The 115,343-nt window shown below is 65.4% G+C and carries 81 protein-coding genes, 4 tRNA genes and 1 riboswitch (1 of these 86 running past the window's edge); of the genes, 28 read left to right on the top strand and 57 right to left on the bottom strand.

What is annotated here, in order from left to right:
* The 6 genes in view from AC56K1_RS14360 to AC56K1_RS14335 are tightly spaced (at most 52 nt apart) and all read left to right on the top strand, a layout consistent with a single transcriptional unit that may run on beyond the window.
* Positions 1-104, top strand: the 3' portion of a protein-coding gene (locus AC56K1_RS14360; protein ID WP_497158506.1) for an ABC transporter permease. Its footprint begins 1,207 nt before the window's first position; the window shows 104 of its 1,311 coding nt (coding positions 1,208-1,311); the start codon falls outside the window, past its left edge; it ends in the stop codon at positions 102-104.
* Positions 105-122: 18 nt separating this feature from the next.
* Positions 123-1,355, top strand: coding sequence for an ABC transporter permease (locus tag AC56K1_RS14355; RefSeq protein ID WP_497158505.1), 1,233 nt, complete (start codon positions 123-125; stop codon positions 1,353-1,355).
* A gap of 30 nt (positions 1,356-1,385) precedes the next feature.
* Entirely contained in the window at positions 1,386-2,717 is a 1,332-nt protein-coding gene (locus AC56K1_RS14350; RefSeq protein WP_497158504.1) for a sigma-54-dependent transcriptional regulator, read from the top strand.
* Entirely contained in the window at positions 2,714-4,063 is a 1,350-nt protein-coding gene (locus AC56K1_RS14345) for a sensor histidine kinase (protein WP_497158503.1), read from the top strand. Before AC56K1_RS14350 ends, AC56K1_RS14345 begins: the two co-directional genes overlap by 4 nt.
* A 13-nt stretch (positions 4,064-4,076) precedes the next feature.
* The gene (locus AC56K1_RS14340; protein ID WP_497158502.1) at positions 4,077-4,676 is read left to right on the top strand and encodes a glutathione S-transferase family protein; all 600 of its coding nucleotides are present in this window, start codon (positions 4,077-4,079) and stop codon (positions 4,674-4,676) included.
* Between the two features lie 52 nt (positions 4,677-4,728).
* Positions 4,729-5,505, top strand: coding sequence for a spermine/spermidine synthase domain-containing protein (locus AC56K1_RS14335; protein ID WP_497158501.1), 777 nt, complete (start codon positions 4,729-4,731; stop codon positions 5,503-5,505).
* Positions 5,506-5,523: 18 nt separating this feature from the next.
* Here the strand turns inward: AC56K1_RS14335 and AC56K1_RS14330 are convergent, their stop codons facing one another.
* Positions 5,524-6,759 carry an alpha/beta fold hydrolase gene (locus AC56K1_RS14330; protein ID WP_497158500.1) on the bottom strand — a complete coding sequence of 412 codons (1,236 nt, stop codon included), beginning with the start codon at positions 6,757-6,759 and terminating at the stop codon, positions 5,524-5,526.
* Between the two features lie 176 nt (positions 6,760-6,935).
* Here AC56K1_RS14330 and AC56K1_RS14325 point away from each other — a divergent pair, with 176 nt between their 5' ends.
* Together AC56K1_RS14325 and AC56K1_RS14320 are read left to right on the top strand one after the other, a co-directional pair.
* Positions 6,936-7,613: an autoinducer binding domain-containing protein gene (locus AC56K1_RS14325; RefSeq protein WP_497158499.1), complete on the top strand. Its 678-nt coding sequence runs from the start codon at positions 6,936-6,938 to the stop codon at positions 7,611-7,613.
* 278 nt (positions 7,614-7,891) lie between these two features.
* Positions 7,892-10,324: a TonB-dependent receptor plug domain-containing protein gene (locus AC56K1_RS14320; protein ID WP_497158498.1), complete on the top strand. Its 2,433-nt coding sequence runs from the start codon at positions 7,892-7,894 to the stop codon at positions 10,322-10,324.
* A 71-nt stretch (positions 10,325-10,395) separates the two neighbouring features.
* Here the strand turns inward: AC56K1_RS14320 and AC56K1_RS14315 are convergent, their stop codons facing one another.
* The 10 genes from AC56K1_RS14315 to AC56K1_RS14270 form a co-directional block, all read right to left on the bottom strand.
* Positions 10,396-11,934 carry a hypothetical protein gene (locus AC56K1_RS14315; RefSeq protein ID WP_497158497.1) on the bottom strand — a complete coding sequence of 513 codons (1,539 nt, stop codon included), beginning with the start codon at positions 11,932-11,934 and terminating at the stop codon, positions 10,396-10,398.
* Entirely contained in the window at positions 11,931-13,904 is a 1,974-nt protein-coding gene (locus AC56K1_RS14310; RefSeq protein WP_497158496.1) for a hypothetical protein, read from the bottom strand. Before AC56K1_RS14310 ends, AC56K1_RS14315 begins: the two co-directional genes overlap by 4 nt.
* A complete protein-coding gene (locus tag AC56K1_RS14305; RefSeq protein ID WP_497158495.1) occupies positions 13,888-14,859 on the bottom strand; it encodes a BatA domain-containing protein in 972 nt (323 codons plus the stop codon). Before AC56K1_RS14305 ends, AC56K1_RS14310 begins: the two co-directional genes overlap by 17 nt.
* A complete protein-coding gene (locus tag AC56K1_RS14300) occupies positions 14,856-15,746 on the bottom strand; it encodes a DUF58 domain-containing protein (RefSeq protein WP_497158494.1) in 891 nt (296 codons plus the stop codon). The genes AC56K1_RS14305 and AC56K1_RS14300 overlap by 4 nt, the downstream gene beginning before the upstream one ends.
* A 2-nt stretch (positions 15,747-15,748) precedes the next feature.
* Positions 15,749-16,753 carry an AAA family ATPase gene (locus AC56K1_RS14295; protein WP_497158493.1) on the bottom strand — a complete coding sequence of 335 codons (1,005 nt, stop codon included), beginning with the start codon at positions 16,751-16,753 and terminating at the stop codon, positions 15,749-15,751.
* A 3-nt stretch (positions 16,754-16,756) separates the two neighbouring features.
* Positions 16,757-17,377: a DUF4159 domain-containing protein gene (locus AC56K1_RS14290; protein ID WP_497158492.1), complete on the bottom strand. Its 621-nt coding sequence runs from the start codon at positions 17,375-17,377 to the stop codon at positions 16,757-16,759.
* Positions 17,378-17,382: 5 nt separating this feature from the next.
* Entirely contained in the window at positions 17,383-18,720 is a 1,338-nt protein-coding gene (locus AC56K1_RS14285; RefSeq protein WP_497158491.1) for a TldD/PmbA family protein, read from the bottom strand.
* Between the two features lie 11 nt (positions 18,721-18,731).
* The gene (locus AC56K1_RS14280; protein ID WP_497158490.1) at positions 18,732-20,369 is read right to left on the bottom strand and encodes a TldD/PmbA family protein; all 1,638 of its coding nucleotides are present in this window, start codon (positions 20,367-20,369) and stop codon (positions 18,732-18,734) included.
* 160 nt (positions 20,370-20,529) lie between these two features.
* Positions 20,530-21,864: a TldD/PmbA family protein gene (locus AC56K1_RS14275; protein WP_497158489.1), complete on the bottom strand. Its 1,335-nt coding sequence runs from the start codon at positions 21,862-21,864 to the stop codon at positions 20,530-20,532.
* Positions 21,865-21,878: 14 nt separating this feature from the next.
* Positions 21,879-23,513 (bottom strand): TldD/PmbA family protein, encoded by a 1,635-nt coding sequence (locus tag AC56K1_RS14270; protein ID WP_497158488.1) that lies wholly within the window; start codon positions 23,511-23,513, stop codon positions 21,879-21,881.
* 402 nt (positions 23,514-23,915) lie between these two features.
* Here AC56K1_RS14270 and AC56K1_RS14265 point away from each other — a divergent pair, with 402 nt between their 5' ends.
* Together AC56K1_RS14265 and AC56K1_RS14260 are read left to right on the top strand one after the other, a co-directional pair.
* Complete coding sequence (locus AC56K1_RS14265; RefSeq protein ID WP_497158487.1) at positions 23,916-24,707, top strand: class I SAM-dependent methyltransferase; 792 nt, start codon at positions 23,916-23,918, stop codon at positions 24,705-24,707.
* 135 nt (positions 24,708-24,842) lie between these two features.
* Positions 24,843-26,414, top strand: a complete 1,572-nt coding sequence (locus AC56K1_RS14260; RefSeq protein ID WP_497158486.1) for a S1C family serine protease — start codon at positions 24,843-24,845, stop codon at positions 26,412-26,414.
* A gap of 117 nt (positions 26,415-26,531) precedes the next feature.
* Here AC56K1_RS14260 and AC56K1_RS14255 read toward each other — a convergent pair whose 3' ends face one another.
* From AC56K1_RS14255 to AC56K1_RS14230, 6 genes are all read right to left on the bottom strand, one after another.
* A complete protein-coding gene (locus AC56K1_RS14255) occupies positions 26,532-28,136 on the bottom strand; it encodes a serine hydrolase (RefSeq protein WP_497158485.1) in 1,605 nt (534 codons plus the stop codon).
* A 22-nt stretch (positions 28,137-28,158) separates the two neighbouring features.
* On the bottom strand, positions 28,159-30,015 hold the full coding sequence (locus tag AC56K1_RS14250) for a M1 family metallopeptidase (RefSeq protein WP_497158484.1): 1,857 nt from the start codon (positions 30,013-30,015) through the stop codon (positions 28,159-28,161).
* 222 nt (positions 30,016-30,237) lie between these two features.
* Positions 30,238-31,866, bottom strand: coding sequence for a CehA/McbA family metallohydrolase (locus tag AC56K1_RS14245; protein WP_497158483.1), 1,629 nt, complete (start codon positions 31,864-31,866; stop codon positions 30,238-30,240).
* Positions 31,867-31,971: 105 nt separating this feature from the next.
* Complete coding sequence (locus AC56K1_RS14240; protein WP_497158482.1) at positions 31,972-32,829, bottom strand: outer envelope protein; 858 nt, start codon at positions 32,827-32,829, stop codon at positions 31,972-31,974.
* Complete coding sequence (locus AC56K1_RS14235; RefSeq protein ID WP_497158481.1) at positions 32,826-41,024, bottom strand: GH36-type glycosyl hydrolase domain-containing protein; 8,199 nt, start codon at positions 41,022-41,024, stop codon at positions 32,826-32,828. Before AC56K1_RS14235 ends, AC56K1_RS14240 begins: the two co-directional genes overlap by 4 nt.
* Before the next feature lie 197 nt (positions 41,025-41,221).
* A complete protein-coding gene (locus AC56K1_RS14230; protein WP_497158480.1) occupies positions 41,222-43,156 on the bottom strand; it encodes an aminotransferase class V-fold PLP-dependent enzyme in 1,935 nt (644 codons plus the stop codon).
* A gap of 149 nt (positions 43,157-43,305) precedes the next feature.
* On the opposite strand from AC56K1_RS14230, the gene AC56K1_RS14225 reads away from it, so the two are divergent.
* The 3 genes from AC56K1_RS14225 (at position 43,306) to AC56K1_RS14215 (ending at position 46,818) form a co-directional block, all read left to right on the top strand.
* Positions 43,306-43,791 (top strand): Lrp/AsnC family transcriptional regulator, encoded by a 486-nt coding sequence (locus AC56K1_RS14225; protein ID WP_497132119.1) that lies wholly within the window; start codon positions 43,306-43,308, stop codon positions 43,789-43,791.
* Between the two features lie 68 nt (positions 43,792-43,859).
* Positions 43,860-44,996, top strand: a complete 1,137-nt coding sequence (locus tag AC56K1_RS14220; RefSeq protein WP_497158479.1) for a branched-chain amino acid ABC transporter substrate-binding protein — start codon at positions 43,860-43,862, stop codon at positions 44,994-44,996.
* 16 nt (positions 44,997-45,012) lie between these two features.
* Entirely contained in the window at positions 45,013-46,818 is a 1,806-nt protein-coding gene (locus AC56K1_RS14215) for a DUF885 domain-containing protein (protein WP_497158478.1), read from the top strand.
* Positions 46,819-46,912: 94 nt separating this feature from the next.
* On the opposite strand, the gene AC56K1_RS14210 is transcribed toward AC56K1_RS14215, so the two are convergent.
* Genes AC56K1_RS14210 through AC56K1_RS14195 form a run of 4 tightly spaced genes read right to left on the bottom strand, consistent with a single transcriptional unit; the run spans position 46,913 to position 51,802 of the window.
* Positions 46,913-48,601 carry a M14 family zinc carboxypeptidase gene (locus AC56K1_RS14210; protein ID WP_497158477.1) on the bottom strand — a complete coding sequence of 563 codons (1,689 nt, stop codon included), beginning with the start codon at positions 48,599-48,601 and terminating at the stop codon, positions 46,913-46,915.
* Between the two features lie 23 nt (positions 48,602-48,624).
* Positions 48,625-50,136 carry a sensor histidine kinase gene (locus AC56K1_RS14205; protein ID WP_497158476.1) on the bottom strand — a complete coding sequence of 504 codons (1,512 nt, stop codon included), beginning with the start codon at positions 50,134-50,136 and terminating at the stop codon, positions 48,625-48,627.
* Positions 50,133-51,146, bottom strand: a complete 1,014-nt coding sequence (locus AC56K1_RS14200) for a hypothetical protein (RefSeq protein WP_497158475.1) — start codon at positions 51,144-51,146, stop codon at positions 50,133-50,135. Before AC56K1_RS14200 ends, AC56K1_RS14205 begins: the two co-directional genes overlap by 4 nt.
* A 5-nt stretch (positions 51,147-51,151) precedes the next feature.
* Positions 51,152-51,802: a response regulator gene (locus AC56K1_RS14195; protein ID WP_489876084.1), complete on the bottom strand. Its 651-nt coding sequence runs from the start codon at positions 51,800-51,802 to the stop codon at positions 51,152-51,154.
* A 311-nt stretch (positions 51,803-52,113) separates the two neighbouring features.
* On the opposite strand from AC56K1_RS14195, the gene AC56K1_RS14190 reads away from it, so the two are divergent.
* The 3 genes from AC56K1_RS14190 (at position 52,114) to AC56K1_RS14180 (ending at position 56,950) form a co-directional block, all read left to right on the top strand.
* Positions 52,114-52,776 carry an energy transducer TonB gene (locus AC56K1_RS14190; protein WP_497158474.1) on the top strand — a complete coding sequence of 221 codons (663 nt, stop codon included), beginning with the start codon at positions 52,114-52,116 and terminating at the stop codon, positions 52,774-52,776.
* Positions 52,777-52,920: 144 nt separating this feature from the next.
* The gene (locus tag AC56K1_RS14185; protein WP_497158473.1) at positions 52,921-55,224 is read left to right on the top strand and encodes a M28 family peptidase; all 2,304 of its coding nucleotides are present in this window, start codon (positions 52,921-52,923) and stop codon (positions 55,222-55,224) included.
* A gap of 85 nt (positions 55,225-55,309) precedes the next feature.
* Entirely contained in the window at positions 55,310-56,950 is a 1,641-nt protein-coding gene (locus tag AC56K1_RS14180; protein ID WP_497158472.1) for a M28 family peptidase, read from the top strand.
* 162 nt (positions 56,951-57,112) lie between these two features.
* Here AC56K1_RS14180 and sodC read toward each other — a convergent pair whose 3' ends face one another.
* Both sodC and AC56K1_RS14170 read right to left on the bottom strand, forming a co-directional pair.
* Entirely contained in the window at positions 57,113-57,634 is a 522-nt protein-coding gene (gene sodC, locus AC56K1_RS14175) for a superoxide dismutase [Cu-Zn] SodC (RefSeq protein ID WP_497158471.1), read from the bottom strand.
* Between the two features lie 182 nt (positions 57,635-57,816).
* A complete protein-coding gene (locus tag AC56K1_RS14170; protein WP_497158470.1) occupies positions 57,817-60,588 on the bottom strand; it encodes a GAF domain-containing protein in 2,772 nt (923 codons plus the stop codon).
* Between the two features lie 556 nt (positions 60,589-61,144).
* Between AC56K1_RS14170 and AC56K1_RS14165 the strand changes: the two genes are divergently transcribed.
* Positions 61,145-61,471 carry a hypothetical protein gene (locus AC56K1_RS14165; protein WP_497158469.1) on the top strand — a complete coding sequence of 109 codons (327 nt, stop codon included), beginning with the start codon at positions 61,145-61,147 and terminating at the stop codon, positions 61,469-61,471.
* A 41-nt stretch (positions 61,472-61,512) separates the two neighbouring features.
* On the opposite strand, the gene AC56K1_RS14160 is transcribed toward AC56K1_RS14165, so the two are convergent.
* The 18 genes from AC56K1_RS14160 to AC56K1_RS14075 all read right to left on the bottom strand — a co-directional run bounded on the left by AC56K1_RS14160 (position 61,513) and on the right by AC56K1_RS14075 (position 82,650).
* Entirely contained in the window at positions 61,513-62,157 is a 645-nt protein-coding gene (locus AC56K1_RS14160) for a PEP-CTERM sorting domain-containing protein (protein ID WP_497158468.1), read from the bottom strand.
* Positions 62,158-62,401: 244 nt separating this feature from the next.
* Positions 62,402-66,655, bottom strand: a complete 4,254-nt coding sequence (gene rpoC / locus AC56K1_RS14155) for a DNA-directed RNA polymerase subunit beta' (RefSeq protein WP_497158467.1) — start codon at positions 66,653-66,655, stop codon at positions 62,402-62,404.
* Positions 66,656-66,898: 243 nt separating this feature from the next.
* Positions 66,899-71,008, bottom strand: a complete 4,110-nt coding sequence (rpoB, locus tag AC56K1_RS14150; protein ID WP_497158466.1) for a DNA-directed RNA polymerase subunit beta — start codon at positions 71,006-71,008, stop codon at positions 66,899-66,901.
* Between the two features lie 285 nt (positions 71,009-71,293).
* Positions 71,294-71,668 carry a 50S ribosomal protein L7/L12 gene (gene rplL / locus AC56K1_RS14145; protein ID WP_497158465.1) on the bottom strand — a complete coding sequence of 125 codons (375 nt, stop codon included), beginning with the start codon at positions 71,666-71,668 and terminating at the stop codon, positions 71,294-71,296.
* Between the two features lie 66 nt (positions 71,669-71,734).
* Positions 71,735-72,265 carry a 50S ribosomal protein L10 gene (gene rplJ / locus AC56K1_RS14140; RefSeq protein ID WP_489876071.1) on the bottom strand — a complete coding sequence of 177 codons (531 nt, stop codon included), beginning with the start codon at positions 72,263-72,265 and terminating at the stop codon, positions 71,735-71,737.
* Positions 72,266-72,531: 266 nt separating this feature from the next.
* Positions 72,532-73,227: a 50S ribosomal protein L1 gene (gene rplA / locus AC56K1_RS14135; protein WP_497158464.1), complete on the bottom strand. Its 696-nt coding sequence runs from the start codon at positions 73,225-73,227 to the stop codon at positions 72,532-72,534.
* Positions 73,227-73,658, bottom strand: coding sequence for a 50S ribosomal protein L11 (gene rplK, locus AC56K1_RS14130; protein WP_020653552.1), 432 nt, complete (start codon positions 73,656-73,658; stop codon positions 73,227-73,229). Before rplK ends, rplA begins: the two co-directional genes overlap by 1 nt.
* Positions 73,659-73,766: 108 nt before the next feature.
* Positions 73,767-74,387 carry a transcription termination/antitermination protein NusG gene (nusG, locus tag AC56K1_RS14125; protein WP_171085302.1) on the bottom strand — a complete coding sequence of 207 codons (621 nt, stop codon included), beginning with the start codon at positions 74,385-74,387 and terminating at the stop codon, positions 73,767-73,769.
* Positions 74,387-74,776: a preprotein translocase subunit SecE gene (gene secE / locus AC56K1_RS14120; protein ID WP_171085303.1), complete on the bottom strand. Its 390-nt coding sequence runs from the start codon at positions 74,774-74,776 to the stop codon at positions 74,387-74,389. Before secE ends, nusG begins: the two co-directional genes overlap by 1 nt.
* 36 nt (positions 74,777-74,812) lie before the next feature.
* Positions 74,813-74,888: transfer RNA gene (locus AC56K1_RS14115), tRNA-Trp, on the bottom strand.
* Positions 74,889-74,990: 102 nt separating this feature from the next.
* Positions 74,991-76,181, bottom strand: coding sequence for an elongation factor Tu (gene tuf / locus AC56K1_RS14110; RefSeq protein ID WP_497158463.1), 1,191 nt, complete (start codon positions 76,179-76,181; stop codon positions 74,991-74,993).
* 78 nt (positions 76,182-76,259) lie between these two features.
* Positions 76,260-76,334: transfer RNA gene (locus tag AC56K1_RS14105), tRNA-Thr, on the bottom strand.
* Between the two features lie 36 nt (positions 76,335-76,370).
* Positions 76,371-76,444: transfer RNA gene (locus tag AC56K1_RS14100), tRNA-Gly, on the bottom strand.
* 39 nt (positions 76,445-76,483) lie between these two features.
* Positions 76,484-76,568 (bottom strand) — tRNA-Tyr (locus AC56K1_RS14095).
* Between the two features lie 445 nt (positions 76,569-77,013).
* A complete protein-coding gene (locus AC56K1_RS14090) occupies positions 77,014-78,555 on the bottom strand; it encodes an HDOD domain-containing protein (RefSeq protein WP_497158462.1) in 1,542 nt (513 codons plus the stop codon).
* 3 nt (positions 78,556-78,558) lie between these two features.
* The gene (locus AC56K1_RS14085) at positions 78,559-80,214 is read right to left on the bottom strand and encodes a response regulator (RefSeq protein ID WP_497158461.1); all 1,656 of its coding nucleotides are present in this window, start codon (positions 80,212-80,214) and stop codon (positions 78,559-78,561) included.
* 163 nt (positions 80,215-80,377) lie between these two features.
* Positions 80,378-81,367 (bottom strand): J domain-containing protein, encoded by a 990-nt coding sequence (locus AC56K1_RS14080; RefSeq protein ID WP_497158460.1) that lies wholly within the window; start codon positions 81,365-81,367, stop codon positions 80,378-80,380.
* Between the two features lie 134 nt (positions 81,368-81,501).
* Positions 81,502-82,650: a class I SAM-dependent methyltransferase gene (locus tag AC56K1_RS14075; protein WP_497158459.1), complete on the bottom strand. Its 1,149-nt coding sequence runs from the start codon at positions 82,648-82,650 to the stop codon at positions 81,502-81,504.
* 59 nt (positions 82,651-82,709) lie between these two features.
* Here AC56K1_RS14075 and AC56K1_RS14070 point away from each other — a divergent pair, with 59 nt between their 5' ends.
* The 4 genes from AC56K1_RS14070 (at position 82,710) to AC56K1_RS14055 (ending at position 85,416) form a co-directional block, all read left to right on the top strand.
* On the top strand, positions 82,710-83,507 hold the full coding sequence (locus tag AC56K1_RS14070; RefSeq protein ID WP_497158458.1) for an SDR family oxidoreductase: 798 nt from the start codon (positions 82,710-82,712) through the stop codon (positions 83,505-83,507).
* A 13-nt stretch (positions 83,508-83,520) separates the two neighbouring features.
* Positions 83,521-83,919: a dihydroneopterin aldolase gene (locus AC56K1_RS14065; RefSeq protein ID WP_497158457.1), complete on the top strand. Its 399-nt coding sequence runs from the start codon at positions 83,521-83,523 to the stop codon at positions 83,917-83,919.
* The gene (gene ttcA, locus AC56K1_RS14060) at positions 83,916-84,833 is read left to right on the top strand and encodes a tRNA 2-thiocytidine(32) synthetase TtcA (protein WP_497158456.1); all 918 of its coding nucleotides are present in this window, start codon (positions 83,916-83,918) and stop codon (positions 84,831-84,833) included. Before AC56K1_RS14065 ends, ttcA begins: the two co-directional genes overlap by 4 nt.
* A gap of 82 nt (positions 84,834-84,915) precedes the next feature.
* The gene (locus tag AC56K1_RS14055; RefSeq protein ID WP_497158455.1) at positions 84,916-85,416 is read left to right on the top strand and encodes a SixA phosphatase family protein; all 501 of its coding nucleotides are present in this window, start codon (positions 84,916-84,918) and stop codon (positions 85,414-85,416) included.
* Positions 85,417-85,556: 140 nt separating this feature from the next.
* On the opposite strand, the gene AC56K1_RS14050 is transcribed toward AC56K1_RS14055, so the two are convergent.
* The 3 genes from AC56K1_RS14050 to AC56K1_RS14040 all read right to left on the bottom strand — a co-directional run bounded on the left by AC56K1_RS14050 (position 85,557) and on the right by AC56K1_RS14040 (position 92,740).
* Positions 85,557-87,317, bottom strand: a complete 1,761-nt coding sequence (locus AC56K1_RS14050) for a M14 family metallopeptidase (protein WP_497158454.1) — start codon at positions 87,315-87,317, stop codon at positions 85,557-85,559.
* Between the two features lie 116 nt (positions 87,318-87,433).
* On the bottom strand, positions 87,434-89,014 hold the full coding sequence (locus AC56K1_RS14045) for a S41 family peptidase (protein WP_497158453.1): 1,581 nt from the start codon (positions 89,012-89,014) through the stop codon (positions 87,434-87,436).
* A gap of 171 nt (positions 89,015-89,185) precedes the next feature.
* Positions 89,186-92,740, bottom strand: coding sequence for an indolepyruvate ferredoxin oxidoreductase family protein (locus tag AC56K1_RS14040; RefSeq protein ID WP_497158452.1), 3,555 nt, complete (start codon positions 92,738-92,740; stop codon positions 89,186-89,188).
* A 212-nt stretch (positions 92,741-92,952) separates the two neighbouring features.
* Here AC56K1_RS14040 and AC56K1_RS14035 point away from each other — a divergent pair, with 212 nt between their 5' ends.
* Positions 92,953-93,468, top strand: a complete 516-nt coding sequence (locus tag AC56K1_RS14035; RefSeq protein ID WP_489875153.1) for an Lrp/AsnC family transcriptional regulator — start codon at positions 92,953-92,955, stop codon at positions 93,466-93,468.
* A 209-nt stretch (positions 93,469-93,677) separates the two neighbouring features.
* Here AC56K1_RS14035 and AC56K1_RS14030 read toward each other — a convergent pair whose 3' ends face one another.
* The 6 genes from AC56K1_RS14030 to AC56K1_RS14005 form a co-directional block, all read right to left on the bottom strand.
* Entirely contained in the window at positions 93,678-94,328 is a 651-nt protein-coding gene (locus AC56K1_RS14030; protein WP_497158451.1) for a GNAT family N-acetyltransferase, read from the bottom strand.
* Between the two features lie 73 nt (positions 94,329-94,401).
* Positions 94,402-95,934, bottom strand: coding sequence for a diguanylate cyclase (locus tag AC56K1_RS14025; protein ID WP_497158450.1), 1,533 nt, complete (start codon positions 95,932-95,934; stop codon positions 94,402-94,404).
* A 76-nt stretch (positions 95,935-96,010) separates the two neighbouring features.
* Positions 96,011-97,249 carry a multifunctional CCA addition/repair protein gene (locus tag AC56K1_RS14020; protein ID WP_497158449.1) on the bottom strand — a complete coding sequence of 413 codons (1,239 nt, stop codon included), beginning with the start codon at positions 97,247-97,249 and terminating at the stop codon, positions 96,011-96,013.
* Between the two features lie 2 nt (positions 97,250-97,251).
* Entirely contained in the window at positions 97,252-97,971 is a 720-nt protein-coding gene (locus AC56K1_RS14015; RefSeq protein ID WP_497158448.1) for a glutathione S-transferase family protein, read from the bottom strand.
* A gap of 43 nt (positions 97,972-98,014) precedes the next feature.
* Positions 98,015-98,977, bottom strand: a complete 963-nt coding sequence (locus AC56K1_RS14010; RefSeq protein ID WP_497158447.1) for a complex I NDUFA9 subunit family protein — start codon at positions 98,975-98,977, stop codon at positions 98,015-98,017.
* A 10-nt stretch (positions 98,978-98,987) separates the two neighbouring features.
* Entirely contained in the window at positions 98,988-101,021 is a 2,034-nt protein-coding gene (locus AC56K1_RS14005) for a lytic transglycosylase domain-containing protein (RefSeq protein ID WP_497158446.1), read from the bottom strand.
* 32 nt (positions 101,022-101,053) lie between these two features.
* Here AC56K1_RS14005 and AC56K1_RS14000 point away from each other — a divergent pair, with 32 nt between their 5' ends.
* A complete protein-coding gene (locus AC56K1_RS14000) occupies positions 101,054-101,653 on the top strand; it encodes a 5-formyltetrahydrofolate cyclo-ligase (protein WP_497158445.1) in 600 nt (199 codons plus the stop codon).
* 129 nt (positions 101,654-101,782) lie between these two features.
* Here the strand turns inward: AC56K1_RS14000 and metF are convergent, their stop codons facing one another.
* From metF to metK, 5 genes are all read right to left on the bottom strand, one after another.
* Positions 101,783-102,613, bottom strand: coding sequence for a methylenetetrahydrofolate reductase [NAD(P)H] (gene metF, locus AC56K1_RS13995; RefSeq protein WP_497158444.1), 831 nt, complete (start codon positions 102,611-102,613; stop codon positions 101,783-101,785).
* Positions 102,600-102,956 carry a phage holin family protein gene (locus AC56K1_RS13990; RefSeq protein WP_497158443.1) on the bottom strand — a complete coding sequence of 119 codons (357 nt, stop codon included), beginning with the start codon at positions 102,954-102,956 and terminating at the stop codon, positions 102,600-102,602. Before AC56K1_RS13990 ends, metF begins: the two co-directional genes overlap by 14 nt.
* Positions 102,957-103,064: 108 nt before the next feature.
* Complete coding sequence (ahcY, locus tag AC56K1_RS13985; RefSeq protein WP_497158442.1) at positions 103,065-104,477, bottom strand: adenosylhomocysteinase; 1,413 nt, start codon at positions 104,475-104,477, stop codon at positions 103,065-103,067.
* A gap of 29 nt (positions 104,478-104,506) precedes the next feature.
* A riboswitch (S-adenosyl-L-homocysteine riboswitch) is annotated at positions 104,507-104,578 on the bottom strand.
* Positions 104,579-104,595: 17 nt separating this feature from the next.
* Entirely contained in the window at positions 104,596-105,966 is a 1,371-nt protein-coding gene (locus AC56K1_RS13980) for an ATP-binding protein (RefSeq protein ID WP_497158441.1), read from the bottom strand.
* 240 nt (positions 105,967-106,206) lie between these two features.
* A complete protein-coding gene (gene metK, locus AC56K1_RS13975) occupies positions 106,207-107,373 on the bottom strand; it encodes a methionine adenosyltransferase (RefSeq protein ID WP_497158440.1) in 1,167 nt (388 codons plus the stop codon).
* A gap of 191 nt (positions 107,374-107,564) precedes the next feature.
* Here metK and AC56K1_RS13970 point away from each other — a divergent pair, with 191 nt between their 5' ends.
* The 3 genes from AC56K1_RS13970 to dapF are packed head-to-tail and all read left to right on the top strand — an operon-like array spanning position 107,565 to position 110,197.
* Positions 107,565-108,416: a lysophospholipid acyltransferase family protein gene (locus AC56K1_RS13970; protein WP_497158439.1), complete on the top strand. Its 852-nt coding sequence runs from the start codon at positions 107,565-107,567 to the stop codon at positions 108,414-108,416.
* Positions 108,413-109,276 carry an LpxL/LpxP family acyltransferase gene (locus tag AC56K1_RS13965; RefSeq protein ID WP_497158438.1) on the top strand — a complete coding sequence of 288 codons (864 nt, stop codon included), beginning with the start codon at positions 108,413-108,415 and terminating at the stop codon, positions 109,274-109,276. Before AC56K1_RS13970 ends, AC56K1_RS13965 begins: the two co-directional genes overlap by 4 nt.
* A gap of 60 nt (positions 109,277-109,336) precedes the next feature.
* Entirely contained in the window at positions 109,337-110,197 is an 861-nt protein-coding gene (dapF, locus tag AC56K1_RS13960) for a diaminopimelate epimerase (protein ID WP_497158437.1), read from the top strand.
* A gap of 232 nt (positions 110,198-110,429) precedes the next feature.
* On the opposite strand, the gene AC56K1_RS13955 is transcribed toward dapF, so the two are convergent.
* Entirely contained in the window at positions 110,430-112,082 is a 1,653-nt protein-coding gene (locus AC56K1_RS13955; protein WP_497158436.1) for a tetratricopeptide repeat protein, read from the bottom strand.
* Positions 112,083-112,528: 446 nt separating this feature from the next.
* Here AC56K1_RS13955 and AC56K1_RS13950 point away from each other — a divergent pair, with 446 nt between their 5' ends.
* Together AC56K1_RS13950 and AC56K1_RS13945 are read left to right on the top strand one after the other, a co-directional pair.
* A complete protein-coding gene (locus tag AC56K1_RS13950) occupies positions 112,529-113,578 on the top strand; it encodes a porin (RefSeq protein WP_497158435.1) in 1,050 nt (349 codons plus the stop codon).
* Positions 113,579-113,798: 220 nt separating this feature from the next.
* Entirely contained in the window at positions 113,799-115,076 is a 1,278-nt protein-coding gene (locus AC56K1_RS13945; RefSeq protein ID WP_497158434.1) for a porin, read from the top strand.
* A gap of 64 nt (positions 115,077-115,140) precedes the next feature.
* On the opposite strand, the gene AC56K1_RS13940 is transcribed toward AC56K1_RS13945, so the two are convergent.
* Positions 115,141-115,343, bottom strand: a 203-nt coding sequence (locus tag AC56K1_RS13940) for an IS3 family transposase (protein ID WP_497158433.1), incomplete at its 5' end; no start/stop codon positions are given.

The following is a 115,343-nucleotide window of genomic DNA, read 5'->3' as shown; positions in this document are numbered from 1 at the left end:
TCCTGACCTTCATCATGTCCGTGGCCGCCGCGCTCGTTGCAGGCCTGCTGCCGACCTGGCGCGCCTGCCAGGTGACACCGGCGATCCAGCTGAAATCCCAATAAGAGCGAGAGAGAACCATCATGGAAATCCGTCCCATCCTGTCTGCGCTGATGCGCAACAAAACCGGCCCGATCCTGGTCGCCCTGCAGGTCGCGCTCAGCCTGGCGATCCTGGCCAATGCCCTGCACATCGTCAACGAGCGGCGCGAGATGGCCGCCCGTCCGTCGGGCCTCTCAGACGAAGCCGCGACCTTCTACTTCACGGTGCGTAACCTGAACAAGGACGGCCCCGAGCAGCAGCTCGCCACCATGAAGCGCGAAGCCGAGGTGTTGCGCGCGGTGCCGGGCGTGGTCTCGGTGGCCAACGTGACGCAGATGCCGATGTCGCGCGACGGCAGCACCAGCAGCGTCGCCATCGACAAGCGCCAGGACCGCGAGAGCGCCCTGGCCGGCATGTACATCTCGGGCGACTCGCTGGTCAAGACCTTCGGCCTGAAGCTGGTCGAAGGCCGCGACTTCCTGCCGGAAGACTACAAGGAAATCAACGAGAACGAGAACCGCGAACTGCCCACCACGCTGATCATCACCAAGCCGCTGGCCGACAAGCTGTGGCCGGGCCAGTCGGCAGTCGGCAAGACGCTGTACTTCGGCACCGGCGAAGACGCGCAAGGCACCCAGGTCGTCGGCGTGGTCGAGCGCCTGCAGACGGCGCATACCGAAGTGGGCGAACGCGGCGACTTCTCGGTGCAGGTTCCGGCCCGCCTGTACGGCAACCCCGGCGCGCTGTACGCGGTTCGCACCGAACCGGGCCAGCGCGACCGCGTCATCAAGGAAGCCGAAGAGGCGCTGCGCAAGTCGTCGGCCACGCCGATGATCCTGCAAACGAAAACCACCGAAGAAGACCGCAAGGACCGCTACCGCGCCGACGTGGCGTTGTCGTGGATGCTGATCACGGTGAGCGTGCTGCTCCTCCTGATTACCTGCTCGGGCATCGTCGGCATGGCCAGCCTGTGGGTCACCCAGCGGAAAAAGCAGATCGGGGTGCGCCGCGCACTGGGCGCGCGCAAGATCGACATCCTGCGCTATTTCATCACCGAGAATGTCATGATCACCAGCGCCGGCGTGTTTGGCGGCGTGCTGCTGGGCCTGAGCCTGAACCACCTGCTGGTGACGCGGCTCGAGATGGCGCGCCTGCCGGTGCACTACCTGATCGGCGGCGCGGTGGTGTTCTGGGCGCTGGGCATCCTGGCGGCCTACGGTCCGGCATGGCGGGCGGCGAGCATTTCGCCGGCCACGGCCACCCGCAGTGCCTGAGCACCTTCCGCCAATGGTATCCTTGCGCCCATGCCCACTGTACTGATCATTGACGACAACGCCGCGGTCGCGATCGCGCTCGACGTCCTGTTCTCGCTCCACGACATCGCCGCCCTGCGCGCCGGTTCGCCGGAGGAAGGACTGGACATCCTCGGGCGCGAGGCCGTGGACCTGGTGATCCAGGACATGAACTTCAGCGCCGACACCACCTCGGGCGAGGAAGGCGTGGCGCTGTTCCGCGAGATCCGCAAGCGCCACCCGGACCTGCCGGTGATCCTGCTCACCGCCTGGACCCACCTTGACGCGGCGGTGGAGCTGATCAAGGCCGGCGCGGCCGACTACCTGTCCAAGCCCTGGAACGACGAGCGCCTGATCACCACGGTGACCAACCTGATCGAACTGGGCCAGGCCAACCGCGCCTTGGGCCAGCGCCTGCAGCGCGAACGCCGCGCCAAGCGCGAACTCGAACAAGGCTTCGACCTGCGCGGGCTCATCTGGCAAGACCCGGCCACCGAACGCGTGCTGCACCTGGCCTGCCAGGTGGCGCGCTCCGACATCCCGGTCCTGATCACCGGCCCGAACGGCACCGGCAAGGAACGCATCGCCGAGATCATCCAGGCCAATTCGCAAGTGGCCGACGGCCCCTTCGTGGTGCTCAACTGCGGCGCCCTGCCCTCGGAACTGATCGAGGCCGAATTGTTCGGGGCCGACGCCGGGGCCTATACCGGCGCGTCGAAAGCGCGCGAAGGCAAGTTCGAGGCGGCCGACGGCGGCACCCTGTTCCTGGACGAGATCGGCAACCTGCCGCTGGCCGGGCAGATGAAACTGCTGCGCGTGCTGGAAACCGGGCGCTTCGAGCGCCTCGGCTCGAACCGCGAGCGCCAGGTGAAGGTGCGCGTGATCAGCGCCACCAACGCCGACCTGGGCGCGATGATCCGTGCCGGGACCTTCCGTGAAGACCTGTTCTACCGCCTGAACGTCATCGAGCTGCGCCTGCCGCCACTCGCCGCGCGCCCGGGCGACATCCTGCCGCTGGCCCTGTCCTTCTTGCGCGGGAAGACCTTGCACCCGCTGGCCGAATCCGCGCTGCTGGCCCACGCATGGCCGGGCAACGTGCGTGAACTGAAAAACGTGATGGCGCGCGCCAGCCTGCTGGCCCAGGGCGATGTCATCAAGGTGCTTGACCTGGGCCTGCCGGTGTCGGCGATGCCTGGGCTGGACGCGGAACCCGACCGCGAGGCCATCGTCCAGGCGTTGGCGCGCGCCGGCGGCGTGGTGGCGCAGGCGTCCAGCGAACTGGGGCTGTCGCGCCAGGCCCTGTACCGGCGCATGGAGCGGCTCGGCATCGCCAGGCCGGCATGAGCAAGGGGGAGCGGCTTTCGCTGGTCACACGCTGGTCGGCGCTGGTTGGCACCCTGCTGGCGCTCGGCATCCTGGTCGCGCTCGGGCTCGAGCATTTCTTCCCCGGCCACCCGGTGATGGTCTTCTTTGCCTGCCTGCTGGCGATCGTCCCGATTGCCATCATCACCATCCGCTCCCAGATCCAGCCGATCCTGTCGCTGTTCCGCGCGCTCGAGGGCACGGTGGCCAGCTACCGCGACGGCGACTTTTCGTTCAGCCTGCACTGGCCGCAGAACGACGAGCTGGCCGACCTGATTGCCGCCCACAATGATCTCGGCCATGTCCTGCGCGAGCAGCGCCTCGGGCTGGTGCAGCGCGAGCTGCTGCTCGACACCATGGTTCAGAACACGCCGGTGGCCATGCTGCTGGTGACCGACTTCGCCGCCAACGCCGGCACCATCGTCTACGCCAACCTGGCCGCGCGCAAGCTCCTGTCCGAGGGGCGCAAGCTCGAAGGCCACGGGTTGGGCAGCGTGTTAGATACCGCCGCCCCGGCCCTGAAGGAAGCGCTGGCACGCGGCGGCGACGGTTTGTTCACCGCCGGCGAGGGCGAGGACGAAGAGGTCTACCACCTGGCGCGCAGCAGCTTCACCCTCAATGGCCGGCGCCACGAACTGCTGCTGCTGCGCCACCTGACGACCGAGTTGCGGCGCCAGGAAGTGCAGACCTGGAAAAAAGTCATCCGCGTGATCAGCCATGAACTGAACAATTCGCTGGCGCCGCTGGCCTCGCTCGCGCACTCCGGCGCGGAACTGGTGCGGCGCGGCCAGACCGAGCGGCTGCCGCAGATCCTGCAGACCATCGGCGAGCGCACCCGCCACCTCGAGACCTTTATCCTGGGATATGCGCGCTTCGCCAAGCTGCCCACGCCGCGCCTGGAAGCGAGAAGCTGGGACGTCTTCGTCGACCGGCTGGCCGACCAGGTGCAGTTCCGCGTGGTGGGCGAGCTGCCGCAGGAGCCGGCCTGGATCGACGCCGCCCAGATGGAGCAGGCCCTGCTCAACCTGCTCAAGAACGCGCACGAATCGGGCTCCAGGCCGGAGGACGTCGAGCTGCAGGTGCGCCGGGTGCAGGATGCCCTGCGCATCGACGTCCTGGACCGCGGCACCGGGATGAGCGAGGCCGTGCTCACCAATGCGCTGGTGCCCTTCTACTCGACCAAGCGCAGCGGCACCGGCCTCGGGCTGGCGCTGGCGCGCGAGATCGCCGAGGCGCACGGCGGGCGCATCACGCTGGCCAACCGCGACGGCGGCGGCCTGGCCGTGACCCTGATCCTGCCGGCGCTGCCGGGAACCCAATCGTCATGAAAGGTTTATCACTATGCTGAAAATCATCGGCAAGGACAGCTCGATCAACGTGCGCAAGGTGTTGTGGACCTGCGCAGAACTCGGCTTGCCCTTCGCGCGCGAAGACTGGCACCCCGGCCATGCCGCGCTCAATCCAAATGCGCTGGTGCCGGTGCTGGTCGATGCGGACCTCGTGCTGTGGGAATCGAACACGATCTGCCGCTACCTCTGCACCCACTATGGCGACGGCGCCCTGTTGCCTGGCGACGCACGGGGCCGCGCCCGCGTCGAGCAGTGGATGGACTGGCAGGCGACCGACCTGAATACCGCCTGGCGCTATGCCTTCATGGCGCTGGTGCGCAACAGCCCTGCTTGCCAGGACCCGGCGCAGATCGCGGCCAGCATCGCGGATTGGCACCGCCACCTCGCCATCCTCGACGCGCAGCTGGGCGCGACCGGCGTCTATGCGGCGGGTAGCAGCTTCACGCTGGCCGACGTGGTGCTCGGGCTGTCGGTGAACCGCTGGATGATGACGCCGATGGACAAGCCGGACCTGCCCAATGTGGCGGCCTACTACGACCGGCTCACCGAGCGGCCGGGATTCCGTACCTACGGACGCAACGGCGTGGCCTGAGGTGTGATCCAAGCGCTCTGGTAAGATCGGCTTTCACTGCACTGCCACCGCCATGCCTCCTTCGTACGCCCGCATCGATCCCCGCTTCGCCCAGCCCGGCCACCCGCCCGCCACGATCGACGAGTTCGACGGCGTGCGCTTCCTGCATCTGGGTACCTCCTGGGTGCAGGGCGCCATGCGGCTGGCCAAGCCCGATGCGATCGAGCTGGAATACGTGCAGCTGATGATGATGTGGACGCTGTTCAAGCACGTGCCCCGCCATGTCGTGCAACTGGGCCTGGGCAGCGCGGCGCTGACCAAGTTCTGCTACACGCGTTTTCCCGATGCGCGCGTGACAGCCGCCGAGCTCAATCCCAACGTGATCGCGATCTGCCGCGCGCTGTTCGGGCTGCCGGAGAACGACGCCCGCCTGGACGTGCGCGAAACGAATGCCCTCGACTTCGTGCTCGACCCGGCCAACCATGGCCGCGCCGACGTGCTGCAGGTGGATTTATACGACCAGGAAGCGCGCGGTCCGGTGCTCGACTCGCTCGCGTTCTACCAGGGCTGCCACGACTGCCTGGCCGCCGACGGCATCATGACCGCCAATGTCTTCGGCGACGTCAACCGCTACGACACGAACCTGGCCACCATGCAGCAGGTATTCGACGCCGTGGTCTGGCTGCCCGAAGTGCACGACGCGAACATCGTCGTCCTCGCCTTCAAGGATGCGCCCCAGCTCGACTTCTCGCTGCTGTACGAGCGCGCCGCCGAACTCAAACGGCGCCTCAACCTGCCTGCCAGGCGCTGGGTCGACGGCCTGAAGGAATGGATGCACGACCACGCCTGAGGCGTGAACGGCTCAGGTTTATTGCGCGCCCAGCGCCTGCTCGGCCTTGGCCAGGTTGGCGCGGTAGCCCGCCAGGGCGTTGGCGCTCCTGCCCTGCGCTTCTGCCAATGCAATCGCCTTCATGAACTGCGCCTTGGCTTTCGCCGGGCGTCCCGTCGCCAACAGCACTTCGCCATAGCTGTCCTGCACGTTGTCGGACAGGCTGTACTTGCCGGCGTTCGCCTTCATCAGCCGCTCGGCGAGCAGGGGCTGCTTGCGTGGCCCGAGCAGTTCGTAGCCAAGGCGGTTGACGTCAGCCTCGCCGAAGCCGCTGGCCTCCAGCGCTTTTGCCACCTCGGCATCGGAACCGCCCTGCTCGAGGCGGCGCAGCAGTTCGGCCCTGGCTGCCTCGCGCATGCGCTTGAGGCGCGCACCTTCGGCTGCCGCGATCACGCCTTCAACGGCACTGACAACGAGCTGCGGCTGCTCCTGGTGGATGTTATGCCCGCTCTCGGCCGTCACGATATGGCTGCCGTTGCTGAAGCTCCTGAAGAAGCGCTCGTGCAGGCCGCGCCACACCTGCACCGCGGCCGGGGTCTCGAGGAAGAGCTGCGGCTGCTGGCGCTTCTGCACGGACGTGAGCACTGCCACCGGCACATCCGGCAGCGCACCGGCGAAAGGCAGTTTTCCGCTATCGAGCACCGCCTGCACGCTGCGCAGCTCGGCGTGAAATTTGGGCGGCATGAACTGCTCGGTCAGTTTCGTATCCTTGTCGACGCCGGCCGCATCTAGCTTGCGCAGTTCGACATTGAAAGCTTCGTCGCTCGGGTCGACGAAGACCATGCCGGCCACCCGCTCCGGGTGGCGCGTGGCGTAGCTGCGGACCAGGAAGCCTCCGTAGGAATGCCCGACCAGCACGAAGGGTGGGGTCAGCCCGGCCGCGGTGATCAGCTGTTCGAGTTCGTTGGTGCGCGCGGCGATGGTCGGTACTTCAGGGCGCGGGTCGGACTTGCCATGGCCGGCGCGCGAATAGGCCATCACCCTGGCCGAATTGGCCAGGGCTGGGGCGACGTTGCGCCACACGCCAAGATCGCGCCCGAAACCTGCTTCCAGGATGACGGTGTAGCTGCCGGTGCCCATGGTCGCTACCTGCACCTGGTAGTCGCCGACCTTGAGCGTATCCGGTGCGGGCGACGCCGCGTGGATCGTGCCGGAGAGCGCCAGCGCCAGCATGGCCGCTGCGATGCGGCCCCGGTAGGGTAATGGGTGGTGCAAGGGAATCTCCTGAAGTGGTTGTTATTCCAGCTTCATAAAGCGACAATGGCTGGTGGCCTTCATTCTACGCAGGCCCACTCGGGATCGGAACTGTAAGAACTGACAGTAGACAGGTTGGGGGGCCAGTGAGGGACGGGAAGGCGAGTGGAGAAGCGCGCACCTGGCGCGAGGACTGCATGGACAGCATGGCCCAGGCGCCGGATGCGGCCAGCCTGCACGCCATCGTTGCCGGCGCCGCGCGCGATCTCGGCTTCGATTACTGCGCCTACGGACTGCGCATGCCGCTGCCGCTGTCGACGCCGCGCACCGTCATGCTCAACAACTATCCGGGCGCCTGGCAGGCGCGCTATGCGGCCGAAGCCTACCTGGCGGTCGATCCCACCGTGGCCCACGGCGCGGTATCCCTGCTGCCCTTGCGCTGGAGCGAAAAAGTATTTGCGCCGGCGCGGCCGCTGTGGGAAGACGCGCGTGGCCACCACCTGCGGGTGGGCTGGGCCCAGGCCTCGCGTACCGCCGACGGCGCGGCCGGCATGCTGACCCTGGCCCGCTCGCACGACGAGCTCTCGGACGCCGAGCTGCACACGCGCGAAGGCAGCATGTCGTGGCTGGCCCATGCCACGCACGAGGCGATGGTGCGGCTGCACCGGCCCGTGGCTGCTCCGGTAGCTTTGAGCGCACGCGAAGCCGAAGTGCTGCGCTGGATGGCCGACGGGAAGACCTCGAACGAGGCGGCGCAGATCCTCCGCCTGTCCGAGCGGACCGTCAACTTCCACGTCAGTAATGCGATGGACAAGCTGGGCGCGGCCAACAAGACCGCCGCCGTCGTCAAGGCGGCGCTGCTCGGATTGCTCTAGGCGTTTCGTCCACTCCCCTCTTGCCGGCGTCGGCGTCGGGGTCGGCGCGTGCGCGTGCACGTGCACGTGCACCGTCATTGTGCACGGTCGCAAATCGTTCTAGCACATGCGCCCGTCCTGTTCATTTACCCCCATAAATCACGCAAATCGTTAAAAGTGTTGCGTATTGCACAGCTCACGCTTGTACTTACGGAAATATTTGTACAGAATCAAGAAGCTGTAGTTATAGGAGACACGGTTTTCGTGATGGCGTGATTTAACTCTACAAAGGGAACAAGATGGTGAATCAACCGAAGAAACGGGTATTGCTGGCAACCGCGCTGGTGTCGGCGATGGCAACGGCGTTCGCACAGGAAGCGGCGACCACGCCGGAAAAGGACATATCCACGGTCGTCGTGCTGGGTTCGCGCACGCAGGCCAAGACGGCGCTGGACACAGCGGTGCCGGTAGGCCTGATCAGCGCAAAAGACCTGCAGTCGGCCGGTTCGCTCGAACTCGGCAAGGTGCTGCAGGACTTGGACCCCTCGTTCAACTTCACGACCACGTTCATCAGCGACGGCACCGACATCATCCGCCCGGCGACCCTGCGCGGCCTCGGCCCTGACCAGCTGCTGGTGCTCGTGAACGGCAAGCGCCGCCACCAGCAGGCCCTGGTCAACGTGCAGCAGACTATCGGCCGCGGCTCGGCGGGTACCGACATCAACGCCATTCCCCTGTCCGCCATCCAGTCGATCGAGGTGCTGCGCGACGGCGCCGCCGCACAATACGGCTCGGACGCGATCGCCGGCGTGATCAACATCGTTCTCAAGAAGGGCGCCACCGATACCCTGTTCTCCGCCAGCGCCGGCACCACCAGCGAAGGCGACGGCGATACCTATACCGCCAGCGCGCACAAGGGCATCGCCCTCGGTACCGACGGCGGCTACCTGAACCTGTCGGTCGAAGGCCGCCGCCGCAACGAAACCAACCGCGCCGGCGTCGACAGCCTGCGCGTGAATCCGCCGCGCGTCACCCAGCGCATCGGCGACTCGCTGGCCAAGGACGGCTACCTGTGGCTGAACGCCGGGCTGCCGGTCGGCGGCGGCGAGCTGTATGTCTTTGGCGGCGCATCCAAGCGCACCGGCGACTCGTCGGGCTTCTTCCGCTCGGCGGGCGACGCGCGCAACGTGCCGTCGATCTACCCGAACGGCTTCCTGCCGAACATCATCACCACCGTCAAGGATGCCTCGCTCGGCGTCGGCTTCAAGCATGACCTGTCGAACGACTGGAGCGTGGACCTGAGCGTGAACCACGGCCGCAGCGAGCTCGGTTTCCACGAGCGGAACTCGATCAACGTCAGCTATTTCTACGAGAACGGCAGCTCGCCCTTGGAGGCCGACACCGGCAAGCTGAAATTCGACCAGACCACCCTGAACCTCGACTTCAAGGGTTCGGTCGATTTCGCCGGCGGCCCGCTCTACATCGGCACCGGCTTCGAATGGCGCCAGGATAACTACCAGATCGTCGCAGGCGACCCGGTGTCCTACCAGTACGGCCGCACCAACAACCCGGCTATCGTCATCCGCAACCAGTCCGGCGGCATCGCGGCCGCGGGCATCCAGGGCTTCCCGGGCTACACGCCGGGCACCGAAGTGGACGACGGCCGCCACAACACCGCCTATTACCTCGACCTGGAACGCAAGTTCGGCGACACGCTCTCGGCCGGTGCGGCGATCCGCCACGAGCGCTATTCGGACTTCGGCAACACCACCATCGGCAAGCTGAGCCTGCGCTACGACCCATCGCGCACCATTGGCCTGCGCGCCAGCGGCTCGACCGGTTTCCGCGCACCTGGCGTGCAGCAGAAGTTCTACAGCTCGGTGTCGACCAACCTGAACTCGGCCGGCGTGCTGACCGAAACCCTGACCGCGCGCGAGAACAGCGCCGTGACCCGCGCCTTCGGCATCGCACCGCTGCAGGAAGAAACGTCAAAAAGCGCCAGCGTCGGCATGATCCTGCGCCCGACCCCGAGCTTCTCGGTGACGGCCGACCTGTACCGCACCAACATCGACGACCGCATTGTCTTCTCGAGCAATATCGCACCAGAGTCGGGCGCCTGCCTGACTGCCGCGGCATGCCCGATCAAGGCGATCCTGGATCCCCTGCGCGTGGGCCAGGCCCAGTTCTTCACCAATGCGATCGACACCTCGACCACGGGCTTCGACCTGGTGGCCCAGCACACCACACGCGCCACCGATTCGACCCTGGTGCTGTCCGGCCAGCTCGGCTTCAACCGCACGAAAGTGAAGGACCGCCATTCGCAGTCGGCGGTGCTGAGCGGCACCCAGCTGTTCGACGACACGCAAGTGACGCTGATCGAGAAAGGCCAGCCGCGCCAGCACCACGTGGTGGCAGCCGACTACACGACCGGCCCATGGAACGCGACCGTGCGCGCCAACTATTTCGGCGAAGTCGAAGGCCAGGGCTTCACCCCGGGCTTCATCCAGACCTGGGAGGCGAAGTGGATCGTCGACCTGACCGCCCGCTACAACTTCAGCAAGAAGTTCAGCCTGTCGGCCGGCGTCAACAACCTGTTCGACACCTACCCGACCAAGTGGGATCCGGTCAAGGCGTCGCCTTTCCCGCAGCTGGGCTTCACCTACTGCTGGGAGACCTGCCCGTTCGGGATCAATGGCCGGTCGATGTACGCGAAAGTCGACTACGCCTTCTGATCGGCTTTTCGTAGGGTGGGCGGCTATGCCGCCACCCTACAAATTCAAGATCGTTCGCACTACCGTCGAGATCAACGGCGCTCGCGCCACCACAGCAGCAGCATCGCCAGGGAAAACACGAGCGCAAACGGCCAGGCCGGCAAGGCGCGCGCAACACCTTCCAAGGCCTTACCGGGCGTACGGGCAGCATAGCGCGCAGTAGCATCACGCCGCTGCGCCGCCTGCCACTTCGGCCAGTCACCCGGCGCGTACACGTAGACCGCGTGCGCGCCTGCCTTCGCATCCTTCACCTCCAGCCAGCCCGACTTCTCCGGCCAGACCGCCACGCAGGCCGCGTCAAGGCGCGGCGACCAGGTCCGCATCAGCTTCAAGTCCGGGAACGCTATCTCGCCCTTGACGCCGCGCGCACACAGTTCCATGCGCTGTCCCGGCAGCGGCAGCTCTTCCGGCTCCAGCCATTCGACGTTCCGAGGTTCTTCCACGCCCACGCGGTCGAGCACACCCTGCCACCACAGCGCCAGCGCCTGCGGCTCTGCGATCGCGTGGCGATGCCAGTCGCTGGCACCCAGCCAGGCGATGCGGCCCTTTTGCCAGTTGCGGGTCCAGACCAGGTTGTCCGAACCGGTCCATTCACCCGCTTCGCGCGCCGCAGGATTGAGCGGCGCCACCGGCAGCTCGAGCGGCGCGTCGATCTTCTTGCCCGCTGCCTGTGCCTGCAGCGGCAAGCCCACCGTGCGCGACCAGATCCCGGGATCGTTGGCGTTCGCGCCCAGTACCAGCAGCGGCAGGCCACCGGCGACGCGCCCCAGCAGTGCAGAACGTTCGCCGGCGCCCAGACGCTCGAACCATGCCGCATCGATCACCAGCAGGTTCGGCTCCTTCATCTCCTCCAGGGGCAGCTCGGTGCGGGTAATCGCGCGTCCCAGCACCACCTGCCAGTCGAGCAGCGCGCCGCTGCCGGCCAGCAGTTCGTTGAGCGTGCGCAGGTCGAAGGACGGCGCGCCGAAACGGCCCTGCACCTGAAGAATCGCCGGCTCCCTGATAGTCAGCGGCACCGGGCCTTCGGCGATGGTTTTCCCGGCGGCGTCGAGTAGGCGTGCCTTGAGCACCACGCGTTCGGCCAGCGGCGGCAGCCAGTTGACGGCCAGCTCGCCGGTGCCGCGTGCTTCTGCCATCACCTGGCCGTTTTCGGCGAGCAGCTGCAGGCGCGCCTCCAGCTTGTCTTCGCGCTGTACGCGCAGCGTAAAGCTGCGGCCGAGCGCCAGCTGGCGCGGATAATTCAAGCGCAGCGTGCCGCCTTCCGGGCGCTGCCATTCCAGTGGCAGCGCCGGCAAATCGTTCCACTGCGCTGCGCGCAAGCCATCGCCCTTGACAGCAAGCGCACGCACGCCATCGAGCATCGGCGCCGGGGCGGCCGGGTCGAGCGTGAACGTCCTGCCGGCATCGCCGGGCAGCCGGATGCCGGCCGCGAACAGGCCGAGGCTCGCTGCCGCAACCAGCACCAGCAGCGCATCAAGCCATTGGCGGCGCCACAGGTATAGCCCCGCGCTGGCAAGGCCTGCGACGCCAATAAGCGCCAGCATCATATTCGTGCTCATCATGAAATTCATGGCTTCGCTCCTTCACGCCAGGCGCGCACGAACGGGGTGTCGACCGTCGGACGGGCCTGCAGCAGCACCTGCCCCTGGCCCGCCGCAGTGCGCAGCCAGGCGCGCAGCACCGGGCGGCAGGCGGCGCAACCGTCGGCCACGTCCTGGATCGCGCTCTGGGCCGACAGGCGCTGGTCGTCCTCCAGGATGCGGGTACGCACCCAGTCATGCGCGGCGCGGGTCCACAGCGCCGGCAGCGGGCCATTGCCGGACAGCGCGCCTACCAGCAACTGCACGTCTTCCGGCACGCGCTTTTCCGCCGCGCCTTGCTCCCGGCGGTAGCTCGCGGTGCCATCCATGTCGCCCGACATGCGCTTTTCTTCCTTGATCGGCGGTGGCACGAAGGCGGTCTTGTGCAGGTAGATGCGCTCGGCCTGCTGCAATTCCTTGATCGCCTCCAGCGCCTTGTGCTCGGGTGCCAAGGCCACCTTCGGCGTGATCGCACGCAGCGCCTTTTCGGCATCCCACATCGCCATCAAGGCGCGGCGCAGCACCTTCTTGGTGTCTTCGTCGTACAGGGTCGCGTTCTCGGCTTCGTCGTGGGCATGGCCGTACTGGTGCAGGATGTCCTGCTTGCCTTCTTCCGCGCCGTGGTCGTCGTCGCCATCGCCATCGGCAAACAGCGAGGATTCCTCGCCCAGGAACTGGCCGTAGCGGCGGCGCAGCGCGCCCTGGTCGGCGGCGATCTTCTGGCTGCGCTCGAGCACCGCATCCTTGCTCATCTTGGTGCTGCGCATGTCGGCCACCAGCTGCTCGGTATCGATGATGATCTGGCGCTGGCTGCGCAGGCTCTGCGGCTTGACCAGCATCGGCATGGCGGCGCTCTCCTCTTCCGCTGTTTCGGGCGGCGCCGGCAGGCGCAGCGTATAGGTCGGCGATTGCACGGTATGCGGGCGTCCGGCGTTATCGAGCGCGCGCACGAAGAAATACAGCTCGTCGCCCGGCTCCATGCCCAGCTCGGCCAGCGACCAGGCCTTTGACCAGTTGCGCCGCTTCGGATCGGGCGAGGCGGGGATGGGCATCTCGCGGTCGGTGAAGCGGATATTCTCGCCGCTGCCGCGCGCCAGCGTCATGTGCAAGGTGGCGCCCCGGACCTGGTAGTCGTCGCTCACTTTCACGCCCATCGCGGCGCTGGTGGCCGTCTCCGATAATTCCTGCACCATCTGCATTGGCGCGGTGATCGTGATCTCCGGCGGAGCATCCGGCGTGACCTTGACCGTGTAGCGCTTGCCGCGCCAGCGCCAGAACACCGATTCGGTCGCGGTCCAGCGCGCGCACTCTCTACCTGGCTTGAGCACCTGGCCGTTACTCACCTCGATCGTCTCTTGCGGCGTCGTATCGTCCTTCAGGCACCAGGTGATGACGGTCTGCTCGGGCACCAGCAGGTCGCGCGGAGCGGATTCGATGGCTTTCACGCCGGTGTACGACGGCGGTGCGGTGCGCACCACCAGCTGGCCGGTGCTTGCGGCGGCGATCGCTGCCGGCGCCTTGCCTGGCGTAGCGATGGGGGCTTGCGGTGCCGCGCCTGAAAACCAGACGGCGGCGGCGAGCGCCAGGCTGGCCAGCAGCCAGGGCACGCCCGCCTTCACGCGGCTGCGCGCGATACGGCGCAGTTGCTGGCCGCTGACGCTGGCGTCCAGCCGGTCCAACAGGCGGCGGCGCTGGAGCTGGGCGACTGGCGTGGCCGCATGCTCGAGCAGCGCGCTGCTGTCTTCCATTTCCGGCACGGCGCCATCGAGCCAGCCCGTCCACGCATAGCCGACCTGGCGACGCAGGATGGCCCAGTCCCAGGAACACCACGCGATCCAGGCGATCAGGCCCGGCGCCGAGCGGATGAACAGCCATGGCAGGGCCCCGGCGATCCAGAGCGGCAGCCGGCGCAGCTGGGCGGCGCGCCAGATGCGCCGGACAATCTCAGCGCCTTCTTGCATGCGTCACGATCCTTTCGAGTACGAACAAGGCCACCAGCGTGGCCATCAGGATGTCGCGCAGCGCGCCGCTCGCCTCCACTACCCGCGCTGCCGGCGAAGGGGCGAACACGCGCGAGGGCATGGTGTAGGCAGGCGGCCCGGCATGCAGGCGCTGCCAGTCTTCCAGCAGCGTGCGTGCGGCATCAAGCGTCTTCGGCGGCCAGGCCGCGGAATGCCAGAGGCGTCCGCGCGGACTGTCCGTGTAATGCAGGCCGTCCAGCTGCGGCGCAGTGCGCAATGCGGGGAAGGTAGCGGTATTGGCAACGAGCCAGAGCGGCGCGCGTAGCGATGGTGGCGGTGCGTCAACACGGTCCCAGACGATCAAGCCGGTCCTGGCGCCCGGCGCCGCGTCGACGATCACGCCGCCGGCGGCGAACACCCGGCGCCACTGCTCCGGGCGCTCGCTGGCGATGAACACGTGGCGCGCGGCCTGTTCCGCCGGCCGCACCAATGAGCGCACTTCGATCCTGCGCCTGAATTCCGGGCTCAAGGCCGGCATTGGAATATCGCCCAGCACCAGCAGGCGCGCCTCGGGACGCCACTCGCGCTCGTGCGTGCGCAGCCAGCCAATGACGTGCGCCGCAGGCAGGGAGACGCGGTCAGCCTCAAGCAGCCCGGCCTGCCCCACCTGGCGCGCGGCCCAAGCCGCGTCGGTGCCTGTTGCAACGATGACCGTATCGCCGCGCCAGGGCATGACCGGATCGGCCAGCCAGGCAATCGCGCAGGCCAGCAGCAGGCAGCGCACCAGCAGGAGGAACAAATCGTTCCAGCGCCATGCGCGCGTCTGGCGCGGCTCGGCGCGCGGCAGGAAGCGCGCGGTGGCGAGCAGCTCGGCCTTGTGCTGCTCGCGCTTGCGCCGGTGCCACCAGACCGGCAGCAGCAGGATGGGCAGCGCCAGCCACCAGAGCGCGTTCATGGGCGGCTTCCTGGCCTGCGCAGCCACAGGCGCAGCACCTCGCCCGGCGGCTGCTCGATGCGCGCCGCCACCAGCGGAATGTCGCTCTTGCGGCACTGCGCCGTCACCTGGGCAAAGTGCTGTTCGCGGTTGCGTCGATAGCCTTCCTTCAGGTCGGCGCCGAAGCGGAACACGCCGCTACCCTGTTCCGGGTCGCGGTAGGCGGGCGTGGACGAAAAACTGGCATCGACTTCGGCCTGGGTCTGCAGGCAAAGTACGCGCACGTCGTGGCGCATGCCGCGCAGGCGCAGCAAGGCCTGGGACAGCGGCGACGGCCAGTCTAGCAGGTCGCTGGCCGCGAAGATCACGCTGGGAGATAGTGCAAAATGCAGGCTGGCGCGCAGGGTGTCGGCATCGGGCAAGTCGCCCGCGCCTTGCACGCGGCTGAGCTGCAGCAGGATGCGCTGCAGGTGGCGCGGGCCGCGCAGGGCAGGCGTGAACTGCACTTTTTCTTCGTTCAGGATGACCAGGCCGAAGGCATCGCCCTGGCGCTGCGCGATGGCCGCCACGCAGCCGAGCAAGGTGCGCGCATAGGCCAGCTTGTCGACGCCTTCCACATCGCGGCTGGGCTCGAGCATCGAGGCGCTGGCGTCCAGCACCAGCCAGACCGCCACGTGGCTGTCGCGCTCCGCCTCGCGTACGAAATAACGGTCGGCGCGCGCCAGCAGCTTCCAGTCGACCCGGCGCCACTCGTCCCCGGGCGCATAGGCCCGGTATTCAGAGAATTCGACGCCCGCCCCGCGTTCGCGCCCGGCATGGATGCCGTGCCCCAAGCCCGCCAGCACATGGCGGATCACAAGGTCGAGGTTCTGCGTGTGCGCGATCAGCGCGGTCTTCGCCAGCGACAAGATTAATCGATCCGGATCTCGTTGCGCAGCGCGTGCAGGATGTCGGCAACGGCAACGCCGTCGGCTTCCGCCTCGAAGTTGCGCAGCACGCGGTGGGCCAGCACCGGCAGAAGCATGGCCTGGATATCATCGCGCGTGACGGCGAGGCGGCCCTGCATCAGGGCGCGCGCTTTCGAGGCCAGCACCAGCGCCTGTCCGGCGCGCGGGCCGGCGCCCCAGCCGACGTGCTGCTTGACTGCGGCCACCGTTGTCTCCGACGGACGGGTTGCGCGGACCAGGCGCGTTGCATAGCGCAGCAGGTGCTCGCCGATCTCGATGTCGCGCACCAACTGCTGCAGGCGCAGCAGGGTTTCCACCGTCATGGCCGGCTCGGCATCCATCAGGCCAGCATGGGTGGTGCGCGAGACCATCATGACTTCTTCATCTTCGGTCGGGTAGACCACGTCGATGCGCAGCAGGAAGCGGTCGAGCTGCGCTTCCGGCAGCGGATAGGTGCCGGCCTGCTCGATCGGGTTTTGCGTGGCCAGCACGAAGAAGGGACGCGGCAGCTTGTGCGTGGTGCCCGCAAAAGTAACGGCGCGCTCCTGCATCGCTTCCAGCAGCGCCGACTGGGTCTTGGGCGGCGCGCGGTTGATCTCGTCCGCCAGCAGCACCTGGGTGAACACGGGGCCCTGCTGGAAGCGGAACACGCGCCGGCGCGTCGTGGTGTCTTCTTCCAGGATCTCGGTGCCGACGATATCGGACGGCATCAGGTCCGGCGTGAACTGCACGCGGCGGAACTGCATGTCGGTGGCCTGGGCCAGCGACTTGACCAGCAGGGTCTTGCCCAGCCCCGGCACACCTTCGACCAGGGCGTGCCCGCCCGCCAGCAGGCAGGTCACCAGCAAGTCGACCACATTCTCCTGGCCGATGATCACACGCGCCATGCTCTCTTTCAGCGCGCCCACTGCCGCCGTCAGGCTGGCGATTTCCGCCTCGTTCCACTCCACTGCATTACGTTCCGACACGCTTCAAGCCCCCAACGCATATTGAATGATATTGACCGCGAAACGGGTGTTGTCGACCGCGAGGAACCGCTTGTTGCGGAAATCGTAGTCCCACTCGCATCCGTAGTCCTTGTTCGAGTACAGCAAGCGCACGCGCCCGCCGAATTCGATCGCCTTCAGGTATTCATGCACCAGGTCGTCGCCCCAGCCATTGAGTTCGCCCCCGGTGGTCGGCGGCCCGTCGAACTTGAAGAAGCACGAATACAGCGGATGCGTATTCGGGATCTTCTTCAACGCCGAGGCACCGAAGATCTTCACCATCTCGGCCTCGAACGACTTGGCGAACAGGCCGTCGATGTCGTGGTTGCAGTCGTCCACGAACACGAAACCGCCGCCGCGCACGTAACGTTCCAGGTTGCGCCGCTCCGCCGGGGTGAACTGCACCAGCTTGTGCCCCGCGAAATAGCAGAACGGCGCCTGCAGCATCTTCGGATCCGACAGCGCGACCATGCGCTCTGCCGGATCCACCCGCAAGGTGGTGTACTCGACCAGCGAGTTCAGCACGTTGCTGGGCGTACGGATGTCCACATCCCAGTCGCCCGACTCATACATCAGGCGCGTGAAGTAGAAGTCGTACGTTGCCATCGACCTTAGACCGCGTCGGACAGCGAAGTGAAGTTGAAGTCGCGGACCTTCATCGGCGGCAGCACCATCTGGAACGGCGCCTCGTCGCCACCGATGACTTCCGGCTTGCCCAGTTCATCGATGTTATTGAGGATGGTGACCGGGCTCTCGTTGAAGCGGAAATTCTTCACCGGGTGCTTGATCTTGCCGTTCTCGACGTAGAAGGTGCCGTCGCGGGTCAGGCCCGTGATGAGCAGCGATTGCGGATCGACCATGCGGATATACCAGGTGCGGGTGACGACAATGCCCTTCTTGGTACCGGCGACCAGCTCTTCCAGCGACTTGGTGCCGCCGGCCATGATCATGTTGCCGTGGCTGGCCGTGGCCTGGTTGCCGGTCTTCTGCGCCCAGTACGGCGAATAGCCGAGCGAAGCGATGCGGCCGTTCTTGACGATGTCGGTGCGCTTGCGGGCGATCATGGTGTTGTTGTCCCATGGCGCGACCGGCACGTCCGGGTTCCATGGGTCGGCCCAGATGTTCACCTGTTCGTCGAACAGCTTCTCGCCCAGGCGGTTGCCGCCGCCCTTCTTGGCCAGGAAGCTGCGGCCTTCGTCGGCGGCGCGTGCGCCGAGAGAGCTGAACATGTTACCCAGGATTTCCGAGGTCGCCGCCGGTTCCAGGATGACGGTGTAGCGGCCCGGCTCCAGTGCCTTGGCGTCGATCGAGCGCAGCGCCTTGTCGATCGCGATGTCGGCCGCTTCGCGCGCGTTGAAGCGGCGCGCGTCGACAGCCGAGCGGGTCACCCAGCCCGAACCGCGGCCGTCTTCGGTGCGCGCGGTGCAGGTGAAGGAGAGGTCGGTGAATTCCTGGAAGCCGAACACGCCCTTCGAGTTGGCGATACAGGCGAAGCTGCTGTTATCGGTGAAGAAGCCGGCGGTCACCAGCTTCTTGGCGCGCGCAGCGCCGATGGCGGCCGCGGCCACTTCGGCGCGGTAGTCCGGGTCGATGCCGGCGGTCGACGACATGAAGGTCTTGGTGGTGAGGTAGTCCTGCTTGCTCACGGCCGGGACGAACTCCGGGTTTTCCGGCGCCAGGCGCGCCAGCTCTTCGGCGCGGCGCACGGCCTTTTCCAGCGACTTGTCGTCGAATTCGTTGATCACGGCGGTACCCACGCGCTTGCCGAAAGCGACGCGCACGGCCAGCTGCATGTCTTCGGTCAGGCCCGCGGTCGACACGCTGTTGCGCGCGAAGCGGATGTTGCCGGTGCGGTTGCCCTCGATCGACACGTTGCACTCGTCGGCCTTCGAGAAAGCGATCACGCGGTCGGTAATGCGTTTGGCTTGTTCCTGGTTCAGCTGTTTCATAGTGTCTCCTCTTAACCGATCTTGCGTGCGGTGTTGATGACGTTGATGCCGTTGAAGCGGGAGGTAGCAGAGCCGTGCGACACCGCGCTGACCTGGCTCGGCTGGCCTTTGCCGTCGAAGAACGAGCCGCCCATGCGCCAGTCGCGCTCGTCGCAGATGGCCGAGCAGGCGTTCCAGAACTCCTGGGTGTTGGTCTGGTAAGCCACGTCTTCCAGCGGGCCGGCGATCTTGCCGTTCTTGATCTCGTAGAACAGCGTGCCGCCGAACTGGGAGTTGTAGCGCTGTTGGTCGATCGAGTAGGAGCCGCGGCCCAGGATGTAGATGCCCTTCTTGACGTCCTTGACCATCTCGTCCGGCGTCAAGCGCGCCTTGCCCGGTTCGAGCGACACGTTCGGCATGCGCTGGAACTGGATGGTGCTCCAGCTGTCGGCGTAGGAACAGCCGTGCGATTCCTTCTCGCCGATGATGTGGGCCTGGTCGCGCGTGGCCTGGTAGTTCACCAGGATGCCGTTGCGGATGATGTCCCACTTCTTGGCGCGCACGCCTTCGTCGTCGTAGCCGATCAGGCCCAGCGAACCCGGGGTGGTGCGGTCCGCCACAAAATTCACGCGCTCGGAGCCGTACTTGAACTTCTTCGATTCCCACTTGTCCAGGCCGACGAAGCTGGTGCCGGCGTAGTTGGCTTCGTAGCCGAGCACGCGGTCCAGTTCCGTCGGGTGGCCGACGTTCTCGTGGATGGTCAGGAACAGGTGTTCAGGGCTCAGCACCAGGTCGTACTTGCCCGGCTCGACCGACTTGGCCGACAGCTTCTCGCGCGCCTGCTTGCCGGCCAGGCGCGCATCTTCGACGATGTCGTAGGAGTTGGTGTACAGCGTGGTCACGCCGCCGGCAGCCCGCACCTTGTCGCTGGCTTTCGCGTCGAAGTACTCGTAGCCCATCGACACCGGCGAGCTCAGTCCCGCGCGCGAGCGGAACTTACCGCTGGCTTTGTCGACGGCGGTCGCATTGATCGGGGCCCACAGGCGGTGGATGTCCTGGTCGATGTAGGAGCCGTCGGTCGAAGCGAAGTATTTCTGCTGGTTGATCTGGAAGAGCGAGGCGGTCATGAAGCTCGCGCCCGCATCCATGCCGGCCTTGTTGGCGGCGATCAGCATGTCGGCCTTTTCCTTGACCGGAATGCCGCGCCAGTCTTTCTTGAGCGGCGTGGCCCAGGCCACTTCGCCCACGCCCTTGACAGGCGCCAGGCGTACCGGCTCGGTTTGCAGCTTGGCGTTGGCCCTGGCAATCGCCACGGCCTGGCGCGCTGCGTTGGCAATGCCGTCCGGGCTCATGTCATTGGTCGAGGCGAAACCGTAGGCGCCATTGGCGATCACGCGCACGCCGACGCCGCTCGATTCGGTATTGCTGATGTTCTCGACGTTCAGGTCGCGCGTGATGATGAACTGGTTCAGGTAGCGCCCGATGCGCACGTCGCAGTAGGACGCGCCGGCCTTGGTGGCGGCGTTCAATGCGGTGTCGGCCAGGACTTTCTTGACGCTGGCCGCCATCGGGTTCATGAGCTCATCGGCGGCGATGGCATTGCCAAAGACCGGGATGAGCATGGCCCCGGCAGTGCCGGCGCCGATGTGGAGGAATTTGCGGCGTTCCATGATGTCTTTCAGTTAGCGTTTAACCCGTGTGCAAGCCGCCGCTCCGTCATCCCCGCGCAGGCGGGGATCCAATTTTGCGTGCGCGACCACCGCACTGCGAAATTGGGTTCCCGCCTTCGCGGGAACGACGGTTTTAAGGCAGCGGGCCAGGGTTGACTTATTAAACAGCGTCCGACAGCGACGTAAAGTTAAAGTCGCGGATCTTCATCGACGGGATCAGCATCGAGTAATTCGCCTCGTCGCCACCGATCACGACCGGCTTGCCGATCTCCTCGATATTGTTCAGCATCGTCACCGGGCTCTCGTTGAAGCGGAAGTTCTTGATCGGATGCTTGATCTTGCCGTTCTCGATGTAGAAGGTGCCGTCGCGGGTCAAGCCGGTCAGCAGCACCGACTGCGGGTCCACCATGCGGATGTACCAGGTACGGGTGACCAGCACGCCCTTCTTGGTGCTGGCGATCAGGTCGGCGGTGGTCTTGTCGGTGCCGGCCATGATGATGTTGCCGGCGCTGCCGATCGCGCGCTGGTTCTTCTTCTGGCCCCAGAACCGCGAATAGTTGAGCGCATTGATGCGGCCATCCTTCACCAGCTGCATGCGCTCACGCGGCAGCATGCCGTTGTCCCACGGGAGCACCGGCACGTCCTTGTCCCATGGGTCGGTCCAGATGTTGACCTGCTGGTCGAACAGCTTGTCGCCCAGGCGGTTGGCGCCGCCCTGCTTCGACAGGAAGCTGCGGCCCTCGTCGGCCAGGCGCGCATTGAAGCCGCCCAGCATGGCGCTGATCAGGTCACTCGTGGCGGCCGGCTCCATCACGACGGTGTAGCGGCCCGGCTCGAGCGCCCTGGCGTCCACCGAACGCAGCGCCTTTTCGATGGCGACGTCGGCCGCTTCGCGCGGGTCAAATTTCGCGACATCGCGCGCCGAGCGCTTGACCCAGCCCGAGCCGCGGCCGTCTTCGGTGCGCACGGTGCAGGTGAAGTCGAGCGAGGTCGCGGCCTGGTGGCCGAACACGCCGTTCGAGTTGGCCACGCTCTCAAAACTGGCGCGGTCGGTGAAGAAGCCGGCGGCGACCAGGCCCTTCTTGCGGCAGGCTTCCATTGCATAGGCGGCGGCCTGGGCGCGGTATTCCGGGTCGATGTCGGCGGTACGCTGGACAAACGTGTCGGAGGTTTTGTAGCCGGTCTTGGCAAGCGCCGGCATGAATTCCGGGTTCTCCGGCGCCAGGCGCGCCAGGTCTTCGGCACGCCGTACGGCGCGCTCCAGCGACTTGTCGTCGAACTCGTTGATGGTGGCGGTGCCCTGGCGCTTGCCGAAGGCGACCTGCACCTGCAGCTGCGTGTCGTCGGCCTGGCCGGCGGTGGAGACGGCATTGCGTGCGAAGCGGATGTTGCCGATGCGGCTGCCCTCGATGCTGACGATGCACTCGTCCGCCTTCGAGAGCGACATCACGCGATCCGAAATGCGCTTGGTTTGTTCCTGGGTCAGGATGCTCATGAATGGTCCTCGCCTCAGCCGATCTTGCGTGCGGTGTTGATCACGTTGATCCCATTGAAACGGGTCGTGCTCGAACCGTGGGAAACGATGCTGATCTGCGGCGGTTGTCCTTTGCCGTCGAAGAAGGAGCCGCCCATGCGCCAGTCACGCTCGTCGCAGATCGCGCTGCAGGCATTCCAGAATTCCTGGGTGTTGGCCTGGTAGGCGACGTCCTCGAGCATCGGGCCGATCTTGCCGTCCTTGATTTCGTAGAACAGCTGGCCGCCGAACTGGAAGTTGTAGCGCTGCTGGTCGATCGAGAACGAGCCGTCGCCGACGATGTAGATGCCCTTCTTGATGTCCTTGACCATCTCGTCCGGGGTCAGCTTCTTCTTGCCGGCCGCCAGCGAGACGTTCGGCATACGCTGGAACTGCACCGAGTTCCAGCTGTCGGCGTACGAGCAGCCGTGCGATTCCTTTTCGCCGATGATGTGGGCCTGGTCGCGGGTGGCCTGGTAGTTGACCAGGATGCCGTCCTTGATGATGTCCCACTTCCTGGTCTTGACGCCTTCGTCGTCATAGCCGACGGCGCCGAGCGAGCCCGGGGTGACCTTGTCTGCATACAGATTGACCATCGGGTTGCCGTACTTGAATTTCTTGGTTTCCCATTTGTCGAGCGTGGCGAAGCTGGTGCCGGCGTAGTTGGCTTCGTAGCCGAGCACGCGGTCCAGTTCCGTCGGGTGGCCGACGTTTTCGTGGATGGTCAGCCACAGGTGTTCAGGCGAGAGCATCAGGTCGTACTTGCCCGGCGTGACCGACTTGGCGGTCAGCTTCATCTTGGCGTCGCGGCCGGCCGCCTTCGCGTCTTCGATCAGGTCATACGACCCGGTGTACAGGGTGGCGACGCCGCCGGCAGCCTTGATCTTGTGTTCGGGACGCGCATCCAGGTACTCGTAGCCCATGCCGACCGGCGCGCCGAGACCCGAGCGCGAACGGAATTTGCCGGTGGTTTTATCCACGGCAGTGGCCTGGAACGGCGCCCACAGGCGGTGGACGTCCTGCTCGATGTAAGAGCCGTCGGTGGAAGCGAAATACTTCTGCTGGTTCACTTGGAACAGCATCGAATTCATGAAGGTCGCGCCGCCGTCCATGCCGGCCTTGTTGGCGGCGATCAGCAGGTCGGCCTTTTCCTTGATCGGCACCGTGCGCCAGTCCTTCTTGATCGGCGTGGCCCACGACACCTCGCCGACGCCCTTGACTGGTGCAAGACGCACCGGTTCGGACTGCAGCTTGGCATTGGCCTTGGCGATCGCCACTGCCTGGCGCGCCGCGTTGGCGATGCCGTCGCTGCTCATGTCGGAGGTGGCGGCGAAGCCGTAGGCGCCGCCCGCGATCACGCGCACGCCGATGCCGGCCGACTCGGTGTTGGCCACGTTCTCGACGTTCAGGTCGCGGGTGGTGATGAACTGGTTCAGGTAGCGGCCGATGCGCACGTCTGCGTAGCTGGCGCCGGCTTTGGTGGCGGCGTTCAGCGCGACGTTGGCGAGCGCCTTCCTGGCGGCGGTCGGCATGCTGCTCAATAGCTCTTCAGCAGCGATCGCGCGGCTGAACGGAACCATGGTCGTGGCGAGTGCCAGGCTGCTGAAGTTTAGAAAAGTACGGCGTTCCATCGTGTCTCCTGAAATCTACCTGTTTCTGGACAGCGGTCCCGCCGGCTTCACGGTCCGCTCTTGTATGTACGGCGCTGGCAATTTTCTTTACCAGGCAATGATTGCGACGAAAAACTTGGCAACATTAGCAGTAACATGAGGATTTGAATAGGCAATTGTTGTGCCATATCAAAGCCTTCGCTAAATGCATGATTTTCGATGCCGCGCACTGTCCAGCGAGGTGTCCGCGCGGCTGTCCGCCGTGTCCGCTGCGGACAATTTCCGGACAACAACGGGACAAGCGCAGGAGTTGGATATGCATATACAGGGAACGCTTGACTGCCGGTGCGGGCTGCCGGATCATCAGCGCGGCGGCGGCGTTCCGCCCGGCCGCGCACAACAACTTCTGGAGACCCCGAACCGATGAAACGACTGATCCTGGCAGCGATGCTGGCCACCGGCCTGGCCGGCGCGGCCCACGCGGACGACGCACTGAAAGCGGCCATCGCGGGCGAACACCGCAGCGCGGCCAACAAGGCGCGCGACAGCGCCCGTCATCCCTACGAGACCCTCACCTTCTTCGGCATCAAGCCGACCATGACGGTGGTCGAGCTGACGCCTTCGGGCGGCTGGTACACCGAGATCCTCGCGCCCTACCTGCGTGACAAGGGCAAGCTGATCGGCGCGGGCGAAGAGATCGCACCGGAGAAGCGCTACGGCATGGCCTTCAAGAAGAAGCTCGACTCGAACCCGGCGCTCTACGGCAAGGTCGCGCCATCGATCTTCGAGCCGCCGACCCGCTACCAGATCGCAGCGCCGAACAGCGTCGACATGGTGCTCACCTTCCGCAACCTGCACAACTGGGTCGGCAATGGTGAAGACGCCCTGAAGACCACCTTCAAGGAAATCCACAAGGTCCTGAAACCGGGCGGCGTGCTGGGCATCGTCGACCACCGCCTGCCGGCCAAGATGACGCAGGACGCCAAGGCGTCGAGCGGCTATGTGCACGAAGCCTGGGTGATCAAGACGGTGGAGAGCGCCGGCTTCAAGCTGGCCGGCAAATCGGAAGTCAATGCCAATCCGAAGGACACCGCCGACCACGAAAAAGGCGTCTGGACCCTGCCGCCGGTGCTGGCCAACAAGGACAAGGACCGCGAGAAGTACATGGCGATCGGCGAGAGCGACCGCATGACGCTCAAGTTCGTCAAGCAGTAATCAGCCGGCAGTCCGGTTGGGGGGCCCTGGGCTCCCCAACTGTGTAAATTCGTGTGTTTCCTTCCGCGGCGAGCGTGTATATTCTGGCGGCTTGTACCCATCCAGATCGACCCGATTGAGCCACTGAAGGAATTTATGAAGATCGTCCGCCTCGCCGCCGCCGTGGCATTCGCCATGGCAGGCTTCGTCCACGCACAGGACACCACCCCGCCTCCTGCCCCGACGCCTGCGACCCCGCCCTCGCCGGCCACCGCGACCCCGTCCGCCACGACCGCACCTGCCCTGCCGTCCGTCGAGAACTCGGTCGTCAAGATCTTCGCCACCGTGCGCCGCCCGGACCCATACAAGCCGTGGGCCAAGCAGTCCCCGGTCGACGTGACCGGCTCCGGCGTCATCATCGAAGGCAGGCGCATCCTGACCAATGCCCACGTGGTCGGCTACGCCAGCCAGGTCGAGGTGCAGGCCAGCCAGTCGGGCGACAAGGTATCGGCCAGGGTCATCGCCCTGGCGCGCGGCCTGGACCTGGCGGTGCTGGAACTCGACGACGCCTCCTTCTTCGACAAGCGCCCGGCGGTGCCGCGCGCGGCGGTGCTGCCGGACGTGCGCGAAGCGGTGTTCGCTTATGGCTATCCGGTGGGCGGCAATTCGCTCTCGACCACCCGCGGCATCGTCTCGCGCGTGGAATTCGTCGGCTACGGTTCGTTCAGCTCGGGGCTGCGCATCCAGATCGACGCACCGATCAACCCGGGCAACAGCGGCGGCCCGGTGATCGCCGGCGACAAGATGATCGGCCTGGCCTTCTCGATGGCGGCCGGTGCGCAGAACATCGGCTACGTGATTCCCAACGAAGAGATCGAGCTGTTCCTGAAGGACGTGGCGGACGGCCGCTACGACGGCAAGCCGCTGCTGCACGACAGCATCCAGACGCTCGAGAACCCGGCGCTGCGCCAGTACCTCAAGCTCGACAAGTCGGTGGAAGGCGCGGTGGTGCACCGTCCGTATAAAACCGATGCGAGCTGGCCGCTGAAGGAATGGGACATCGTCACCCACATCGGCGAGCACCCGATCGACAACCAGGGCATGGTGAAACTGGGTTCGAACCTGCGCGTGCGCTTCCAGTACCGCATCCAGCAGGTGGCGAAAAACGGCAAGGTGCCGATGACCATCATTCGGGGCGGTAAAACCATGCGGGTGGACGTACCAAGCAGCGGCCCGCGCCCGCTCCTGATCCCGGACCTGAACGGTGGCTATCCGTCGTACTTCGTGTATGGCCCGGCGGTCTTCACGCGCGCGACCAACGAGTTCCTGTCCTTCCTGGTGTCGAGTGCGCCGGCGATGAATGCCTACAGCTTCAACGACAGCCCGCTGGTGACCCAGCGCGGCGATTCGCCGGACGCGGTGCGCGAAGAGCTGGTGGTGATCAGCAGCCCCTTCTTCCCGCACAAGCTGGTGAGCGGCTACAGCAACCGTTTCGGTTCGGTGGTCGATACGGTCAACGGCGTCAAGATCCGCAGCCTGGCGCACCTGGTGTCGGTGTTACGCGACCTGAAGGACGAGCATGTGGTGTTCAAGTTCGACCAGCGCTATGGCGAAACCATGATCTTGCCGCGCAAGGCGACGCTGGAGGCGACCGATGCGATCCTGTCGGATAACGGGGTGCGCACGCAGGGGTCGGAGGATATGATGAAGGTGTGGGCTGGGAAGTGAGCTAACGCTGCTCAACGAAATTGGATCCCCGCCTGCGCGGGGATGACGTGCTTAGTATGTTGGCCTTAAGACCGTCGTTCCCGCGCAGGCGGGAACCCAATCTCTTGAAACAGTCGATTACTTCGACTTTTTCACCGGCGTAAACAACAAATCCTGGAAGTCATAACTGAAGTCCGTCTCCGTCGAGACCGGCTTCATCCGCATCCGTTCGATGCTGCCGTCATGGTCCAGCGAGAAGGTCACGTAGGCGTCCGCATTGAAGTTCCGCTCCTTCCAGCGCACGATGAAGGTGTCGTGCTGGAAGTGCTCCAGTTCCCCGGTCAGGTCAGGCGTCTTCGCAAACGACAGCACCTGCTTGTTTCCCACCCGCTTGATGGTCGCCAGGCCGTACCACTGGTCCTGATAGTCGCCCTCGTAGCTGGCCAGCGTCAGCGACGGCTTCGAGCTAGCTGCGCGGGTGGCGGTTTCCTTCTTCAGGCGCGCTGCTTCCTTTTCAGTCATCTCGCGCTCGACATCAGCCACGCGGCCGATCCAGTCGGTCGGCGCCACGTTCAGGTACTGGTCCAGCAGGCGGTACTGCAGGGCCGACAGCGCGGAACCGCTTTCGGCGTTGGTGAAGATCGCGATGCCCAGCTTCGATTCCGGCACCAGCAGCACGCGCGAATAGAAGCCCTGCAGCGCGCCGCCGTGCATCGCCACCATCTTGCCCTGGTAGTCGCGCAGCTGGAAGCCCAGGCCGTAGGCATAGAAATTCGGTCTGGTGGCGGCCAGCGGAGGACGCGGCTGGCTGATCTTCATCGGCGTCTGCGGCGTCCACAGCTCGCGCGCCTGCTTCTCGGAGAACAGTCGCACGTCCTTGCCGTCCGCACCCTTGCCCACACGGCCGTTATCGAGCAGCACGTTCATCCAGCGCGCGATGTCCTCGGCGCTGGTGTTGATGCCCACCGCGCCGACCGCATTAGCGACCGGCATCGGCTTGACCGCGGCGATCTTGCCGTTGATCTTGCTGTGCGGGGACGAGACGTTGGCGAACTTCGTGCTCTCCGCCAGGCTGGTGGTGGTGGTCGCCATGCCGGCAGGCTTGAGGATCCACTCGTGCATGGTCTGGCCCCAGGTCTTGCCCGATTTGGCGGCGATGATCTTGCCGGCGACGATATAGAGCAGGTTGTCGTAGGCGTAGCTGTTACGGAAGCTCGTGGCCGGCTTGATGTAGCGGAGGTTGTGGATGATCTCGTCGGTGGTGAAGGTGGTGGTCGGCCACCACATCAGGTCACCCGCGCCCAGGCCAAGTCCGCTGCGGTGGGTCAGCAGGTCGCGCACGGTCATCTCGGCGGTGACGTAGGCGTCGTACATGCGGAAGTCCGGCAGGTGCTTGATGACCGGGTCGTCCCAATCGAGCTTGCCCTGGTCGACCAGCATGCCCAGTGCGGCGGCGGTAAAGGCCTTGGAGTTCGAAGCGATCTCGAAGATGGTCTTGCCATCTACTTTCGCCGGCTCGCCGAGCTGGCGCACGCCGAAGCCCTGGGCCACGACGACCTTGCCGTCCTTGACCACAGCAATCGCAATGCCCGGCACCTGGAAGGCTTTCATGACGCGGGTGACGTCGGCTTCGAGGTTGTAGGCGGCGGCTTGGTCAGCGACCGCTGGTGCGGCGGCGGTCTGCGCGGCGGCAGCGGCGCAGGTGGAGAAAGCGATCAGGATCGCTGCTGCAATGCGGTTCATGGAAATCACGCTGTTCAGTCCCTTATTGTTTATTCATCTGCTTGTCGACGCTGCCCTGCGTCTCCGGGTGGTAGCGCTCGCGCGCGGCCTTGTAGACGCGCTCAGCCCAGGCGCGGTCGTCGGGCTTGGCGCGCAGCGCGCCGTACAGCGGCACCACGAACTTCTGGCGGCCCACGCTCATCAGGAAGGCTTCCAGGTTCGGGCGGATGCCGCGGTAGCCGGCGTGCACCGAGGCGCGGTAGAAGCGGAAGGCCACTTCGTTGTTACCCGTTTTCGCCAGGCCGAAGGCCTTGTCCAGCGCCGCCAGTTGCGCGGCGGTGGCCTTGTTGTCGATATCGTTCAGGAACTTCATCCACTCGGCGGCGGTCCAGTTCTTGGTATCGAGCTGCGCGGTCTTGAGCTCGCCCTTGAGCCAGCGCGCGGTGGTGTCGTTCAGCCTGGCCAGGCGCGCCGAGACGGCGTGTTTGGCGCTGGCCGGAATGCCCGGACCGTACAGCCACTCGTCCAGCTCCGCATCCGTCATGATGGACGGGTTCTTGGCCAGCAGGTTCGCGCGCAGGAACTGCACGAACTGCCCGGTGGTCACGCTCTGGAAGGCGTGCTGGTCGAACCAGCTGCGGAGAAAAGGATCGAACGCGGCGCGGCCGGCACGCTGCTCCAGGGTGCGCAGGAACCAGGCGCCCTTCGGATAGGCCAGGCCTTCGTCGGTGTAATGCTCGTTCGAGGTATCCGGATCGCGCGTGAGCAGCGCCTGCTTCGCGGCCGGAATCGTCTTGAGCGACTCGATCGCTTCTTCCTGCTCGAGCTGCAGGTTCATGGTCGCCACTTCGGCGCCATACATCTTCTCGAGGATGCGGGTAGTCACGTAGGTTGTGAAACCTTCGTTAAGCCACCAGTGCTTCCACGAGGCGTTGGTCACCAGGTTGCCCGACCAGCTGTGCGCCAGCTCGTGCGCGATCAGGTCGACCAGGCTGCGGTCGCCGGCGATCATGGTCGGGGTCAGGAAGGTCAGGCGCGGGTTTTCCATGCCGCCGATCGGGAACGAAGGCGGCAGCACCAGCATGTCGTAACGCCCCCAGCGATAGGGGCCGTACAGGGATTCGGCCGCTTCCACCATCTTCTCGGTATCGGCCAATTCGTACTTGGCGGCCTTGATGCGCTGCGGCTCGGCATAGACGCCGGTGCGTCCGCCCAAGGTGCGCGCTTCGAGCTCACCGATGCCGATCGCCAGCAGGTAGGAAGGAATGGGCTGCGGCATCGTGAACTTCCATCCGCCCTTGCCCGTCGCCTTCGGGTCGTTATTCGCGCTCATCACCACGCGCATGCCTTGCGGGGCCTGGATGCGGGCAGTGTAGGTGAAGCGCACGGCCGGCGTGTCCTGGATCGGCACGAAGGAGCGCGCATTGATCGGCTGCGACTGGCTGAACATGAAGGGGTACTTGCCCGACATGGTCTGCTTCGGCGTCAGCCACTGCAGCGCGGTGGCGGTGGGCGCGGTCTTGTAGTGGATGCGGATTGTCGACGGCTGGCCTGGCAGGGCCACGTGCAGGGCCTGGCCCTTTTCGGCGTCGAGCTTGTCGAGCGTGTATTTCACCGGCTTCCATGCGCCCTTCGCATCCTGCGCCTCGATCTTCGAGATCGCCAGCTCGCGGGTGTCGAGGTCGAGCATGGTGGCGGACTTGTCGAGCCAGTCCAGGGTCAGGTCGGCATGGCCGCTGAGGGTCTTGCGCGTGAAGTCGGCCTTCAGGTCCAGGTGCAGGGCTTTAGTGCGGACCTGGTCGTATTTGGCGTAGCTGAGCGGATCGAGTGCGAACGCGTAGGCGCTCCACTGGCTGATCAGGGCGCAGGCCGCAGCGCGCAGCAGGGTGCTTGTCTTCATGGTCTCTCGCAGAGGTAGGTCAGGCAGCCCAGGCAGGGCTGAGGGGCGCGAGCAGGATAGCATTTTCGCCAAGGGGGCGAAAGCGCGGGGAGAGCTGTATTGACGGGGTTGCAGGGTGGGCGTTGGGCGTTGAATAGCCGCACGGGCCGCATTAACGTGGTTTGAACGCGTGGGCGGAAAATAGTCCAGTGGACTATTTTCCGCCCACCCTACGGTTCTCGACTATTCTTGCGTCACCCACACTGGCGCGGACCAGAGCACGTTGCCATCGTCCTGCGTCACCTTCGCATAATAGAAATGCTGGCCGGGCGTCGGGGTGAAGGTCGTGGTGGCCGTGGACGACAGCTGCGTCACCGTCCCGCCGCGCATCGGCACGCCCTCCATGAACGCCACCGCCGCGACCTTCTTGCCCGAGCTGGAGGCGAAGTTCACTTTCAGCGTGAGGGGGCCGCAGTTGGTGAAGCGTTCTCCCATCAGCTTGCCGTTCGCGGTGAAGACCAGCTGCGAGGTCTTGTCCATGGTCGCGAACACGCGCCGGGCCTTGAGGGCCGCCATGAAGCTCTCGCGGCTCAATGCGGTCCCGGTGGGCAGCAGCACGCCGGTGCGGTTGGTGTAGGACGCGCCCCAGTTGGCGCAGTGGTTATCCTGGTTGGTGCTGAAGGCGACGTGGTAGCCGGCTTCCAGCAGGCGGTTGCAGGACTGCTCGAAGTTGCTGCGCCGCGTCTCGGTCTCGGACTCGTTGGTCGAGAAGGCGGTGCTGTTCATCACCTCGCACAAGGCCATCGCCTCGTCGCCGTCCGGCGTGTACGCCAGCGGCACGCCGTTCACTACGAACTGGCCCTGCTGCGCGGGATGGTTGAACTGCCCGATCCAGCCGCGCTGGCGCATCAGCGCGTACAGCGCCGCGTAGTCGTTACGCGGACTCAAGGTGTCGGCCATCAGCTCGCCCTTGGCGTTCTTTTCCCAGCCCAGCAGCTCGTCGCTGTTGAAGATATTGATGTGGCCGCCGTGGTTGATGACGCCCCATTCCATGCCATAGAGCGCGAGGAAACCCGGCTTGGTGGCGGTGAACGCGGCGGCGCTGGCCAGGCCGGCCTGGTAGAGGGCCCTGGCGGCGGCGGGATCGGCGTCGGGCGCGGTGCCGTCCGAGCCGTCGTACATGTGGTTGTGCTCCGATACCGCCAGCACGTCCAGCCCGCGCCCGCGGGCATAGGCGAAGGCCGCTTCCGGCCCGTACTTCCCGGTGAGCGGATCCTGCGCGCCCTTGCACTCGGTAAGCGCGGCGCCGCCGTCGCTGTGGTTGCTCTGGCTGTGCAGGTTGGCCAGGTAGACGGTATAGGGCAAGGCGCCAGGTGCCGGCGCCATCGCGGCCGGATTGTCCAGGTGACGGGCACCGGACAAGGGGACGAAGCCCGGCATGCGTGGCGCGGGCGCGCTGCCGACAGCGATCTGCCATTCCTGTTCCACCAGCGCCTCATGGTCGCCGCGCAGGCCGGCGCGCAGGCGCACGCGGTACAGGCCGGCCGGTGCAGGGGCGGTGCCGATGCGGCCGTTCCAGGTGACCGATGCCGGGACGGCGGCGCTAGAGAGGCTGCGGCTGCCGCGCCAGCGCTGGGCGATGCGGCCCTGGGGATTGACCAGCTCCAGGAACCAGTCCACCGTCCGGGAGCGTTCCAGGCCGGGATGATGGAAGGACAGGCTGAAGGTCCGGCGCGCACCCGCGTCGGCCTGGAAGGGCGCGTGCAGGGTGGCTTCGAATTCCTTGTGCTCGGCAGGCGCCGCGACAGCGCTGCTGCAGCACAGGGCCAGCAGCAGCGCACGGAGGGTGGGGGTCAGGATTGTGGTTTTCATAATGCAATTTTTACAATTGCACCGAACTCCACCTTGCGCCGATCCGTCTCCTTCATTGCAAATTTATCTACACCTGTTGAGCAGTTTCAACAGGCTTGAGGACTTTCAAAAATGGACGTCGGCCCGCAGCATCGGGGTGCTCGCGCGCTGCCCCGCCCCGCCCGTGGTCGCGCGTGAATTGCCGAACTTGTTGTTCCAGAACTGGTAGCCGACACCGACCCGGATGCGCTTTTTCGGGTAGCCGAGGCGCGGCCCGATGTCATGCATCAGCGCCAGGTCAAGATTGGTCTCGGCGCTGGTGGCGCGCCCCGCCTCGTCCAGGCCCTTGGCGGCGATCCAGTTGACGAAGCCCTCGAAGGACCAGCCATCACGCACCGGGATGCCCCAGCTGGCGCCGAACATCGGGTGGGTGTCGTAGGTGTAGCGGCCACGCACGTTGGCGATCGGCGGGAAAGGGCCGCTCGGCGAATTGCTCTCGCGCAGCCACAGAATGCTGGTGTTCAGGAAGCCCGGCACGTCCCACATCAGGGTCGGGCCGGCGACCAGCATCCGCTTGCGCGAGTTGTAGCCGACATCGTCCTTGTGGTTGAGATCGAAGCCGAAGGTCAGGCCCACGCCCTTGACCTTGCCGAAGCGGATCTCGGAGCCGCGCAGCGCGCCGAAGTCGAACGTGTGGCGGTACAGCAGGTAGGCCTCGCGCGCGCCGCTGCTGCTGCCCAGCGAACGCGGGTCGGTGCTGTCGGACTTCAGCAGGTCGAGGTTGAAGTAATTGCTGCCATATTTATAGCCGCTGGCGTGGGTGAAGGCCACCACGTGCTTCTTGATGTGCCCCGGATTGAAGGGCTCGGCGAAGCGGGTGCCGTAGCGGTAGCCGATCGCATTGTCGCTCCAGTCCTGCGCACGGGCCGGCGCGCTCGAGCACAGCAGGGCGGCGCAGGCCGCGGTGGCTAGTCTCTTGCTCATGTTCTCGATCCTGGCTGGTTGTCGTGATGGCCGCCCATGGCATCGGCCGGCTTGCGTTCCACATACAGCTCGACCTGGTGCTCGCGACCGTCGTCGACGAGCTCCAGGGTGTTCCCCTCCTGCGGCTGGCCGTCGAGCACCAGCTGCTCGCCGGCGCTCGCGCGCCGCACCGTCACGAGGTAATCGGTCCTGCCGGTGCGGTAGCGCAAGCGCAAGCTGTCCCAGCCCGACGGCAGCAGCGGCGCCAGCTTGATGCGGTCGACCGCGCGGCCAAGCCCGAGCAGCGCGTCGGTCAGCAGCACCTGCGTCCAGCCGGCGCCCACGGCATCCATCATGAAGTAAGGCGTGCCGGGGTAGCGCACGGATGCATCGGCGGCCGGCCCGACCGGATTCGACGCGCGTGCCAGTTCCCAGGCGCGCGTCGCCGCGCCTTCTCCGGCCAGCGCCAGTGCCAGCCATGCCGCCGTGCGCCCATCCTGCGGCGTGGCCCCGGAGAGGGCGGCCAGTGCGGGTTTGACGCGGGCGGGGTCGGCCCCGGCGATGGCGGCCCAGGCCTGGGTGGCAGCCTCGCTCCCGCCTGCCTCGTCTGCATACGCGGCGCCATCCCAGCCATGTTCTTCGGCCTGCGCCTTCAAGGCCAGCGCGGCGCCGCGGCAGGTGGTGGCGAAGCCGAAATCGGCGCGGCGGTCGGCCACCTCGGCGAAACGCTGCAGCACGGTGGCAAGCAGGAAGGCCAGCCGCGAGCTCTCTCGCCGCTCGGCGTGGTCGGGGTCGTCCTCGTGCATGCGGGCGTCTTGCAGCGGCAAGCCGCGGGCGCCGAAGCGCAGGCAGCCGCGCAGGCCATGCACGCAATACTGGTACAGATCGTCGCGCGCCAGCCGCGTGCCGCTCGAGGGGTCGCCCCCGGCCGGCTCGCGCAGCACGCCATAGTCGCCGGTCATGCCGACATAACGGTGCAGCGCAAGGGGCAGCCACAGGAAGTCCTCAACCATTGCAAGGGCAGCGCCGATGTCCTCGCGCGCCGCTCGCAGCAGCGCCTCGCGCAGCGTCGCCGGACTGCCGTGCACCGCTGCCATGGCGCCCTGCAGCTGCTGGGCAGGCGTGCCGCCCATGGCGCGGGCCAGCGCCCCATACGTCAGCCAGCCGTTGGCGAACAGGTCGAAGGCGGGGTCGGGCGTCTCGACGCGCACGCTGCCGAGCAGCTCGTCCCAGAACCCGTTCAGCTGGCGCAGCGCCAGCGCCGCCCCCTTGGCACCGCCATGCTGCTGCACGACCCGGCTGGCCGCCAGGCTGTCGGGACTTGCCACCCCAAGCAGGAAGACCAGTTCGGTTTCCGCCCCGGGCTGCAGCTCGACCATCACTTGCAATGCGGCGCAGGGATCGAGCGCGGCGCCGAGCGTACCGGCCAGCCCGCTGCGTTCAAGCGCCGCCGGGTGTGCCAGGCTGCGGTGGCGCCCGACGAATTCGCGCCGGTCGGCGGTATAGGCCACCTGCCCTGCCTCGACATGGAAAAAGCCGACCCGGTCGCCAAAGCCCTCACCGAAAGCGTTGCGGGCGAACAGGGCGCCGCTGGCGACGTCGATCCCGGTTACGACCTGCAGGCCGGGCGCAAGCGCGGCATCGTCCATCTGCCATTGCACGTAGCCGGTCACCGACAGGCGGCGCGGCGCGCTGGAGAGGTTGCGCAGCGTGAGCACTGAATACTTGAGCGCTTCCCCGGCCGCCACGAAACAGCGCAGCCTGGACTCGATGCCGCGGGACTGGTGTTCGAACAGCGTGTAGCCGAAGCCGTGGCGCGTGAGATAAGGCTCGCTGGAGGGCATCGGCCACGGCGCCGGCGACCATGCCGCGCCGCTGTCCTCGTCGCGCAGGTAGAAGGCTTCGCCGCCAATCGCCGTCAGGCGCAAGCTGCGGCGGCCGCACCAGGTGCTGGCCATGCCGTCGGCTGCGATCTCCGAGCCGAAACCGGCATTGGACAGCGGGTTGTCCCATGGCGCCGGCAAGGCTTGGTTGCCGCGGATGAGGTATTCGCGACCGTCCTGTGAAAAGCCACCGACGCCATTGTCGTATTGGAGCGGATCGTCGAAGGCAGGCGCAGTCTCCGCCGTCCACTGCGTGGCTGGCTCGCGCGCCGCGAACGGCGCCGGCAGGGCCGGCATCGCAGGCGCCGCGTGGCGCAGCTGGTCGGCCAGCGTACCGCGCTCGCCCAGCAGCAGCACCTGCGCGGCCGAGCGCAGGAGAATGCGGTCTTCCTGCGGCACGTCCTCGAGCAGGTGGACATGGATGCCCTCCTGCCCGCCGGGCGCCAGGCCGGCCACCTCGTCGCGCATGGCGCGGCTGTCACACAAGACCAGCACGTCGGCAGCCAGGCCGCGCGCGTCCCAGTAGGCATGCGCCAGCAGGGTCTCGCGCACCAGGCTGCTCTCCTGGCCGGGCTGCAGCACCAGCAGCGGACGGCCGGCGCCGACGCCGTAGGGCAGCAAGGCGGCGCGGCTGCGCACGTTGCGTTCGATGACGCCGGCATCGGCGCGCAGGCCGGACACCGGATCGAGCAGGCAGCCGGCCAAGCGGTTGTAGAGCTGGGACTGGGTTTCACCCAAGCCAGCGCGGCGCAGGAAGGCCTGGCCGTGGGTCCACGCCGCATCGACCGCCCCCGCCACTATCTGCGTGTCAAGGTGGCGCAGCGCCAACTCGCGCGCGGCGGCCGGCGTGGCGGCCGCACCCAGCACCAGGTCGACGGTCACCTCTTGTCCGGGCGCCAGCGTGAGCGTGCGGCGGATGGCCAGGGCCGGCCCAGGGGGCGCTGCATCCAGCGGCGGCAGCTCTGCGAGCGGGTCGAGGCAGCTGCTGCTGTAGGCCGGCGCGCTGGCCGGTCCGCGTACCGCCATCATGTGCAGCACGGCGGGCGCGCCCAGGCCGAAGGAGCACAGCAGCGCCTGCGACGCCTCGTCGATCCGCACCGGCTGGGCCGGATGATCCTGCGCCGCACCCGGAGATACTCCCGGGAGCGCCAGCTCGACATGGCTAGTCACTTCGAGCGTGCGCGGCGCGGAGAGCGTATTGCGGATGCGGATGCGGCGCAGTTCGACGTTGTCGCTCGGGGCCACCACCACGTCGCTCAGGATGGCCAGCCCGCGTTCTTCGCGGCGGAAGGCTGCGCGCCCCTCGGCAAAGACGGCTTCATAGCGTTCCGGCGCGCCGGCCACCGGCGCCAGCGTGGCCGACCAGGTGTCGCCCGAGGCGGTATCGCGCAGCACGCAGGCCAGGCCGCCGCGGCCGCCCAGCGGGTCGGGCTGCCAGCGAGTGAGGGGCACGCCGCCCCAGGTGCTGTAGCCGGCCCCGTCGCCCGTTATCATCACGTGGTAACGGCCATTGGACAGCAATTGCAGCTCCGGCATGGCGCTGCTGTCGATGACGCGGCCGCTGGATGGAAGGGCCTGGCGCGCCACGCCGTCGCAGGGTGCGGCACGCGATGCGCCGCAAGCCGGCACCGGCTCCTGCAGCAGCGGCAGGGCCGCGCGCAGTTCGGGATCGGCCGCGAAGCGGCGCTGCATCGGCGCGTCCTGCAGCAATTGCAGCAGCGCGAGCAGGCCCATGCCCTGGTGGCGCGCGGACACCGTGCGCACGACATGGCGCTGTTCGCCGTGCGGCAGGCGGCCCGGCGTGTGGTCGACCGCATCGACGAAGCCGTAGTCGCCCGTCATCCCCTCTTGCGCCATGCGTTCGAGGTTGGCCAGTGCCACGCCATGCGCCACCGGCAGCGCCAGCATGGCCGCATACGGCGCGGCGACGGGTTCGGCCCCGGCGCCGCGCTGCAAGGCCGCCGCCGGCACGCCGAAGCGGCGAAACTGGAAGCGCAATCCAGCATCGACCGCGTTGCAGGCCGATTCCGAAAATCCCCAGACCATGCCGAGATCGCGGCCGTGCGCCACCTGTGCGCGGACGGCGGCGCGGCCGGCGTGGTCGAGCAGCGACTCGCGCCAGGACGGCATCAAGAGGGACGGCGCGAGGGTGTCCGACAAGCTTCCCGAGCGCGACAGCAGCAACTGCTCGGCGCCGCTCACTTGCATCGGCCGCCCCAGGCTCCACCAGTGCTGCTGCGGCAGCTGGCCCTGGGCCACCGCAACGAAACTGGCCATGCAGGCTTCGGAGGCCAGCAGGTCGCAGCTGTCGGCGTCCAGCCTGTTTTCGCGGATGTGGCAACCCGCCGACAGCAAACCCGTGTCATGGTCGAGCAGCGCCGCGAAATCCATCGCGCCGAGCGTACGCGCCTGCGCGGTCAGGCGCGCGGCCTGCGCCAGCAGCGCCGCTGCCCGGTCGCGGCCTTCGCGCACCAGGCGCGAAAGGCCCGCCTGGGAGGCCGCCGCCGGATCGATGGCGGCCAGTTCGCGCAGGGTCGGGATGCGCGTCAGGCTGGCATCGAACACGTATTCCTGCGCCGCCCGCATCCATGGCGCCAGCGTGAGCAGGTCGTCCTGCACCGCGTGGCATTGGGCCGCCAGGCGCGCAGACCAGCCGCGCAGGCTTTCGTTGTCGGACTGGTGCAGCGCGGCATCGAGCGCATCGGCCGCGTCGACGGTGTGGCGCAGGCATTCGCACAGGCCGGGCAAGGTGTCGGCTGCGCGGCAGCGTTTCGGGTCGAGCGCGGCCCAGACGGCGGCCAGCTTCTGGCTTACGTTGGGGGCCTGCCCCACCGCCAGCTCGTCCACCACGTGCAGCGCGGCGCGGATCCCGTCCAGCGCCTGCGGCCCGCACACCGGTGCATCGGGCAATTCATCCAGTCCCACGGCCAGCGTGCGTAAGGCCAGCGCCAGCCAGCCACTGTTCGCCGTCGACACGAAGGCCGGCTCGCAGGGCGCGAGGGTGGCGTTGTCGTAAGCAGCCAGGTAGTGGCCCTTCCAGCGTTCCAGCAAGGCCATCGACGCCAGCGAGCCGTCAAGCCGTTCGAGCAGCGCGCCCAGCGGCAGGTAACCGAAATCGCGCGCCGCCAGCGTGGACAAGAGACCGAAAGCGATGCCGTCCGGGCTGCTGCGTCCGTCCGCCAGCGGATGTGGGTGCTCCTGCACGCTTTCCGGCGGCAGCCAGTTGTTGGCGGGGCCGGCGTGGTCTTCGAAGAAGCTCCAGCTGCGGCGCGCCAGCCGCTGAACGAAGGTGTACCGTGCGGCCGGCAGGCGCGGCGGGCGCTGGCGCGCCAAGAGGCTGGTCCACCAGGCCAGTGCGGGCGCCAGGAACCACACCAGCAGCACCGGGGCGGCGGTGAACAGCGAATACGGATTGGCAAAGGTCAGCAGCAGCGCAACGGCCACCGCCAGCACCGGGGAAATCCACATTGTGATCCAGTTGTTGGCGATGTCGCGGGCGGGCCGCGACATCGCCGGCAGGCGCCACTCGAGCTGGTGCCGGCGCGAGACGTGGCGGCGCCAGACCGCGCGCGCAATGGCATCGAGCTGGCACCACGCCGCATGCGGCAGGAAGCTGGCCGCCAGCGCCCCGCGCACCAGCGCCACGCGGGCGCCGCGCGCCCAGGCGTCGAGGTGCTGGCGCCAGGGCGCGTCGTGTGGCCGGTCGGCCAGCGCCACCAGGCTGCCGGCCAGCGCGGGCAGGAAGAACACCGACAGCACGGCGCCGATCCAGAACGCGGGTGCGGCCAGCGTAGTCCAGCACAGCAGCAGCAACAACACCATCGCCGGGGCCACCAGGCTGTCGCGCAGCGTATCGAACAGCTGCCAGCGGTAGGCAGCGGTCATCGGATTGGCTTCGCGCTGCCCGTCCGCCTTGGGAACGATGCGGCGCACCCAGCCCGCCGACTGCCAGGCCGCGCGCACCGTGCGGTGGCGGCGCACCGCGTGCTCGCCGTAGTTGTCGGGGAAGGCTTCTTCCAGCCGCACGTCGCAGTCGAGGGCCGCATGCAGGCAGCCTTCGTCGACCGCTCCCGGCTTGAGCAGGGCATCGTCGGGCAGGCGCCCGCGCAGCACGCGCTCGTAGGTGTCGACGTCATAGATGGCAGCCCAGCCGAACATGCCCTGGGTGTCGCATTCGTGCCCGCCCAGCGCCGCGGCCCAGGTACCGCGCCCGCCGGTCCACAGGCGCTGGTAGCGGCAGGCCTGCCTGCCCGGCAGGGCGCCGCCAATGGCCGGGCGCAGCATCCCGTGGCCCTTGAGGATGCGGCTGCCCTCAAGCGCCAACGCCGGCTGGTTGAGCGGGTGGGCCATGGCGCCGACCAGCGCCCTGCCCGCATCGCGCGGCAGGTCGATGGCAGCATCGAGGGTGATCACATAGCGCACTTCGGCCAGCCCCGCGGTGTTGCCGGCGCTGCAGGCAAAGCGCTCGCGTCCCGTGCCCGCCAGATAGGCATTCAGGTCGGCCAGCTGGCCGCGGCGGCGCGCCCGGCCGATCCAGGCCTGCTCGCCGCTGTTCCACGTGCGCGGACGCTGCAGCAGCAGGAAAGGTTCGATTCGCTGCGTGCGCGTGGCGGGCTGGCCGTCTTCGTCCTGCGTGGTAAAGGTGTGGCGCTGCGCATGCTTGCGGTTGAGGGCCTCGATCGCTTCGCTGGCGCGCGCCACCAGCCCCGCATCGCCGGGCATCTTTTCGGCGTCGGCGTCGTGCAGGTCGGCCAGCAGGCAGAAACGCAGGCGCGGGTCGCGGTTCGCGAGATAGCGCACTTCGAGGTCGCGGCACAACGCGTCGACCTGCGTGCTGGTTCTCAGGCGCGCGGAGACCGCGACCAGCGCCTGGGCATCGAGCGGAATGCCGGTGCTGAAATCCATGCGCGGCGTGGCGGGAGGCCGCGCCAGCCAGAGGGCCATCATGTCGACCAGCGCATCGGCCAGCTGGCTGGCTCCCACCAGGGCGAGCAGCCCAACGGCGGCCTGCAGCACCATTCCTGCGCCGCCCTGGCGCGCGCATACCGCGGCAGCTACCGCAAACAGCAGCGTCAGCACGCAGGTGGCGCCGGTGCGCAGCGACAGCGGCAGATGCCGCGCGCGCCGGCGCAAGCCAGCGGCCAGGCCGGGACGCGGTTGAAGGCGGGCCTCCAGTGCAGCCGCGCCCGGGCCGCACAGGTAGTAACCGATGTGGCGGTGGCGCGCATCCAGGCCGCCCTCCGCCGGCGCACGGTGCACGCCGGCCAGCGCCAGCGCTTCGGATGCGACGTCGGATTCCAGCCGCCCGGTGGAGCGCGCCAGGTCTTCGATGCTGCGCCGGTACAGGTCGCGCGTCGGGCCATCCATGCGCGGGTAGCTGCCATCCGGGTCTGCACGCAGCGTGCTTTCCACGGCGCCGAGGTTTTCCTGCAGCGCGCGCCAGTCGATCCCGCCGAGCAGGCGCAGGCTGGCCAGGCAGTGGGCGGCCTGGATGCCATCGGCGGCCATCGCGCTACGTTCGTCCTGTACCTGTTGCGCGATGCTGGAACCGTCGTCCGCCAGGCGGGCATCGATCCAGGCCAGCGCCTGCGCCAGCACCCCGCCTTGCCCCTGCAGCCGGCGTGCGAGTTCCGCCACAAAACTGCTGCCCATCGGCTGCACGGCGCGCGCCATGTCAGCCACCAGCAGGATCAGGTCACCCGAGCGCTGTGCGGCGGTGTCAACCATGCGCGTGGCCCAGCCCTCGGCCAGAACGCGCTCGCGGCAGGCTAGATCGCTGCGCACGGCGATGTCGCGCAGGCTGCCCAGCAGCGCCAGGCGCAAGGCGGCAGGCAGCAGGCGCAGCTCGGCCAGCAGCAGGGGGGCTTGTTCCTGGTAGGCGGCGAGAAAGCGCATCAGGGCCTCACGCTCGATGCGACCGGCGCCCCGCGCCACGGCTTCCTGCGCCAGGACCTGCAGGCGGGCACCGGCAGGCTGCTCCAGGCAAGGCAGCACGCCATCGTCGTGCAATAGCTGGCCGCGCGCCTGCCGCAGCTGGGCGTCGATCAGGGGAGTATGGTCGAGGATGGCATTGGCGGCGGCAGGCAGTTCGCTGCCGGCCTGGCGCGCACGGTCGAGCGCCTCGCAGGCGGCGTCCAAGGCCTCGCTTTGCCCGGCCAGCAGGGCGCGCAGGCCGGGCGCGCCATCGCCGCCGGCCAGCCGGTGGCGGGACGCGAGCGCGCGCCCATGCACAGCCAGCTGCGCGGCAGGCATCGGCACATCGTCGTCGGCGCGCACGGAACCAGCTTGCTGCGCGGACGCGAATTCGGCCATCGGGTTCTTCTCCAGGTTCAACAGGGTCCTCGGCAATGAGGCGTGCGCTGTCGACTGCTGGCGCGCCGGGCGCCCGGGGCGGTTCAGTGGAGCGATACAGCAGACCAACATGGCGGGGCGCGCACGGCCTCCGTCATGCTAGAAGAAGCCCGGGATAGGCACTGTGCGGTGACGTACACTGGGGACAGATGCGCCGCCCTGTTGCGGCTTGCCTCGACTCAGCCGGCCAGCGCCAGGCCGCCGGCCACGTGCCAGGCCTCGGCATGGCCGAGCTGGCGCAACAGGCGCGCCGCCCGTGCGCTGCGGTTGCCGCTGCGGCACATGAAGACCAGCGGACACGGTTCGCCTTGCAACCATGCCGCAGCCTGTCCGGCCAGCTGCGACAGCGGGACGTGGTGTGCAGCGCGACCGCCCAGGTGCGCGGCGCCGGCGGCGTGCTCGGGCAGCTCACGTACGTCGACCAGCAGTGCCTCCGGATGGGCGTCCAGGTAAGCGTGTGCGGCAGCCGCATCAAGGTGCATGCCGTCGTCTGGCAGCGGCTGGGCGCCGGGACGCGAAACCGCAGGCTCGCCAATGCGGTGGCAGCACAGGGCCAGGTCGGCGACCGTGGCATCGTGCGGCAGGGTGCCGAAGACAAAGCGCACGGCATGGGCCGGCAGCGTATCGCCCTCCGGCCTTCCCAGCAGGAAGGCGTCGCCGACCTTGAGCAGCAGGTCGCGGCCGAGCGTGATGGATTCGGGTGCCGATTCTGCGGCCAGGTCCATCAATGCGCACAGCGCATCGGCGCCGCCGGCCCCATGGCTGGTGTCGAAACAGGCGCTCAAGCGGCAGCCGCGGGCGCGCAGGTCGGCGGCGATGCGCGGCGCCAGTGCGGCCGGCGGATCGATGGCGATGCACTCGCGCCCTTCCTCGTCGAACAGCAGCCAGCCGCTTGCGCCACCCGACTCGAGTTGCTCCAGCCCCGACGGCGCCTTTGGGGCCGCCAGCGCCTGGCCGCAGCGCAGGATCCGGGTAAAGGCTTCGTTGACGAAGGCATCGTCCACCAGCGGACCGAAGGACATGCGCACCGCCGACGCGCTGCGCTCGGCCGGCACGCCCATCGCGTCGAGCACATAGCTTGGCGCGGCCTTGGCCGCCGAGCAGGCCGAGCCCGCGCTGACGCGCACGCCGGCGGCATCGAACAGGTCGAGCAGCTCCTTGCTGCTGCATCCCGGCACCGAGAAATTCAGGGTGGTCGGCAGTGCGTGCGCGAGCGGGGCGTTGAAGACGACGCCCGGAAAGGCATCGCGCAGTGCGCCGGCCAGCCGGTCGCGGCATGCCAGCAGCTCGGCGTGAGTGCGGAAGGTGCCGCCCTCTTCCAGCGCGGCGAGCACCGCTCCCAGGGCGGCGATGCCGCTCATGTTCTCGGTACCCGAGCGCTGCCCGGCTTCCTGGCCGCCGCCGCACATCAAGGGAGTATAGGGCGCGCCTTCGCGCACGTACAGCAGGCCGATGCCTTTCGGTGCATACAGCTTGTGACCCGAGAACGGCGCATAGTCGATGCGCGTGGCGTCCAGCGCCAGCGGCAGCTTGCCGAGCGCCTGCACGCAGTCGACCATCCACAGCGCAGGACTGGCAGTGTCACGCAGGACAGCGGCGATGCCGTCGAGATCGGACACGATCCCGGTCTCGTTGTTGGCCGCCATGGTGCACACGAATGCCGCGCGCGGCCCCAGTTCGCGCAGCAGCTCCAGGCGGTGGCGTCCGTCGGCATCGACCGGCAGCGCGCGCAGCACCAAGCCGGTGCCGAGCAAGCGGTTCCAGTGCGCCAGGGATTCCGGCACCGCCTTGTGCTCGGTAGCGCCGTACAGCAGCAGGTCGCCACAGGGCTCCCCGCGCAGGCGGCGCTCGCGCACCGCGCACAGGGCCGACAGCACGGCGGTCTGGATGCCTTCGGTGGCGCCGCTGGTGAACAGCACCCTGCCCCTGGGCGCGCCCAACACGCGACGCGCCGACGCGCGGGTCGCATCGAGCAAGGCCTTGGCGCGCAGGCCGGCCGCATGGCTACTGCTCGGGTTCCCGAAACAGGCCCCCATCGCAGCATTGGCGGCCGCCGCAGCGGCCGGCAGTACCGGCGAAGTGGCGTTGGCGTCGAGGTAGAGTTCGCTGTTCATAAAGATATTACAAAAAGGTAATTAATTGCTATGGATCGTGTTATTGTTAGTGAATATGTTACGGAACTGAACCGATAAAGGTATACCAATTTTCCTGACATATCCCGTACGTTTGGCATATATATTCTCCATATACCGTTATTTGGAAAATGAATTCACTCGACAAGTTTGATTGCGCCATTCTTGCCGCATTGCAGGCAGACGCTACCCTCTCGATTTCCGGCCTCAGCGAAAAGGTCGGGCTGTCCAGCACCCCATGCTGGAAGCGCGTCAAGCGCCTCGAGGAAGACGGGTATATCGAAAGCCGTGTCAGCATCGTCAACCGCAACAAGGTCGGCCTCCCTGTGACGGTCTTCGTCAGCGTGCGCACGAGCGAACACGATGAAAAATGGCTGGCGCGTTTCGCTGCATCTGTCGTCGCGCTGCCGGAAGTGCTGGAATTCCACCGCATGAGCGGCGATGTCGACTACCTGCTCAAGGTCGTCACCACCGATATCGCCGGCTACGACCGCTTCTACAAGAAGCTGATCAAGGCTGCGCGCCTGAGCGGGGTATCGTCCGCGTTCTCGATGGAGCAGATCAAGTACACCACCGCGCTGCCGCTGGAACTGATCTCGCACGGGCTGCCTGCCTGACTTCAAAAAGAGCGCCGAATCATGCGATGATGGCGACCGTTTGAAGTCAATCCAACGGAGACCAAGGAATGCCAATCAAGATGAACATGGCGCCGCTGGCGCTTGCCGCGCTGCTTGCCGCGCATGCCGGTTCGGCCACTGCCGCAGAACAGCTCGTGAAAATCGGTGTCAGCGGTCCGCTCTCGGGCGCGAATGCCTTCGCCGGCAAGGACAACGAGAACGGCGTGCGCCTCGCCGTCGAAGAACTTAACGCACAAAAACTCCAGGTCGGCGGCAAGCTGCTCCGCTTCGAGCTGCAGTCCGAAGATGACGGCGGCGACCCGAAACAGGGCGTGACCGTGGCGCAGAAATTCGCCGACGCCGGCGTCAAATTCGTGCTCGGGCCCTACAACTCGGGCGTGGCGATTCCCGCTTCGCGCGTCTACAACGACAGCGGCATCCTGATGTCGACCGTCGGCACCAATCCCAAGATCACCGCGTCGGGCTACCCGACCGTGTTTCGCATCGTGGCCAGCGACACCCAGGTCGGCGGCTCGGTCGCGGCCTATGCGGCCAAGGAGCTGAAGGTCAAGAACGTGGGGGTCATCGACGACCGCACCGCCTTCGGCCAGGGCATCGCGATGGAATTCAAGCGCCAGGCGCAAGCCAACGGCATGAAGGTCGCGGGCCACGAATACACCACCGACAAGGCCAGCGACTTCGCCGCCATCCTCACCGCCCTCAAGGCCAAACGCGTGGATGCGGTGTTCTTTGGCGGCTATGCGCCGCAGGCCGCCCCGATGGTGCGCCAGATGAAGCAGCTCGGCCTGAACGTGCCGCTGCTGGGCGGCGACACCCTGTGCAGCCCCGAGATGGCCAAGCTCGGCGGCCCTGCCGTCGGCGAGAACGTGCGCTGCGCCCAGGCCGGCGCCATCGTCGCCAAGCAGCCGGGCGGCCCGGCCTTCATCAGCAGCTACAAGGCGCGCTTCAAGCGCGAGCCGGACGTGTATGCGCCCTCGTTCTACGACCAGACCAAATTCATCGCGCAGGCGATGAAGACCGCGAACTCGACGGACGCAGCCAAGGTCGGCGCGGCGATGCACACGATCAGCTATCAGGGCGTGGTCGGCACCTATGGGTACGACCCGAAGGGCAACCTGAAGAAGACCGCCGTCACCGTCTATACCTTCAAGAACGGCGCATTGACGCCGCTGGCCAGCTACTGATTCAGGAAGAACCACGATGAAAGCATTGTTCAAACTCGGCGCCGTGGCTGCGGCCGCGCTGCTCGCCTGCTCGTCGGTGTTGGCGGCGCCCACGACGCCGCCGAAGCCTGCCTCCGCTGCGGCCAGCTTCGAAAGCCGCCAGATCAACGCCCTGGCCGACGAGTATTACGAGTCGCTGGCGCGCTTCGAGCCGGTATGGGCCACCGAAAACGGCGACAGCCGCTTCAACGACAAGCTGGGCCTGTCGATCTCGCCGACACTGCGCCAGCAGCAGTTCGCCCTATACCGCGGCTACCTCAAGCGCCTGGGCGCGATCCCGCGCGAGCGCCTCGGCAGCCGTGACCAGACCAGCCACGACATCCTGAAGTTCGAACTGGGCACCGCGCTGCGCCTGGCCGCCTTCCCCGAGCACCTGATCCCGATCGACCAGATGGTCAGCATGCCGGTGATCCTGGCGAACTACGCCAGCGGCCAGGGCGCCCAGCCGCTCACCACGGCGCGCGAGTACCGTGCCTACCTGAGCCGCCTGAACCAGCTGGTGCCGCACATCGACCAGTCGATCGTCAACATGCGCGAAGGGATCAAGCGCGGCGTCGTGCAGCCGCGCGAGCCGATGCTCTCAAGCCTGCCGCAGTTCAAGCAGCTGGTAGCCGCCAAGCCGGAAGAGAGCATCTTCTACACGCCGATCAAGAACATGCCGGCCAAGTTTTCCAGCGCCGACAAGCGCAGCTTGACGACCGCCTACCGCAAGGCGATCGCCAACAAGCTCAATCCGGCCCTGAAGCGCCTGGCCACCTTCATCGAGAAGGACTATCTGCCGAAGACCCGCCTAAGTGCCGGCTGGAACGCGCTGCCGCAAGGCGCCGCCTGGTACGCGGCGCGCGCCGCGGCGATGACCACGACCAGCCTCACGCCCGACCAGATCCACGAGATCGGCCTGAAAGAAGTGGCGCGCATCCAGGGCGAGTATGGCGTGACCGGACCGAAGATGGGCTATACCGGCCCCGCCGCCGGCCTGCCGCGCTGGGTGTCGGAGCAGCCGAAGTTCAAGCCCTTCACCTCCGACCAGCAGGTGATCGACGTATTCCGCGAGCTCGATGCGAAAGTGCGCACCAAGCTGCCGGCCCTGTTCACCTTGATGCCGAAGTCGCCGCTCGACCTGCGCCTGGAGCCGGAACTGTCGCGTGCGACCGCCTCGGACCACTACACGCCGCCGGCGGTGGACGGTTCGCGTCCGGGCGTGTTCTGGTCGGTGGTGAATGACCCTAAGCAGTACGGCAGTACCGGCATGGTCACGCTCTACCTGCATGAAGGCCAGCCGGGCCATCACTTCCACATCGCGCTGGTGCAGGAACTGGGCTTGCCGAATTTCCGCAAGTTTGGCGGCAACAACGCCTTTACCGAAGGCTGGGCGCTGTATGCCGAAACCCTGGGCAAGGAGATGGGGCTGTTCGAGAAGCCGGAAGACTATTTCGGCCACCTGAACGACGAGATGCTGCGCGCCGCGCGCCTGGTGGTGGACACCGGCCTGCACGCCAAGGGCTGGAGCCGCGAGCGGGCGATCAAATACTTCCAGGAGACGCTGGGCTATTCGGAGCACGAGGCGCGCGCGCAGATCGAGCGCTACATGGTGTGGCCGGGCCAGGCGCTGGGCTACAAGATCGGCTCGCTGAAGATCATGGAACTGCGCAAGCGCGCGCAGGATGCGCTGGGCAGCAAGTTCAGCCTGCCGGAATTCCACAAGGTCGTGCTGGAGGAAGGCACGCTGCCGCTGGCGGTGCTGGAGGCGAAGGTGGATCGGTGGATTGCGGAGACGAAATAAGGTAAAAGCCTTCCTTCGTTAGCTTAAAAACCGTCGTACCGGCGAAGGCCGGTACGACGGTCTTCAGGCTGGAGGTGCAAAAAAATCCCGCCGATCAGCCGATCATGAACACCGGATACCGCCTCCACTCCGGCTCCCGATAGCGCTCGCAGTTCGCAAAGATAAAGTCCAGCACCGCCTCCTGGTTCCCCAGCAGCGCCGCATTCTCCCTCTTCCACGCTTCAAACTTCGTCGCCAGCGCCGGCTCGTCGCTCAGCAGCTCCGCCGCGTGGTCCTCGAACACGTAATCCGAATACGCTTCTTTTTTCTCGAGCACGCTGTTGAAGAAGCCCCAGCGGAAGAAGCTGTCGTGGCCCTGCGGCTCGAGCGTCTCGACGGCATAGCGCGCATTGTCCTGGTCGAGCGGCACGATGACATCCCCCGCGCGCAGCTGTACCGAAGCGCGGCGCTTTTCCAGCACCACGTCGTCGTGGAACATATGGCCCTCGTAGGCGTTCGGGCGCGAAGTGACGGAGACGATGTGGTAATAGTCGACTTCTTCCACGCGGTCGGCGTCTATCCGCTCCAGGCGCACGCCGTTCCACTGCAGGCGCTCGATCGCCTCGACCCACTGTTGCGGCACGATGTAGGCGCGCGGCGCGGGGACGGTGATATCGGCCGGGAAGCTGTTGTAGTAGGCGATGTCGCGCTCCCACGGCTTCGTCCGGTCGTACGACAGGCGCGTGTAGGTGCCCAGCACGCTCGGCGTGTACTTCGCCTCATAGCCCTTGAAGCGGAACGAGGAGGGATTGGCCTCGTCCATCGCCCAGTGGATTGGCCACTCGGCACGGGTGCGTCCCTGCTCCCTGGCGGCGCGGCGCAGGGCCTGGATCTGGCCGCCGTGCTTCACCGTGAACTCGAGCGCGGTCTCTACCAGCGCACGCATCGACTCGTAGCGGTCCTTGAACGGCTTGAGCATGTGCGTCTCGGGCATGAAGCCGATCGTGTGGTGCAGGGCTGCGTAGCCGGTCGAGAAGCGCGCGGTCTCGAGGAATTCGGCGATGCCGTGGTCCGGGCAGTCCTTGACCGGGTTCACGTAGGGGCAGGTCGGCCAGCCGCGCGCTTCCATGCCGGCGTACATGGCCGGCAGCATGGTCGAGCGCAGGAAGCCGCCCAGCTCCTCGCCCAGCTTGTCGGCCTGGGTGTGGATCAGGGTCATCGTGTAGCTGTAATCGGCGCCGTTCGAGGTGTGGGTGTCGACCATCACGTCCGGGTCCCAGGCGGTGAACAGCTGGTTGAACACACGGGCGGTCAGGGTGTCGCACTTGACGAAGTCGCGGTTCAGGTCGAGGTGGCGGCTGTTGCCGCGGAAGCCGAACTGCTCGGGGCCGTCCTGGTTCACGCGCGAGGTGTCGGCGCGATTCAGGCTGCCGTCCACGTTGTACAGCGGGACGAACAGGAACACCGTGTCGCCTAACGCGGCCAGGCGCTCGTGCTGGGTGCAGAAGTCGCGCACCAGCGCCATGCAGCTGTCGACGCCTTCCGGCTCGCCCGGATGGATGCCGTTATTGTTGAAGAAGACCGGACGGCCGGCGCGCTTGATTTCCTCGCGGTCGAACACGCCGTCGCCGCTTACCACGCCCGCGTGGATCGGCACGCCGGCATCGGACACGCCCACCTGGGCAAAGTGCAGCACACCGGGATAGCGGCGCGCCAGGTCTTCGTACCATGCGATGCAGTCGCGCAGCGTGGTCGTCTGGTTCAGGTTGCCCTGTTCGTAGGGGGTCAGCAGTTGGTTGGACATGGTGTGCTTATCTGTTTGGTTAATTACTGAATCGTCGTCGGCACGGCAACCGGCGCGGTGAGCGGCAGCGTGATCGCCAGCACGGTCCCGCCGCCGGGGCTGGAACGCACGTCCATCACGCCGTGCACCGCGTACACGCGCTCGCGCATGCCGATGATGCCGATGCCTTCCGAGGCGCTGGCCGGATCGAAGCCGTTGCCGTCGTCGGCCACGACGATGCGCAGGGTCTGCGCGCCTTCGTCGAGCACCAGGCGCACCTGGGCCGAGGTGGCCTGCGCGTGCTTCATGATGTTCGACAGGGCTTCCTGCACGATGCGGTAGGCTGAGATGGCCAGTTCGTTGGGCAGGCGCGAGAAATCGCCCTCGCCGTGGAATTCGAAACCGCAGCCGGAGCCGCTGTCGTAGTGGCGCACCATCTCTTCCACCGCCCCGTGCAGGCCCAGCATGTCGAGCACTTCGGGACGCAGGCGCCGCACCAGGCGGCGGCCGTTGGCGTACAGGTCGAGCGCCAGCTTGGTGATGGCCTGCGACTTGCGCCCGATCTCGTCGATCTCCGGACAAGGCACCGCCTTGGCCGCCAGGGCGCCAATGGCCTGCGCCTCCAGGCGCGCGGCGATCAGGGAGGCATTGAGTTCGTCATGGATCTCGACCGCGATGCTCTTGCGCTCGTCCTCGATGATCGAGTTCACTTTCTGGATCAACTTGCGCTTGTCGGCGTCGGCGCGCAGTGCCTCGTTGCGCGAGGCGAGCAGGTCGCGGGTGCGCTCGGCCACCTTGTTCTCGAGGTCGCGCTTGGATTCGTCCAGCGCCAGCGCCATCTCGCCGATCGAGGCCTGCAATTCGCCGACCTCGCCGCCGGTGGTGACCGGCAGGTGCACGCGGAAATCGCCGTTGCGGATGCGGCTTAGGGCCCCGATGGCTTCGCGCAGCGGCACCGTGAGCGAGCGCGCCAGCACCCATGCCAGGATGCCGCTGACGGCCAGCGCCAGCGCGGCGATGCCGAGCTCGAACTGGAAGCGGCGGGTCTGCTTGGCCATCATGTTCGAGGGCGACATCGTCACCCGCACCCAGCCGACCACCTCGGTGGTGAGGGTCGGGGGACGCAGCAGGCTCGAGGCGGAGACGTGGGGCGTGCCGTTGTCGGTGAACAGGTTGATCCACACCACCTGCTTCTTGATCGGCGCCTCGTAGTAGTGCGGCTGGGCGTCGATCGCCGATTCGGAATCGACGCGCACCGCCTGGGTGCCGTCCACGCCCACCACCTCGATGCGATACAGGCTGCTGTCGGACTGCACCAGGCCATTGATGGTCAGGCGCAGGTCGGACAGGTTGCCCGAGATGACGTTGTATTCGCTGGTTTCGGCCAGCGCGCGCGCCAGGATGCGCCCGCGCTCGGACAGCTCCTCGGCCACCTGCGAGCGGTGCGAATACCACGAGTACCAGACAAAAGAGGTGAACAGGCAGGCCACCGGCAGCATGGTGATGAAGGTCATGCGCCGGCCGATGCTCCAGCCGCGCCAGAAGCGCATCGTCATGGCTTGGGCGCCGCGGGGGCCAACGGGACGGCAACCGGGGGAATCACCGGCGGCGCAAGCGGCGGGGCAAGCACGGGGGCCACCGCCGGCGGGCGCAAGGGCGCACCGGAACGCGCCGGCGCGCGCGCGAACTTGCGCGCGCTGTCGGTCACGCGCACGTCGAGCGAGCGCGCCACGCCTTCGTTGACCAGGGTGCGGAAGTAGCGCGGGAACTGCGGCGGGGCCAATTCGCCCGTGGCCACGAAGCTGGCCGCGATTTCGGCCACCTGGGTGTTGATGTCCTCGATCTCGGAGTAGGTCGTGGCCAGCGCGCCGACCTTCACCATGTCGGCCGAGAAGCCGATCACGCCCTGCTTGCGGCGGTAGGTCGAGAGCAGGATGTTGCGCACGTTCTCCGGGTTGTAGACGTCGCCGTCGGGCAGCGCCAGCAGCACTTCGGAGCGCGTCATGCGGTTGAGCGTGTGGTTGATGTCGTCGCCCAGCGCAAGCGGCTGCACGTCGACCTCGTTTTCCAGGGTGGGGCGAAGAAAGGCGGTGTCGCGCCCGAGGATGGCGCCCACGCGCACCGGCCGCCCGTACAGCAGCGCGGCCAGGCGCAGCTGGTCGGCCGGCGCCGGCTCGGCATACACGGCAGTCATCGAGGCGGCGCGGCCAGGGGCGGACTTCGTCACCGCGCGCCAGACCTGGCTCGAAGTGAAGGCCGAGATCACCACGCAGTCGCAGCGGCGCGCCACCGCGTCGCGCAAAGCGGTCGGGCCAATGGCCACGTAGAGCATGCGGCGGCGCTGTCCCAGCTCGGTGCGGAAGGCGGCGAAGGTGGGCACCAGGCGCTTGTACAGGTCTTCGGCGATGCGGCGCGTGACTTCGCTGTCGTCGCCGGTGACAATCTGGAAGCGGAATCCCGTGACCTTGGCCTCCTCCGCCGCGCCCTGCTGCGGGGCAGCCTGCGCCGCGCAGGCGAGCAGCACGAGCGCGGCGCAGGCCGTGCGCAGGGACCTGGAGATCTGCATCGGCGTTAGGGTTCGATCAGGCCGTGCTTCACGGCCAGCAGGGTGATGTTGGCCTGGCGGTGCACGCCCAGCTTTTCCTTGATCGACTGGCTGATATTGCTGATGGTCTTGGTCGACAAATCGAGCTTCTCGGCGATTTCGGCATTGGTCATGCCCTCGGCCATCAGCTTGAAGATCTCGAGCCCGCGTTCGTCGAGCTGCGATTGCGGCGTGACGTCGCCGCGCACCGCCATGCTGGCCAGGCGCGAAGCGATCTGCGGCAGGAAGTACAGCTTGCCGTCGTGGGCGTGGCGCACCGCGGTGACCAGGTCGGAGGGGTCGCAATCTTTCGTGACGAAGGCGTGCGCGCCCATGCGATAGGTTTCCTTGATCAGGCTGTCCTGGTCGAACTGGCTCAGGAAGATGATCTTCGCGCGCGGGTCGTCCTTCAGGATGCTTTGCGCGGCATCGAGGCCGGTGAGCTCCGTCCCGAAACGCATGTCGAGGATGACCACGTCGGGCTGCTGCGACGCGTACAGCGCCACCGCCTCGCTCGGGGTCTTGGCCTGGCCCACCACCTGCATGCCTGCCGCTTCCAGCGACATGGCAAAGCCGGTCATGACGATCGGATGGTCGTCGGCCAGCATCACGCGAATCGGTTTTTTCTGTTCGGACACCACTTTTGCTCCTGTCTTGAGGCCCGCTTACATTCGCTTACCAAGTTCTGGCATCTATGTGTGCCAACTGACGGAAAGGGTGCGGGTAATAGGAGGATTATTTCATACAACGCGTCACGATGCGAGTGCCCGCTGTTCCTCCTGCGCCGGCGCTCGATCGCTTGCATATGGAATCAAAATTACTACGAAATCGCTTTACAGATTGCTAGGCTCTAGCATATATTGGTTCCATCACCTGTTCGATGCATATCTTTCCTGAAGCAAAAAGTTCTGCGACCCCCATCGCTAGACGACAAGAAAAGGAGATCGCCATGCACTTCTCGCAAATCAATGATGCCCCCGGCGGCAAGGCCGGCAAGTTCGCCCTGGTCGCCGGCCTGCACGCCCTGGTCGCAGTCGGGATGGTCAACATGATGAACACCAAGACCATCAGCCTGCCCACGCTGATCGACGACAAGATCGTCTGGATGCAGCCCGAGATCCCGCCGCCACCGCCGCCAGAACCGCCACAGCCGCAGCAGCGGGTTTCGAAGCCCGACATCGTGGTGCCGAAGACGGAAGTGGAAGTGCCGCCGCCGCCGGTGCAGGACCAGGTGCAAGCGAGCACCGAGCCCAATCCGGCACCGGAACCGGCCCTGCCTTCGCAGAACGACGCGCCTCCGGCGCCGCCGACCACCAACAGCAATCCGGGCGAGATGCGCAGCGCCGTGCTGGCCGACGCCAATGGCTGCGCCAAGCCGGACTACCCGGTGAATGCGGCGCGCAATGGCGACACCGGCACCGTGACGCTGGCCCTGATGGTGGGCGCCGACGGCCGGGTGCAGGGTTCGCGCGTGCAGAAATCGAGCGGCTCGCGTGACCTGGACCGCGCCGCGGTCAATGCCCTGAGCCTGTGCCAGTTCAAGCCGGCCATGAATGGCGGCGTCGCCGAAGCCGGCTGGGCGCAGATCGCCTACGTCTGGACCCTCGAGTAAGCCTGACCGTTTTTCCCCTCTTCGCCCGCCCCAGCTTCTAGCCTGGCGGGCTTTTTTTCGCCCGCAGTTTCGCTATTCGCCCCGGAGGCCGCCTACCTACACACCCGCAGCACCGACAACAACACCAACAAATGGAGAGAGAAGATGCATACCGCTGGATCCTTGAGGGCGCCGCCGCGCGCCCTGGGCCTGGCCGCGCTGGCGGCCGCCTGCCTGACCCTGGTGGCACTGGCCTGGCTGGCCATTGCCCCCGCCCCGCCCCCATCCCTGCCCGCTGCGGCGCCCCAGCTCGAGCGCATGCTGCGCCACGTGGCGGTGCTGGCAAGCGAACCGCGGCCGATTGCCACCAGGGCCAATGCAAGGGCGCGCGACTACATCCTGGGCCAGCTGCGCGGCATGGGCTTGAGCCCCCTGGTCCAGAAAACCACCGTGCAGAAGTCGGTGATCCAGTACTGGGGCGGCAGGCATGTGACCGTGGGGGTGGTCCACAACATCCTCGTGCGCATTCCGGGCAGCGCAGCCGGCGCTGCGCAGCGTCCGTCGCTGCTGCTCGCGGCGCACTACGACACCGGCAAGGCCACGCTGGGCGCGGCGCGCTCGGGCGCGCAGGTGGCGGCGTTGCTGGAAACCGCGCGGGTGCTGCGTTCGGGCCCTGCGCCGGCGAACGACATCGTGCTGCTGTTCGCCGATGGCGACAGCGTCGGCGCGCTCGGGGCGCAGGGCTTCGCGGAGCAGCATCCGTGGGCGCGCCAAGTGGGACTGGCCCTGCGCTTTGACAGCGCGGGCAGTAGCGGGCCGCCGGTGTTGTATGACGCTGCCGGCGCCGGCAGCGCCGTCCTGCGCGGCGTCCCCGCGGCGGTGCCGGGCATCGATGGCACTTCGCTGACGGCCGGGCTGGCCAAGCTTCTGCCCGACACGCTGCGCATCGGGCCACTCGCCGGCATGGATGCCCCTGCCCTGCTGTTCGCGAATACCGGCAAGCTTTTCGATGCCGAAGGCGTGCTCGATACGCCGCAGCGCCTGGACCCGGCCATGCTGGCGCAACTGGGCGACACCATGTTGCGCCTGGCGCGCCACTTCGGCGACGCCCCGCTGGCGCGCGGGGCGCACGGTGCGCACAGCTATTTCGCCCTGCCGCTGGTGGGCAGCGTCCAGCATCCGGCGCTGTTGTCCTGGGCTCTCGCGGCGCTGTGCTGCCTGATGCTGGTGCGCGGCTACCGCAGGGCGCTGGCGGAGTCGGATACTACCGTCGCGCCGCTGGTGCAGGGTTTTTTTGGCATCGCGCTGGTGCTGCTGGCGGCGCGCATGGGCCTGTGGGAGCGGCGCGAGGAAGTGGCCGCGTTGACGCAGGCGGCCGGCAAGGAGCCGGTGCTGGTGTTCGCGATCATGTGCGGCTGCCTGTTCATCGGCGCGCTCTACCTGCTGCGCTGGGCGGCCGGCGGCGTGCCGGTCTTCCTTGGGGCGATGGCCTGGATCACCGCGGTGCTGGCCGGGGTGCTGCTGGTGGCGCCCGCCGTGGCCTATTTGCTGGCCTGGCCGCTGGCGGCGGCGCTCGGCGCCTTTACGGCGCTGCGGGCTGTCCGCGGCTTGTGGGCACGCCTCGCGCTCGTCGCGGCCGGGCTCACCCCGGCGCTGGTGCTGTTCCTGCCCGCCGTCGCTGATGCCTGGACCGCGCAGGCGCCGCAGGGGCTGTACGTGCCCGCGCTGGTAATCGCCATCCTGATGCTGCTGTTCGCGAGCATATTCCTGCTGCTGCCGCTCGGGCGCGTCGCCGGGCCCGCGCTGGCGCTGGTGTTTGCCGGCTGCGCGGTGCTGCCGCCTTCCGTATCCGATGCGGCGGCAGGGCCCGCACCGCAGGAACACCCGTCCATCGAGCCGAACCGGCTGGTCTATTTCAAGGACATGAACAGCTGGCGCGCCTACTGGCTGCTGCCGCCGCAAGCGCTCGACGCCTGGTCGAAGGATTTGTTCCCGGACCTGGCCCAGCCTGCGATCCATGTGGATGTCTTCGGCTGGCACAGCCCTCGTCAGTGGTATGCGATTGCACCGCGCGAAGACCGCATCGCCTTCCCCGAAGCCTTTCTGCTGAAGAATCCGGCCCTGGCCTGGACCAATGCGAAGCCGACGACGCGGCAGGTCGAGTTCACGCTGCGTTCGAAGAACCGCGCGCCGCACATCGAGCTGTGGGCCGCCGGCACCAAGCCGCTCCGCTCGACCATGAACGGGCGGGTGCTGACCGCCAGCGAAGGCGGATGGTCGATGTCGCTGTACGGGATGGAGGACCAGCTGCTGCGCTTTACCCTCAATGCCAAGGGCGAAGACCTGCTGGCGATCGTGGTCGAGGAGCGCATGCCCGGTTTGCCGACCCACCTGCTGCCGCCCGGCGCACCGCCGCGGATGCCGGGAACGGGCATGACAATCTCCTCGGACGTGCTGCGGTTTTACTGAGAAGTTGGCATACAATGGTCGGCGCCCGCCGCGCACTATCGGCGTCCTACCATTCACGTTTAATTAATCTACGCAGCAGGATTCCATGCACAAGATCGTCTCCTCCGTTGTCCTCACCGCCCTCGCGGGCAGCCTGGCACTGGCCTATCCGGCCCACGCCGCCGGCGCAGCCAAGTCACAGGTTGCGACCGTCAAGGAAGCGCCGCTGCGCGCCCACCTGGCCTTCCTGTCGTCCGATGCGGTCGAAGGCCGCGGCACCGGCCAGCGCGGTGGCGAACTGACCGTCACCTATCTCGAAACGCAAGCCGCGGCCGCGGGCCTGAAGCCCGCCAACAACGGCAGCTTCCGCCAGCCGGTGAAGATCGCGGGCGTGCGCTCGCTGCCGCAGAAAAGCAATCTCGGCATCACGGCCGGCGGCCAGACGCTGCCGCTGCAATTCGGTTCCGACTGGGTCTGGGGCCCGGGCGACGCCAAGCCTGACCACACGCTCGACGCTGAGATGGTGTTCGTCGGCTACGGCATCAACGCGCCGGAAGAAGGCTGGGACGATTTCAAGGGCATGGACGTCAAGGGCAAGGTCGTCGTCATGATGGTGAACGACCCGGCGCCGACCGCCGCCGAGCCGAAGCGCTTCAACGGCGCCGGCCTGACCTATTACGGCCGCTGGACCTATAAACTGGAAGAAGCCGCGCGCCAGGGCGCCGCCGGCGTGTTGCTGATCCACACCGACGCATCGGCCTCCTACGGCTGGAGCGTGGTGCAGAACAGCTGGGCCGCGGCCGAGCGCTTCCAGCTGGCCGAGGGCAAGCTGGGTACCGGCCTGCAGGGCTGGATGATTGACGCCACCGCGCGCAAGCTGTTCGCCGCCAGCGGCCAGGATCTCGACAAGCTGCGCCTTACGGCCGAAGACAAGGCCTTCAAGCCGGTCGTGCTCAACGCCCGCGTGAGGGGCGAGGCGCGCGCGGAAGTGCGCACGCTGAACGAATTCAACGTGGCCGGCATCGTGCCGGGCACCGACCCGAAGCTCAAGGACGAAGTCGTGGTCTACAGCGCGCACTGGGACCACATGGGCAAGCAGGGTAGCGAGGGCGACACCATCTTCAACGGCGCCGTCGACAATGCTTCGGGCACCGCCGCGCTGCTGGCGATGGCCGCCGAAGCCGTGCGCAATCCGGCCAAGCGCAGCCAGATGTTCCTGTGGGTCGCGGCCGAAGAACAGGGCCTGCTGGGCAGCGCGGCCTACGCCACCAAGCCGCTGTGGCCAATCGAAAAAACCGTCGCCAACCTGAACCTGGACAGCCTGAACTTCGTGGGCCTGGTCAAGGACGTCAGCACCCCGGGCAGCGAGCGCACCGACCTGGGCGCGATGGCCGCCGCCACCGCCAGGAATATGGGCCTGCAGATCGCCGAGGCCAAGCCGGACCTGGCCGGCGGCTACTTCCGCAGCGACCACTTCAGCTTCGCCAAGGCCGGCGTGCCGGCGTTCTCGGTGGGTGCGGGCCACGGCTGGGTGAAGGACGTCGAGGCCAGCGAGGCCAAGCAGAAGGCCTACCGCGCGCGCTACCACCAGGTGTCGGACGAATACGATCCGAACTGGGACCTGTCGGGCATGGTGCAACAGGCGCAGTTCACGCTGAACCTGGGCCGCATGGTCGCGGATTCGCCGAAGGCGCCGATGTGGAAGGCGGGTGATCCGTTCGGGAAGGCGCGCACGGCGGCGAAATAGGCTCGCAGTACCACAGGACGGTATGCCGTCGTGATTCGTAGCGTGGGCAGGTTTCCTGCCCACGCGGCGCAGGCGATTCCCCGCGACGGGTAGAGCCGCCCACCCTATAGGCGACGTGAAATTTTATTTCACCGAAGCTGCATTGATGAAATTTTATTTCAGCTACTGAATCACCCCACAAGCCATCCGCGCACCCCCACCACCGAGCGGCGCAGGATGGTCAGCATGATTATCCCCACCCGCATGCACCATCAAGGCCTTGCCCTTGACGTCCGCCATCTTCAGCCGCGGCGCCAGCACCGGGTTGGCCGACGCCCCATTCGCATCGACGCTCAAGGCCGGCAAATCGCCCAAATGACCCTCGCCCCAGGGCAGGCCGTGCTTGCCTGTCTTGGCGGGATCGAGGTGGCCGCCCGCGGCGCCTGCCGCTACCGTCTTGCCATCCTTCTGGTTCGGGCCGCAGCTGCCGTTTTCGTGCACATGAAAGCCGTGCAGGCCGGCAGGCAGGCCACTCAGGGAAGGCGTGAACACGAGGCCATGCGGCGTCTCGCTGATGGTGACGGCGCCCACGTTGGCGCCCTCGCCCTTCTCGGTCGCCATCTTCATGGTCACCTTCACGTCGGCAGCATGGGCGGCGGCGCAGCTCGCGCCCAACAGGACGGCACAGATCCAGCGAATGGTCATGACAAGCTCCTTGGGAGTCGGTTGAATGAACGAGAACCGGAACAAGTGTATGCCATCCCCCTGGATGGGGGCGTCCTGCTGGGGAGCCTGCGCAGAAGCGAACCCCAGTCCGTGGCCGGAATGCCAGGTCTTTCGGCAAGGCCGGCGACAGGCCGGACTCGCCGGTGCCCGGCCGGCAAACATCAAGCTAGTTCGGCCACATCCGGTTCTGCCCTGCGCTGCTCCGCTTCCTGCGCAGCCTGCGAGCACTGCGGCAGCTGCGCCAGGATGTCCGCCAGTGCGCGGAACTCCACCGGCTTCACCAGGTGATAGTCGAAGCCGGCCGCTTTTGAAAGGTCGCGGTCGCGCTCCTGGCCGTAGCCGGTCAGCGCGATGAACACCGCCTGCGGATGCTCGCGGCGCAGGCGGCGCGCCAGTTCATAGCCGGTCATGTCGGGCAGGCCGATGTCGAGGATGAAGGCGTGGGTATGCGCGATCCCGCTCGAGGCCAGCGTGCGCACGCCGTCCTCGAACACGTTCACGCTATGGCCCTGCGCGCGCAGCAGCACCGCCAGCGACTGGGCCGCGTCGGCATTGTCATCGACGATGGTCAAGGTGCACGGCGCCACGGAGCGTGCCGCCGCTTGCAGGTGCGCGGGGCCGGGGACGCCCGCCGCATCGACCAGCGGCAGCAGCACCGACACCGAGGTGCCCAGGTTCAGGCCATCGCTGTGCGCCTCGACCTGGCCGCCGTGCATCTGGACGATGCTCTTGACCAGCGCCAGGCCGATACCGAGGCCGCCCTGCGAGCGGTCCGGCGTGCGCTCGGCCTGCGTGAACAGGTCGAACACGTGCGGCAGCAGCTTGGCGTCCATGCCGCTGCCGTTGTCGATCACGGTCATGCGCGCCGCATCGAGCCCGGCTTCCAGGCGCAGCGTGATGCGGCCCTGCGGCGGCGTGTACTTGGCCGCGTTGTTGAGCAGGTTGACCAGCACCTGCACCAGGCGCGTGCGGTCGCCCGCCACCACCACCGGCAGCGCCGGCGCTTCCACCGTCAGCAGGTGCTCGCGCGCCTCGATGTGCGGGCGCGCCTGCTCGACGGCGGCGCGCAGCACCGCGTCCAGGTCAAGCGGTTCGGTGTCCAGCTTGACCAGGCCGCGCGTCACGCGTGAGACGTCCAGCAAATCGTCCACCAGCTCCGTCATGTGGCGCACCTGGCGCGAGATGATGTTGCCGGCCTTGAGGCGCAGGTTCTCGTCCACGGTCGGCAGCTTGAGCAGCTGCGCCGCATTCGTGATCGGCGCCAGCGGGTTGCGCAGCTCGTGCGCCAGCATGGCCAGGAACTCGTCCTTCATCTTGCTGTGGCGCTCGGCCTCGGCGCGCGCGGCGCGTTCGCTGGCGAGTAATCCTTCGCGTTCCTTCGCCGCGCGCTGGGCCAGCTCATACAGGCGCGCATTGTCGATGGCCACCGCGGCCTGCGACACGAAGCCGGTGATGAGCTGCTCGGTGCGCTCGTCGAACATTTTCGTCTGCGAGTGGCCGAAGAACAGCCCGCCGAGCACCTCGCCCGAGCGCGAATACACCGAGGCCGCCAGGTAGCTGCGCACCGGCAGGTGCCCTTTCGGCATGCCGTGGTGCGGCCCCATGCTGCCGTAGCGCGGGTCCTTGGTGATGTCGTCGCTGCGGATCGGCACCGCGCCATGGAAGGTGGGGCCGAAGAGCGCGGTCGGGCGCGGATGGCCCAGGTGGGCAAAGGCTTCGCGCGGCGCGCCGCTGAGCGTATAGAGCAGGAAGGCGTCGCCGTTGTCGTCCTTGCCGTTGTAGAAGAAGGAGCCGAATTCGGCGCCGGTCAGTTCGGTGGCGGCGTCGGTGATCGACTGCAGCAGGGTATCGATGTCGAGCGTCGAGGCCAGCGCCTTGCCGGCGCGGTTGAGCAGTTCGAGGATGCGCGTCTCTTCGCGCAGCGCCTCTTCGGCGCGGATCCGGCGCAGCGCCTCCCAGGTGCGGCGCGCCAGGTCTTCGGCCAGCGTGCGCTCGTCGTCGGTCCAGCGGTAGGCATGGTCCTTGTACAGGAAGCCGGCGCCGTGCAGGCGGTTGCCGTCCTTCAGGGGAATGACGATCACGGAATGGATGCCGAGCGCCAGGCAAGGCATGGCGACCGGCGCGCAGTCCGGGTCGGTCTTGACGTCGTTGATGCAGATGGTGGTGCCGGCGCGCAGCGCCTCTAACTGCGCGGGCGAGAGCATGTCGAGCGGCAGCGTGCCCTGCGCGCCACCGGTCTCGACGCCCTCCATCCATTCTTCCTTCACCGCGAAGCCGCGCTGCTCCTCGTCGAGCTCGGCGTAGGCGACTTTCGAGCCGGTGAAGTATTCGCTGGTGAGGCGGATGGTGGCCTTGAGCATCGGGCCGAATTCGGTCTCGCGGCGCAAGGTGTCGGCCAGCTTGAGCTGGTAGGCCTGGCGGCGTTCGCCCATCACGGCCTTGGTGGTTTCCACGCAGGTGGCGAAGACGCCTTTGATCGCGCCGGACGCGCTGTAGATCGGGCTATATGAGTGGCTGAAGTAGCAGCTCTCGGCAAAGCCATTGCGGTTGAGCGTGATCTGGAATTCGTCGTCGGCGAAGGTTGCGCCCTGGCGTACCTGCTCCCACAGCGGTGCGATGGTCGGCCAGGCCTCGGACCAGGTGATGCGGGTGTCGACGCCCAATGCGTTGTCTGCTTTCGCCCCCAGGATGGGGAGATAGGCGTCGTTGAAGAACTGAATGTACGAGTCGCCCCAGGCGAGGTAGGCCGGCATGCGCAGGTCGAGCACGGTGCGCACCGCGTGCTTCAGGCTTTGCGGCCAACTGGCAACCGGGCCGACCGCGGTGGTCTCCCAAGGGAAGGCGCGCATCTGGCGCTCCATCTCCGTGATGCGGCTGTCCGGCATGGCAGGCGCGCGAGTGGCGTCCGGGGTCGCGTCAAATGGCCAGGGCATATTGCTCGGTGGGGTAAGAAGTATGGAAAGATCGATGAATCAGCAGCGGATCATAGCAGTCATTACGCAGGATGGGCGTACGGATGAGTAAACGGCAAACATAGCATGGGCGCGCTGCACACCTCCATTGCGTAACCACCGATCGCTTTTATTCAGCGTCAATATTGCACGCCGAAATTCCCCAAGAATGGCTCCTTCGGCTGCTCAGGCAGGGTCAACAAGGGGACACGATGAGGGGGAAACATCAATGCAGGATACTCGCGGCTTTTTCGTTCTTCCGCAAGGCTTTGAAGGCGGCGGCTACTGCGTACGTGTACGGCACACCTGAGGTTCCAACCGCACCGCTCCCACAGGAGCGGGCTGGAGGTTGACATACGTGCGATCCGTAGGGATGGGAGGGAAGCACCGTGTAATCGGCTGGATGGCCAGTACGATCAAGGGGCAACAGCCAAGCTCATCGGTCTTTTCCTGCAGCACCCCATAGTGAAGGCAGTCCGATTCAACGATATTTCCATCCCTGGCGTCCGTTCACTGGCCGGTCATCACGATCATTTTCATGTCGAAGTGCGTTTTTGAGGCGAGGCATGTTCACACTAACTTTTCTGTTGGTCGCATGTCGTTTGCCGTGAGCGCTAGCGCCGAGGACAGCGGGCCTGGCCCTTATAAGAAGGCAGCGACGACCTACCGCATCTACGGCGGTAGCTTGGGGGATGCGACGGCGCCGACTGTCAAAGATAAGAAGATCGCCATTTCAATGGAAGGGCGGGCTGCCAGGGAGCTGTTCGATGCGATCGGTCCTGATCAGCACGACGCGTGCACTGAGGGCACCGGCACGCGTGTCAGGTTCCGTGACAAAGGCAATCTGATGTGCAGCCGGCAATGACAGCAATGCGCCATCCTGCAGGCTGACTGAATCGAGGAGCGTTACGATTTGCGGCGGCGCGCTGCGCCCATGCCCAGCAAGGCCAGGCCGAACAAGGCCACGGATGCGGGCTCCGGCACGTCGGCCGCGGTACCGTGCAGGCGGAATGCCATGTCACCGATCGTCGTCGAAGTTTGGACGAAGGACATGTTCGCGAACTGCGCCATGCTTCCGTCGCCACCCGTCATGCCGTACAAGCCGGTCTGGGTCCAGTTGGCGGTCAATGCCGTCATGCCGATCCAGTATCGGGTGTTGGCCAGCATGTCGAAGCCGCTGAAATCCGCATGCAAGCGATGCTGTCCGTCGTTGGCGCCGTCAGTATCGACGATGGAGGTGACCGAGTTGAAGCTGGCAATGACGTCGCCGGGGATGCCTGCATCGCTCCATATCGTGATCTGCACGGCGTCGCCCACGAAACCGAAGAAGTCGCTGCTATAGATGTCCATCCCGTTGATCCGCGTCGTGTTGTTGAACGACACCTGATCGGCGAAGTGCTGGATCGGCAAGGTGTTGGTCCAGCGATCACCGGATGCGTTGTCCGAGCTCGCAACCGGGCTGTAATCCCAGACGATCGATGCAAAACTCGAGCTTGCTGCGAAACTGAACAGGACGCTGGCGACAACTTTGGACATGAATTTGTAAGACATGGATTGATCCTAGTGTGGAGAATTGTTATGAATTTCTAATATTTATTTAAAGCAATTCTCGTACCAGAACTTTCTTACTGGTATTTTTACTTTTGCAATCATTGACTTAGGAATTCAGGATTGCGCGTCGAACGAATTGTCCACATGACGACAGCGCCACTGTAAAACTTTCCGACAGCGCACATGATGCGGCAAAAAAAACGGCACCCCTCAGGGTGCCGTTCTCATTCAGCCAGCTAAACGATTACTCGTCGTCGCCATGATGCTGCTCAGCCGGAGCCGCAGCATTCTGCTGGTCTTCCATCGCCTGCAGTTCGGCAGCCATGTTGGCCTTCTCCTGCTGCAGCAGTGCCTGGCGCTCTTCCGCCTCCCACACTTCCTTCTCTTTCTTGGCGCGATGGAATGCCAGGCCGGTACCGCCAGGGATCAGGCGGCCGACGATGACGTTTTCCTTCAGGCCGCGCAGGCCGTCGCGCTTGCCCATGATCGCAGCTTCGGTCAGCACGCGGGTGGTTTCCTGGAACGATGCGGCCGAGATGAACGAATCGGTCGACAGCGATGCCTTGGTAATACCCAGCAGGACGTTCTCGTAGGTCGCTTGCAGTTTGCCTGCGGCTTCCATGCGGTCGTTCTCTTCCAGCAGTTCCGAACGCTCCACCTGCTCGCCGACGATGTAGTCGGTGTCGCCGGCTTCGACGATGGCCACGCGGCGCAGCATCTGGCGCACGATCACTTCGATGTGCTTGTCGTTGATCTTCACGCCTTGCAGACGGTAGACGTCCTGCACTTCGTCGACGATGTAACGTGCCAGCGCTTCGATACCCAGCAGGCGCAGGATGTCCTGCGGATCGGCTGGACCATCGACGATCATCTCGCCCTTGTTCACGACTTGACCATCGTGGACCAGCACTTGCTTGTCCTTGGTGATCAGGAACTCGTGCTTGTTGCCGTCCATGTCCGTGATTTCCAGACGCTGCTTGCCCTTGGTTTCTTTACCGAAGGCGACGGTACCGGTGACTTCGGCCAGCATGCCCGCGTCTTTCGGCGAACGTGCTTCGAACAATTCGGCCACGCGTGGCAGACCACCGGTAATGTCGCGGGTCTTCTGCGATTCGGTCGGGATACGTGCCAGCACTTCACCCACCGAGACGCTTTGGCCGTCTTTCACCATGATCAGCGCGCCAACCTGGAAACCGATCGTCACGGCGTGTTCGGTGCCGGCGATCTTCACTTCCTGGCCTTCTTCGTTCAGCAGCTTGACCTGCGGACGCACAACCTTGCCTGCGGAACCACGACGCTTCGGATCGATCGCGACCAGGGTCGACAGGCCGGTCACTTCGTCGACCTGGCGAGCGACGGTGACGCCCTCTTCCACGTTCTCGAACTTGATCGTACCTGCGTACTCGGTGATGATCGGACGGGTCAGCGGATCCCAGGTTGCCAGGGCGGTGCCGGCCTTGACTGCCTGGCCATCCTTGACGATCAGGGTCGCGCCGTACGGCACCTTGTGACGCTCGCGCTCACGGCCGTGGTCGTCGGTGATCAGCACTTCGCCCGAACGGGTAATGACGATTTGCGCGCCCTTGCCGTTGGTGACGTAACGCATGGTCGCCGTGAAGCGGACCGTACCGTTCGACTTGGCTTCGACCGACGATGCCACTGCTGCACGCGATGCCGCACCACCGATGTGGAAGGTACGCATGGTCAGCTGGGTACCCGGCTCACCGATCGACTGTGCTGCCACGACGCCGACTGCTTCGCCGCTGTTGACCATCGAGCCGCGGCCCAGGTCGCGACCGTAGCAGGATGCGCACAAGCCGTAACGGGTGTCGCAGTTCAGCGGGGTGCGGACCTTGACTTCGTCGATGCCGAGGCGTTCGATCTCTTCGACCATGTCTTCGTCCAGCAGCGTGCCGGCTTCGTACACGGTTTCCTGGGTTTCAGGATTGACGACATCGTTGCCCGTCACGCGGCCGAGGATACGGTCGCGCAGCGCTTCGATGACTTCACCGCCTTCGACCATCGCCTTCATGAAGGTGCCGTTGGTGGTGCCGCAATCGTCCTCGATGACCACCAGGTCCTGGGTCACGTCGACCAGGCGGCGGGTCAGGTAACCCGAGTTTGCCGTCTTCAGCGCGGTGTCGGCCAGACCCTTACGGGCGCCGTGCGTCGAGATGAAGTACTGCAGAACGTTCAGGCCTTCGCGGAAGTTCGCGGTAATCGGCGTTTCGATAATCGAACCGTCCGGCTTGGCCATCAGGCCTCGCATACCAGCCAGCTGGCGAATCTGCGCTGCCGAACCACGGGCGCCCGAGTCGGCCATCATGTAAATCGCGTTGAACGATTCCTGGGTGCCTTCGGTGCCGTCGCGGCGGGTGACCGGCTCGACTTTGAGCTGGTCCATCATCGCCTTGCCGACTTCATCCGAGGTCTTGCCCCAGATGTCGACGACCTTGTTGTAACGCTCGCCGGCGGTGACCAGGCCCGAGCTGTACTGCTGCTCGATCTGCTTCACTTCCGCTTCGGCGGTCGCGATCATGCCCTTCTTGACGTCCGGGATCTTCATGTCGTCGACGGCGATCGAGATACCGGCGCGCGTCGCCAGGCGGAAGCCCGACTGCATCAGCTTGTCGGCGAACACGACGGTCGCACGCAGGCCGCACTTGCGGAACGACGTGTTGATCAGCTTCGAGATTTCCTTCTTCTTCAGCGAGCGGTTCAGCACGCTGAACGGCAGGCCTTTAGGGAGGATCTCGGACAGGATCGCACGGCCGACGGTGGTCTCGTAGCGCGTGACGGTGCGCTCGAATTCCTCGGTGCCGGCAACGCGTGGGTATTCGACGATACGCACGGTGATGCGGGTCGCGAGTTCCACTTCCTTGTTGTCGTACGCGCGGATGACTTCCGACACGTCCGGGAACATCATGCCTTCGCCCTTGGCGTTGATCGCCTCGCGGCTCGCGTAGTACAGGCCCAGCACGATGTCCTGGGACGGGACGATCGACGGTTCGCCGTTCGACGGGAACAGGATGTTGTTCGACGCCAGCATCAGCGTACGCGCTTCCATCTGCGCTTCGATCGACAGCGGGACGTGGACTGCCATCTGGTCACCGTCGAAGTCGGCGTTGAACGCCGCGCAGACGAGTGGGTGCAGCTGGATGGCCTTGCCTTCGATCAGGACCGGCTCGAACGCCTGGATACCGAGGCGGTGCAGGGTTGGTGCACGGTTGAGCATGACCGGGTGTTCCTTGATGACTTCTTCAAGGATGTCCCAGACCACTGGTTCCTGGATTTCGACCAGCTTCTTGGCCGCCTTGATGGTCGTTGCCAGACCCATCAGTTCGAGCTTGTTGAAGATGAACGGCTTGAACAGTTCCAGGGCCATCAGCTTCGGCAGGCCGCACTGGTGCAGTTTCAGCTGTGGGCCGACCACGATGACCGAACGGCCCGAGTAGTCGACGCGCTTGCCCAGCAGGTTCTGACGGAAACGGCCGCCCTTACCCTTGATCATTTCGGCCAGCGACTTCAGCGGACGCTTGTTAGCGCCGGTCATCGCTTTGCCGCGACGGCCGTTGTCCAGCAGCGAGTCGACTGCTTCCTGCAGCATGCGCTTCTCGTTACGCGTAATGATTTCCGGTGCGCGCAGTTCCATCAGGCGCTTCAGGCGGTTATTACGGTTGATGACGCGGCGATACAGGTCGTTCAGGTCGGAGGTCGCGAAACGGCCACCGTCCAGAGGGACGAGCGGACGCAGCTCCGGCGGCAGGACCGGGAGCACTTCCATGATCATCCAGTCAGGCTTGATGCCCGAACGCTGGAAGGCCTCGAGCACTTTCAGGCGCTTGGCATATTTCTTGATCTTGGCTTCGGATTTCGATTCTTTCAGCTCCACGCGCAGGGCTTCGGCATCGCGGTGGATGTCGATCGAGCGCAGCAGCTCACGGATGCCTTCGGCGCCCATGAATGCGGTGAAGTCGTCGCCGTACTCTTCGTACTTGGCGGCGTAGTCGTCTTCCGACATGATCTGCGACTTCTTCAGCGGGGTCATGCCAGGATCGGTCACGACATATGCTTCGAAGTAGAGGACGCGTTCGATGTCCCGCAGCGTCATGTCCAGGACCATGCCCAGGCGCGACGGCAGCGACTTCAGGAACCAGATGTGCGCGGTTGGCGAAGCCAGTTCGATGTGGCCCATGCGCTCACGGCGCACCTTGGCCAGCGTGACTTCGACGCCGCACTTCTCGCAGATCACGCCACGGTGCTTCAGGCGCTTGTACTTGCCGCACAGGCACTCGTAGTCCTTGATCGGGCCAAAGATCTTGGCGCAGAACAGGCCGTCGCGCTCCGGCTTGAAGGTGCGGTAGTTGATGGTTTCCGGCTTCTTGACTTCGCCGAAGGACCACGAACGGATTTTTTCAGGCGACGCCAGGCCAATCTTGATGGCGTCGAAGGTTTCGTTCGTCTGAACTTGCTTGAATAGATCGAGCAGTGCTTTCATTTATCACTCCAGGTGATTGAATTCTGTACTTGGTACATCTGGTACAACTGCCGCTGCTTCTCGCCGATTTTCGCCGGCGTTTGCGTGAACCACTACTCTTAAAACCGTCATCCCGGCGCAGGCCGGGATCCAATTTTTGCCGGCTATTCGCCGAACTTGGGCCCCGGCCTGCGCCGGGGCGACGTTTCAAGGGCAGCGGGCCAGGCCCGAAGGCTGGCGGCCATGCTGGCCCTGCCTAGCTGCTTAGTTACGCTCGAGATCGATGTCGATACCCAGCGAACGGATTTCCTTCACCAGCACGTTGAACGATTCCGGCATGCCGGCGTCGATCACATGGTCGCCCTTGACCAGGTTCTCGTACACCTTGGTGCGGCCGTTCACGTCATCGGACTTCACGGTCAGCATTTCCTGCAGCACGTAGGACGCGCCGTAGGCTTCCAGTGCCCACACTTCCATCTCACCGAAGCGCTGGCCGCCGAACTGGGCTTTACCGCCCAGTGGCTGCTGCGTCACGAGCGAGTAAGGACCGGTCGAACGCGCGTGCATCTTGTCGTCCACCAGGTGGTGCAGCTTCAGCATGTGCATGAAGCCGACGGTGACCTTGCGCTCGAATGCTTCGCCGGTGCGGCCGTCGAACATCGTGACCTGGTTCTTCGACGGGGTCATGCCCAGCTGGGCAGCGATCTCGTCAGGGAATGCCAGGTCCAGCATGCGGCGGATTTCCGTTTCGTGGGCGCCATCGAAGACCGGGGTCGCGAACGGCACGCCGTTCTTGAGGTTCTTCGCCAGGGTCAGGATTTCTTCATCGGAGAAGCTGTCCAGGTCTTCCTTGCGGCCGGTCTCGTTGTAGATCTGGTTCAGGAAGCCGCGCAGTTCTTCCGCTTTCGCCGAAGCACGCAGCATGTCGCCGATACGCAGGCCCAGGCCCTTGGCCGCCCAACCGAGGTGGGTTTCCAGGATCTGGCCGACGTTCATACGCGACGGCACGCCCAGCGGGTTCAGCACGACGTCTGCAGGCGTACCATCGGCCATGAACGGCATGTCTTCCACCGGCACGATACGCGAGACCACACCCTTGTTACCGTGGCGGCCCGCCATCTTGTCGCCCGACTGCAGGCGGCGCTTGACGGCCAGGTAGACCTTGACCATCTTTTGCACGCCAGGCTGCAGCTCGTCGCCTTGCGTGAGCTTCTTGCGCTTCTCTTCGAAGGCCAGGTCGAACTGGTGGCGCTTCTCGTTGATCGATTCCTTGATCGCTTCCAGCGCGTTCGCGGTGTCGTCGTCCGCAGGGCGGATGTCGAACCAGTGGAACTTGTCGAGGTCAGCCAGGTATTCCTGGGTGATCGCGGCGCCCTTGGCCAGCTTCTTCGGACCGCCGTTGACGATCTTGCCGGTCAACATGCGCTCCAGACGCTGGAAGGCATCGCCTTCGACGATACGCATCTGGTCGTTCAGGTCCAGGCGATAGCGCTTGAGTTCATCGTCGATGATCTGCTGGGCGCGCTTGTCGCGCTGGATGCCTTCACGGGTGAAGACCTGGACGTCGATCACGGTGCCGATCATGCCCGATGGCACGCGCAGCGAGGTGTCTTTCACGTCCGATGCTTTTTCGCCGAAGATCGCGCGCAGCAGCTTTTCTTCCGGGGTCAGCTGGGTCTCGCCTTTCGGGGTGACCTTACCGACCAGCACGTCGCCAGCCTGCACTTCGGCGCCGATGTAGACGATGCCCGATTCATCCAGGCGCGCCAGCTGGTTTTCAGCCAGGTTCGAGATGTCGCGGGTGATTTCTTCCGCGCCGAGCTTGGTGTCGCGAGCAACAACCGACAGCTCTTCGATGTGGATCGAGGTGTAACGGTCGTCCTTGACGACGTTTTCCGAGATCAGGATCGAATCCTCAAAGTTCAGGCCGTTCCACGGCATGAACGCCACCAGCATGTTCTGGCCCAGGGCCAGTTCGCCCAGGTCGGTCGATGCGCCGTCGGCAATCACGTCGCCACGGGCAACGCGGTCGCCGACCTGCACGATCGGACGCTGGTTGATGTTGGTGTTCTGGTTCGAACGGGTGTACTTGATCAGGTTGTAGATGTCGACGCCGACTTCGCCCGCGGTTGCTTCGTCGTCGTTGACGCGAATCACCACACGGCCTGCATCGATGTAGTCCACCACGCCGCCACGCAGGGCCTGCACGGTGGTACCCGAGTCGACTGCCACGGTGCGCTCGATGCCGGTACCGACAAAGGCTTTTTCCGGACGCAGGCAAGGCACGGCCTGGCGCTGCATGTTGGCGCCCATCAGTGCACGGTTCGCATCATCGTGTTCCAGGAACGGAATCAGCGAGGCTGCGACCGACACGATCTGGCCTGGCGCCACGTCCATGTACTGGATGCGCTCTGGCGAGACCAGGATGGTTTCGCCGGCTTCGCGCGCCGACACCAGTTCGTCGATCAGCTGGCCCTCTTCATTGATCGCGGCGTTCGCCTGAGCAATGATGTAGCGGCCTTCTTCGATCGCCGACAGGTATTCGATCTTGTCGGTGACCTTGGAACCGTCGACCTTGCGGTACGGGGTTTCCAGGAAGCCGTATTCGTTCAGGCGGGCATACAGTGCCAGCGAGTTGATCAGGCCGATGTTCGGGCCTTCAGGCGTTTCGATCGGGCACACGCGGCCGTAGTGGGTCGGGTGCACGTCGCGCACCTCGAAGCCTGCACGTTCGCGGGTCAAACCGCCCGGTCCAAGAGCCGAGACGCGGCGCTTGTGGGTGACTTCCGACAGCGGGTTGGTCTGGTCCATGAACTGCGACAGCTGCGACGAACCGAAGAACTCGCGGATCGCGGCCGAGATCGGCTTGCTGTTGATCAGGTCATGCGGCATCAGGTTGTCCGCTTCGGCCTGGCCGAGGCGTTCCTTGACGGCGCGTTCCACACGCACCAGGCCGGCGCGGAACTGGTTCTCAGCCAGTTCGCCGACGCAACGCACGCGACGGTTACCCAGGTGATCGATGTCATCGACTTCGCCGCGGCCATTGCGCAGCTCGACGAGGATCTTGATCACGGCCAGGATGTCTTCGTTCGACATCGTCATGGCGCCGGTCAGTTCGTCACGGCCGATACGGCGGTTGAACTTCATGCGGCCGACAGCCGACAGGTCGTAGCGCTCAGGGCTGTAGAACAGGCCGTTGAACAGGGCTTCGACCGATTCTTCGGTTGGCGGTTCGCCAGGACGCATCATGCGGTAGATCGCCACGCGAGCGGCGGTCTGGTCGGCGGTGTCGTCGGTGCGCAGGGTCTGCGAGATGTAGCCGCCCTGGTCCAGGTCGTTCGTGTAGAGCGTCTGGATGTCGGTCACGGAGGCGTCGCGCAGCTTGCCCAGCAGCTCTTCGGTCAGCTCGTCGTTGGCCACGGCGATGACTTCGCCGGTGTCCTGGTCGACGATGTTACGTGCCAGCACGCGGCCGAGCAGGTAGTCTTCTGGAACCGAAATGCTCTTGATGCCGGCAGCTTCGATGTCGCGCACATGCTTGGCATTGATGCGCTTGTCTTTCGTGACGATGGTCTTGCCCGACTTCGGATCGACGATGTCGAAGCGCGCGACTTCGCCGCGCAGGCGTTCGGACACGAACTCCAGCTCGCCGCCTTCATTGCGGAGGGTGAAATTGTCGAAGACGAAGAAGTTCGCCAGGATCTGCTCCGGCGTCATGCCGATGGCCTTCAGCAGGATCGTGACCGGCATCTTGCGGCGGCGGTCGACGCGGAAGAACAGGATGTCCTTCGGGTCGAACTCGAAGTCCAGCCACGAGCCGCGGTAAGGAATGATGCGTGCCGAGAACAGCAGCTTGCCCGAGGAGTGGGTCTTGCCGCGGTCGTGTTCGAAGAACACGCCTGGCGAGCGGTGCAACTGCGAGACGATGACGCGTTCCGTGCCGTTGATCACGAACGAACCGTTCGTGGTCATCAGCGGCAGTTCGCCCATGTAGACTTCCTGCTCTTTCATTTCCTTCACGACCGGCTTGGTCGGCGATTCCTTGTCCAGAATCACCAGACGCACCTTGGCGCGCAGCGGCGAGGCGAAAGTCAGGCCGCGCTGCTGGCATTCTTTCACGTCAAACGCAGGATCGCCCAGCACATAAGAAAGGAACTCGAGACGCGCAAAACCATTGTGCGACACGATAGGGAAGATGGAGCTGAAGGCAGACTGCAGGCCTTCATTCTTGCGTACGGAGGGAACGGCATCCGCTTGCAGGAAATTCTCGTAGGATTCAAGCTGGGTAGCCAGAAGGTAAGGAACGTTGTGAACGTTGGCGCGCTTCGCGAACGACTTGCGAATGCGCTTCTTCTCAGTAAATGAGTAGTGCATGGACACTCCGTGAGTGACAGAAAGGATGAGAATTCAGGAATTGCCAGTGGTGGAAGCGCCACATGCAAGGCCTGAAGCCTCTGCTTTCCCGTCAGGTGAAAAAGGACGAGCTACTGCTGTGTTACGATATTTCCGTCTGCCGCGGTTATTTGTTGCCGTGCGACAGGTATTGCACACGTTTGCCGCAGGGACGACAAAAGAGCCAAAGCAGCACCACCTCCCTTTCGGCAGGTTTCGCAAGCTTTGACTCCCGCGTTGGGCACCGAAGTGCCCAATGCACATGTATTACTTCAGTTCAGCCTTGGCGCCAGCTTCTTCCAGCTTCTTCTTGGCGGCTTCAGCGTCAGCTTTAGGCATGGCTTCTTTCACGGTCTTTGGTGCACCGTCGACCACGTCCTTGGCTTCTTTCAGGCCCAGACCGGTGATTTCACGGACGGCTTTGATGACGCCGACCTTGTTCGCGCCGATTTCGGTCAGCACGACGTTGAACTCGGTCTGCTCTTCGACAGCAGCAGCAGCAGCGCCGCCGCCAGCTGCAGGAGCCGACATTGCAGCTGCCGACACGCCAAACTTCTCTTCGAATGCCTTGACCAGGTCGTTCAGGTCCATGACGGACATTTCGCTCACTGCGTTCAGGATATCGTCTTTGCTAATTGCCATTTGAAACTCCAAATATGTTGTGTGTGTAGTTCAGGTTGGTACTTGAAAAAAAAGGCTGCGCGGCTATTAAGCTGCAGCGGTTTCTTCGGCTGCAGGAGCAGCTTCCGAACCTTCGCCTTTTTTCGCTGCCAGGGCAGCCAGACCACGTGCAAAGCCCGACACCGGAGCCAGCATCACGCCCAACAGCTGCGAGATGAGGACTTCACGCGAAGGAATGCTTGCCAACGCGGTAACGCCAGCTACATCGAGCTGCTTACCTGCGTAGTTACCGGCTTTCACGACCAGTTTGTCGTTGGTTTTAGCGAAATCATTGATGATTTTCGCTGCTGCAACGGCGTCGTCCGAGATCGAATAGATCAGCGGACCGGTCATGGAATCAGCCAGCGAGGCAAACTGCGTGCCTTCGACAGAGCGACGAGCCAGCGTGTTCTTCAGAACACGCAGGTACACGCCCTGGGCACGTGCGGTTGCACGGAGCTTGGTCAAGTGAGCAACCTGGATGCCACGGTACTCAGCCACGACGATCGTTTGCGCGGTTGCTACTTTCGCGGAAACTTCTTCGACGACGACCTTTTTGTCATTCAGATTAAGACCCACGGTCAATCTCCTTAAATGATGGGAACAAAAGCGCTCACATCGGTTCGAACACGGCGTCCGAAGTTAAGAAGCCAATCTGACGCGGATAGATTCACGCAGCGTGGACTACAAAACTTGTTCGGGTACACCATCTGCGTTGGGTGGCCTATTAACCTCCTGCCTGACTGCTGCATTCGGCCCAACGGTCTTTGATTGCCTGCCGGAGCGCTGGTTTGCCCCGACAGCCCAAAGATGCGCTCGGCTATTGCTAGCCGAGACTGAATTTGTTAAGCGGCGATCGAAGCGTGGTCGACGCGGACGCCGGCGCCCATGGTCGACGAGATCGCGACCTTGCGCAGGTACACGCCCTTCGAGGTTGCCGGCTTTGCCTTGTTCAGGGCTTCGATCAGCGCGACCAGGTTGGTCTTGAGCTGGTCGTCCGAGAACGACTTGCGGCCGATGGTAGCGTGGACGATACCAGCCTTGTCGGTGCGGTACTGGACCTGGCCGGCTTTGGCGTTCTTGACCGCGGTAGCGACGTCAGGGGTGACGGTGCCGACCTTCGGGTTAGGCATCAGGCCGCGTGGACCCAGGATCTGGCCCAGGGTACCGACGATACGCATGGTGTCCGGCGAAGCGATCACGATGTCGAATGGCATGTTGCCGGCTTTGACCATCTCAGCCAGGTCTTCCATACCGACGATGTCGGCGCCGGCTGCCTTAGCGGCTTCGGCTTTTTCGCCCGATGCGAAGACAGCGACGCGCACGGTCTTGCCGGTGCCTGCTGGCAGGACGACCGAACCGCGGACCACTTGGTCCGACTTCTTCGGGTCCACGCCCAGCTGCACCGAGACGTCGATCGACTCGTTGAACTTGGCAGTTGCGAATTCCTTGACGATCGACAGAGCGTTGTCGAACGCGTAGACCTTGTTGCGGTCTACTTTAGCTTTCATTTCCTTGACGCGCTTGGACATCTTAGCCATTACACACCCTCCACCGTGATGCCCATCGAACGTGCCGAGCCGGCGATGATACGCACTGCTGCGTCCATGTCTGCTGCGGTCAGGTCCGGCTGCTTGGTTTTTGCGATTTCTTCAGCCTGGGCACGGGTCAGCGTGCCAACCTTGTCGGTATGTGGCTTCGGCGAACCTTTGGTGATGCCAGCGGCTTTCTTGATCAGGTAGGTTGCCGGTGGGGTCTTCATCACGAAGGTGAAGGACTTGTCGGCGAACGCGGTGATCACGACTGGAATCGGCATGCCCGGCTCGAAACCCTGGGTCTGGGCGTTGAACGCCTTGCAGAATTCCATGATGTTCAGGCCGCGCTGACCCAGTGCTGGGCCGATCGGTGGGGATGGGTTTGCTTTACCAGCTGCGACTTGCAGCTTGATAAAACCAATAATCTTCTTGGCCATGGATGGCTCCTAAAATTGGCTTTGAGTAGTAGCGCCCCACCACTACTACTCTGGCGGGGCTCCTCTTACCGGATTCCGCCTTGCTGCTGCGACGCTCCGACTTGGCGTTTAAACTTTTTCGACTTGCCCGAACTCCAGCTCCACCGGAGTTGCGCGCCCGAAGATGGTGACAGACACACGCACCTTCGATTTTTCGTAATTCACTTCCTCGACGTTGCCGTTGAAGTCGGTGAACGGGCCCTCTTTGATCCGGACCTGCTCGCCCACTTCGTACAGCACTTTCGGCCGAGGCTTCTCGACGCCTTCCTGGACCTGCTGCATGATCTTGTCGATCTCGCGCGCCGGGATAGGGGTCGGCTTGTTGCTCTTGCCGCCGATGAAACCGGTCACTTTGCTGGTGTTCTTCACCAGGTGCCAGGTCTCGTCGGTCATTTCCATCTCGACCAGCACATAGCCAGGGAAGAAGCGGCGCTCGGAGACGGCCTTGGTGCCGTTGCGCATTTCGACGACTTCTTCGGTCGGGACCAGGATCTGGCCGAACTGTTCTTGCATGCCGGCGCGCTCGATGCGCTCGGTAAGGGCGCGCATGACGCTCTTTTCCATACCGGAATAGACATGGACGACATACCAGCGCTTGTTGCTGACCGGGACACTCACCGGTGCTGCAGCGTCTTGTGGAATGCCGTCGGCCGGGACTTCACCCGGCACGTTGTCAACGTTATCGCTCATTAGTTTTTCCACCCCAGGACGACGTCGTACAACAGGAATTCGAGAACCTTATCCGTGCCCCACAGGAAAATCGCCGTCACGACCACGAAGGCAAACACGATGCCGGTGATCTGGGTTGCTTCACGACGGGTCGGCCAAACGACCTTCTTGGTTTCACGCACCGATTCCTTGGCGAAGCTCAGGAAATCACGACCGGTGGTGGAGGTCCACAAAAGCAGGACAGCAAAAACTAAACCAGCCAAGAGGGCGCCTGCGGCGACCAAGGCTGGTTTGTTCTGGCCTTTCAGGTAAAAGAACCCGACAACGCCTGCAATCGTGGCAACCACCGCCAGTGCGACCTTGAACTTGTCATTCGAGGTGCTGACAGTTTGCACGGATTGGTTCGACATACTTTTTTTACTTTCGGTGCCTGGCACCAGAATCGGTGGCAGGGGCGGAGGGAATCGAACCCGCGACCTTCGGTTTTGGAGACCGACGCTCTGCCAATTGAGCTACACCCCTACGAAAACTTCTCGCTGAATCCAGCATTATACAGTATGCGTTCGCAGCCTGACAATGCTGTTCGAGGGAAACGGGTCACCGCCTCCCTCTTTCCGTGGCTTATTAGCCCAGGATCTTGGCAACCACGCCGGCGCCGACGGTACGGCCGCCTTCGCGGATAGCGAAACGCAGGCCTTCTTCCATCGCGATCGGGTTGATCAGCTTGACGGTGATCGACACGTTATCGCCTGGCATGACCATTTCCTTGTCCGCTGGCAGCTCGATCGAGCCGGTCACGTCGGTGGTACGGAAATAGAACTGCGGACGGTAGTTGTTGAAGAACGGGGTGTGACGGCCGCCTTCATCTTTCGACAGAACGTAGATCTCGCCGGTGAAGTGGTTGTGCGGCTTGATCGAACCTGGCTTTGCCAGGACCTGACCACGCTGGACGTCTTCACGCTTGGTACCGCGCAGCAGCAGGCCGACGTTGTCGCCAGCTTGACCCTGGTCCAGCAGCTTGCGGAACATTTCCACGCCGGTGCAGATGGTCTTGACGGTGTCGATGATGCCGACGATTTCGATTTCTTCGCCGACCTTGATGATGCCGCGCTCGACACGACCGGTAACGACGGTGCCGCGACCCGAGATCGAGAACACGTCTTCCACTGGCATCAGGAAGGCGCCGTCAACAGCGCGCTCTGGCGTCGGGATGTAGGTGTCGAGTGCATGCGCCAGGGCGATGATGCAGTCTTCGCCCATCTCGCCCGGCTTGCCTTCGAGGGCCATACGTGCCGAACCCTTGATGATTGGCAGGTCGTCGCCTGGGAACTCGTACTTCGACAGAAGCTCGCGGACTTCCATTTCGACCAGTTCCAGCAGTTCTGCGTCGTCGACCAGGTCGCACTTGTTCAGGAAAACGATGATGTATGGAACGCCGACCTGACGCGCCAGCAGGATGTGCTCGCGGGTCTGTGGCATTGGGCCGTCAGCGGCCGAGCACACCAGGATCGCGCCGTCCATCTGCGCAGCACCGGTAATCATGTTCTTGATGTAGTCGGCGTGGCCTGGGCAGTCGACGTGCGCGTAGTGACGGTTTTCGGTCTCGTACTCGACGTGCGCGGTGTTGATGGTGATGCCGCGTGCTTTTTCTTCTGGAGCTGCATCGATCTGGTCGTATGCTTTTGCTTCGCCGCCGAATTTCTTCGACAGGACGGTTGCGATTGCTGCCGTCAGGGTGGTTTTGCCGTGATCAACGTGACCGATGGTGCCGACGTTGACGTGCGGCTTGGTCCGTTCGAATTTACCTTTTGCCATTTGAGACTCCTAACGATATTTTGAGAATTACCAGGCACACCTGACGGGCAGTACAGCGCACTGCCGTTTTTTGAATTCTGGTGCCCTTTACGTGGATTGAACACGTGGCCTCTCCCTTACCAAGGGAGTGCTCTACCACTGAGCTAAAAGGGCTTGTTTTTTGCGGTTTTCTACTTGCACCGCGAACACTGGAGCGGGTGAAGGGAATCGAACCCTCGTCGTAAGCTTGGAAGGCTTCTGCTCTACCATTGAGCTACACCCGCGAGGTACAACTATCAATTCGTCTTCACGACTCTTCTTTTTGGTGGTGGGGGCTGGATTCGAACCAGCGTACTCAGAGAGGGCAGATTTACAGTCTGCTGCCTTTAACCACTCGGCCACCCCACCGCGAAGAACCGCAGAGTATGAAGCAAGCTCAACGTAGTGTCAACTATGTTTCCGCAGACTTTGTCTGCATCGCATAGCAGCGTTGCTTCGGGGCGTGATTGTAACGGTCAGGATGCAAAACCACAAGGGTGATTTCGCGGGAATTGCAGGGAAAGATGGGGAAAGTGGCTGGCTGAGGGCTGGCCGGGCGTTTGCAGGGCGCACGGAGCTGGCTTTGAAGCAGTTTTTTCATCCGTTAGCCTCAAGACCGTCATTCCCGCGAAGGTGGGAATCCAGGTTTTGCGCGCACCGTTAGCGGCTGCGCTCGGCGCTAGTAACTGCCTTACGGAATTGGCTCCCGGCCTGCGCCGGGAGTCATTGCCGTCAGTGGCGGGAATGACGGATTTTAGGGTGTTGGTGGAAAGAATGATGGGGGAGTGCGTGCGAAAACAGGCGGCCCGTGGGCTTACCCCTGCCCCAGCGCCGCCAGCACCTGCCCCTTGAGCGCCTTGATCAGCGCGGTCTCGTCCGGCGGCACGCCTTCCGGCGCCTCCATCGTGCGGTCCGCATAGAACATGCCGAGCTGGGCCTTGCCCACTACCAGCGGCAGCACGATGAAGCTTTTGGCGTCGGGCAGCAGCTTGCGGTGCCAGTCGGGCAGCAGGTCGCGGATCTTGGGGCTGGCCGCGTCCGAGATCATCAGGTCGGCGTCGTTGTCCATGGCCAGGTGGAACAGGTCGCGACCCGTTGCGACAGGAAAGGCAAAGCCGGCCTGCAGGCGCGTGCTGTCTTCGCCCAGCGCCACCCGGGCGCGGAACTGGTTGCTGCGGGCATCCTTCAGGCAGACTGTCGCAAAGCGGAAACCCAGCGCGCCGTACAAGGTCTCGAGTACCGCCAGCACCACGTCGTTGACCTTGCCCTGCCCGGAGGCGCGCAATTGCGTCACGTCCTGCACGCCGGCCAGGAGCAGGTCGCGCGCGTTCTTCGGCTTGCCGCTCGGGTGGAAGCCGCCCTGCTCTTCCTCGCCCGCGTCCAGCGTGGCCAGCAGCAGCACATTGGGCAGGCCGCCTTTCGCGTCCTGCGCCTCGGTCTTGGGCGCCGGCTGCAGGTTCATGCTCTCCATCAGGCCGCGCATGCCTTCCTGCACCGCCTCCAGCAGCGCCTCCATGCGCGCCTTGTCCAGGTCGAGCGCGGCGCCATAGCGGCCCAGCAGCGCCACGGCGTCCGGCGAGCCGGCCGGCTCGTGGGTCTTGGCCAGGAGGCGTGCCACGTCCAGGCCGAAGGAGGCGACCTGGCGCATCCATTCGCCGCGGTTCGCCGCCACCCGCACCGGCGTGAAAGGGAGGGCGGCCTGGGCGCGCACGATGACGTCCGGGATTTTCCATTCGGCCAGCACGGCCTGGGACAGCATGTCGTAGCTGGCGCCCAGGATCATCTGCGAGGCCTGGCCGACTGTGTGCTTGCCGCCCTGGACCAGCGCCCCGATCTCCCGGTAGCGGTCGTGCTCGTGGCTGGCCACCAGCAGCGGACCGATGTTCTTGAACAACGCGCAGATCGCCGCTTCCTCGGCACCCTGGAAGAAGCTGTGGCGCGCCATCTCGCGCCCTACCAGGCTGGCGCACAGCGCCGCTTCCAGCTCGATGCGCACGCTGTCGGCGTGTTCGGAACTGTCGAGCGCGTCGACCAGCAACATCGCCAGCGCGGTGGTCTTGACGTTATCGAAGCCCAGCAGCGAGATCGCGCGCGAGATCGTCGTCACCGCCGTGCCGGAAATGGTGCGGTACTGGATGGTGTTGGACAGGCGCAGGATACGCTGGGTCAGCGCCGGGTCGGACACCACGTAATAGGCCAGGTCGTGGGTGCCCTGGTCGTCGCTCGATGCCATTTCGACCACGCGCGCGATCGAGGCGCCGAGTGCGAACATTTCCTCGTCACCGCAAACCTTGTGCATCAGGGCGGCGCGCACGCGGCGGGTCACGCCTTCCGGCGGCAGTGCAGGGTCGGACATCGATCAGCCTGCTTTCTGTACCGGTGCTTTGACGACGCGGCCCTGCGCATTGCGCTCGTATTTCTTCAGCAGCTGGTGGTGCAGCGCCGCCAGCGCGCCCAGCTTCGGATTGCCCGGGTCGAGCTTGCGCACATTGCCGATCAGGCCGGTCACCTGCTGGCCGAGCTTGTCGTCCCAGCCGTCGTGCTCGATGCAGCGCAGGGCCGCCAGCGCGGCATTGAAGGCCACCGAGGGGTTGTTCGGCAGCTTGCCCGTCGCTTCCAGCATCATGGTGACGGCGCCGCGGAAGTCGCCGCTGCGGGCACGCGCGGCGCCATCGGCGACCAGGTCGACCACGTGCTGGCGGCTTTCCTGCGCCAGCGTGCGCGCCAGGTCCGGGAAGCCGGCCTTTTCCAGCACACCCATGGCGCGCGCCATGCCGGCATCGTTCGCGGCATTGCGCATGACTTCGCGCACCAGCTCGGCGCCGCCCTCTTCCATGTTGTTTTCCAGGCAGGTGCGCGCCAGCTCCAGCTTCAGGTCGGACGACAAGGCCGGCGCATCCCTGCAGGCGCCCAGGGCCGTCGTCAAGGCCTCGTTCAGGCGCGCCTCGTTGCCGGTGTACTCGTGCAGCATCGCCGACGAGATCGCACTGCACAGGGTGGTGTTGGCGCGCCCGCCCATCGAGCGGTCGAGGTCGCGGACCATGGCGGCGGCAGCCACCGGGTCGCCCTTCTTCACCAGGGTGCGCACCAGCCGCACGTGGTCTTCCGGATCGCGGAATTCGGAGTATTTGGCCTTGTTCACCACCTGCTTGAGCGCTGTTTCCGCCGCCTCCAGGTCGCCGGCCTCGGCCGCCGTTTCGCCCAGGGTGCGCAGGCGGCGCACGGCATGCGGCGACACCGCTACCGCTTCCGTCAGCACGGCCTGCGACTTGGCCAGGTCGCCGACGGCCGAATGGGTGCGCGCCAGCCAGTCGTAGGCATCGACGAAATTCTTGTTGGTGTCGACCAGCTCTTCCAGCAGGCCCTTGGCCTCGTCGAACTGCTTGCGGAGGAACAAGGTCTTGGCCAGGCCCAGGCGCGCCCAGGCGATTGCCTTGACGTCGATGAGCTGGCGGTAGATCGGCTCGGCCTGCTCCGGCTCGCCCAGGAACATGTGCAGCTCGGCGCGCAAGCGGAGGAAGTCGACCGAATAGCGCGGATGCAGCGTCTCGCCTTCGATGCAGGCGCCGACCGCGTCGCGCTGGTCGCCTGCTTCCATCAGGGTGTACACCGGCATGAAGGCGGCGCGCTTGTCGAGTGCGCGGGCGATGCGCTCGAGCAGGCGGTCGGCGGTGAACGGTTTTAACACGTAGTCGGTCGGCGCCAGCTCGGCGGCGCTGACGACCTTGCTGTGGTTGCCTTCGGCGGTCACCATGAAAAACATGGTGCTAAGGGGCATCAGCTTGTGGTGGCGCATGTCTTCCAGCAGCTGCTGGCCGTCCTGGCCGCCTTCGAGGTCGTATTCGCACAGGATCAGGTCGAAGCTGCGCAGGGTCAGGTGCTTGACCGCCTGGTTCGACGAGCTGGCATGCTCGATTTTCGTCAGGCCGCACATGTTCAGCATGCTGTGCACATTGGCACGCATGCCCGAGTGGGGCTCGATGATCAGGGCCGTGAGGCCTTCCAGTTCGTTCATTCCAGGTTTTCCGTTGGCCTGCGTTGGGCGTGAGGCAGTCGCTGCATGGGCTGGCTGCGTCGGCCCAGTATATTACGGCTGGGGAACAAAATAGTTGAATTGGGTAAAGACACCGGTCAAACCGGCTGCCGATGCGGGGGAAAAGAGACAGCGCAGCTGGCGCTCAGCCGCCCGGGCCGAAGGCGGCGGCCTGGCGCAGCGGTGCGCGGCGGCCGTTCAGGCATTCCGACTTGGCCCCGCCGATGATGATGTTCTGGTAACGGACTTCGTATTTTCCCGCCGCGAGCTTGTCGATCAGGAAAGTCGTGCGCGGCAGGACGTAGGCGTGGCGCACGTTCGAGCGGCGGTCGAGGTCGTAGAGCTTGACGAAGATCGGCGAGGCATTCGCGCTGTTGTCGACCACGACTTGCATCTCGCTGCCGCCATTGCCGTAGGGGTAGCCCGGCAGGTAGCCGGACTCGGCCGGCCACGGATCGCCGCTCGGGGCGCTCAGGGTCTGCAAATCGGTGGCGCAATCGGGCGCATGGGCCGGCACCACCAGCTGGGTCACGGCCAGCGCCTTGATCTCGGGCGGCGGCTCCTTGCCCTCGCCGCCGAAGCGGCGCGCCCAGCCTTCGGTGCTGGCGTCGGTGCCGAGCTCGTCGGGACGGTCCGTGCGCTCGGGACGCTCGGGACGCTCGACCGCCACCGGATCGGGCTTGCCGGCCCAGGCCAGCGCGGCCGGCAGCTTGGCGCGCGTCGGTTCCACCAGGAAGACTGCCGCGGCGGCTCCGGCCACGAAGCAGCTTGCCAGTCCCAGCCACCAGCGCGGATCGCGCAGCAGGCTGGCGCGGGGACGCGCTTCCGGCGTGCGCGGCTCCCAGCTGTCGGGCCGGGTACGGGGGGCGCCTTCCTCGGCGCCGCTGCTTTCCAGCCACTCGACTTCCCATTCTTCGGAAGCGATCCACTCGTCGTGCTCCTTGCGGCGCACCGGGTCGGACAGGGTGTTGTAGGCGGTATTGACGATCGCCATAATGCGGGCGGCCTTCTCGTCGCCCGGATTCTTGTCGGGATGGTATTTCTGGCTGAGGGCCTTGTATGCCGCACGCACGACTTCCCCCGGCGCGCCGCGCGCGACCTTCAGGTTGTCATAGTGGGTGTGAATCTTGGCCATGGTGTCTCGTGTACGCTGTTCTCGCCGTCGCGTCGATTTTCAAGCCGATTCTACAGCCGATCCGTTGCCGGGCTCCGCAGCAGGGTGGTACAGCTTAGCCGGATTTGTATCCAGAGCGCAAGATGTCAAAAATTCTACAGGCGATGGGTACGGTCCGCCTGTACGATTGCGTCCGGCAAGTCGACGCCCTGCCCCACCACCAGCACCTTGAACAGCTCGCCCATTTCGGCCGGCGACACCAGCTTCTGCATTGCCCTCGCCTGCGGCAGGTAACGCAGCGCATCCTGCGGATCGGTCTCGAGCAGCAGGTCGCCGATCCCGCAGGCCAGCAGGAAGGAAGCCTGGTTCATATAGGCCAGCACCGGCAGGCCGGCATCCTGGGAAGCCAGCGCCATCGCCGTGAAATCGACGTGGGCGGTGATGTCCTGCAGGCCCGGCAGGTAGAAGGGATCCGGGTGGGCATGGTGGCGGTAATGGCACATCAGGGTGCCGCCCGTGCGCTGGTCGACGTAGAACTCGCGCGCCGGGAAGCCGTAGTCGACCAGGATGGCGGCGCCGCGGCCGTGCTTCATCATGCCGGCCAGCGAAGCCATGAAGCCTTCGGCCACCGGGTGGATTTCGGTGACATAGCCTTCCGGCAGGTGGTCGGCATCGGGGATCTGGCGCATCAGCTGGAGCGCCAGCTGCTCGGGGAGCGGCTGCTGCACGAAAGCGAATTTGCCCTCTTCGACCGTCACCATCTGGCGCCGCCAATTACCATCCTTGCGGATGACCAGCTCGACCGGCATGGCGTCGAGCACCTCGTTGGCCAGCACCACGCCGCTGAAGCTGTCCGGGAAGCCATCGACCCAGCGTACCTGCGGCAAATCCTTCAGGGCTTCCTGCTGGCGCGCGCGCAGCTCGCCGGACAATTCGATGATGGTGTACGAATTGACCGTCACGCCCATGCGCTCGAGCGCGGTGAGCACGTCGCGCGCCAGCTTGCCGGTGCCGGCGCCGAATTCGATGATGTCGGGCGCGCTTTGCGCGATAATAGCGGCTGCCGCGCGCCCCAAGCTAGCCCCGAACAGGGGCGAGATTTCCGGCGCCGTCGTGAAATCGCCGCTGGCTCCCAGCTTGGACGCTCCGCCGCTGTAATACCCGAGCCGGGGCGCATACAGCGCCAGTTCCATGAACCGCGAAAACGCCATCGCCCCGCCGAGCTGTTCGATCTCGGCGGCGATCAGTTGTTGCAGGGAGTGGGACGCGGCGAGTGCGTCGGGAGCGGGTGCGGGCAGGGACATGCCGGCATTGTAGCGAAATCAGCCCATACCAACCATTTACGCCCTGTACAGGTTTGACGATGACGCAGTCCGTTCCCACTTCCTCGCCGAAGGTCGCGCTCGTGACGGGCGCCGGCCGGCGCCTGGGCCGCGCGATCGCGCTCGGCCTGGCGGCTGGCGGCTGGGACGTGGCCGTGCATTACCGCCATTCGGAAGCCGAAGCGCGCGAGACGGTCGATGCCGTCCGCGCGCTCGGCCGGCGCGCCGCACTGTTCGGGTGCGACCTGCTCGATGAAGCCGCGGTGCGTGCCCTGCCGGGGCGCGTGGCGACGGAACTGGGCCTGGTTACTTGCGTGGTGAACAACGCATCGTTGTTTGAATACGACAGTGCCACGGCCTTCTCTCCGGCCCTGCTGGCCGCCCACATGGGCGCGAATGTCGCAGCGCCCCTGCTGCTGGCGCAGGCCTTGCACGCCGCGACACCAGCGGGGGCCCAAGCCGTGGTGATCAACCTGCTGGACCAGAAACTGTACAATCTCAACCCGGATTTTCTGTCGTACACGCTGTCGAAAGCGGCGCTGCATGCGGCCACCACGATGCTGGCCCAGGCGCTGGCGCCTTCGGTGCGCGTGGTGGGCGTCGCGCCCGGCATCACGATGGTGTCGGGCGAGCAGACCGAGGAAGGCTTCATGCAGGCGCACCGGCAGACGCCGCTGGGCCGTTCCTCGACCCCACAGGACATCGCCGACGCCGTTGTCTACGCTGCCGGCGCGCGTGCCCTGACCGGCACCACCTTGCTGGTCGACGGCGGCCAGCACTTGCAGCCGTCACACCGCGACGTGATGTTCCTGACCGAACCAAACAGTAACCATTCATAAATAAGGCTTCATTATGCTGTCCGCCCTGACCCACCCGAGCTTGCGCGATTGCCGCCGGCTGTTCCTGCGCAATTACGAAGTGATGATCAATATCGGCGTGCATGACTTCGAAAAGAAGGCGGAACAGCGCGTCCTGATCAACGTCGACCTGTTCATCCCGCTCGAGCAATCGACCCCGAAGGCCGACCAGCTGTCGGAAGTGGTCGACTACGACTTCATGCGCGACACCATCGCCAAGCGGGTTTCGAAAGGCCACATCCACCTGCAGGAAACCCTGTGCGACGACGTGGTCAAGGCCATGCTGACCCATCCACGTGTACGCGGCGCGCGCGTCTCGACCATGAAGCCGGACGTCTACCCGGACTGCGAAGGCGTGGGCTGCGAAGTGTTCCAGGTGAAGGAAGAAGCATGAGCGAAGCAGACCTCGACCAGCTGGGCGTGAGCGCCAAGACGATGGAAAAGATCGCCCACGAGAACAACAAGCTGCACAAGCGCCTGTGCCGCCTCGTGGGCCAGGCGATCGGCGACTTCAACATGATCGAAGACGGCGACAAGGTGATGGTCTGCCTGTCGGGCGGCAAGGACAGCTATGCGCTGCTGGACATCCTGCTGACCCTGCGCGAGCGCGCGCCGATCCACTTCGACATCGTCGCGGTGAACCTCGACCAGAAGCAGCCGAACTTCCCGGCCGACATCCTGCCGGCCTACCTGGACAAGCTCGGCGTGGACTACCACATCGAAAACCAGGACACCTACAGCATCGTCAAGCGCCTGATCCCGGAAGGCAAGACCACCTGCTCGCTGTGCTCGCGCCTGCGCCGCGGCATCCTGTATCGCGTGGCGGATGAACTCGGCTGCAACAAGATCGCCCTCGGCCACCACCGAGATGACATCCTCGAAACCTTCTTCCTGAACATGTTCTTCGGCGGGAAGCTGAAGGGGATGCCGGCAAAACTGGTCTCCGACGACGGCAAGCACATGGTGATCCGCCCGCTGGCCTATGTGAAGGAAGCCGATACCGAGCGCTATGCCGAAGTGAAGGGCTTCCCGATCATCCCGTGCGATTTGTGCGGCTCGCAGGAAAACCTGCAGAGGAAGCAAATCAAGGCGATGCTGCGCGGCTGGGAAAAGACGCACCCGGGGCGCGTGGACAACATCTTCTCGTCGCTGTCGACCGTGGTGCCGTCTCACCTGCAGGACCGCAATCTGTTCGGGTTCATGGACCTGAAGACGGATGGGGTGCCGAATCCGCTGGGCGATATCGCGTTTGACGAGGAGCCGTGCTCGACGCCGGCGGCGAACACGATTTCGCTGACCCAGCTGTAATCGCGAAGGCGCGACGTCGCAGGAACAGGCAGGGGCATGCTACCCTGCCTTTTTTTTCGTCCCGATCGATAAGAGGATCCCAATGAAACTGCCTGCCCGCCTGTTCCGCCACCTGTCCCTGAGCCTGGCCCTGCTTGCCCCTGTCGCCGCGATGGCCGAGCCGAGCGCCATCTACCTGGTGCGCCATGGCGAGAAGATGAGCGAGAGCGGCGACCCGGAGCTGTCCCCACAGGGCCGGGCGCGGGCGCAGCATGTGGCCACCTTGCTGCACCGCGTGGGTATCACCGGCATTTTCCATACGCCGACCAATCGCACACGCCAGACTGCGGAGCCGCTGGCGCAGAAAACCGGGCTGGCCGTGCAGGTCTACGATCCGCGCAATCCGAAGGCGCTGGTGGAGAAGGTGAAGGGCTTGAGCGGTGCGGTGCTGGTGGTGGGGCATTCGAATACCCTGCCCGAGCTGGTGCGGCTGTTCGGCGGGGCGCCGGGGGCGGATATCGGGGATAACGAGTATGACCGGCTGTATCAGCTGACGCCAGGGGTGGGCGGTGCGGTGAATACGGTGTTGTTTACGACGCCGTGATCGACGTCGTCACCGAAGTCGTGCAGGCGATGAAGTCAATCACCTAAACCAACGTCATTCCCGCGCATGCGCGGGAATGACGGTCTTTGAGGTAATGGTGCTAATCGCTGTTCGTTCGACGGATTCGACGCCCTTCACTATCAGGGCGCGACATCCGTCCTCAGCACCGGATACAGGTTGAACCGCTCATCCCACGACGCGTGGCGCTTGGCAAAGAACTCCAGCCTTGCCTGCGCATTCTTCGCAAACGCCGGATCGCTCTCGACCCGGCGCTTGAATTCCGCAGCCAGTGCCGGATCGGCCGCCATCTGCTCGCGCGCCACGTCCTCGGCCACGTACTCTTCCATGTATTCCTTGCGCTCGTAGGCGTTGTTGAAGAAGCCCCAGGCCAGCAGCGAGTCCGGCGCCTGCGGCTCCAGCATCGCCACCACCAGGCGCGCTTTCGGCTGCGCCACCGGGACGAACAGCGAACCACGCGCGACCAGCCGCGGCTCGACTTTCCAGGCGCCTTCCAGCGTCAGGCGCTGGTGCGATTCGAACGAGGTCGCGCCGAAGACCGCCTTGTCGGCGCGGAAAGTCTCGACCTGCGCTTGTGGAAGCGCCTTGTCCAGCTTGCGGAAAGCGATGTCGTGCTGCGCCAGCTTGGCCGCGACGATGTCGGCGTAGGCTACCGGCACGATGTAACCGGCGCGCGGCGCGTTCACCTGGCGGTCGGCCACGACTTCATCGCGCAGCGGCACGCGCCAGACCTGCGGTTTGGTTTCGTCGTAGCGGGTCATCAGGATGCCCGAGACCTCGGAGGGCGTACGCGTGTATTCGTAGCCCTGGAAGTCGACCATGGTGGTTTTGTCGGTGGTGCGGTAGTTCAGCGCCACCGGGGTCCCGGCCAGCTTGGCGGCGCGGGCATCGGCTGCCAGCGCGGCCTGCTGCCACTCCTTGCCATGCTTCGCGACCTGCTCCAGCACCGAGATCACGCTGTTGTGGGTGATGCGCACGCGGGTCGGGTAATCCTTCCACGAGTGGGTCTCGACCAGCATCGTCATCCGGTTACGCAGCGGGAAGTAGCCGGTCGAGAAGCGCGGGTCCGAGGCGCCGTCGATGAAGCCCGATTGCGGGTCGTCGGTCTTGGCAAACGACATGTAGTAGGACTGCGGCGTCGAGCCCTGCTTGGCGATATCGGCGATCACGTTGGTGCGTAGCGCGAGGCCGGCCTGGCGGAATGCCGGGTCGCCCGTATACACCGGCTCGACCTGGATCGAGACGTCGTGCTGGAACTTGGCGCCGTCGGTCACGTGCAGGTCGACATAGGTCAGCGGGTCCCAAGCGTTCACGAGCTTCAACATCGCCTGCATTTCCGGCGCATCGGCCTTCACGTAGTCGCGATTCAGGTTGAAGTTCTGGGCCGTGGTGCGCCAGCCCATTTCGACCGGGCCGCGCTGGTTCGGGCGGTTCCATTTGCCGAAGCGCTCGTGGCCGTCCACGTTGAACACGGGGACGAAGACCAGCACCTGCTTGCTTAGTGTGCCCTTCGCGAGCTTGCCCTCGAGGGTTTCGCGCAGCGCCAGGAAGCCGGCATCCTTGCCGTCGATTTCGCCGGCGTGGATGCCGCCCTGGATCAGGGTCACCGGCAGTCCCTGCTTCTTCGCCGCCTGCGCCGTGAACGCGCCGGTGTTCGAAGCGACCAGCGCCATCATCGGGCGCCCTTCCGGCGTCCTTCCGAACTCGATGCATTTCACCTGCTTCGGATAGGCCTTCTGGAAGTCGCCGCACAGCTTGATGACTTCATCGTAGCGGCCGGTGGCCTGGAAGCCCGAGCGTTCCGAGACGGTCGTGAGCTTGGGGGCGGCATGGGAGAGTGGAACGGCAGCCAGCAGGGCCAGCAGTAAGGCGGGACGGATCATCGAGGAAAGCTCCGGCAATTGTTCAAGTGACAAAGCTGAAGATTATAGACCCGTTTCCAGAATGAAATCGGCCCGGCAGCTTGCGCTGGCCGGGCCGGTTACCAGGACTGCAAAAATTACTGGCGCGGCTTGGTATAGATCGAGATTTCCTTCACCTGCGGACGCACGATCTCCATCGGCACATTCCGGGCGCGGCTGCTCGAGGTCGGGCAGGTGCCGGTCTGGCGGTAGGCCAGTGCGGCGGCCAGCAGGCCTTCGGCAGGGTCGCCGACCGGACGCGAGAGGTCGTCGGCCACCTGGCAGGTCGGCGCCAGGCCGTCTGCGTAATCGCCAACGCCCTTGTTGTTCACGCCCTTGAACTCGATCGAGAAATAGGTCGTGCCGCAGTTCGGGAGCGGCGTGAAGCCATACGGCTTGCCGCAGGTCTGGCCGCCGATCAGGTTCACCTCGATGTCGGCGCCGCGCAGGCCGTTGATTACCGATTCGCTGGCCGAGCAGCTGCCCGAGGTGGTCAGGATGGTGACACGCCTCAAGCCCAGGGTGGGCAGCGCCGTGCCCGAACGCACCGGGTTGGGCGAACTGAAGCCGTAGGCGGTGGACAGGAAGGGAATCGGATCCTGCGGCGCCGTCTTGTCATTGAACTGCTGGCGCTCGAAGACCTTGCCGCGGGTCGCATCCGGCCCGGCGATCATGTACGACAATTCGCTCGCGACGTACAGCAGGCCGCCGCCGTTGTAGCGCAAATCGAGCACCAGGTCGGTCACGGCCGAAGCCTTGAGGGTGGTGAAGGCATCGACCAGCTGGCGCTCCGACACCGCGTTGAAGGTCTCGAAACTGAGGTAGCCGACCTTGCCGGTCGGGGTGTCGAGCACCTTCACGTTCTTCACAGGCTGGACGCTCACCTCGGCGGCCGTCATCGTGACATCGAACGTGATCCCGCCACGCTGGAAGCTGAAATTGTGCGGCGTGCCTGCCGCTGTCGGGAACAGGCCTTCGTTAATGCGCCGCACCAGGTCGGGATCACCCGCGTTGACGAAATCGATCCCGTCCACCTTGGTCAGCATGTCGCCCCGCTGCAGGCCGGCGGCAGCGCCCGGCGAACCCGGCTCGACCAGCGTGACCAGCCAGGTACGCGGGATGTTGGCGCCGGTATTGCGCTTGAAGGTAAGGCCATAGCCCAGGTCCAGGCCCGCCGTTGTCATCTTCTCCCACTCCTCGGTGGCGTAGGTGAAGTGATAACGGTCCTTGGCCGCGCCCGACTCGGTCAGGGCCGGGGTCTTGAGCACGTTGAAATAATCGATGGCATTGCTGAAGTCCGCCATCTTGTAGGTGTTCGGGACTTCGTTGTACCAGAGATAGAAACGGTGGGTCCAGGCGCGCAGGAACTTCAGCTCGTCGAGCAGCGTGCCCTGCTTGTCAGGGAAAGCCTTGCCCTGGAAATCCAGGCCGGTGCGCGGGGCGGCGCATTTGTTCCAGTATTGGAAGGCGTCGCCCAGCGTGCTTGCATCGATGTCGGCCGCGGTCTGCCCGCCGGGCGTCGGCGCCGGCGGCGTCACCGGGGTCGTGGTCGGGGGCGGCTGCTGGGACGACTGGTCGGGACGGATGCCGACACCAGGCGAGCCACCGCCGCCACCGCAACCGGCGAGGACGACGCTTGCAGCGAACAGGGAAGCAATCAGGCGGGGTGCGGTCGTCACGCGACCAGGGGCGGATGGCGATGTCATGCGCCTGATTATAGACGCGGCTGCCCGGGCGGAGTGCAACCAACTGTAACAGTCGGGGCTGTGGAACAACAAGAAATGCTAAGGAGAATGACAGCTTGATACGACCGGGCGGGCCGGCCGTATCAAGCTGTCATCAAAGCGTCCTCAAGCTGCGCGCGGAGCGGCGCCGGCAGGCAGGTGGAAGGCAGCCAGCAGCGCCGCTTCCTTCTGCTTGGCCGTCACCAGATGGCGCTCCTTCACGTGGCCATAGCCGCGGATGTCTTCCGGGATGCTGGCAATCGCCACCGCCTGCGACAGGTTATCGGCGGTGAGCTTGGGCAGCAGCGCTTCGACGGTCTTGCGGTATTCCCCGATCAGCGCACGCTCGGTGCGGCGCTCGGCGGTATAACCGAAGATGTCGAACGGGGTGCCGCGCAGGCCCTTGAGCTTGGCCAGCACGCCGAAGGCCCCCATCATCCACGAACCGAATTCCTGCTTGATTGCGCGGCCTTGCTTGTCATGCCTGGCCAGCAGCGGCGGCGCCAGGTGGTACTTGATCTTGATGTCGCCTTCGAACATGTTGGCGATCTTTTCCTTGAAGGCTGGATCAGTATGCAGGCGGGCGACTTCGTATTCGTCCTTGTAGGCCATCAGCTTGTAGAAGTAGCGCGCCACGGCTTCGGCCATGCGCGTCCCCTTGCCAAGCCTGGCTTCCTCGGCGCGCACCTGGTCCACGAAGGCCTTGTACTGCGCGGCGTAGGCGGCGTTCTGGTAGGCGGTGAGCAGCTCGACCCGGCGGTTGACGATGTCGTCCAGGCTCTCGGTGCGCTTGAACTCGATCACCTGGGCCGGGGTGGTCAGCTTCTTGACCGAGGCCAGGTCGTGCGCGGCGGTGCGGCCCCAGTTGAAGGCGGCTTTGTTGAACGGCACCGATACGCCATTGAGTTCGATCGCCTTCATCAGCGAGGATTCCAGCAGCGGCACACGGCCCTTCTGGAACGCGTAGCCCAGCATGAACATATTGGTCGCGATCGAGTCGCCCATCAGGGCGGTGGCGATCTGGCCGGCGTCGACGAAGTCCACGTTTTGCGCGCCGCAGGCCATCTGAATCGCACCCCGCGAGCCTTCGCCCGGGAACTGCCAGTCCGGGTTCTTGACGAATGCGGCGGTGGTGGAGGTGGTGGCGTTGACGGCGGCCCAGGTACGGCCTTCGCCCATGCGGCTGAGCGCATCGCGGCTGGCGGCGACGATCTGGTCGCAACCGATCACGAGGTCGGCGCTGCCGGTGCCGACGCGGGTCGAGTGCAGGTCGGACTGGTTCTGCGCCAGGCGCACATGCGACATCACCGGACCGCCCTTCTGGGCCAGGCCGCTCTGGTCGAGCACGATCGCGCCCTTGCCTTCGACGTGGGCTGCCACGGCCAGGATCTGGCCGACGGTGACCACGCCGGTGCCGCCGACGCCGGCGACCAGGATGCCGAACGGCGCGCTGATCGATGGGACCAGTGGTTCAGGCAGCACAGGCGGTGCGGCTTCGCTGCTGGCCGCCTTCTTCGGCTTCTTCAGGCCACCGCCTTCGACGGTCACGAAGCTCGGGCAAAAGCCCGACACGCAGGAGAAATCCTTGTTGCACGAAGACTGGTTGATCTGGCGCTTGCGGCCCAGTTCCGTTTCCAGCGGCTCGACCGACAGGCAGTTCGACTGCACCGAGCAGTCGCCGCAGCCTTCGCAGACCGCCTCGTTGATCACGGCGCGCTTGGCCGGGTCGGGGAACTCGCCTTTTTTCCGGCGGCGGCGCTTTTCCGACGCACAGGTCTGGTCGTAGATGACGGCGGTTACGCCCGGCAGTTCGCGCAGCTCGCGCTGGACGTCCATCAGTTCCGAACGGTGGCGCACGGTGACGCCTTCCGCCCAGGCGTAATCGTCCGGGTATTTTTCCGGCTCGTCGGTGACGACGATGATCGGGCCCACGCCTTCGGCGGCAATCTGGCGCGTGATCATGCCCGGATCGAGCGGGCCGTCGACGTTCTGGCCGCCGGTCATCGCGACCGCGTCGTTGTACAGGATCTTGTAGGTGATGTTGACCTTCGCGGCCACGGCCGCGCGGATCGCCAGGATGCCCGAGTGGAAATAGGTGCCGTCACCGAGGTTGACGAACACGTGTTTTTCACTCGTGAACGGCGACTGGCCGATCCAGGTCGTGCCTTCGGCGCCCATATGGGTGAAGGTGGAGGTCTCGCGGTCCATCCACAGCACCATGTAGTGGCAGCCGATGCCTGCCATGGCGCGCGAGCCTTCCGGCACCTTGGTCGAGCTGTTGTGCGGGCAGCCGGAGCAGAAGTAAGGGATGCGGTCGGTTTCCGGATTGGCCTTGGCCGGGATGTTGCGCAGCACCAGTTCCTTGGCTTCCAGGAAGGCGATACGTTCCTTCACGCGCTGCTCGACCGGGTGGCCGGCGCAGTAGTGCGAGATGCGCGAGGCGATGGCGCGGGCGATCTGGGCCGGGTTCAGCTCGTAGGTGGCCGGCAGCAGCCAGTCGCCGTGGCCCATGCGATCTTTATTGCTCCACTCGCCGGTGTCGTCGAACTTGCCGACCACGCGCGGGCGCTGGGCATCCGGCAGGTTGTACAGGGCTTCCTTCAGCGCGTATTCCATCACCTGACGCTTTTCCTCGACCACCAGGATCTCGTCCAGGCCGCGCGCGAATTCGTGCACGCCTTCGGATTCGAGCGGCCAGGTCATGCCGACCTTGTACAGGCGCAGGCCGATGTCGCGTGCCGCCTGCTCGTCGATGCCGAGGTCGGCCAGCGCCTGGCGCGTGTCGACATAGCTCTTGCCGGCGGTAATGATGCCGATCTTCGGCTGCGGGCTGTCCCAGATGATCTTGTTGAGCTTGTTCGCACGGGCGTAGGCCAGCGCGGCATACCACTTGAAGTTGCTCATGCGGACTTCCTGGTCCAGCACGGCGTCAGGCCAGCGGATGTTCAGGCCGCCCTGCGGCAGTTCGAAGTCGGTCGGGAGCTGGATCTGGACGCGGTCCGGATCGAGGTCGACCACGGCGCCCGATTCGATGATGTCGGTCACGCATTTCATCGACACCCACAGGCCGGTGTAGCGGCTCATGGCCCAGGCGTGCAGGCCGTAGTCGATGTATTCCTGCACCGACGACGGATACAGTACCGGGATGCCGCAGTGGGTCAGGATGTGGTCGGACTGGTGCGCGGTGGAGGACGATTTCGCCGCATGGTCGTCGCCGGCAAGCACCAGCACGCCGCCATGCTTGGCGGAGCCGGCATTGTTGCCGTGTTTAAAAACGTCGCCGCAACGGTCCACGCCCGGGCCCTTGCCGTACCACATGGCAAACACGCCGTCGTACAGCGCGTCCTTGTACAAATTGGTCTGCTGGGTACCCCAGACGGCGGTCGCCGCCAGGTCTTCGTTCATGCCCGGGTGGAACTTGACGTGGTGGGCGTCGAGGTGCTTCTTCGCCTTCATCGCGGTCTGGTCGACGGAGGTGACCGGCGAACCGCGGTAGCCGGTAATGTAGCCGGCGGTATTCAGGCCGGCTTTCAGGTCGCGCTCGCGCTGCAGCATCGGCAGGCGGATCAGGGCCTGGGTACCCGTCATGAAGGCACGGCCGCGCTCGAGCGTCCACTTGTCGTCAAGGGTGATGTCGTGCTGAGGCTGCGCAAAATTGGCGCGGTCGATGGGTGCGTTCATGCGGTGTCTCCGTATTTTTTCGCTAGGGGCTTCAAGACGCATGCAGTGGACTCTTGGTGGTCGTCATGGCACGCGCGGCTGGGCTGGACCAGCCTCCTCCCGTATGGCGCACAGTATAGTCCTGCCCTTCCGGCATTAAATTCCAAACAATTCACCCCGCCAGATGATTTGCGCAATAAAATTGCCGGGTTCGCGAATTCACCGAGGAAATCATGTCAAAAATCGAGCTCGACAAGACCGACCGCAAAATCCTGGCGGTCCTGCAGACGGACGGGCGCCTGTCCAACCAGGACGTGGCCGAGCGCGTCAACCTGTCGCCCTCCCCCTGCCTGCGCCGTATCAAACGCCTGGAAGAGGCCGGCGTGATCCGCCAGTACGTGGCGCTGGTCGACCCCGACAAGATCGGCCTCGGACTGCTGGCCTATGTGAACGTGCGGCTGGAAAAGCACAGCGAAGTGGCAGGCGGCGCACGCGGCACGCCGGGGCTGCCGGCGACCTCGCCGCGCAATGATTTCGCGGTGTCGGTCGGGACCTGGCCGGAAGTGGTGGCCTGCTATGCGATGACGGGGGAGATGGATTTCCTGCTGCGGGTGCACGTCGAGGACATGGACCACTTCTCGCGCTTCATGATGGGGACCTTGCTGAAGCATCCGGCGGTGCTGGATGTGAAGTCGAGTTTTGCCTTGCAGAGGATTAAGGAAACGACGGCGTTGCCGGTGGTGGGGTGAGGTGATGGTGTGGGGGCAAGCCGGCCGCATTTGGTAGCGTCCAGCTAACGTTTCCCTTCACCCCTACCCTCAGGGCCGTCATCCCGGCGTAGGCCGGGATTCAATTTCCTGTAAAACCCCGGGTGCAAGCAAACCCCAACGTCACGCGACGAAATCAGGTTCCCGCCTTCGCGGGAATGACCTTGATTGAAGTTGCAGCTATTCCAACACTACTTCTTCGCCTCCAGCCACTTCGCCGCCGCCCTCGCATTCGCCTTGAAGTTGTAATCGATCACCGCCCACTGCTCCTCGATCGCCTCGGCCATCACGCTGCCCGGGCTGGCCGGCGGGATCTGCAAATAGGCATCCGCCTCGCCGAACTCGCGCTTGATCTGCATGCCCGCCTTGCGGGCGATATGCATCATGGTCTGGTTCGAGGACAGGCATTGCATGTACAGGGTGTCCACGTCCGAATTGCGGCAGTGGATCGCGGCGCGGTCGAACAGGCGCGAGCCGACGCCCTGGCCGCGTGCCGATTTCGACACCGATACCCCCAGTTCCGCCACCTTTTCCTTGGTCGTGCGCCTGGCGCCATCGGCCTTGGCAAACGCCAGGTGGCCGACGCCGACCAGCTGGAACACCCGGTTGACCACCCCGAACACGATGTCGCGCTTGAAGTCGAGCTTGTCGACATAGGCGGCGATCGCCTCGTCCGGGATCATGCTGCCGAAGCGCAGCAGGCGGTCGTTCGGGTCGAGCGCGAGGAAATGGCGCAGGATGCGGCGGCGGTCGCGCTCGCCCAGTTCCTTGACGAGCACGGTTGGCCGGCCGGGCTTGCCCTTGAGGCCGCACAGCCAGCGGCCCAACGGATTGTCCAGCATGATGAGTCCTTTTGTGCAGTGCAACAATACCGCGATTGTAGCGGATTCTGTCGTTGCATGCCGGGACGCACCCCTAGCCCGGCGTCCTCCATTGCGCCGCCGGGCTGACGATGAAGATGCCCTTGCCCGAGCTCTTGGCCTCGTACATGGCCTTGTCGGCTTCGGCCAGCAGCGCTGCCGAGCCGCGCGCCGACCCGGCGTGGCCTCTGGCGCTGGAAATGCCGATGGACGCCGAGATCGTCACCGGATGGCCGTCGGCCTCGGTCACCGAGCGGATCTCGTCGAGCGCCAGCTGGGCCACGCGCAGCGCGCCTTCGCGCGAGGTGACTTCTTCGAGCATGATGACGAATTCGTCGCCGCCAAGCCGCGCCAGCGCATCTTCGGCGCGCAGCTTCTGCTCGACGCGGCGCGCCACCATCTGCAGCACCAGGTCGCCGGTGGCATGGCCCCAGGTGTCGTTGACCGCCTTGAAGCCATCGAGGTCGATGAACATGATGACCACCACCGAATCGCGCCGGTTGGCGCGCGCCAGCGCCCGCTCCAGCAGGCGGGTCAGCTGCCGGTAATTGATCAGGCCGGTCAGGCTGTCGTGCTGGGCCAGCCGTTCGAGCTGCTTGGACTGCGTCTCGAGTTCAGCGGTGCGCTCGGCCACGCGGTGCTCGAGGTTCTCGTTGGCTGCCTGCAGCCGGTGGTTGACCTCGCCGATGATGCGGTAGCTGCGCCGCAGCCGCACCGCCGCATACACCAGCAGCAGGAGCAGCATGCTCGAATACACGAACAGGAAGCTGCGGTAGCGCTCGCGCTCGAGCAGCACGGTGTCGAAGGAACGGTCGAACTCGCGTCCCAGTCGGTCTAGCGCGGCGCCGGTGCCGGTAGCGGCGATCTGCGCTTCCAGGCGGTTCTCGAGCGGGCGCTTTTCCAGGATGGTGCGCGCGGCCTTGATCAGGGCATTCATCTTCTCGACGATCGCCGGCGAGAAGGCGACCTGCTGCGTCGCGATGTCGCCGAGGGTCGCCTCGATGCGCGCAGCCAGTGCAGGCGACGGGGCGCCGTTGTAGCGCAGGGTCTCGGTCAGCAGGGTATTGAGCGAGGCGTCGAGCCGCACCACGATCTGGGCCGGCACCAGCGCGCCTTCGATCCCGCCCAACTCGGTCTTGAGGTCGGCCACGGCCGGCGGCAGGAACAGCAGGGCCTCGCGCAGGGGCGGGTTGTGGCGAGCGAACTGGCCGGCCAGCAGTTCCTTGCGCTGGACCGCGTCGCGCAACTGGGTATAGGCATCGTTGACTGCGGGACTGGCCGCCTGCGACACCGCTTCGGCCAGGCGCGCCAGCAGGTCGCGCATGCGCGGCAGTCCGGTGGTGAGCTGCGCGGCCGCCTGAGCACGGCCGATGTGGGAGCGCAGGATGTTGGCATCCCATTCGGCGTCGAGCTTTTCCAGCTCGCGCAGGTTGAGCATGACGTCGTTGCGGATCTCGGGATCGGTCGTTTCGGACCGGATATACAGGAAGGCAAGCAGCATGGCCAGCACCAGCACCGCCACGCCGGCGACTTGCAGGCGACGACGCAGGCTCAAGCTCGCTACGCGCTGCGCCAGCACGGCAACCATTATTCCTCCGTTACTTCAGGTGTTATGCCAAGAGGATAACGCAAGCTTGCGGATCAGTCGCGCACCTCAGTGGCGCTCAGTCCCGGCTGTCGCGCAGTGCGGCCTTGACCGCCGACACCCGGGCCGCATGCACGGCCTCGGGGATCTTCGCGCGGTCGTCGGCAAAGCGCGCCGCGACCTCGCCGGCATTCACCGCGCGCGCGTCGTGGAGCGCCTGTTCCAGGCGTGGCCGCTGCGGATAGTCCCGGTGGCGGATCGGATGATCCGCGTGGCCGCGGCCGCGCGCATCGCACTCGGACGCCAGCAGCATCTGGGCGAAGCGCCCTGGTTTGCGGAAGGCGTCGCAGCGCTCGAACAGGGTGACGATGGTGTTGGCGCGCAGCTCCAGCGCGCGGCTGACGTTGCCGTGCTCGCGCGCCGTCATCAGGGCCAGGTCGCGGCATTCGTTGGGCACCTTCAGGCGCTTGCACACCGCCTCCAGCAGCCTCAAGCCCTCGCCTTCGTGGCCGTGGTGGGACGGCCATTGCCTTGGGGGCGTGAGTCCCTTGCCCAGGTCGTGCATCAAGGCCGCGAAGCGCACTTCCAGCGGATAGCCCTGCTTCGCGGCATAGTCCACCACCAGCATGACGTGCACGCCGGTGTCGACTTCCGGGTGGGGCCCTGGGGGCTGCGGCACGCCCCACAGGACATCGAGTTCGGGCAGGATGCGCGCCAGGGCGCCGCAGTCGCGCAGCACGTCGAACATGCGCGACGGCCGTTCTTCCATCAGGCCGCGGGCGAGTTCCTGCCAGACCCGTTCCGCCACCAGGGCGTCGACTTCGCCGGCGGCGACCATGGCGCGCATCAGCGTATTGGTGGAAGCGTGCACCGTAAAATCCGGGAAGCGCGCGGCAAAGCGCGCCAGGCGCAGGATGCGCACCGGGTCTTCGGCAAAGGCGCCGGACACGTGGCGGAAGATGCGCTTTTCCAGGTCGCCCTGCCCGTCATGCGGATCGAAGATGCTGCCATCGTCCGCGCGCGCCATCGCATTGATGGTCAGGTCGCGCCGCACCAGGTCTTCTTCGAGCGTGACCTCGGGCGCGGTGTGAAATACGAAGCCGTGGTAGCCGGGGGCGGTCTTGCGCTCGGTGCGGGCCAGCGCGTATTCCTCGTGCGTTTGCGGATGCAGGAAGACAGGGAAATCCTTGCCGACCGGGCGGAAGCCCTGGGCCAGCATGTCTTCAGGCGTGGCGCCGACCACCACGTGGTCGCGGTCTTGTACCTTCCGCCCGAGCAGCTCGTCGCGCACGGCGCCGCCGACGACATAACTGCGCATCGTCACTCCTGCGGCAGGTCCAGGTCGTGCTGTGGGGTCGCATCGCTTTCCCTCATGGCCTCGTCTACCCAGCGCGCCACGGCCGGGTGGGCCAGCACGCGCTCGCAATAGGCCTGCAGGGCCGGCGCCAGCGCCACGCCATAGGTCTGGAAGCGGCACACCACCGGTGCATAGAAGGCATCGGCGATCGAGAATTCGCCGAACAGGAAGCGGTGGTGGCCGAAGCGCGACAGGCAGTCTTCCCAGATCTCGCAGATGCGGCCGATGTCGGCCTGGGCGCCCGGGGTGCGGCCGCGGCCCGGCAGGCGCGCCTGGATGTTCATCGTCATGGCGTTGCGCAGCTCGCCGAAGCCCGAGTGCATCTCGGCCACGACCGAGCGCGCCATGGCACGCGCGGCGACGTCCTGCGGCCACATGTGCTTTTCCTGGAACTGCTCGGCCAGGTATTCGACGATCGCCAGGCTGTCCCAGATCGTGATCTCGCCGGCCAGCAGCACCGGCACCCGGCCCGCGTGCGAATAGCGCGCGATGTTGGCGGAGGTGTCGGGCTTGTCGAGCAGGACGCGCACTTCGGTGAACGGGATCCCGAATGCGACGGCTGCAACCCAGGGCCGCATCGACCACGACGATACGTTCTTGTTGCCGATGACGAGGGTCAGGCCCGGCTGGCGCGCCTGGTCGAGGGTAGTGGACAGGGTCGGGTCGAGTTCGATGGTCTGCATGGTTTCCTGTGGTCGAGGCGTTGTTGAAAACGGTGGCCGGGCATCAGCGGCCGGCACGCGTCCGGTAATCGTCGAGGCCCTTGCCTTTGGCCAGGTAGTGCGGCGCGGCGGCCTCGATCGATGTGAGCTTGATTCCCAGCGCCTCGGCTGTCAAGACTCCAGCTTGCTTTCCGACCACATTATCGGTTTTCATCGAATCGAGGTTGTCGCGGCTGATGACCGGGTCGCCCGGCAGCAGCTCGAAGAGCCGCGCCTGCGCGCGCGCCGCCCAGTCGGGCAAGCCCAGCACGTGGCGCTCGTGGCCGGCGAAGCGCCCGCTCAGCCGCACCAGTTCGGCCAGGGTATAGACCTGGGGACCGCCCAGCTCGATGGTGGCGCCGCGCGTGTGCGGGTCGCTCAAGCAGAGAGAAAAGGCGGCGGCGACGTCGCCCACGTAGACCGGCTGGAAGCGCGCGCCGCTGCCGGCCAGCGGCACCAGCGGCAGATAGCGCTGGAGCGCCGCGAACATGGTCAGGAAATGGTCGCCCGGGCCGAACACGACCGAGGGCCGGAAGATGGTGGCCGCGACCTGCGGCTGGCTGCGCGCGGCCAGCTCGCCGTCGCCTTTGGAACGCTGGTACATCGAGGGCCCGGCGCTGTTCGCGCCCAGGGCGCTCATGTGGAGGTAGCGCGGCACGCCGACGTCCGCGCAGGCGGCGGCGATGCGGCGCGGCAGGTCGACGTGCAGCCGGCGGAAACCCGGCCCATAGGGCACCCCAGTGCCGCCGTGCAGCACGCCGACCAGGTTGATCGCGGCGTCGCGCCCCTTGAGCAGGCGGCGCAGGGTCGCGTCGTCGTGGATGTCGGCCACTTCCAGGTCGAGGTAGGGCAAGGTGGTGAGGTGCTTGGCGCTTTCGTAGTGGCGCGTGGGCACCAGCATGTTGACGCTGTCTTCGGCCAGGCGCGCCAGCAGATGTCCGCCGATGAAGCCGGTGGCGCCGAACACCACCACGTTCAGGTCGCGCATGGTCGTTCCTTCAGGGGAGAATGGATGCGCGCTCTCTCGGTTGTACGTAGCCCAGGCGCGCCTTGAGGGACTGCGGTTTTTGCTCGAACACGGCGGCGTAGTTGGTGGCATTGGCCATCACGTTGCGCACATAGCCGCGGGTCTCCGCGAAGGGGATGCTTTCGACGAACACCGCCCCTTCCATCGGCGACTCCAACAGGCCGCGCCAGGCGCGTGCGCGCGAAGGCCCGGCATTGTAGGCGGCCGTGGCGAGGATCTGGTTGCCCTCGAAATTGGTCAGCACCATGTTCATGTAATTGGCGCCGAGCGTGATATTGGTGCGCAGGTCGTTGAGCATGCCGTGTACAAAGTTATCCATTCCAATTTTGCTTGCCACCCATTTACCGGTGGTGGGCATCACTTGCATCAGGCCCGAGGCGCCAACGCCGGAGCGCGCGTCAAGGATGAAGCGCGATTCCTGGCGGATCAGGCCATAGACCCAGGCTTTATCGAGGCCCAGGCCCTGCGCGGTCGGGTGCAGGACGTCCAGGTGCGGCGCCGGGAAACGCTGTGCATAGTCGAGTTCGGTACGCGTGCGCAACGAGGTCTCGACCATGCGGTCGAGCAGGTTGTTGCGGCGAGCGAGTTCGCCGGCGGCCAGCAACTGACGTTCAGACATGCTGCGCAGCGCCCAGTTCCACTCGCGGTTGCCTTCCGCGCGCAGGCGCAAAGCGTAGAACTTCAGGGCGCGCTGCAGGCTCGGGTTGGCGCCGGCCTGGGCCAGTTCATCCACACTGACCGGCTGGACCGGCGGCGGCGCCGCAACCTGGCGGCCGAGCTCTTCCATGGCGAGCTGGCCATAGAAATGGTGGGGAACCGCGATCCGCTCGAACAGGGCGTTCGCTTCCACCATCTTGCCTTCATGCTTGTCGGCGCGGCCCAGCCAGTAGACCCAGGCGCCGTCGGCGCGCAGCCAGGCCGGCATCGCCTCGATGGTGGCGCGCACGGTCTTCCAGTCGCCGCGGCGCAGGGCAATGCGGGTCTTCCACTGCAATTGCTCGCTGGTGAGAGGCACCCCATTGGCGCGCTGCCAGTAGAGGGCGGCGTCGGGCGAGAGCACGATCGAGGCGGCGTGCGCGATGCCGGCCCAGCCGATCGCGCGTTCTTCAGGGCTCAGGTTCGCGCTGTTCTTGTCCAGGGCCACGGTGGCCAGTTTCAGGCTGGTGCGCGCCATGCGGCCAAGCGCCACCAGGTAGATCGTCCGCTCGGCACGGGTGGTGCCGATGCCGCGCGCCATGGCCACCGCCGGCACGTCCACCGCCTGGGCGGCGCGGGTGTCGGAGGCGCCGAGCAGACTTGCTGTGCGGCGCGCCGGCCCGGTGGCGTCGGCTTCGCCGGCAATGCGCAACTGCCACAGCAAGTCTTCCTCGGTGAACTGGCCGCTTTGGACCAGCTGGGCGATCAGGGCGGCGCAGCCTTCGCCGTAGTTGTCCGGGTTGAGCAGCAGCGCGCGCGCTTCCACTCCTACCTGTTCGCCGCGGCCGGCGCGCGCCAACAGGGCATAGCAGCGGATCTGCAGCTCGCCCCCGGCGGCCAGTTGGCCCGCCTCGCGCTCGAAGCCGGCCCAATCGCGGCGCCGGCCCAATTCGAGCAGCCAGTCGCTGCGCAGGCGATCGGCGACGGCACTGCCCTCGTGGCGGCGCAGCACCTCGCGGATTTCCTCGGCCGTGGCGTCGCGCAGCCGGGGTTTCAGACGATAATAGTCGACGTAGGAAGCGAGCAGGTAGTTCGGCAGGCGCGAGGCCAGCGCATTGGTACGCGCCGCATCGTTCTGGCGTGCCGCTTCGCGCAGCAGCAGGAAGGTGTCGTCGTCGGCACGGTTATCAACCGCGCCGTTGTCCGCGCCGGGGACGGCGGGCGCGCCCGCGGGCACCGGGGAAACAGTTTGCGCGCTCGGCGCGCCCTGGGCGTGGACTATGCCGAAAGGAAACGTCCACGAAGCAAGCACAAGGACAAGGACAAGGGCTGCCGGCAAGGAGCCGGCTGTCAATCTCGATTGAAACATCCACAACTCTCACTCTACGCTGCATATAAACCATGACCGGCGAATCAAGAATACCACGCGCCTCCGGGCTCCTGCCAGAGGCTGGCGCAGGCACCTCGCCCGATAAGCAACAGTTGCGCCGCCTGCTCAAGGAACGGCGCCGCGCCATCCCGCTCGATCTCAAGCGGGCCTGGGACGCGCGCATCGGGGCACGGGTGCTGGCATGGTGGCGGGCCAAGCCTCTGGAGGCGCTGGCGGTGTACTGGCCGCTGGCGGGCGAACCGGACTTGCTTCCAGCCTACGCGGAATTGGCCGAGCGAGGCGTACGGCTGGCCTTGCCTGTCGTGGTGGCCCGCGACGCGGCGCTCGGGTTCGCCGAATGGGTGCCGGGCGAGGCGACGGTGGCGGACAGCATGGGGGTGGCGGTGCCGGCTGAGTTAAGGATGGTGGAACGGCCGGAAGCTTTGCTGATCCCGTGCCTCGGGTTCGATGCGCAGGGGTACCGGCTGGGGTATGGCGGGGGGTTTTATGACCGGACGCTGGCAGAGGAGCCGCGGCCACGGACGCTGGGGATTGCGTACGCATGCCAGTTGGTGGAGTTCGAATTGAATCAGTACGATATCCCGTTAGAAGAGATCATTACCGAAGCGTAGGGTGGGCGGGGTAATTTCGGGCAATGCCCGGAATGACGGACGCCCGCGCGGTGATAGTTTGCGCCAGAAATGCCGGAGCGGCAGATTCAGCGTTAGTTCAACGCGCGGGCGGCATAGCCGCCCATCCTGCTATTTAACGAGCCTTTGCCAGATCGCCGTCGTCGCCACTGCCTGGTTCATGCTGTAGAAATGCAGCCCCGGCGCACCGCCGGCCAGCAGCCGTTCGCACAGGCTGGTGACCACGTCCACCCCGAAGGCCTTGATCGAGGCCGAATCGTCGCCGAAGCTGGCCAGCTTGACGCGTACCCAGCGCGGGATCTCGGCGCCGCACATATCCGAGAAGCGCAGCAACTGCGTATAGTTCGTGATCGGCATGATGCCGGCCACGATCGGCACGTCCACGCCCAGCTTGCGGGCGTCGTCGACGAACTCGAAGTAAGCATCCGCGTTATAGAAATACTGCGTGATCGCGGCATTCGCGCCGGCCTGGATCTTGCGCGCGAAGGCTTGCAGGTCGTCTTGCGGCGAGCGCGCCTGCGGGTGCATTTCCGGATAAGCGGCCACTTCGATGTGGAACCAGTCGCCGGTTTCCTTGCGAATGAACTCGACCAGCTCGCTGGCATAGCGGAATTCGCCCGCGCCGCCATAGCCGCTGGGCAGGTCGCCGCGCAGCGCCACCAGGCGGCGGATGCCGGCATCCTGGAATTGCCGCAGGTTGGCGCGCAGCGAGTCGCGGGTGCCGCCGATGCAGGACAGGTGGGGCGCGGCCTCATGGCCTTCGGATTTGATCTCGAGCACGGTCTGCAGCGTGCCCTGCTGGGTGGTGCCGCCAGCGCCGAAGGTCACCGAAAAATACTTTGGCGCCAGCAGCGCCAGCTTCTGGCGCACGGCGCGCAGCTTCTCCGCGCCTTCATCCGTCTTGGGCGGGAAGAACTCGATACTGAAATTATGCGTTTCCATCTTTATCTCTGAGGAGCAAGGTAGCAAGCGCCCACGAAATGATGCTGTACAGGATGGCGGCAATGAAAGCGGATCCGAAGCCGCCGACGTCGAATCCGTCGACATACCGCGCGACCAGCCAGAACAGGAAGGCATTGATCACGAGGATGAACAGGCCGAGCGAGATCACGGTCACCGGCAGGGTGAGGATGACCAGGACCGGGCGGATCAGGGTATTGACCAGCCCGAGCACGAGCGCGGCGATCAGCGCGGTCGTGAAATTGGATATCGAAACGGAAGACATCAGGTACGGCAGGGCCATCAGGGCCGCGGCATTGATCAGCCAGGTGACGAGCAGGCGCATTGCATCGACTTTCGTGGGTCGCGGGCGCCTCCAGGAGAAGACGCCCGGCTGTTGAAAAAACGGGCGCGGGGTTCATCAAACGCCGCGCCCGCATTGACTAGCCAGGGATTAATAACGGTAGTGGTCCGGCTTGTACGGGCCGGCCTTGCTTACCGAAATGTAGGCGGCCTGCTCTTCGGTCAGCTCGGTCAGCTGCGCGTTGAGCTTGCGCAGTTGCAAGCGTGCGACCTTCTCGTCCAGGTGCTTCGGCAGCGTGTACACGCCGACCGGGTAGTTCGCGGTGTTGGCGAACAGCTCGATCTGGGCGATGGTCTGGTTCGCAAACGACGAGCTCATCACGTACGACGGGTGACCGGTGCCGCAGCCCAGGTTCACCAGGCGGCCTTCGGCCAGCAGGATGATGCGCTTGCCATCAGGGAAGATGACATGGTCGACCTGCGGCTTGATGTTTTCCCACTCGTATTTCTTGAGCGCCGCGACTTCGATTTCGTTGTCGAAGTGGCCGATATTGCAGACGATGGCCTGGTCCTTCATCTTGAGCATGTGCTGCTCGGTGATGACGTGGTAGTTGCCGGTGCAGGTGACGAAAATGTCGCCGTGCTCTGCCGCGTAGTCCATGGTCACGACGCGGTAGCCTTCCATCGCCGCCTGCAGTGCGCAGATCGGGTCGATTTCGGTGACCCACACTTGCGCCGACAGCGCGCGCATGGCCTGGGCCGAGCCCTTGCCCACGTCGCCGTAGCCGGCGATCACGGCAACTTTTCCGGCGATCATGACGTCGGTGGCGCGCTTGATGCCGTCGACCAGCGATTCACGGCAGCCGTACAGGTTGTCGAACTTCGACTTGGTGACCGAATCATTGACGTTGATGGCCGGGAAAGCCAGTTTGCCTTCCAGGTGCATCTGGTACAGGCGGTGCACGCCGGTGGTGGTTTCTTCGGTCACGCCCAGGATGCATGGCAGGCGCTTCGAGTACCAGGCCGGGTCACGCGCGAGGCGGCCCTTGATCGAGTTGAACAGGCAGATTTCTTCTTCCGAGCCCGGCTTGTCCAGCACCGAGATGTCCCTTTCGGCACGCACGCCCAGGTGCAGCAGCAGGGTCGCGTCGCCGCCGTCGTCGAGGATCATGTTGGCGTGGTTGTCGCCTGGCCATTCGAAGATGCGGTGGGTGTATTCCCAGTATTCGTCCAGGGTCTCGCCCTTGACGGCGAACACCGGGGTGCCGACCGCGGCGATCGCGGCGGCAGCGTGGTCTTGCGTCGAGTAGATGTTGCACGATGCCCAGCGCACGTCGGCGCCCAGGGCTTCCAGGGTGCGGATCAGGACCGCGGTCTGGATGGTCATGTGCAGCGAACCGGCGATGCGTGCGCCCTTGAGCGGCTGGGCGGCGGCGTATTCCTCGCGGATCGCCATCAGGCCCGGCATTTCGGTTTCTGCAATACGGATTTCCTTCTCCCCCCAGGATGCCAGGGAGATGTCGGCGATATGGAAGTCCTTGAGATCTTTAAGTACGGCGCTCATCACGCGCTCCTTTCAATGGTTGAAAAAAGTTAACGTGAGCGCGGTGTTGATATCCGAGCCTGGCGAAGAGGAATCTCTTCGTCGCAACGCTCCTCGGAATGAGCTAGTTTACCACGACTCAGGCTGCTGTGCAGGCGTCCGGCAGGGGCGCTGCCTGGCAGGAACTGGCCAGGGGCAGGCTGATGTCGAAGCTGCTGCCGCGGCCGATGCCCTCGCTGGCTGCCCGCACCGAGCCGCCATGCAGTTCGATCAGGCTCTTGACCAGCGCCAGGCCCAGCCCGAGGCCGCCATGCTGGCGCTCGGACGAGGTCTCGGCCTGCACGTACAGGTCGAACAGGTGCGGCAAGAGCTCGGCGACGATACCCTGGCCGTTGTCGGCCACGCGCAGCGCGCAGCGCCCGTCCTGCTCTTCCAGGGTCAGCGTGATCCGGCCGCCCGGCCCGGTATAGCGGATGGCATTGCCGAGCAGGTTGCCGATGACCTGGACCAGGCGCGTCGCATCGCCTTCGACCAGGCAGGGGACCGGCGGCAGCGCCAGGTCGACCCGCTGGCCCTTGCGCTGGGCGGCCGGCATGATCTGTTCGATGGCGGCGGCCACCACGTCGCGCATGTCGACCTCGGTCTTGACGATCGAAATCAGGCCGCGGCTAACGCGTGAGACGTCGAGCAGGTCTTCCACCAGGCGGTTCATGTGGGCGACCTGTCGGCTGATCAGTTCGCTCAGGCTCGATGTCTGGACGGCTTTCTCCGGATTTTTCTTGAGGAGGTGGGCCGCCATGGACGCGGCCGAGAGCGGGCCGCGCAGTTCGTGGCTCAGCATCGACAGGAATTCGTTCTTCTGGCGGTCCGCGGACATCAGCGAGGCCGCTTTTTCATTCAGCAGGCGATTGAGCTCCTCGACCTGTCCGTTGGTCTGCTCCAGGCGGCGCGAGACTTCGACCAGCTCGTCCTGGCGCTCTTGCAGCGCCGCCAGCGCATCGGCCAGCTCGCGGTTCTGGTGGTGGGCTTCAGACAGGGCGACATTGCTCGGCAGCGAAACGCCGGCCACGTCGCGCGCGATGTCGTCGGCCGACAAGGCCTCGGCATGCACCGGCATCAGCTTGGTCAGGACAATGCGCGTGCCGCTGCTGCCGGTCGTGATCTCGCAGGTATCCATGAAACGGCGCGCTGCCAGCAGGCCGGTACCGGCTGCCTGTTGCGCCGCGTCGTCTTGCGCCAGCAGGGCCTCGAGACCCTTGATGCCCGGCCCCGCATCCTCGATCACGACCATCAGCGCCTGGCGTCCCGTGGAACCCAGCAGGGAAAATGCAACCTTGCCCTCGCCGGCATAACTGAACACATTGCGCGCGAGTTCGGACACCGCACTGGCGATACGCGCCTGGTCGTGCGAACCGAAACCGCAACGGGCCGCAATCTGGCGAGCACGCTGCCGTGACGCGATCACATCCAGTTCGAGACCGATGGTGCTGGTGAGGATGGGGTGTTGCATGTGCCTTTCCAAACAAAACAGAACGCGAGCGAGCACCAGGCCTGCTGGCGAACGAGGTCGGCGCCGGCATGGGGCTGATGATGCTGAAGTGGAATAATCAAGCTTGACGGATTATGCAACAAACTCGGAAGGTTTGTTGCCGCCAGTGAAGTAATACCGAGGGCGCGCCACAGTGGCGCTGGACTGGCGGATCTTGCTGCGCGGGTGGGGCGGCTGCCCGCACCCGCGCGGGGCGGCTGCTTACGACAAGCCGGCGGCTGCGCGCAGTGCGGCTGCCTTGTCGGTGCGCTCCCAGGTGAACTCCGGCTCTTCGCGGCCGAAGTGGCCGTAGGCGGCGGTCTTGGCGTAGATCGGGCGCAGCAGGTCGAGCATCTGGACGATGCCTTTCGGACGCAGGTCGAAGTGCTCCATGACCAGCTGGGCGATCTTGTCGTCCGGGATCACGCCGGTGCCTTCGGTGTACACGGTGATGTTGATCGGGCGGGCCACGCCGATCGCGTAGCTCACCTGCACCTGGCACTGGCGCGCCAGGCCGGCGGCCACCACGTTCTTGGCGACATAGCGCGCGGCGTAGGCTGCCGAACGGTCGACCTTGGTAGGATCCTTGCCGGAAAAGGCGCCGCCGCCGTGCGGGGCTGCGCCGCCGTAGGTGTCGACGATGATCTTGCGGCCGGTCAGGCCGCAATCGCCCTGCGGGCCGCCGATGACGAAGCGGCCGGTCGGGTTGACCAGGTATTTCGTGCCTTCCAGCCATTCACGCGGCAGGGTCGGCTTGATGATTTCTTCGATGACCGCTTCTTCGATCTGCGAGTGCGACACGTCGGGGTGGTGCTGGGTGGACAGCACGACGGTGTCGACCGACACCGGGCGGCCGTTGACATAGCGCAGGGTGACCTGCGACTTGGCGTCCGGGCGCAGCCACTGCAGGCGGCCGTCCTTGCGCAGCTGCGACTGGCGCTCGACCAGTCGGTGGGCGTAATAGATAGCGGCCGGCATCAGTTCCGGGGTCTCGTCGCAGGCATAGCCGAACATCAGGCCCTGGTCGCCAGCGCCCTGGTCCAGATCGAGGCCCGCGCCTTCGTCCACGCCCTGGGCGATGTCCGGAGACTGCTTGTCGTAGCAAACCATCACGGCGCAACCTTTATAGTCGATGCCGAAATCGGTGTTGTCGTAGCCGATGCGCTTGATGGTGTTGCGCGCCACCTGGATGTAGTCGACGTTGGCGTGGGTGGTGATTTCGCCTGCCAGCACCACGAGGCCCGTATTGCACAGCGTTTCGGCGGCGACGCGCGCGCGCGGATCCTGTTCCAGGATGGCGTCGAGGATGGCGTCGGAAATCTGGTCGGCGACCTTGTCGGGATGGCCTTCCGAGACGGATTCGGAAGTGAAGAGATAGTCGTTGGACATGAAGGCTCCGGTTACGGGTTGTAGATGTATACGTGCCGCAGCAACAGGTGCCTGCGACGCTTTAGCGACATTTATATTCCGCTTCGCAAGTTGTCTATTAACTCGGCGGATCCTGCATAAGGTGGTATTTTACGCTTCCTTCGAGAATTTTGCTGAAGCAAGTCTCGTTCCATTCAATTCTGGTCAATCGCATGTTAGTTATTTTGTTCCGTGCACTATCGGTATTTCCCTTGCCGTTTTTGCATGCACTTGGGTCGGGTCTGGGCTGGCTCGTCTATTCCGTATCTTCTTCGTATCGCAGGCGGCTGCGCGCCAACCTGGCGCAGGCCGGCTACGAGGGCCAGCTGAACGCGGCCATTGCCGAAGCTGGCAAGGCCATCGTCGAGCTGGCCTTTGTCTGGTGCGCGAACCCCGAGCGCGTGGCGCGCCATGCGCGGGTCGAAAACTGGAACCTGGTGCAGGAACGGCTGGATGCCGGCCGCGGCATCGTGTTCCTGACCCCGCACCTGGGCTGTTTCGAGATGACGGCCCAGCAGATTGCCCTGAAGACCGCGCTGACCGTCATGTACCGCCCGCCGCGCAAGAGCGCGCTCAAACCCCTGGTCGAAGGCGCCCGCGCCCGCCACAACCTGCACCTGGCGCCGGCTACCTTGAGCGGCGTGCGCATCCTGGCCAAGACCCTGAAAAGCGGCCAGCCGATCGGCCTGCTGCCCGACCAGGTGCCGCAGGAAGGCGAAGGCGTGTGGGCGCCGTGGTTTGGCCGCACCGCTTATACGATGACGCTGCCGTCGAAACTGGCGCAGCTGGGCAAGGCCGACATCCTGCTGGTGTATGCCGAGCGCCTGCCGCGCGGCAAGGGCTATGTCGTGCGCTTCGTGCCCTTCGATGGCGATTTGTCGGGCACTGCCGCCGAGCAGGCGGCGCAGATCAACCGCGCCATGGAGCAATTGATCGCACGCGCCCCGGCCCAGTATTTCTGGAGCTATAACCGCTACAAGCAGCCCGATGGCGTGGCTGGCCCCGAAAGCGAGGCTTCGGCATGAGGGTCCTGCTCGGTTTCATGTGGCTGCTGCACTTTCTGCCGCTGCCCATCCTGGCCCGCCTCGGCGAAGCGGTCGGCAGTTTGATGTTCCTGATCATGGGCAAGCGCCGCCGGATCGCCCTGACCAATTTGCGCCTGTGCTTCCCGGAGAAATCCGATCGCGAACGCCAGGCCATTGCGAAGCAGCATTTCCGTGCCTACGCGCGCAGCATTTTCGAGCGCTCGATCCTGTGGTGGGCGCCGGAGGCGCGCGTACGCAGCCTCATCCACGTCGAGCCGGCGGTGCCGCAGGCCGAGATGGAAGACGGCCCGACTATCCTGCTGTGCCCGCATTTCGTCTGCCTGGATGTGGCCGGCGTGGCTTCGCGCGTGATCCCGGTGTGCAGCATGTACGTGCCGCAGAAGAATGCCGCCTTCGACAAGCTGCTTCGCCATGGCCGCGAACGCTACGGCCCGGTGCGGCTGGTGACGCGCAAGGAAGGCATCAAGCCGATCCTGCGCGCGCTGCGCGACGGCCTGCCCTATTTCATGCTGCCGGACATGGACTTTGGCGAGAAGGATGCGGAGTTCGTGCCCTTCTTCGGCATCCCGGCGGCAACGCTGACCGCGCTGGGCCGCATCGCGGCCACCACCGGCGCCAAGGTGATTCCCGTGGTCGCCACCTATTTGCCGGACTACCAGGGCTGGCGCGTGCGTTTCTACCCGGCGTGGGAGAATTACCCGGGCGACGACATGGTCGAGGCGACCCGCCGCATGAACGCCTTCATCGAAGAGCGCGCGCGCGAGACGCCGGCCGAATACTTCTGGACCCACAAGCGTTTCAAGACCCGGCCGCCCGGGGAAGCGTCGTTCTACGAGTAAGTTGGACTTAATCGAACCGAAATTAGTTAAGCTGAACTGAACTGAACTGGGCACATCGCCATGAAACTGAAATTCACCAAGATGCACGGCGCCGGCAACGATTTCATCGTCATCGACGCCATCCACCAGCAAGTGTCGCTCAGCACCGAGCAATGGCGCCAACTGGCCGACCGCCGCTTCGGCATCGGCGCCGACCAGATCCTGATCGTCGAACGCCCGACCACCGAAGGCTGCGATTTCCGCTACCGCATCTTTAACAACGACGGCAGCGAAGTCGAGCAGTGCGGCAATGGCGCGCGCGCCTTTGCCCGCTTCGTCAGCGACAAGGGGCTGTCGACAGAACGCAGCATCCGCGTCGAGACCATGAAAGGCATCATCGCACCGCGGCTCGAGCTGGACGGCAGCGTGACGGTGGACATGGGCGCGCCGGTGCTGGAGCCGGCCGCCGTCCCATTCGACAGTGCCGGCCTGGGTGGCTGGGCCGAGGGCGAGGACACAGCCTGGCCGCTGCCGGTGAACGGCAAGACGGTCTTCGTGTCGGTGGTATCGATGGGCAACCCGCACGCGGTGCAGGTGGTCGACGACGTCGACCGCGCGCCGGTGGAGCAGACCGGCCCGCTGATCGAAATGCATCCGCGCTTCCCGAAACGGGTCAATGCCGGCTATATGCAGGTGGTGGACCGCAACCACATCCGCCTGCGCGTGTACGAGCGCGGCGCCGGCGAAACCCTGGCTTGCGGCACCGGCGCCTGCGCTGCGGCGGTGGCCGGCATCCGTCGTGGCCTGCTTGATTCGCCGGTGCGGGTATCGGCGCGCGGCGGGGAACTGAGCATTGGGTGGGCGGGGGACGGCCAGCCGGTGTATCTCAGCGGGCCGGCGGTGAAGGTGTTCGAAGGCGAAATCGAGATTGAAAACGCCTGACAGATCGTCGTGCCTGGTCGAGTAACAAGAACCTCATCTACAAAGCTATTCTTGTTGTCCGCGTTCGGGCCCGAAAGCGGAAGTCCCGGATGCTTCAGTGTACGTTGTTGTTGCTTGCAGGACAAGACGGAGGGTGACGGCGCCGGTTGCTCACAGGCGACCTGCCATGTTGAGCTCAACAGCCGAGCTCGGCTTGCAGCAGACCTCCCCCTAACCGGGTTCACCCGCCCGCTCAGGCGGCCAGCTCCAGATCGGCCGGCCCCTGCTGATCCTTTTCCTGTGAGTCTCTTTCCTGTATGCCCTCTTCGTCATCCTGCGCCCCCAGCAGGGTGCGCAAGCGATACAAGCGCTGCCGGTAATTTCCTTCCGGACCGGACGGGCCACAGTCGATGCCGTCGAACAGGCGCCCGATGCGGTCGAGCGCATGGCGCTCCTGCGCCGTGTCGACCAGCACCAGGCGGCGCTTGCTGCGGCCGTAGCTGGCGCGGATGTCGATCAGGAGGCAATGCCCGTGGTCGGCCGCCGGGACGTCGAGCAGCAAGGCTTCGGCGCGCGACAAGCTGAACACTTCAGCCAGCTTCAGCCGCGCCGCCAGCAGCGGATGCGAGCAGTCCAGGTCCGGATTTCTGGCCAGCAGCTTGCCGGTTGCGAGATAGGCGGGGGCGGACAGCCGCGGCGCGATCTTGCGCAGCAGCGCCTCGGCCCCGGCGCTGCCCTGGGCGGCCGCCTTCTGCAGCCAGAATACGGCGCGCACGTCGTTGTTTTCGTTCTCGCGGCGCACGCGCCAGGCGATGCTGCCGCACTCGAGCTGGGCCTCGCGGTAGCCCATGTCGGCCGCGCGCTCGAGGTAGCGCTGGGCGTCGCCCACGTTACGCTGCGAGAACTCGGGCTTGATATAGATGCGCGACAGCGCATACCAGGCCTGGGCCAGCCCCTGCTCGCCCGCCAGCGTCAGCCAGCGGATCGCCTTCTTGAAGTTGGCGGCGCCGCTGCCGCCGCCGGTAATGCGGCGACCGTCGATGTCCATGCGGGCGCAGCGCAAGCCCATCGCCAGCTGGGCGTGGCGGTCGTGCTCGGCCGCGGCGAGCTCCCAGAAGCATTGCGGCTCGCCGACCGCCGGCGCGGCGCCGGATTCGCCGGCCATGCCCCCGATAGCTTCCCCACCGTCGAGCAGGCGCGCCACCCGCGACAGCAGGGCAATGTCGCCTGGCGCCAGGCGGTGCACGCCGTGCTGGGCGGCGGCGGCCCGCACGAGCGCACGCGCCAGCGGCAGGGAACGGACCAGGTAATCGCTGTGCTGGCCGGTTTTCCAGGCCTGGTCGAGCACCGCGTACCGGGCTTCGGCCACGCCGTTGTCGGCGGCATGCTTGAGCCAGCTCTGGGAAGGGGCCTGCCCTGCCCTGGCACTGGAACCGGGGACGGCGGCCTGCGCCGGGGCCGCATGCTGGCGCGCCAGCAGCCATTGGGCTTCGGGAAAGCCGGCGCGCGCCGCGTCTTCGAGGGCGCGTAGCGCCTTGGCGCGGTCGGGCGCATTGCCGCCTGCATCGGCCCGGCCCGGTGCGGCTACATCTGCGGAGCCATTGAAGACCAGCTGGGCGAACACCAGCCCGGCGTGCACGCTGCCGTCGTCGTAGGCGCGCTCGTACCAGGGCGCCATTGCCTGTGCGCTGGGCTGGGCCAGTTCGAGGGGGATGTGGTTGCCGATCAATTGCCAGGCCTGCTGGCAGTCTTGCCGGGCGGCGCGCTCGAGCCAGTGCAGCGCGGTGGGCAGGCTCTGCGGCAAACCGGCGCTGCCGAACAGATAGAGCTTGCCTAGCTCGAGCTGGGCGGCGGCCTGCCCGGCGCGTGCGTTGCGGATGATCGCCAGTTCTTCGCGGTTAGCCATTGTTACGTTTCATGGGTAGATGTCGGCCAGCGCGGCGAAAACGGCGAGGCAACCATCGCCGGAGGGCCCGAAGGCCATCCGCAAAAGTTGCCAAGATACAATAAATCATGTTTTTCCGTTGCCACGCACTGAATGTGAGCAGAGTCTAAGCCGCCCCCGGCATCGATCCGATTCAATCCCGGCCTTCCTTGAGGAGGCACAAACCGCCGAGTTACCGAGCTGGGCGGTAATGGGGCGAAAATTGTTACATCCGGCTTTGCCGCGCGTTTCAAAAATACAACAGCACGATTGGATTTATTGGCTTTCCACCAAGTGCCGCCGTCATAATTGACCAAACCAATAACCTTGAACACTCAAGCAACTAAGGTGCAGGTTATCCGGGCATTCAGCATTTGCGTCTCGATGCCATGGATGACCGCGATTTATTAATAAAAGGATTAGAAACAATGAAGTACTCCCTCATGGCCGTCGCACTGCTCGGCGCATTCGCCGGCGCGGCACACGCACAAACCGCTGTCCAGATCTACGGCACCGTCGACGCTGGCGTCATCAAGCGTAGTGGCCAGACCCTGAACATCGGCAAGCGTGCTTCCAATACCCTCGGCTTCAAAGGGACCGAAGATCTGGGCAATGGCCTCAAGGCACTGTTCCAACTGGAAATGCGTTACGAGCCGGACACCGGCACCATTGAAATTGGCGGCAACGGCACCCAGCGTCCGCTGTTCCAGGGCCAGTCCCGCGTCGGCCTGCAGGGCGACTTCGGTATCGTCCGTATCGGCCGCGGCCTGACCCCGTACCACGAAACCATCGGCGCCTTCGATCCGTACCACGCATCGCCGAGCCCGGCCGGTTTCTGGACCGACCTCACCGTCGCCGGCTACACCTCGCAGCCGCTGGACGTCGTCGGCTACACGAACAACCGCTTCTCGAACGCAGCCTGGTACAACTCGCCGATCATCAGCGGCTTCCAGCTGAACACCGCGATCGCCACCAAGGAAAGCGGCGGCGGCCCGGCCGTCGTCGGCCGTGGCACCGTGACCAACCCACAATACCCGGTGGGAGCCGAAGCATCGGCCAACCCGTTCTCGATCAGCGGCACCTACAACAACGGTCCGGCCGCATTCATGGCCGGCTACGAGCGCAACGCCATCGAATCGAAGGTCTGGTCGGTCGGCGCGTCGTTCGCCGTCACCCCGGAACTGAAGCTGATGGGCACCTACTCGGAGCAGGACCAGGAGCACAACCGCATCGCCAACGCCAACACCAAGGCATGGGTGCTGGGCGCGAACTACACGATGGGCCCGGGGAAGGTGCTGGCTGGTTACGGCCAGAAGGACACCGACGGCCTGCAGAAGGTCAAGCAGCTGTCGCTGGGCTACGAGTACAGCCTGTCGAAGCGCACCTACCTGTACGTGGACGCGTCGCGCAAGAAGGGCATCAATGCCGTGCAGTCGACCGTCAACCACTACGATGTCGGCGTGAACCACTCGTTCTAAGCTGAACCGGGCTGCGGCCCGGAATCACGGGGCGGACATGGGCAACCATGCCCGCCCCTGTCACATCCGCGGCAAATACAGCAAATTTGTAGTTTTTAAGCAACGCCGGCAACTGCGCATGCATGACCTGTGCCCTGAGTCTGTACAGTGCGCCGTAGCAATGGCATATTGCCAAGGCGAGTAACTAAACGCTCGTTCGCAAAATAACATTGGAGATGCAATGAAGAAGAGTATTCTGGCCGCGCTGCTCGGCACCTGTTTCGCAACCTCGGCATTCGCGCAGTCCAGCGTGCAAATCTACGGCATCGCCGACGCAGGCGTGATGTTCCAGAAGGGTGGCCCGACCAAGATCTTTAGCGGCGGCGCCGACGGCTCGCGCATCGGTTTCAAGGGCACCGAAGACATCGGCAACGGCTACAAGGCCATCTTTAACCTGGAAGCACGTGTCGAACTCGACACCGGCACCCAGCAGCCGACCCTGATGAACGACAATCCTGGCGTCTACCTGCTCAAGGGCATGGATGCGATCCCGGTCGCGATCCGCTCGCGCCTGCAGTCGCTGCTCCAGCCGCCAGGCGGCCCGGCCGTCAACCAGGAACGCGCACTGTTCGACCGTACCGCAATGGTCGGCTTGGTCACCCCGGTCGGCGCAGTCCTGCTCGGCCGCATGTACACCCCTGGCTACGAAGTCTTCAACAAGGCTGACGCCTTCGAGTCCGGTACCGCCGGCACCTGGGGCCACGTCACCGGCGGCACGGCCGGCTTCACCGCACTGGGCGCCGACATCCGCTCGCAGGAAGCGGTCCAGTACCGCATCGCCCTGCCGAACGGCATCGGCGGCTCGCTGATGTACGGTCCGAAGGGTTCGGGCTACCTCGGCCGCTACAACAAGTTCCGCGCCGGCGCCCTGACCTACCAGGCCAACGGCTTCGACGTCGGCATCGGCTACAACCACGGCTACGACCAGCAAAACCGTCCAAGCCTGCGCACCACCACCGTGGGCGGTTCGTACACCCTGAACCAGTTCAAGTTCTTCGCCGGTTTCCACAGCCAGCGCAACTCCAACTCGGCCCTGCTGGCCGATTACATCGGCGGCTGGGATGCAGGCGTGACCCCGGTGCTGACCCAGCAAGGCATTCCTGCGGCTAACCAGGCTGCGCTGCGCGGCATCTTCGTGCGCGCGATCACCGCCAACACCCAGCAGGATGCCAACAGCTACCAGGTCGGCATGCACTACAACCTGGGCGGCGGCCGCATCATGGCGTCGTACGCGCACCAGAACGACCGCACCTCGTCGAACAGCGATGCCGACCTGTTCGCGCTGGGCTACGACCACTTCCTGTCGAAGCGCACCGACCTGTACACCGTCGCCGCCATCATTCGCAACCAGAACGACGGCCAGTACGCACCTGGCACCGCCGGCAATCCAGGCGGCTTCACCAAGCGTCCGGGCGAAGACGGCCGCGCCCTGCAGATCGGCATCCGCCACCGCTTCTAAGAGTTTTTACTCTTGGCAAAAAAGACGCCCCCGTGAACTGACCCCGTAAAGTTGGACGGTTGGTTTAATGAACGGCCAAGGGCTGGGTTCTGTATTGCACAGGACTCAGCCCTTTTAGTTTCATCTTGATGCGGTCGTGATTGTAATAGCGGATGTATTTCTTGAGACCCGTTTTTAGTTCGTCGATGCTGCCGAACTTGTTGAGATAGAAGAACTCCGACTTGAGCACCGCGAAGAAGCTTTCCATCGCGGCGTTGTCGAGACAGT

The organism is Telluria sp. ZB4P37, assembly GCF_059685855.1.
This window is presented reverse-complemented; position numbering and strand designations above follow the sequence as displayed.

Coding starts and splice junctions, on each gene's coding strand:
- AC56K1_RS14265 (WP_497158487.1), top strand. CDS start 23,916: ATGAAACGACTGATCCTGGCAGCGATGCTGGCCACCGGCCTGGCCGGC.
- nusG (WP_171085302.1), bottom strand. CDS start 74,387: ATGAGCGATAACGTTGACAACGTGCCGGGTGAAGTCCCGGCCGACGGC.
- rplL (WP_497158465.1), bottom strand. CDS start 71,668: ATGGCAATTAGCAAAGACGATATCCTGAACGCAGTGAGCGAAATGTCC.
- AC56K1_RS14065 (WP_497158457.1), top strand. CDS start 83,521: ATGCTGTCCGCCCTGACCCACCCGAGCTTGCGCGATTGCCGCCGGCTG.
- AC56K1_RS13965 (WP_497158438.1), top strand. CDS start 108,413: ATGAGGGTCCTGCTCGGTTTCATGTGGCTGCTGCACTTTCTGCCGCTG.
- AC56K1_RS14350 (WP_497158504.1), top strand. CDS start 1,386: ATGCCCACTGTACTGATCATTGACGACAACGCCGCGGTCGCGATCGCG.
- AC56K1_RS14275 (WP_497158489.1), bottom strand. CDS start 21,864: ATGAGCATCCTGACCCAGGAACAAACCAAGCGCATTTCGGATCGCGTG.
- AC56K1_RS14040 (WP_497158452.1), bottom strand. CDS start 92,740: ATGAACGCACCCATCGACCGCGCCAATTTTGCGCAGCCTCAGCACGAC.
- AC56K1_RS14355 (WP_497158505.1), top strand. CDS start 123: ATGGAAATCCGTCCCATCCTGTCTGCGCTGATGCGCAACAAAACCGGC.
- metK (WP_497158440.1), bottom strand. CDS start 107,373: ATGTCCAACGACTATCTCTTCACTTCCGAATCCGTCTCGGAAGGCCAT.
- rplK (WP_020653552.1), bottom strand. CDS start 73,658: ATGGCCAAGAAGATTATTGGTTTTATCAAGCTGCAAGTCGCAGCTGGT.
- dapF (WP_497158437.1), top strand. CDS start 109,337: ATGAAACTGAAATTCACCAAGATGCACGGCGCCGGCAACGATTTCATC.
- AC56K1_RS14085 (WP_497158461.1), bottom strand. CDS start 80,214: ATGAACGAACTGGAAGGCCTCACGGCCCTGATCATCGAGCCCCACTCG.
- AC56K1_RS14185 (WP_497158473.1), top strand. CDS start 52,921: ATGCATACCGCTGGATCCTTGAGGGCGCCGCCGCGCGCCCTGGGCCTG.
- AC56K1_RS13990 (WP_497158443.1), bottom strand. CDS start 102,956: ATGCGCCTGCTCGTCACCTGGCTGATCAATGCCGCGGCCCTGATGGCC.
- AC56K1_RS14245 (WP_497158483.1), bottom strand. CDS start 31,866: ATGAAAACCACAATCCTGACCCCCACCCTCCGTGCGCTGCTGCTGGCC.
- AC56K1_RS14280 (WP_497158490.1), bottom strand. CDS start 20,369: ATGGAACGCCGCAAATTCCTCCACATCGGCGCCGGCACTGCCGGGGCC.
- AC56K1_RS14075 (WP_497158459.1), bottom strand. CDS start 82,650: ATGTCCCTGCCCGCACCCGCTCCCGACGCACTCGCCGCGTCCCACTCC.
- AC56K1_RS14270 (WP_497158488.1), bottom strand. CDS start 23,513: ATGGAACGCCGTACTTTTCTAAACTTCAGCAGCCTGGCACTCGCCACG.
- AC56K1_RS14050 (WP_497158454.1), bottom strand. CDS start 87,317: ATGATCCGTCCCGCCTTACTGCTGGCCCTGCTGGCTGCCGTTCCACTC.
- AC56K1_RS14230 (WP_497158480.1), bottom strand. CDS start 43,156: ATGAACAGCGAACTCTACCTCGACGCCAACGCCACTTCGCCGGTACTG.
- AC56K1_RS13950 (WP_497158435.1), top strand. CDS start 112,529: ATGAAGTACTCCCTCATGGCCGTCGCACTGCTCGGCGCATTCGCCGGC.
- rpoB (WP_497158466.1), bottom strand. CDS start 71,008: ATGCACTACTCATTTACTGAGAAGAAGCGCATTCGCAAGTCGTTCGCG.
- AC56K1_RS14190 (WP_497158474.1), top strand. CDS start 52,114: ATGCACTTCTCGCAAATCAATGATGCCCCCGGCGGCAAGGCCGGCAAG.
- AC56K1_RS14205 (WP_497158476.1), bottom strand. CDS start 50,136: ATGACGATGCGCTTCTGGCGCGGCTGGAGCATCGGCCGGCGCATGACC.
- ahcY (WP_497158442.1), bottom strand. CDS start 104,477: ATGAGCGCCGTACTTAAAGATCTCAAGGACTTCCATATCGCCGACATC.
- rpoC (WP_497158467.1), bottom strand. CDS start 66,655: ATGAAAGCACTGCTCGATCTATTCAAGCAAGTTCAGACGAACGAAACC.
- AC56K1_RS14255 (WP_497158485.1), bottom strand. CDS start 28,136: ATGAACCGCATTGCAGCAGCGATCCTGATCGCTTTCTCCACCTGCGCC.
- AC56K1_RS13945 (WP_497158434.1), top strand. CDS start 113,799: ATGAAGAAGAGTATTCTGGCCGCGCTGCTCGGCACCTGTTTCGCAACC.
- AC56K1_RS13955 (WP_497158436.1), bottom strand. CDS start 112,082: ATGGCTAACCGCGAAGAACTGGCGATCATCCGCAACGCACGCGCCGGG.
- AC56K1_RS14260 (WP_497158486.1), top strand. CDS start 24,843: ATGAAGATCGTCCGCCTCGCCGCCGCCGTGGCATTCGCCATGGCAGGC.
- AC56K1_RS13980 (WP_497158441.1), bottom strand. CDS start 105,966: ATGCAACACCCCATCCTCACCAGCACCATCGGTCTCGAACTGGATGTG.
- AC56K1_RS14055 (WP_497158455.1), top strand. CDS start 84,916: ATGAAACTGCCTGCCCGCCTGTTCCGCCACCTGTCCCTGAGCCTGGCC.
- AC56K1_RS14225 (WP_497132119.1), top strand. CDS start 43,306: ATGAATTCACTCGACAAGTTTGATTGCGCCATTCTTGCCGCATTGCAG.
- AC56K1_RS14165 (WP_497158469.1), top strand. CDS start 61,145: ATGTCGAAGTGCGTTTTTGAGGCGAGGCATGTTCACACTAACTTTTCT.
- AC56K1_RS13970 (WP_497158439.1), top strand. CDS start 107,565: ATGTTAGTTATTTTGTTCCGTGCACTATCGGTATTTCCCTTGCCGTTT.
- AC56K1_RS14090 (WP_497158462.1), bottom strand. CDS start 78,555: ATGTCCGACCCTGCACTGCCGCCGGAAGGCGTGACCCGCCGCGTGCGC.
- AC56K1_RS14345 (WP_497158503.1), top strand. CDS start 2,714: ATGAGCAAGGGGGAGCGGCTTTCGCTGGTCACACGCTGGTCGGCGCTG.
- AC56K1_RS14320 (WP_497158498.1), top strand. CDS start 7,892: ATGGTGAATCAACCGAAGAAACGGGTATTGCTGGCAACCGCGCTGGTG.
- AC56K1_RS14200 (WP_497158475.1), bottom strand. CDS start 51,146: ATGCAGATCTCCAGGTCCCTGCGCACGGCCTGCGCCGCGCTCGTGCTG.
- rplA (WP_497158464.1), bottom strand. CDS start 73,227: ATGGCTAAGATGTCCAAGCGCGTCAAGGAAATGAAAGCTAAAGTAGAC.
- AC56K1_RS14035 (WP_489875153.1), top strand. CDS start 92,953: ATGTCAAAAATCGAGCTCGACAAGACCGACCGCAAAATCCTGGCGGTC.
- AC56K1_RS14010 (WP_497158447.1), bottom strand. CDS start 98,977: ATGCGCGACCTGAACGTGGTGGTGTTCGGCGCCACCGGCTTCATCGGC.
- AC56K1_RS14305 (WP_497158495.1), bottom strand. CDS start 14,859: ATGAACGCGCTCTGGTGGCTGGCGCTGCCCATCCTGCTGCTGCCGGTC.
- AC56K1_RS14325 (WP_497158499.1), top strand. CDS start 6,936: ATGGACAGCATGGCCCAGGCGCCGGATGCGGCCAGCCTGCACGCCATC.
- sodC (WP_497158471.1), bottom strand. CDS start 57,634: ATGACCATTCGCTGGATCTGTGCCGTCCTGTTGGGCGCGAGCTGCGCC.
- secE (WP_171085303.1), bottom strand. CDS start 74,776: ATGTCGAACCAATCCGTGCAAACTGTCAGCACCTCGAATGACAAGTTC.
- AC56K1_RS14160 (WP_497158468.1), bottom strand. CDS start 62,157: ATGTCTTACAAATTCATGTCCAAAGTTGTCGCCAGCGTCCTGTTCAGT.
- AC56K1_RS14020 (WP_497158449.1), bottom strand. CDS start 97,249: ATGCGCAGTTATGTCGTCGGCGGCGCCGTGCGCGACGAGCTGCTCGGG.
- AC56K1_RS14340 (WP_497158502.1), top strand. CDS start 4,077: ATGCTGAAAATCATCGGCAAGGACAGCTCGATCAACGTGCGCAAGGTG.
- AC56K1_RS14290 (WP_497158492.1), bottom strand. CDS start 17,377: ATGGCAACGTACGACTTCTACTTCACGCGCCTGATGTATGAGTCGGGC.
- AC56K1_RS14240 (WP_497158482.1), bottom strand. CDS start 32,829: ATGAGCAAGAGACTAGCCACCGCGGCCTGCGCCGCCCTGCTGTGCTCG.
- AC56K1_RS14070 (WP_497158458.1), top strand. CDS start 82,710: ATGACGCAGTCCGTTCCCACTTCCTCGCCGAAGGTCGCGCTCGTGACG.
- AC56K1_RS14005 (WP_497158446.1), bottom strand. CDS start 101,021: ATGTTTCAATCGAGATTGACAGCCGGCTCCTTGCCGGCAGCCCTTGTC.
- AC56K1_RS14000 (WP_497158445.1), top strand. CDS start 101,054: ATGACCGGCGAATCAAGAATACCACGCGCCTCCGGGCTCCTGCCAGAG.
- AC56K1_RS14285 (WP_497158491.1), bottom strand. CDS start 18,720: ATGAAACAGCTGAACCAGGAACAAGCCAAACGCATTACCGACCGCGTG.
- AC56K1_RS14170 (WP_497158470.1), bottom strand. CDS start 60,588: ATGCCCTGGCCATTTGACGCGACCCCGGACGCCACTCGCGCGCCTGCC.
- AC56K1_RS14080 (WP_497158460.1), bottom strand. CDS start 81,367: ATGGCCAAGATTCACACCCACTATGACAACCTGAAGGTCGCGCGCGGC.
- AC56K1_RS14220 (WP_497158479.1), top strand. CDS start 43,860: ATGCCAATCAAGATGAACATGGCGCCGCTGGCGCTTGCCGCGCTGCTT.
- AC56K1_RS14025 (WP_497158450.1), bottom strand. CDS start 95,934: ATGGTTGCCGTGCTGGCGCAGCGCGTAGCGAGCTTGAGCCTGCGTCGT.
- AC56K1_RS14335 (WP_497158501.1), top strand. CDS start 4,729: ATGCCTCCTTCGTACGCCCGCATCGATCCCCGCTTCGCCCAGCCCGGC.
- AC56K1_RS14030 (WP_497158451.1), bottom strand. CDS start 94,328: ATGCTGGACAATCCGTTGGGCCGCTGGCTGTGCGGCCTCAAGGGCAAG.
- AC56K1_RS14180 (WP_497158472.1), top strand. CDS start 55,310: ATGCACAAGATCGTCTCCTCCGTTGTCCTCACCGCCCTCGCGGGCAGC.
- AC56K1_RS14015 (WP_497158448.1), bottom strand. CDS start 97,971: ATGCAGACCATCGAACTCGACCCGACCCTGTCCACTACCCTCGACCAG.
- AC56K1_RS14250 (WP_497158484.1), bottom strand. CDS start 30,015: ATGAAGACAAGCACCCTGCTGCGCGCTGCGGCCTGCGCCCTGATCAGC.
- tuf (WP_497158463.1), bottom strand. CDS start 76,181: ATGGCAAAAGGTAAATTCGAACGGACCAAGCCGCACGTCAACGTCGGC.
- ttcA (WP_497158456.1), top strand. CDS start 83,916: ATGAGCGAAGCAGACCTCGACCAGCTGGGCGTGAGCGCCAAGACGATG.
- AC56K1_RS14315 (WP_497158497.1), bottom strand. CDS start 11,934: ATGAATTTCATGATGAGCACGAATATGATGCTGGCGCTTATTGGCGTC.
- AC56K1_RS14210 (WP_497158477.1), bottom strand. CDS start 48,601: ATGTCCAACCAACTGCTGACCCCCTACGAACAGGGCAACCTGAACCAG.
- AC56K1_RS14310 (WP_497158496.1), bottom strand. CDS start 13,904: ATGCAAGAAGGCGCTGAGATTGTCCGGCGCATCTGGCGCGCCGCCCAG.
- AC56K1_RS14215 (WP_497158478.1), top strand. CDS start 45,013: ATGAAAGCATTGTTCAAACTCGGCGCCGTGGCTGCGGCCGCGCTGCTC.
- metF (WP_497158444.1), bottom strand. CDS start 102,613: ATGGAAACGCATAATTTCAGTATCGAGTTCTTCCCGCCCAAGACGGAT.